This is a genomic window from Amycolatopsis sp. NBC_01307 (genome assembly GCF_035975215.1).
Taxonomy (GTDB): Bacteria; Actinomycetota; Actinomycetes; order Mycobacteriales; family Pseudonocardiaceae; genus Amycolatopsis.
Genome location: NZ_CP108403.1, coordinates 10,758,316 through 10,872,148, shown reverse-complemented (window position 1 = coordinate 10,872,148; position 113,833 = coordinate 10,758,316). Strand labels below are relative to the sequence as shown.

Genomic DNA, 113,833 nt, shown 5'->3' with positions numbered 1-113,833 from the left:
GCCGAGTTCGCGCTGAACCGGCTCGGTGTCCCCGACATGTACGCGGCGCTGACGTCGGGCTGGCGCGGCGTCACGGCGATCACGCTGGCCGCCGTGACGTACTTCCTGTTCGCGGCGATCACGATCGTCCCGGCGCTGACGATCACCAAGCGCTCGGTGAAGGCGTTCTTCGGCGGCCTCGGCGACAACCTCCTCGAGGTCGCGACGCTCTGCCTCGGCCTGCTCACGGCGTTGACGCTGGCGACATTGCCCGCGCTGGCCATCGCGATCGTGCCGCCGCTGCTGGTGCTGCACCGCGCGGTGCTGATCAAGCAGCTCGAGATCGCGGCGACCACCGACGAGAAGACGGGCCTGTTCAACACGACCGGCTGGCACCTGCTCGCGTCGCGCGAGCTGGCCCGGGCGCAGCGGAGCACGCAGAGCAGCTTCGGCGTGCTGATGATCGACCTGGACCACTTCAAGCTGATCAACGACGCGCACGGGCACCTCGCGGGCGACGCGGTGCTGCGGTCGATCGCGACGACGATCAAGAACGCCGTCCGCGACTACGACTCGGTCGGCCGTTTCGGCGGCGAGGAGTTCGTCGTCCTGCTCCCGGACATCGGCCCGGCGGCGGTGCTCGCGGTGGCCGAGCGCATCCGCGCGGCGATCGCGGCCCTCGAGGTCGAGTACGAGGACGGCACCCACGTCCGCGTCATCGACGCCCTGTCGGCGTCGATCGGCGTGGCGACCTACCCCGACGGCGGCACGGCCGTCGAGCGCCTGCTGCAGGCCGCGGACAAGGCCCTCTACCGAGCCAAGGACGCGGGCCGCAACAAAGTCGTCGACGGCACCGCGACCGCCTGACCCACTCCCCTCTTTCCCGGCCCTGACCAGGTGACTTGTCAAATTTGCTCGGCTGAGCTAAATTTTGCTCATGCGAGCAAGAACGTTCACCGAATCCGGCCGGCGGGCCCAGATCGTGCAAGCGGCGATCGAAGTGATCGCCGCGGAAGGCTTCGCCAAGGCGTCGTTCAGCCGGATCGCGAAGCACGCGGGTCTGTCGAGCACCGGCATGATCAGCTACCACTTCGCGGGCAAGGACGACCTGCTCACGGTGTGCGTCGCCGAGATCGAACGGGTCACCGGGGCGTTCATGCAGCCGCGCATCGACGCCGCCGTCGGGCACGTCGCGCAGCTGCGCGCCTTCGTCGAAGCCAACGTCGCGCTCGTCGGGGAGCACCCCGACGCGATCCGGGCGCTGATCGACCTGGTGAAGAACGCCGGCTCGCAGAGTGACGCCGTCAACGGGCGGCTCGCGTTGTTCGAAGAGCACTTCCGCACCGGACAGGCGGCCGGCGCCTTCGGCCGCTTCGACCCGCGCACCGCGGCACTGGCGCTCACCAGCGGCCTCGACGCCGTCGTCGCCACCGCCGCCGCCGCAGTGCCCGAACCATCCGAGCTCGCGCGCATCGGCCGCGATCTCGCCGACCTCTACGTGCGGGCGACCGCACCCGAGTCCACTGGGGAATCCGCATGATGATCGAGGAAAAGACCGCCAGGCCCGAGCCCGACGCCGGCCTGCGGCGGGTGATCCGCGCCAACGTGCTGACCGTCGTGTTCGAGGTGATCGTGCCGATGGCGCTGTTCTACGGCCTGCGCGCAGCGGGCGTCAGCCAGTGGTGGGCGCTGATGGCCGGCGTCCTGGTGGCCGCGCCGTACGTGCTGTGGACCATCGTGCGCAACCGCAAGATCGACCTCGTCGCCCTGGTGACGCTGAGCGTCCTGGTGCTCTCGGTCGTGCTCGGCCTGCTGTCCGACGACCCGCGCACCCTCGCCATCCGGGAAGGCTGGACCGCCGCGCTGGGTGGCGTGTTCGGCGCGTGGATGCTGGTCACGGTGTTCATCGGCCGGCCGGCGCAGCTGACGCTGGGCCGCACGATCGCCGAGGTCAAGCGCGGTGCCGAGGGCGCGAACGCGTGGGCGGCCCGCTGGGACACCGACGCCCGGTTCCGGCGCGGCATGCGGATCAACACGGCCGCCTGGGGCGGCGTGCTGCTGATCAGCGCGATCGCGCACGTCGTGCTCGTCTACACGCTGCCGATCGACCTGATCTCGCTGGTCACCAACGTGCAGTGGTTCGCCATGCTGGCCGCGCTGCTCGTCTGGCACGTCTGGTACCTCAAGAAGGAGAACCTCGATGCCTGACGTCCTCGTGGCGGGGGCCGGTCCGACCGGCCTGCTGGCCGCGTTCGAGCTGGAACGCGCCGGGCTCGACGTGCTGGTCCTGGACCGCGACACCCGGCCCACCACGCAGTCGAAGGCGCTCGGCCTGCAGCCCCGGTCCGTCGAGGTGCTGGCGGACCGCGGCCTGCTCGCCGCGATCGAGCCGTACACCGAGGCCCGGCTGCCCGGCGGGCACTTCTCGGGCATCCACATCGACTACACCGACCTGCCGACGCCCTTCCCGTACCAGCTCGGCGTCGAGCAGGTGCACGTCGCGGCGGCGATCGAGGCGCGGCTGCGCACGCCGGTGCTGCGCGACGCGGCCGTCACCGCCGTGGCGCAGGACGACGACGGCGTCACGGTCACCGCGGGCGGGCGGGAGCACCGGGCCGGCTGGCTGGTGGCGGCCGACGGAGGCCACAGCACGGTCCGGACGCTGCTGGGGGCGGCGTTTCCCGGTCGTTCGGCGCGGATCTCGCTGGTCGTCGCCGACCTCACGCTCACCCGCAAGCCGGCCGGGTTCGCCGACGAATGGCGGCTGCCGACGAAGTCCGCGGGGTTCCTGCTGCCGCTGTCCGGCGGCCGCCACCGCTTGGTCGTCGTCGGCGAGGAGCAGCAGCGGCTCGGCCGCGACGAGCCCGTCACGGCCGGCGAGCTGCAGCGAGCCCTGACCGCCCTGCACGGGCCGGGGTTCGAGGTGGGCGAAGTGCTCTGGGCGTCCCGGTTCGGCGACGCGTCCCGGCAGCTGGAGCGCTACCGCCACGGCCGCGTGCTGTTCGCGGGCGACGCCGCGCACATCCACCTGCCGGTGGGCGGCCAGGGACTCAACCTGGGCCTGCAGGACGCGGTGAACCTCGGCTGGAAACTGGCCGCGCACGTCCGCGGCCACGCTCCGGCCGGCCTGCTCGACAGCTACCACGACGAGCGTCACCCGGTCGCCGCCCGTGTGCTGGTCAGCACCCGCGCGCAGGCGGTGCTCGGGGTGCCCGATCCCGACGCGGTGGCCGTCCGGGAGATCGTCACGGGGCTGATCGCCGTCCCCGAGGCCCGTCGCGCGGTCGCGGCGGAGATCTCGGGCATCGGCGTGACGTACCCGGGGATTTCCGGTCGTACGACGGGGATCCCGGTCGCCGAGGACGGTCGCGCCGTGCTGATCGGCGCGGAACTGCCGCCGGAGTGGGCGGACCGCGTCGAGACTCGTCCCGGCGCCGAGCCACGGCTCGTCCGGCCCGATGGTTACGTGGTCTGGGACGGCGGACCGGGCTTGGAAGACGCGCTGAGCACGTGGTTCGGCGAGCCCGCGATCACGCTGGTGTGACTTGCCTGAGCCGAGTGACGGCTCGGCTCAGGCAAGACCACTCAGGACGCCGCGGCCAGCACCGCCTGCTCGACCTCGCGGCGCCAGCCCGGCTCGATGCGGCCGCTGCGGGGCGTCACCGCGAACGAGTCGACCACCGCGCCGCCCAGCGTCGCCACCTTGGCCCAGCGGACCTCCGCGTCGCAGCGGCGCAACGCCCCCGCCACGCGGAACAGCAGGCCGATCCGATCGGCCGCCCGGAGTTCGAGGACCACCGTGTCCGGGCCGCTCGTCTCGTCGTCGAACCACAGCACCTTCGGCGCGACCGACGCCGCGTCGGGTGAGCCGTAGTCGCGTTCCTTCGCCGCCAGCCGCTGCGTCAGCGGCAGGGTGCCGGCGACCGCGCGGGCGAACTGCTCGCGCAGCAGCGTCACTTCCGGCAAGGAGCCGAACTTCGGTGACGCCGTGAACAACCCGGCGCGCCCGCCGTCGTGGCCGCGCAGGATCGCCGAGTGCACCTCCATCGAGTTCAGCGCCAGCACGCCCGCCGCCGGGGCCAGCAGCTCCGCGCGGGCCGGCACGGCCAGCAGCACCGTGACGACCTTGCCGTGCGTGCTGATCCGGACCTCGCCGTTGCCCGAGGCGACGGCCTGGGCGACGAGCTCGCGCTGTTCGGAGTCCATCGGCTCGGGTGCGGTGAACCCCTTGCCGCGCAGCACTTCCTCGCACCCGGTGACCAGCTCGGCGTGCAGCCGGGCCTTCCAGTCCGTCCAGACGCCGGGGCCGGTGGCCAGCGAGTCGGCCTGGGTGAGCGCGTGCAGCAGTTCGACCAGGACGATGTCGCTGTCCAGGGTCTTCACCACCCGCGCCACCGTCGCCGGCTCGCTGATGTCGCGCCGCGTCGCGGTGTGCGGCAGCAGCAGGTGGTGACGGACCATCGCCGACACCGTCGCCGCGTCCGCCGCGTCCAGCCCGAGCCGGGCCGCGACCTGGGCGGAGATCTTGGCGCCCAGCTCCGAGTGGTCGGCGTCGCGGCCCTTGCCGATGTCGTGCAGCAGCGCGCCGATCAGCAGCAGGTCCGGCCGCGGCACCGTGGTGGTCAGCTTGGCCGCCTCGACGCAGGTGCGCACGAGGTGCCGGTCGACCGTCCACTGGTGCACCGGCGAGCGCGGCGGCAGGTCACGGACCGCGCCCCACTCGGGGAACAGCCGTGACCACAGCCCGGTGCGGTCGAGCGACTCGACCGCGTCGACCAGGCCCTCCCCCGCGCCCAGCAGCTCCACCAGGGCGTTCAACGCCTCGGCGGGCCACGGCGCGCGCAGCTCGGGGGCCGACTCGGCCAGGGCTTTCAGGGTGCCGAGCGCGATCGGCTTGCCGGTGCGCGCCGACGCCGCGGCGACCCGCAGCAGCAGCGCCGGATCCTTCGCCGGGACGGCGTCGCGGGCGAGCGCGACCTCGTTCCCGTGCAGCACCACGCCTTCGGCGAGCGGCGTGCGGGACGGTCGCCGCCCGAACCGCGCCTTCGGCGGGTCCACAGTGGACCGCAGGGCGACGTCGAGCGCGTACGCGATCGTGCGGCCGGCGCCGGACAGCTTGCGCGCCAAGGTGAAGCGGTCGCCGAAGCCGAGCTCGGAGGCGACCAGGTCGGCCTCCGGCGCGGACAGGACGTCCCGCTCGCGCCGGATCTCGCGCCGCAGCTCGGTCCGGACGTCGAGCAGGAGTCCCTTGGCTTCCAGGAGCTCCTCGCCCGGACGGGCGGTGAGCTGCGCCGCGGCCAGCGCTTCCAGCACGGCGAAGTCCCGCAGCCCGCCCCGCCCGTGCTTGAGATCGGGCTCGGCGGACTGCGCGATCTCGCCGCTGCGGGTCCAGCGCTGCCGCACCGACGCCGTCAGATCGGGGATCTGCTTGCGCGCGGTGCGGCGCCACTGGTCCCGCGCCGCCGTGACCAGGCGGCCGGACAGCTCGGCGTCCCCGGCGAGGTGCCGGGCGTCGAGCAGGCCCATCGCCGTCCGAAGGTCCTCCGAAGCGACCTTCAGTGCTTCGCCGGGCGTGCGGACCGAGTGGTCCAGCCCGACTTTCGCGTCCCACAAGGGATACCAGAGCGCGTCCGCGATCTCGCCGACCTTGCTGTTGCCGTTGTGCACCAGCAGCAGGTCGAGATCGGAGAACGGCACCAGCTCCCGGCGGCCGAGCCCGCCCACGGCGACCAGCGCGACCCGCGGTTCCGCGGTGTCGACGCCGGCCGCCGAGGCACCCCTGCTCAGCCAGAACTCATAGAGGTCGACCAGGGCCGCCCGCAAAGCGGACGCCCCCAGCCTCCCGTGCCTGCCCTCGAGCAACCGCTCGGTGGCCTGGACCAGTTCGCCCCCGTCGGCCATCCCGGACGCCTATAGCGCGTCCGTGCCGCGCTCGCCGGTCCGTACCCGGATGACGGTCTCGACCGGCGTCACCCACACCTTGCCGTCACCGATCTTGCCGGTGTGCGCGGCCGTGGTGATGGCGTCGAGCACCTTCTCCACGTTGGTGTCGTCGGTGACGACCTCGATCTTCAGCTTGGCCACGAAGTCCACCGAGTACTCGGCGCCGCGGTAGACCTCGGTGTGGCCCTTCTGGCGGCCGTACCCCTGGACCTCGCTGACCGTCATGCCCAGCACGCCCAGCTGCTCCAGCGCGGAGCGGACATCGTCCAGCGTGAACGGCTTCACAATCGCCGTGATGAGCTTCATGCCTTGCTCTCCTCGAGTTTCGCGGCCGACGTGGTCTTGACCGGAATGGTGGACGGAGCGCCACCGCCGGACAACCCGGTGAAGTCGTACGCGCTCTCCGCGTGCTGGGCCTCGTCGATGCCGCCGACCTCGTCCTCCACGCTGACGCGGAAGCCGCCCGCCTTCTTGATCGCGAACCCGATGATGAAGGTCAGTACGAAGGAGTACACCAGCACCGCACCCGCGGCCGCCGCCTGGCGCCCCAGCTGGGTGAAGCCACCGCCGTAGAACAGGCCGTCGGCGCCGAGCGAGTTCACGCTGGTGGTACCGAAGAAGCCGATCAGCAGGGTGCCGACGATGCCGCCGACCAGGTGGACGCCCACGACGTCGAGCGAGTCGTCGAAGCCGAACCGGTACTTGAGCGAGACGGCCAGCGCGCAGACCGCACCGGCGATGAGGCCGATCGCGATGGCCCCGATCGGGCTCACGAAACCACACGCCGGGGTGACGGCGACCAGACCGGCGACCGCGCCGGACGCGGCGCCGAGGGTGGTCGGCTTGCCGAACTTGAGCTGCTCGACCACCAGCCAGCCGAGGACGGCGGCGGCGGTGGCGACGGTGGTGTTGGTGAAGGCGACCGCGGCGAGGTCGTTGGCGGCCAGCGCCGAACCCGCGTTGAAGCCGTACCAGCCGAACCACAGCAAGCTCGCGCCCAGCAGGACGAACGGCACGTTGTGCGGCCGGCCGGTGTCCTTCGGCCAGCCCTTGCGCTTGCCGAGCACGATCGCCAGTGCCAGACCCGCGGCACCGGCGTTGATGTGGACCGCGGTACCACCGGCGAAGTCGAGTGCCTTGAGGTTGTTGGCGATCCAGCCGCCGACGGCGTCCGCGCCGATGAAGCCGTTGAACGAGAACACCCAGTGCGCGACCGGGAAGTACACGACCGTCACCCAGATGACGACGAACAGCGTCCAGCCCCAGAACTTCGCGCGATCCGCGATGGCGCCGGAGATCAGCGCCGGCGTGATGATCGCGAACATCAGCTGGAACATCACGAATGCGAGCACCGGCAGCGCGTCGGAGCCCGGCCACGCGACCTCCGGCGAGGTGCTCGTGGCGGCCGTCACGAAGCCGGCGAGCTTGCCGACGGTGTCGCCGAGCCCGGCGAGGTCGAAGTTACCGACGAAGCCGCCGAAGGCGTCGTTGGAGAACGACATCGAGAAGCCGTACAGGGCCCACAACACCCCCACCACGGCCAGCGCGATGAAGTTCATCATCAGCATGTTCAAGACGCTCTTCGCGCGGACCATGCCGCCGTAGAAGAAGGCCAATCCCGGTGTCATGAGCATGACCAGCGCGGCGCTGGCCAATACCCATGCGGTGTCTCCTGCGTTCAGCACATCGTCCTCCCGTGCCCTGGGTTATGCGAAGGGAGTTTTGGCGCGCGGTGTTTCACGGGGCGGCGCGTCAGGTTTCACCCGCGTGAACTGTCCACGCCACGTTGTTACGTCCAGGTTTCCCGGGACCCGTGCTGAAGTGTCCGGTTGTGAAACCTCGTGGTCGAATATCCCCATGACCCCAGCCGACGGCGGGAATGACCCACTGCCACCCCAGGTCGTGGAAGCGTTGCGATGTTCGGTGTGCGGCGACCCGATCGGGCTAGCCGAACGCACGCTGCGTTGCGGCAACCGCCACTCTTTCGATCTAGCGCGACAGGGTTACGTGAACTTGTTGCACGCGCGAATCCCGGCCGGAACGGCGGACACCGCGCCGATGGTCACGGCCCGCGCGGACTTCCTCGCGTCGGGCGCGTACCGCGCGCTGGCCGACGAGCTGGCGAGGGTGTGCGCGGAGGCCGACGGCCTGGTGATCGACGCGGGCGCGGGCACGGGCTACTACCTGGCCCACGTCCTCTCCGCGGCCCCGGCGGCGACCGGGCTGGCCCTGGACGTCTCGGCGGCAGCCCTCCGCCGCGCGGCGCGAGCCCACCCCCGCCTGGGCGCGGCGGTCTGGAACCTGTGGGAGCCGTGGCCGGTGGGCGACGAGGTGGCGACGGTCCTGCTGAACGTCTTCGCCCCACGCAACGGCCCGGAGTTCCACCGGGTCCTGCGCCCGGGCGGCCTGCTGACGGTCGCCTCCCCGACCCCGGACCACCTCCGCGAGCTGGGCGACCTGGTCCTGACGGTCGACGACCGCAAGGAGGAGCGCCTGGACGGCACCCTGGGCGAGTACTTCACCCGCACGGCCCGCACGGCGGTACGCAGCAAGGTGGAGCTGACACCGGAACGCATCCGCCAGGCGGTGGAGATGGGCCCAGCAGGCCACCACCTGGACCGCGACGGCCGTAGGGAGCGTCTGGCGGCGGTGAGCGAGCCGCAGGAGGTCACGGTGTCGTTCTCGGTCTCCAAGTACCGCCGCCTGTGAGATGACCGGCGCGGCGCTCTCGGCGGACCGGCCGCGCGCCATCGCCACAGCCACCCGCGGCGGCCGGTGCCGTCGTCGTGGCCGCCCGCCCCTCCGCACCTGCAACGTCGCCGACGCGCCCGACCCGGTCCTTTCCACCGCGCCCTCGCCGATGCGCCCTCGTCGGCGGCCCGACCTCCGCGCACCGCGGTCTCACCAGCACGCCTCATCAGAGGTCCGACCTCCTCACATCCCACGACCACGGCGTGGCGCGATCTGACCTCGGCGCACCGCGAGCCGCAGCCTGCCCTCCGTCGGCGATCCGAACTTCGCGCACCGCGACTCACTCGCGCGTCCGTCGGTTACCCGACCTCCCTCGCACGCCAAGCCCGACGGCGCGTCCGATCAACGGCCGGACCTCCGCGCACTTGCCGGCGCGCTCAGCCCGGCCCAGGCCAGGCCGCCCCGATCGAGGCGGCCCATCTCCGCTCGGCGATGCCCTGGTTGCCCCGCCGAGGTGAACTCGTCTTCCGCCCGCCCCGCACCGCGTCTCCCGCCCGCCTGCACTGCGTCTCCCGCCCGCCTGCACTGCGTCTCCCGCCCGCCTACCCGCACCGTGTCTCACACCCGCCCTACATCGCGCGTACTCCGCGCGCGCTTGGCGCGTCTGGAAGGGTGGAGGCGTGAAGCCCGACTGGACCGCCCCCGCGACCCTGCTCGCGGACCCGGAGTGGGTACGGGCCCGCATCGGCGGTGCGGCGAAGCTCTACGGCTGCGCGCGGCCGGAGGTCCTCGGCACGATCTGGTGGTACTCCCTCTCCTCGATCCTCGTGGCGCCCGCGCTCGAAGGCCTGGTCGCGGGCACCCTCGTCGATCCGGCGCTGGCGGCCACGGAGCTGGACCTCGTCGCCGACGGCCGGTTCCTCAGCGCCCGGTCCACCCGCCCGCTCTCCGGCGGACTGCCCGAACTCGGCGCGGCGTTCGCCAAGACGCTCGGCACCGCGATCGCGACGATCGCCGCCGTCACCGGGGCCCGCGAACGCGCGCTGGGCGCGATCGCCACCGACTCGATCGGCAACCGGCTGCTGTGGACGCCGGAGCCGGAGCGCGCGATGGCCCTGGCCGAGCCGCTGGTAGCGGCGATCGACCTCGACCTGCCGAAGCCGCGCTTCGTCCGCGTCGGCCGCACACCCGCCGTCCGCCGCGCGTCGTGCTGCCTGATCTATGAAGTCGGCAACCCCAAGTGCGTGAGCTGCCCGCGTCAGACGCCCTCGGAGCGCGAAGCACGCCTTCGCGCCGCCCTGGGCTGACCGGTTCAGTCGAGGACGGCGACCTCCAGCCCGAGCAGCCGCTCCGGGTCCGCGATGACGTCGATGCCGGTGATCCGGTCGCCGTCGATCGTGAAGGACAGGACGACCGACAGCCGCCCGTCGCGCACCATGAGCAGACCGGGAACACCGTCGACGAGGGCCAACTCACTGGCGCGGGCCCGCGCGGAGGCCAGCAGCGCGCCGTCGCGGACGCTGGCGACCCCGCGCAGCACGACCGGCGCCGGGCTCGGCCCGACAAAACGGTCGGCGTGCAGGACGACGTCCGGGTCGAGCAGCGACAGCAAAGCTTCGAAGTCGCCGCCACGCGCGGCGGCCAAGAACGCCTCGACGACCTTGCGACGGCGAGGCACGTCCACGTCCGCCGCGGCACCGCCCTTGACCCGTCGACGGGCGCGGCTCGCGAGCTGCCGCGTCGCGGCCGGGGTCTTGTCGATCATCGGGGCGATGTCGTCGAACGGCACGGCGAACATGTCGTGCAATACGAAAGCGACCCGCTCGGCCGGCCCGAGCGAGTCGAGCACCACCAGCAACGCCAGCCCGACCGAGTCGGCCAGTTCGGCTTCCTGCTGGGGATCGCGGACGTCCGCGGCCCGCTCAGGCTGCAGTTCCAGGGGCTCCTCGCGGTGGTTGCGCCGGGCGCGAAGCATGGAGAGACACACCCGCGCGACGACGGTGGTCAGCCACGCGCCGAGGTTCTCGACGTCGCCGGTGTCGGTGCGGTCGAACCGCAGCCAAGCTTCCTGGACGGCGTCGTCGGCCTCGCTCGCCGAGCCGAGCATCCGGTAGGCGACCGCCCGCAGCCGGGGCCGCTCGTGTTCGAACCGCTCGGTCAGTGCATCCACCGTGTCCCGTTCCTTCCGCGCCGGAGTCGTAGCAGTAGACCCCGCGGCAACGACCGATGTGACACGAACGCCGCGGCGCCCGGCGTGATCTCGGTCATCGGCATCTCAGACGTCGGCACCTCGGTCATCGGCACCTCAGATATCGGCACCTCAGTCATCGGCGCGGTCCGGCACCCCGGTGGCCACCCGGCGCAGGGCCTCGGCCAGCAGCGCGGCCGGTTCGGAGAGCGGCCCCGGCAGCCGGGCCAGCACCACGCGCCGCCGTTCCGACGGCCCGCCCCGCACCGTCACCACCCGCACCCCCGGCGGCACGGCCTCGACGAGCGAAGCCGGCAACGTCGTCAGGCCGCAGCCGGCGGCGACCAGGTTGAGCTTGGCGAGCCAGTCACGCGCGGTGTGCGCGATCTCGGGACGCTCGTCGAGCCCGGGCCACACGCCCATCAGTGTGTCCTCCCCCGACGGGCCAGCGATCCACCGCTGCCCACGGAGGGCGGCGACGTCGACCGCGTCCGCGCCGGCCAGCGGGTGCCCCGCGGGCACGGCGAGGCAAAGTGTGCGCTCGGCGAGGGTTTTGAGCCTCAGCGCCGGAGTTTCGGAGTCCGGCGGCCGGAACGGCGGCACCGAGCCCAGCACAGCCAGGTCCACCGTGCCCGCACGCAACGCCCGCACCAGGACCGGCGTCGTGCCCTCCCGGGTGGTGACGCGCACCGCGGGGTGGGTGCGCCGCAGTTCCGCGACGGCCCGCGGGACCAGGACGGCACCCGCGCTGGGGAACCAGCCGAGCCGCACGCTCCCGCCGTCGGCGGGCAGCCCGGCCAGCTCACGCCCGGCGGCGTCGATCTGGTCCAGCACCGCGATCGCCCGGCGCAGCACGACGTTCCCAGCTGCGGTCAGGCGGACCCCGCCGGGACGTCGGTCCAGCACCGGTGTCCCGGCCACGCGCTCGAGCGAGGCGATCTGCCGTGACACCGCGGACTGCGTGTAGCCCAGGGCCGCCGCAGCGGCGGTGAGCGTGCCGCGTTCGGCGACCTCGCGGAACACGCGGAGGGCCACCAGGGAGACGTCGCCGAAGTCCATGACGTTCACGCATACCAGGCTTGCCGATCTCTCGCTGGGCGCATGGCCCGGACGGACCTAGCGTGATGGCATGACACGTACCGCTGTGGTGACCGGAGCCAACCAAGGCCTCGGCTTCGCCCTGACCCAGGGACTCGCCACCCGCCTCGGCCCAGACGACCTCGTCCTGCTCACCGGTCGCGACACCGAGCGCGTGGCAGCCGCCACCGAGCGCGTCGCCGCGAACCCCGCGACGCGCGCCCGGGTGGAAGGCCGCGTCCTCGACGTCTCGGACGCCGACGCCGTCACCCGCTTCGCCGCGGACCTCGGCGCGGTGGACATCGTGCTGTCCAACGCCGTCGGCCCGCTCGATCCCGGACGACCCCAGGCCGAGCAGGCCGACGTCTTCCTCGACGTCGCGAACGCCGGCACCCATGCGGTGCTGCGCTCGTTCGGCCCGATCCTGCGCCCGGGTGGCCGGCTGCTCGTCGTCGCCAGCTCGCTGGGCACGCTCGGCCACCTGCCCGAAGCCTTGCGGCCCCGGTTCGACGGAGTGTCGCTCGACGACGTCGAGCAAGCCGTCGAGGACTGGCGCGCCGCGATCCACGACGGCCGGGCGAACGAGCTGGGCTGGCCGGAGTGGATCAACGTGCCCTCGAAGGTCGCCCAGGTCGCCGCCGTACGCGCGGTGGCCGCGGAGCGCCGGGAGCGAGACCTCGCGGACGGCACCCTGGTCGCGGCGGTCTGCCCCGGCCTGGTCGACACGCGGGCGTCGCGCCCGTGGTTCGCCGACTTCAGCCAGGCCCAAACGCCCGACCAGGCCGCACGTGCGGTGCTCGATCTGACGCTCGACGACCTCGACCCGTCGACGTACGGCGAGCTGGTCCGGTTCGGCGCCGTGCTGCCGTGGCACAGCGGCAACCCGACGCGACACGAGGAACTGACCCGCTAGCCGCGCCTGGGCAGGCCCACGCGCGACCGCCGGCCCGGGTCCCGTGCGACCACCGGTGACGACGACCACCGGTCACGCCCGGTTCGGCGGCGCCGGCTCAGAGCACGCAGAACTCGTTGCCTTCGGGATCCGCCATCACGACGTGGTCCGGGCGGCCGCCCGCCTCGTGCTCCTGCTGCACCGTCGCGCCCGCCGCGATGAGCCGGGCGATCGCCTCGGCGACCCGCTTCCACCGCGTCTCCCAAGGCACCTCGCGACCGCCTCCCGCCTGGATGTCCAGGTGCAGCCGGTTCTTCACGACCTTGTCTTCGGGAACCTTGAGGAAGCTCAGGCTCGGCAGGACACCTTCCGGGTCGGCCAGGTACGCGCCGTCGTCCCATTCGTCCTCGGGTACTCCGAACTCCGTGAACCAGGCTTCCCAGCTCGCGAACCCGGCCGGTGGTGGCCGCTCGATGTAGCCGAGGGCCACCGCCCAGAACCTCGCCAGCGCGCGGGGCGCCGCGCAATCGATCGTCAGACTCCAGCGCACCGTCACCGGCGCAGCGTAGCCGCCAACAGCGCCACCGCCCCCCTTGCGACCGCGATTCCTCGTGCCGCGACGTGGTTTTCGTCCAGAGGCGCCACCGGGTCCGACACCATGACGCTCGTGACCAGTGACCGGCCGTCGGCCGTCCGGGCCAGGTAGTTCAAGGTCAGCACGCCGGGTTCGCTGCCGCCCTTGAACCAGACCTCGGGGAACTTCGCCTTGTCGAGGCCGAGCCCGCCGTCGTTGAGCGACAGCGCGTGCCCGATCTCCGGTTGGTTCTCCTTCTGCAGCCCGGAAAACACCCGGCAGATGTCGTCCGGGGAGCCGAACCACTCGAGCTGGTCGATCTTCTCGGGACTGGGCCAGGAGGTGAGTCCGGTGAGCGGGAGCCGTTCGAGTCCCGCGACCGCGGCGGGACGTGCCCAGCGTGGCAACGCCAGGTAGGCGTCGGCGCGGGCCGGGTACTGCGTCGCCTTGAGCTCGAACAGCGCCTTGGTCGTCAGGAACGGGATGTTCGCCGACGGCCGCTGGTTGCCGAACGCGGTGACCTGCCGCTGCACGGCGTCGCGACCGAGCCGGTGGATCAGGTGGTCGGCAGCGGTGTTGTCGCTGATCGAGATCATCTTGTCGGCGTATTCCGACAGCGGGAGCCGGGTGCCGGCCGGCTGGTTCTGCAGCACGCCCGACGGCAGGCTCTTCCAGTCGTCGCGGATGGCGAGCTGTTCGGTCCAGGACGCCTTGTGCTCCGCGACCGCGGTGCCGAGCGCACCCAGGACGTAGAGCTTGAACGCCGAGCCCAGAGGCCGTTGCACGTTGTCCTGCACGCCGTGTACGTCACGGCAGCGCCCGTCCGGCAGGATCTCCGACGCGCCGAACGAGACGCGCCCGCCGAGCGCTGCGAGCTGGGCGTCCACCTCCGGCCACGACGACGGCACCGGGTCGTCCGCGGTCGCCCGCAGCCCGTCGATCAGCCCGGCCTGGTCGACGTGGAGATCCAGCAGGTAGTCGTCCGCCGGGCCGTGGACCACCGCCTCGACGTGGTCGGGCGCCTCGGTGACGACCCGCTCCACCTCGAGCCGGCCGAGCCCGGTCAGTGCGGCGTTGATGCCCGCCGTGCCACCCGCCGCGGTCACCAGGACCTGCGCGATGTGCTGCTGTAACTCGGCATCGGACACCGGGACGCGCCCGGTGGCGTCGACGACCCATTCAAGCTGGTCCCCCGCCGTGGGTACCTCGGCGGCGTGGGCGGCCGGGGCCACCAGCGGCGCGAGAACCGCGATCACGCCCGCGATTGCTGTCTTCATCGTTCCCCCTGTTCACAACTGCGCTCACAACTGTTCGGCCGACCGGATCCACAGCCCGGCCACCTGACCGTCCTCGCGGTAGGTCACCTGCACAGTCCGCTCACCGGCCTCGAAGGCCACCGGCAGGTGGACGATCGTGTAGTCCCCCGCCGACCGTGCGTACGCCTCTCCCATCCGTTCGTAGCGTCCGACCGATCCGGCCAGCTGCGTCCAGGCGAGCTGCAGCTCCTCTTCGCCGACCGACGCGAGCATGCGGTCGTCGAAGTCCCGGCGTACCTCGTGCCACCGGCACCCGACGAGTTCGAACACGAGCTCCTCGGCGAGGTGAATCGCGTCGGGCCGCTTCAGTTCCGTCATCGACGCGCCCGTCGCCGGATCGACCGGCCGGCCGAACCGCTGGAACGCGGCCTGCCGGCTGGTGCCCAGCAGGTCACCGATCTCCTGCCAGGTGTGCCCGGTCGCTCTGGCCGCGTCCACGGTGTCCCGCAATGCGGCTTCCGCGTCGCGGACCTTCCGCAATGCCGCACCGACCGCGGCCAAAGGTTCGTCCGGCACGGTGTCAAGAGTGGATTGACGACCGGAAGTTGTCAAGTCGTTCTTTACGTGCGTTCGCTGCCTGCGGGCAGCGCTCCGGCACGTGGCGTCGCAGTACTGGCGATTTCGCCCAGCTCCGCGACGAGGTGGCAGCGGCTTGCCACACACGGCGCATTTCATACGTTCGAGTGTACCGCACGTAATGCCAAATCGTGCTAACGTCGGCAGCACGAAATGACCGCGCCCACCACCTGGGAGGCGTGGCCGACCGAAGGGGAGGACGGTTACGGTGAGGACCGATGAGTGAACGCACCTGGGGCTTCCGGACCCGCGCATTGCACGCGGGCGGGACGCCCGACCCGGCGACCGGTGCGCGTGCCGTGCCGATCTACCAGACCACGAGCTTCGTCTTCGAGGACGCGGCCGACGCGGCGAACCTGTTCGCGCTGCAGAAGTACGGCAACATCTACAGCCGGATCGGGAACCCGACCGTGGCGGCGTTCGAGGAGCGGATCGCCAGCCTCGAGGGCGCGATCGGCGGTGTCGCCACCGGCAGCGGGCAGGCCGCGGAGTTCCTCACTTTCAGTGCGCTCGCCGAGGCCGGCGACCACATCGTGTCGGCGAGCGGCCTCTACGGCGGCACGGTCACCCAGCTCACCGGCACGCTCCGGCGATTCGGCGTGGAGACGACGTTCGTCAGCGGCGGCATCGACGACTACGCCGCGGCGATCACTGATCGGACCCGGCTGCTCTACACCGAGGTGATCGGCAACCCGGGTGGCGGCATCGCGGACCTCCCCGCGCTGGCGGACCTGGCGCACGCCCACGACATCCCGCTGGTGGTCGACGCGACGCTGGCGACGCCGTACCTCTGCCGGCCGATGGAGCACGGCGCGGACATCGTGCTGCACTCGGCGACGAAGTTCCTCGGCGGCCACGGGACGACACTCGGCGGGATCGTCGTCGAGTCGGGGAAGTTCGACTGGGGCAACGGGAAGTTCCCCCGGATGACCGAGGCCGTCGAGAGCTACGGCGGCCTCAAGTACTGGGAGAACTTCGGCGAGTACGCGTTCTGTACGCGGCTTCGCGCGGAGCAGTTGCGGGACATCGGCGCGGTCCTCTCGCCACACTCGGCTTTCCTGCTGCTGCAAGGTGTCGAGACCCTGCCCCAGCGGATGGACGCACACGTCGCCAACGCCCGCGCCGTCGCCGAACACCTCGACGCGGACCCACGCGTGGCCTGGGTGTCCTACGCGGGGCTGCCGGGGCACCCGCACCACGACCTGGCGAAGAAGTACCTGCCCGCCGGGCCCGGGGCGGTGTTCTCCTTCGGCATCAACGGCGGACGGGCGGCGGGCGAAAGGTTCGTCGAGTCGGTGGAGCTGTTGTCACACCTGGCGAACGTCGGGGACGCCCGCACGCTCGTGATCCACCCGGCGTCGACGACCCACGCGCAGCTGTCCGAGGAGCAGCTCACGGCCGCGGGCGTGGGCCCTGACCTGATCCGGCTGTCGGTCGGGCTGGAAGACGTCGAGGACATCCTCTGGGACCTCGACCAGGCCCTGGGCAAGGCGGTGGCCGGATGACGTATGCAGTGGGCGCTGTCGAGCGGCGCGCGATCCTGAACCGGGCGAAGTCGGTGACGCTGGTGGGAGCGTCCGCGAACCCGTCGCGGCCGAGCTACTTCGTCGCGACCTACCTGCTCTCGTCGACGCGGTACGAGGTCAACTTCGTCAACCCCCGCCTGGACACCCTGTTCGGGAAGCCGGTGTACGCCTCACTGAAGGACGTGCCGGGCGAACCGGACCTCGTCAGTGTGTTCCGGAAACACGATGACCTGCCTCAGGTGGCCGAGGACGTGATCGACGCCGGCGCGCGGACGTTGTGGCTGCAACTCGGGTTGTGGCACGAACCGGTGGCCGACCGAGCTCGGGAGGCGGGGCTGGACGTCGTGATGAACCGGTGCGTGAAGATCGAGCACGCGCGGTTCGCCGGGGGCCTGCACCTGGCCGGGTTCAACACCGGCGTGATCAGCTCGCGGAGGCAGTCGGCACCCTAGGGAAGAGCGCACCCGTTCCCGTCGTTGGCCCCGGTATGACCGAGAAACTCGGGATCACCCTGTCCGGTGGTCCGACCGCGCTCCTGGAACTGGGCGGCGTCCGGCTGCTCACCGACCCGACGTTCGATCCGCCGGGTGATCACTCGATCGGCCAGCGCGTGCTGGTCAAGATCGAGGACTCGGTGCTGACCGAGGACGCCGTCGGCGTGGTGGACGCCGTGCTGCTGTCCCACGACCAGCACCCGGACAACCTGGACGATCGCGGGCGCGACTACCTCAAGACGGTGCCGCTGACCCTGACCACCCCGAGCGGCGCCGAGCGGCTGGGCGGGACTGCGCGGGGCCTGGAGCCGTGGGAGGAGTCGCAGGTCGGGCGGCTCACGATCACCGCGGTCCCGGCGTTGCACGGGCCTGACGGAGCGGAGCAGCTCGCCGGTGACGTCACCGGGTTCGTGCTCAGCGGCGAAGGCCTGCCGACGGTGTACGTCAGCGGGGACAACGCGTCGGTGGACCTGGTGCGGGAGATCGCGTCGCGGTTCAGCGTCGACATCGCGGTGCTGTTCGCCGGTGCCGCGAGGACGACGTTGTTCGACGGGGCTCCCCTGACGTTGACCAGCGAAAACGCCGCCGCGGCGGCGAAGGTGCTCGGCTCGGCGAAGGTCGTCCCGTTGCACTTCCGGGGCTGGCAGCACTTCAGCGAGGGTCCTGACGTACTGAGGAAGGAGTTCGAGACGGCCGGCCTGACCGGCCGGCTGGTGCTGCTCGAACCCGGGGAGCGCGCAGAGGTCTGATGTGGACCCGTGAGAGGCTGGCGGCATGGCTAAACCGACGCCGCTGCAGTTCCGGAACATCCTCGTCGCCCTCCTGGCGGCGGCGGGCTTCGTGTGGAGCATCGTGGCGGGCCTGCCGTGGTGGGTCAGCGCGATCATCGGCTGCGCGTGTGTCTTGTCGCTGGCCTCGGCCTACTTGAACCGTCCCGACGCGGGCTGACCACGGATCGTCGACGAGGTGTACGGCACTCGTCGACGACCCGCGAGTTCGGGCAGGGAGACCGCGCCGGGGCTCGGACGCTTGGCCGACGTGCTCCGCTGAAGTGTGACGCGACAGCCACACGGCTCGGCAGAGAACACGCGACTCGTCAACCCGACGTGGGTGACCCAACCGACTTGCGCGACTTGTCGCACACGACGCCGACTCCCAAATGCGGGCCGTGCGAGCCTCAGCGGGTTTTGGCGAACCGGGCTTTCACGTTCGCGCGGCCCGTCCCGGTCAGGCGGCCGAACAGGCGCAGCCTGGCCAGGCCGCCGTCCGGGTAGATGTCCAGGCGGGCCTCCGTCACCTCGGGGCCGTCCGGTACCGCGAAGCGGTGGCGGGTGTCCGGCTGCAGGCGCGTCTTCGGCAGCAGTTCCACCCACTCGCCGTACGTGTCGCGGCCGCTGATCGATGCCCAGCCTGGGGCGTTGCCCTTGAGGTTGCTCGTGTCCAGCTCGACAAACCGGACGGTCCCGGCGCCGGCCAGTCTGAAGGTCGCCCAGTCGTTGCCGTCGTCGCGGCGGCGGGCCGTCTCCCAGCCCTCCGCCTGGTGGGCCGCGAGACCCGGCGAGAGCATGTTGTTCGGCGACGAATAGAACATGTTGCTGCACCCCGTCACCAGGGCGCCGTTCTCCAGGGCCGCCAGATCCAGCGCGTCCAGGTCGAGCAGGTCCGGGTCCGGGATCGGGGCGCCGTGGACGCGCAGGCGGGCGACGCCGCCGTCGGGGTGCTGGGTCAGGCGAACGTGGGTGTACCTGCGGGAACCGTTGACCGTGTGGAAGTTCTCCGTGTGGCCCGCCGCGGGCGCGCGGTCGACCAGGATGTCCCAGTCCGCCGTCGCCAGCTCGGCCGCGCTCGGGTAACCCGGCACCGAAGCCGCTTCGACCGAGACGAACGGCGGGTAGTTGCCCTTGAAAAACGCCGTGTCGACGACCACCCCCGTGACCGTGCCCGCCAGGCCGAGCCGGAGGATCGCCTGGTCGTCGCCCGGTTCGCGGTGGCGGCGGGTCTCCCAGCCGTCGTAGACCTGGCCCTTCGGGCCGAACGTCTCGGCGCGGTGCGCCGGCGTCCACGGGTTGACCAGGTTCTCCTTCTCGGCGAACAGTTCGTCGGTCGCCCACATCACGGTCCCGCCGAAGCGACGTGAAGCGAGGTCGGGCAGCTCTGTCCACTCAGGACGGTCAGACAACACAGCCTCCATCTCAGCAGTTCCCCCGGGTCAGCAACGCCCCGAAGGGCGCGTCGCCGGTGATTTCGGTGCCGCGCAACCAGGTCGAGCGGACCACGCCGGCGAGCGGGCGGCGGTCGTAGGCGCTCACCGGGTTGCGGTGCTTGAGTTTTGCGACGTCGACGACGAACGCCTCGTCCGGCGCGAACACGCAGAAGTCGGCGTCGTAGCCGACCGCCAGGTGGCCCTTGCGACGCATCCCTGCCTGCGCGGCGGGGTGCTCGGCCATCCAGCGGACGACGTCGGTGAGCGCGAACCCGCGTTGCCGCGCCTGCGTCCAGATCGCCGGGAGCCCCAGCTGCAGGCTCGAAATCCCGCCCCAGGCCTGCCCGAAATCGCCGCTGTCGAAGCGTTTCAGCTCCGGCGTGCACGGCGAGTGGTCGCTGACGACGCAGTCGATCACACCGTCGGCGAGCCCCTGCCACAGCTGTTCGCGGTTGGCCGCCTCGCGGATCGGCGGGCAGCACTTGAACTGCGTGGCGCCGTCGCGGATCTCCTCGGCGACGAAGCTCAGGTAGTGCGGGCAGGTCTCGGCGGTCAGCGCAACGCCGTCGCGGCGGGCCTCCGCCACGAGCGGCAGGGCTTCCGCGGACGACAGGTGCAGGATGTGCGCCCGCGCCGAGTTGCGGCGGGCCGCCTCGATCACGTGCGTGACGGCCAGATTCTCCGCCGCCCGCGGGCGCGAATGCAGAAAGTCGACATAGCGACCGCCATGCGGCTCGGGCGCCTCGTCGATCTCGTGCGCGTCCTCGGCGTGGACGATCATCAGCGCGTCGAGGGAACTCAGCTCCCGCAACGCTTCGTCGAGCCCGGCCGGGCCGAGCGGCGGGAACTCGTCGACGCCGGAGTGCAGCAGGAAGCACTTGAACCCGAAGACGCCGGCCTCGTGCAGCCCACGCAGGTCCGAGACGTTGCCGGGGATCGCGCCGCCCCAGAAACCGACGTCGACGTGCACCCGGCCGGTCGCCGCCTTGCGCTTGACCTCCAGGGCCGCGACGTCGACCGTCGGCGGCAGGCTGTTGAGCGGCATGTCCACGATCGTGGTCACTCCGCCCGCCGCCGCCGCGCGGGTGGCCGTCTCGAAGCCCTCCCACTCGGCGCGGCCGGGATCGTTGACGTGGACGTGCGTGTCGACCAACCCGGGCAGCAGAACGACGTCGTCGCCGAGTTCGACGACGCGGTCGCCGGTCAGCGAAGCGCCCCCGGGTTCGACGGCGACGATCCGGCCGCCGTCGACGCCGAGCGTCACCGGGACCTCGCCCTCGGCCGTGACCGCCCGGGCTGCGCGCACCACAAGATCCATCCGAGAACCCTTCGCCGGGAGAAGTGACCACCGCCGATTTCACAGTACGGAAAGACGGTTTCGCACAACGACACTAACCACGGCTCGCGCCGCTCGTCAACGACGGACGCGGCGCGTTACGGTCACCTCGTGCGGCTTGAAGCGGAGTTCACCAGCGAACCGTTCCACGGCGAGGGTTCGCCGCCCGAGCACGCGCTCGCCGCGCGCGACGCGGCCGTGGAAGCGGGGCTGGACACCGACTTCGGGCCGCTCGGCACGCTCGTCCGCGGTGACGCGAAGGCCCTTCTCGAGGCCTTGCCCAGGATCACGCAGGCGGCGCTCGACGGGGGCGCCACCCAGGTCACGCTGCAGGTGCGCCAGGTCGCCGCGGCGGACGCCGGCGCCGCGGCCGAGGAGGGAGATCGACCCGGCGGACCGACCGAGCCGGAAGTCGTTTCCGCCGCCGACCAGCGCGATCCGACGACTACCCGAGCTGCCGAACCGCACACGACGGACGGTCCTGTGGTCGCTCCACACGCGACGGGCGATCCGGCAGGCAAGCTGCACGCGGCGGGCGGTCCAGCAGGCAAACCACACGCGACCGGCGGCCAGGCAGGCAAACTGCACGCGACCGGCGGCCAAGCAGGCAAGCCACACGCGACGGGCGATTCAGCAGACAAGTCGCACACGGCGAGCGGCCTGGCAGGGAAACCGCGCTCGACGGGCGATCCAGCAGGTAAACCGCACACGGCCGGCAGCCGAGCAGGCGGAACGAACACGACGGGCGGCCAGGCGGGTGGCCCGAACACGGCGGGCAGTCAGGCGGGCGAATCGCACGGCGTCGACAGCGCCCCATCCGTCGAGCTGAACGATGCGCTCGCCCGGCTGATCGCCGATGTAGAGCGCGAACTCGGCGCCGAACTAGGCGATCTCGACCGCGCGGGGAAGCAGCGCGCGGTGCGGCTGCTGCGCGAACGCGGCGCCTTCGGCCTACGGAAATCTGTCTCCTCGGTGGCCGACGCGCTGGGCGTCACACGGTTCACCGTCTACAACTATCTCAACCGGGAAGCCGACTGACCAGCGCTTTCAACAAAATGTTGACGGAACTCCGGCGCCGACGTACGGTCAGCGGGACGCCACTCACGAGGAGTTCCCCGTGCCGCTCACCCTCACCGATTTCAACACCGCCGACGCCGGCGACGTACGTCCGGCGTTGACGGCGTGCCTCGCCGTCCCCCGCTGGGCGGACGCGGTTCTCGACCGCAGGCCCTACGACAACCTCGACGCGCTGCAAGCCGCCGCGGACCTGCCGTTGAGCAGTGACGAGATCCGCCAGGCCATGGCCGCGCACCCCCGGATCGGCGAAAAGCCGAAGCAGCAAGGGACCGAGGCCGACTGGTCCCGCAGCGAACAGTCCGGTGTGGACAACGCCGACGAGTTCGCCGCCGCGAACGCCGAGTACGAAGCCAAGTTCGGGCACGTCTATCTCGTCTGCGCCAGCGGACGCAGCGGCGACGAACTGCTGAAGATCCTCCGCGAGCGCATCGGCAACGACCCGGCGACCGAGCTCGGCGTCGCCGGGCAGGAGCTGCTCAAGATCGCCGGCCTGCGGCTGGCCAAGGCGGTGACGGCGTGAGTCTGGTGACGACGCACGTGCTCGACACGGCGCAAGGCCGGCCCGCAAAGGGAATTACCGTCCGTTTCGAAACCGCCGAGGGCAAGCCGATCGCCGACGGGCGCACCGACGACGACGGCCGCGTCCGCGACCTCGGCCCCGAGACGCTGGAACCCGGCGTCTACCGGCTGGTCTTCGACACCGGCGCCTACCTCGGCCCGGACGCGTTCTTCCCGGAGGTGGCCCTCACCTTCCGGATCTCCGACGGCACCGCGCACCACCACGTGCCGCTCCTGCTCAGCCCGTTCGCCTATTCGACTTACCGAGGGAGCTGAACCGTGGCCATCACCCTGGGCCCCAACCAGTACGGCAAGGCGGAGGTCCGCCTGGTCACGGTGCGCCGCGACGGCCCCGTCCACCACCTGAAGGACCTCACCGTGTCGACGTCGCTGCGTGGCGAGCTGGCCGCGACGCACCTGACCGGCGACAACGCCGCGGTGCTCGCGACCGACACGCAGAAGAACACCGTGTACGCATTCGCGAAGGAAGCGCCGGTCGGCGAGATCGAGGACTTCGGCCTGCGCCTGGCCCGGCACTTCACCGGCACGCAGGAGAGCATCTCCGGCGCCCGGATCAAGATCGACGAGCACAGCTGGGACCGGATCACCGTCGACGGCGCGCCGCACGACCACGCGTTCAGCGGCGGCGGCAACGAACGGCGCACCACGGCCGTCACGATCCAGGGCAACCGCGCGTGGGTCGTGTCCGGGATCGACGGCCTGGTCGTGCTCAAGTCGACCGGCTCGGAGTTCCACGGCTTCCCGCGCGACGAGTACACGACGCTCGCCGAGACCGACGACCGGATCCTCGCGACCGCCGTCACCGCGCGCTGGCGCTACCAGGGCGACGGCATCGACTGGGCGGAGAGCCACCGAGAGGTCCGGCGCGCGATGCTGGAGACCTTCGCGACGAAGCACAGCCTTTCGCTGCAGCAGACGCTGTACGCGATGGGCCAGTCGGTGCTCGAACGGCGGCCCGAGGTCGCGGAGGTGCGGCTGTCGCTGCCGAACAAGCACCACTTCCTCGTGGACCTGAGCCCGTTCGGGCTGAAGAACGACAACGAGGTGTTCTACGCCGCCGACCGCCCGTACGGGCTGATCGAGGGCACGATCCTGCGCGACGACGCCGAGGACCCTGGCCCTGCTTGGGACATCCACTAGCGAGCGCTCACGCTTCCGCTCGCATCGCGAAAAGCAGCCCCCGCCCTCTCCGGGGGACCGGCCCCGCTTCCAGCGTATCGGGACCCTCCGACGGAGAGCCGTAAAAGCCGATGTCGGGGCCGGGTTGTCCACATCACGGGTGGGGTGTGGACAAACTGGGCCGGAGTAGCAAGTCCCAGGTCGGGGCGCGGACGGGTAGGCCGAGTGTGGAGCGGCTTGGCCGAGGGCACGGACACGATTGGTGGGATCTACAGGATCGGCCGGACCGGCGGAATTTGGCGCCATTGGCGGGATCGGCGGGATCGGCGGGATCGGCGGGAGTCGGCGGGATCGGCGGGATCGGCGGGATCGGCGGGATCGGCGGGATTGGCCAGATCGGCGGGAGTCGGCGGGATCGGCAGGAACGGCAGATCCGCAGGAACGGCCAGATCGGCGCGATCGGCAGCAACGGCGCGATCGGCGGCGAACGCGAATCCGGCGAGCGCAGGCCCGAGGTGAAGCGCCTCGAACGGCCGGGCGGTGCGGGGCAAGCCAGGTGGGTTGCGGACAGCTGCCGTGGGTAGGCAAGGCCTTTGGCCTGAAGCACACCTCGCCGGGCGTGGGCGAGCCCCGGTCGAGGCGTGGACATGCCGATCGGGCGTGAACCCGCCGCCGAAACGTGGGCGACAGACCGCGCATGGCGAGCCGATCAAGCGGGGAACAGACTGCCGAGGCGCGAGCGGCCGATCGAGCGTGGAGCGGACTGCTGAGGCATGGGCGAGTCGGCCGAGCGGGGAACAGACCGCTGACGCGTGGGCGAGCCGATCACATGCAGAGCGGACCGCCAAGGCATAGGCGAGCCGACCGAGCCGGGAACAGACCGCTGAAGCGTGAGCGAGCCGACCGAGCGGGGAACAGACTGCCAAGGTGCAGGCGAGTCGGCCAAGCGCGGAGCGGACTGCTGAAGCATGGGCGAGTCGACGAAGCGCGGAACTGACTACGTGGCGCGGGCGAGCAGACCGAGCGTCGATCCCGCCTGCGAGACGTGGGCGAGCCGACCGAGCGTGGATCTCGCCCGTCGAGCCGCGGAGCCGGCCGCCCGGAGTTGATAGAACGCTCTAACGACCGCGTATCCTCTAACCGTGGCAGGGACCAAGGAACGCATCATGGCCGCCGGGGCTGAGCTTTTTCGGCGCAATGGGTACAGCGGTACCGGGCTCAAGCAGATCGTCAGTGAGGCGAATGCTCCCTTCGGCTCGCTCTACCACTTCTTTCCCGGCGGGAAGGAGCAGCTCGGTGCCGAGGTCGTCCGGAGTTCCGGGCTTGCCTACATCCAGCTGTTCGACCTCTTCATCGACCCGGCACCCGACCTGATCAGCGGGATCGAGGCCTTCTTCGCCGCCGGGATCGCGACGCTCGAAGCCACCGACTACGTCGAAGGCTGCCCGATCGCTACCGTTGCTCTCGAGGTCGCGAGTACCAACGAACCGCTGCGGGAAGCCACCGCTGACGTCTTCACCGCGTGGGTCGACGCCGGGACCGAGAAGTTCGCCCGGTTCGGGCTCAGCCAAGATGCCGCACGGACGCTCACCATCTCCGTGGTCAACAGCCTCGAAGGCGCCTTCGTCCTCTGCCGGGCGCTGCGGGACACCGAAGCCATGGCCGTCGCGGGCGCGACCAGCGTGGACGTCGCCAAGCGGCTTCAGGGCGAGCAACTTTAGTCGGGAATCCAACAAGAATACTCAAAATGGCGCTTGACCGATCAGCATCGGACATCAAGGCTGCAGAGTGGTCTAGTCCTCCTGCCTCAACACCGTCGTTCGGTTGGAGCCGCCATGCGCCGTGTCCTCGCCGTCCTCGCCACCGCCGTCGCCGTCATCGGGATCACCGGTCAGCCCGCCGATGCCCTGGAAAACGGGCTCGCGAGAACACCCCCGATGGGGTGGAACACCTGGAACACCTTCGAGTGCAACATCAACGAGACGCTCGTCAAGCAGACCACCGACCTGATGGTCAGTTCCGGGATGCGCGACCGCGGCTACACCTACGTCAACCTCGACGACTGCTGGATGACCAAGAACCGGGACGGCGCGGGCAACCTCGTCGCCGACCCGGCTAAGTTCCCCAGCGGCCTCAAGGCGCTCGGTGACTACATCCACGCGCGCGGGATGAAGTTCGGGATCTACGAGAGCGCCGGCAGCGAGACCTGCCAGCACTACCCCGGCAGCCTCGGCCACGAGCAGACCGACGCCAACAGCTACGCGAGCTGGGGCGTCGACTACCTCAAGTACGACAACTGCGGCAGCCCCGGCGGCGAAACCCAGCAGGACTACGTCCGCCGCTACTCCGCGATGCGCGACGCGCTCAAGGCCACCGGCCGCCCGATCGCCTACAGCATCTGCGAGTGGGGCAACTTCTCCCCCTCGACCTGGGCACCCGACGTCGGCAACCTGTGGCGCACCACCGGCGACATCACCAACAACTGGGGCAGCATCGACTCGATCTACCGCCAGAACGTCGGCCTCGCGTCCGCCGCGAAGCCCGGCGCCTGGAACGACCCCGACATGCTCGAGGTCGGCGACGGCATGGACTTCCAGGAGGACCGCGCGCACTTCACGCTCTGGGCGGCGATGGCCGCGCCGCTGATCGCCGGCGCCGACCTGCGCTCCGCCAGCGTCGCGACCTTCTCGACCTATCTCAACTCGGACGTCATCGCCGTCGACCAGGACTCCCTCGGCAAGCAGGCGACGCGCATCTCGTCGAGCGGCGGGCTGGACGTCCTGAGGAAGCCCCTTCAGGACGGGGACGTCGCCGTCGTCCTGTTCAACGAGAACACCACCACGAAGACCGTCTCGACGACGGCCGCCGCGGCCGGGCTGCCCAGCGCGTCGAACTACCGGCTGACCAACCTGTGGTCGAAGGAGCTGACCACCAGCACCGGCACGATCAGCGCCGCCGTCCCGTCGCACAGCACCGTGATCTACCGCGTGAAGGCCAACGCGAGCGGCTCCAGCATCGGCACGGCCAAGGCGCTGCAGGGCGCGTCGTCGTCGCGGTGCGTCGACATCAACGGCAACCTCACGACACCCGGCACCAAGGTCGACATCTGGGACTGCGACGGCGGCTCCAACCAGTCCTGGACGTTCACCAGCGCCGGTGAGCTGAAGGCCAACGGCCTCTGCCTCGACGCCGACGGCGGTGCGACCGCGGCCGGGACCAAGCTGATCGTCTGGACGTGTCACGGCGGCACGAACCAGCAGTTCAAGCTGAACGTCGACGGCTCCATCAGGGGCACGCAGTCCGGCCTGTGCGTCGACGTCACCGGCGGCGACAAGCCCGCCGGCAACGTCAACGGCACTCAGCTCGAACTGTGGGGCTGCAACGACGACGCCAACCAGAACTGGACCCTCAAGTAACTCAGGTCCCCGTCAGGTGTTCGGGCCGCACCGGGACGCGCGTGAGCGCGAGCCCGGTCGCGGCCCGGATCGCCGCCACGATCGCCGGGGTCGACGAGATCGTCGGCGGCTCCCCCACCCCGCGCAGGCCGTACGGCGCGTGCGGGTCCGGGCGTTCCAGGACGTCGATGCTCATCGGCGGCATGTCCAGGACCGTCGGGATCAGGTAGTCGGTGAAGGAGGGGTTCCGGATCTTCCCGCCGGAGGTCTGGATCTCCTCCATCACCGCGAGCCCGAGCCCCTGCGCCGAACCACCCTGGATCTGGCCCAGCACGGCCTGCGGGTTCAGCGCCTTGCCGACGTCCTGCGCGCAGTCCAGCGCGACCACCTTGACCAGGCCCAGCTCGACGTCGACGTCGACGACGGCCCGGTGCGCGGCGAACGCGTACTGCACGTGCGCCATGCCCTGCCCGGTTTCCGGATCCAACGAAGAAGTCGGCCGGTGCCGCCACTCCACCGTCTCGTCGTAGACGTCGTCGGCGAGGACGTCCACCAGGTCGGCGAGCACCTGGCCGTCCACCGCGACGAGCTTGCCGCCGACGACGCGTGTCTTCCGGTCGAACCGGGACAGCAGCCGCGCCCGCACCGCCACGCAGGCGGCCTGCACCGCGCCGCCGGTCACGTAGCTCTGCCGTGACGCCGACGTCGAGCCGCCGTTGCCGATCGAGGTGTCCATCGGCAGCACCGTCACCTGCTCGACGCCCAGCTCGGTCCGGACGATCTGCTGCATGATCGTCACGAGGCCCTGGCCGACTTCGCAGGCCGCGGTGTGCACCGTCGCCGCCGGCTCGCCGCCGACCAGCTGCAGGCGCACCCGCGCGGTCGAGTAGTCGTCGAAGCCTTCGGAGAAGCAGACGTTCTTGATCCCGACCGCGTAGCCGACGCCGCGGACGACGCCTTCGCCGTGCGTCGTGTTGGAGACGCCGCCGGGCATGTGCCGCAGGTCGAACGGCCGGTCCGGGGGCATCGGCTTGGCGCGCACCAGGTCCAGCAGCTCGGCGACCGGGGCGGCGGAGTCGACGGCCTGGCCGGTCGGCATCAGCGCGCCTTCGCTCATCGCGTTGCGGACGCGGATCTCCACCGGGTCGAGGCCGCAGGCAGCCGCGAGCTTGTCCATCTGCGACTCGTAGCCGAACGCCGCCTGCACCGCGCCGAAGCCGCGCATCGCGCCGCACGGCGGGTTGTTCGTGTAGGTGCCCCAGCAGTCGACCGCCACACTGTCCACTGTGTACGGTCCGACGCCGAGCGTGGCGGCGTTCGCGACCACCGCACCGGTCGAGGACGCGTACGCGCCGCCGTCGAGGAACAACCGCGTCCGCACGTAGACGAGCCGGCCGTCGCGGGTGGCGCCGTGTTCGTAGTACATCTTCGCCGGGTGGCGGTGCACGTGCCCGTAGAAGGACTCTTCGCGGTTGTAGACCATCTTCACCGGCTTGCCGGTGTGCAACGCCAGCAGGCACGCGTGGACCTGCATCGACAGGTCCTCACGCCCGCCGAACGCGCCCCCGACGCCGCCCAGCGTGAGCCGCACCTTCTCCACCGGCAGCCCCAGCGCGGCGACGATCTGCTGCTGGTCGACGTGCAGCCACTGCGTCGCGACGTACAGGTCGACGCCGCCTTCGGTGTCCGGCACGGCGAGCCCGGACTCCGGGCCGAGGAACGCCTGGTCCTGCATGCCGACCTCGTAGACGCCGGAGACGACGACGTCGGCGGTCAAGTCTTGCGGCCCGCGGCGGATCTTCACGTGCCGGACGACGTTGCCGCCGTCGTGCAGCGAAGCGCCTTCGCCCGCGACGGCCGCTTCGGAGTCCGTTACGGGAGAGAGTTCTTCGTAGGAAACGACGATCCGCTTCATCGCGCGCCGAGCGGTTTCTGGGTGGTCGGCGGCGACCAGCGCGACCGGCTCACCCTGGTACCGCACAACGGAAGAAGCGAGCACGGGCTGGTCGGTGTGCTCCAGCCCGTAGCGGTTGACGCCGGGGACGTCCTCGTGGGTCAGCACGGCGTAGACCCCGGGCACCTTCAGCGCGTCGGTGATGTCGATCCCGGTGATCCGCGCGTACGGGTGCGGGCTGCGCAGGGTCACACCCCACACCATGTCCTCGTGCCACAGGTCCGAGGAGTACGCGAACTCCCCGCGCACCTTGACCGTCCCGTCGGGACGCCGCGGCGAGGTGCCGACGCCGTTGCCCGTCTGCGTGCCGACGGTGGCGGTCATCGGTCCTCCCGCAGTCTGGCGCTCGCCGACTTCAGCTCCGACGCGATCTCGGACTCGTCCGCCTCCCGCAGCGTGCCGTCCTCGACGACGGCCTTGCCGCCGACGAACAGCCGCCGGACCGGCGGTGTCGTGCCCAGGACCAGGCCTGCGACCGGATCGGTGATGCCCGCGTAGTTCAGGCCGGTCAGGTCCCAGATCGCCAGGTCGGCGAGCTTGCCGGGCTCGATCGAGCCGAGGTCGTCCGCCCGGCCGAGGCAGCGGGCGCCGCCCATCGTGCCCATCCACAGCGCTTCCCGCGTGGTCAGCCCGCGCGGGCCGCCGCGTTGCCGCGCCTGCAGCAACGCCTGGTGCAGCTCTTCACCGAGCCCGCCGGACTCGTTGGACGCGGCCCCGTCGGCGCCGAGGCCGACCGCGACGCCCGCGTCGAGCAGGTCGCGGACCGGGGCGATGCCGGCGCCGATGCGGCCGTTGGACGTCGGGCAGTGCGCCGAGCCGGTGCCGGTCGCGCCGAAGCGGCGGATCGCGTCCGGCGCGAGGTGGATGGTGTGCGCGAGCCAGACGTCGTCGGCGAGCCAGCCCAGCTTGTCGGCGTATTCGGCGGGCGTGCAGCCGACTTCGGCGAGGCACTGCTGCTCTTCGTCGATCGTCTCGGCGAGGTGCGTGTGGAGCCGGACGCCCTTGCTGCGGGCCAGTTCGGCCGCGCCGGACATCAGCCGTTCGGTGACCGAGAACGGCGAGCACGGGCCGACGGCGATCTGCAGGTGCGCTCCCGCCGAGTCGTCGTGGAACCGGCCGATCGCCGCTTCGGTGCCGGCCAGCGCGTCGTCGGTCGTCTCGACGAGGTTGTCCGGCGGCAGCCCGCCGTCGGACTCGCCGCGGTCCATCGAACCGCGCACGACGTGCAGCCGGACGCCGATCCGCTGCCGGGCCGACGCCAGCGCGGCCACCTGGTCGCCGCCGTCGCGGGGGAAGACGTAGTGGTGGTCGGCGACGGTGGTGCAGCCGGTCAGGGCCAGCCGCGCCATCCCGGCCGTGGCGGCGGCGTGCGTGATCTCCGCGTCGAGCCGGCCCCAGACCGGGTAGAGCGCGACCAGCCACTGGAAGAGCGTGTGGTCGGCGGCCATCCCGCGGGTCGCCCACTGGTAGAGGTGGTGGTGGGTGTTGATCAGGCCGGGGGTGACCAGGCAGCCCGACGCGTCGACGCGCTCGTCGAACTCGCCGGTGTAAACGCCTTCGCCGACCTCGGCGATCCTGTCGTTCTCGACGACGACGTATCCGCTGGCGTACTCCTCGCCGCTGACCGTGGCGATCGCCCCGCCGGTGATGAGTGTCCTCACGCGACCCCGCCCTTCGCCACGGCGCGCACGGCGTCGAGGATCTTTTCGTAGCCGGTGCAGCGGCAGAGGTTGCCGGCCAGCGCTTCGCGGATCTCTTCGTCGCTGGGATCGGCGACGCGGTTCAGCAGGTCGTGCGCGGCGACGACCAGCCCCGGCGTGCAGAACCCGCACTGGACCGCGCCCTGGTCCACAAAGGACTGCTGGATCGGGTCGAGGACGTCGCCGTCGGCCAGGCCCTCGACCGTGCGCACCACGCGCCCCTCGGCCTGTCCGGCCGCGACCAGGCAGGCGCACACCGGGACGGCGTCGAGGTAGACCGTGCAGGAACCGCATTCGCCCTGCTCACAGGCGTTCTTCGAGCCCGGCAGGCCGAGCCGCTCGCGCAGCACGTAGAGCAGGCTTTCACCCTCCCAGACGTCGTCGGCCTGCCGTTTCTCGCCGTTGATCGTGACATTCAGGCGCAAACCCGCTCCCCCGTCCGGTGCTCGTCCCAGGCCCACGTCAACGTACGCCGCGCGAGCACCGACAGCGCGTGTTTGCGGTACGCGGCGCTGCCGCGGACGTCGTCGATCGGCGACGTCGCTTCGGCAACCAGGTCGCCGAAGCGACGCTTCAGGGAGTCCGGCAACGGCTCCGGCGAGCCCCACGGCAGCTCCGCGGCGAGGAACTCCTCGGCGGCGCGGGCCCGGCGCGGCGTGGGTGCGGCGGACCCGATGGCCGCGCCGACGTCGCCGTCGCGCAAGGCCAACGCGAAGGAGCAGACCGCGATGACCATCGCGTTGCGCGTCCCGACCTTGGCGAACTGCTGCGGCCCGGCGTGCGCGGGCAGGTGGACGGCGGTGATCAGCTCGTCCGGCGCCAGCGAGTGGCGCTTCACCCCGACGTAGAACTCCTCCGCGGGGAGGATCCGGCTCCCTCGTACGGAGGCGACTTCGACCCGCGCGTCCAGGGCCAGCAGCACCGGGTGGGTGTCGCCGGCGGGTGAGGCGGCGCCGAGGTTGCCGCCGACCGTGCCGCGGTTGCGGATCTGGGGCGAGCCGACCGTGCGCGAGGCCATGGCCAGCGCCGGGACGAGTTCACCCACTTCGGCGATGACGCGGCTGTACGGGACGCCGGCGCCGAGGCGGACCGTGCCGTCCGCTGTGGACCACGTCGTCAGCTCGCCGATCCGGGTCAGGTCGAGCAGGGCGTCCGGGCGGCGGTGGTCGAAGTTCAGCTCGACCATGACGTCCGTGCCGCCGGCGATGGGGACGGCGTCCGGGCGCTCGGCTTTGTGGGCCAGGGCCTCGGCGAGCGTCGTGGGACGCAGGAACTCCACTCGTGCTCCTTTTCGAAGAGGGCGATAGACCAGTAGACGCCCAACCGGGCGGGGCGGCAACGGCGCGGGCCATGAAACGCACCCGAGCGGAACCCCGCGCGTTTGTGCTTTCCTACAAGCCTGATGACGACCGTGAAAACTCTGCTGGACCTGCCGGGGCTGCGGCTGCGCCCGCGGGCCGGGGCCGACCTGCTCGACCGGCCGGTGACGCGCATCTACGTCACCGAACTGCCCGACCCCGGACGGTACCTGTCGGCCGGTGAGCTGGTGCTTTCCGGCTTGCTCTGGTGGCGCGGGCCGGGGGACGCCGAGCCGTTCGTGGCCGCGCTGGCCCGCTCCGGCGCGGCGGCGCTGGCCGCGTCCGGCGCCGACTCCGACGGCATCCCGGACGACGTCGTCGACGCCTGCGAGCGGCACCGGATCCCGCTGCTCGAAGTGCCGATCGACCTGTCGTTCTCGGTGGTCACCGAGCAGGTGGTGCTGGCGCTCGCGGCCGCGTCCGACAGCTCCCGCAAACGTTTGCTGGCCGCCGCGGACGCCCCGGTCGGGACGCTGCTGGAGAGCGCGTCGGCCGAGCTGGGCCTGCCCTGCTGGGTGCTGTCGACGCTGGGCCGGGTGGTCGCCGGGACGGCGCCGCTGCCGATGCCGGTCGAGGACGTCGTCCAGCGGTACGCCGCGAAACAGGACACGGCGGGGCCGTTGACGCTGACGCCGGTGGAGGGTCGGCACGCCGTGCCGTGGCTGATCGCCGTCGGCGGGCCGCTGAGCACCGCGCAGACCGAGCTCACCGAGGAGCTGGCGGGGCTCGTCGGCGTCACCCGGGCGCGCGCGAAGCCGTCCGAAGCCGACCTGACCGGCGACGTGCGCGTGGTCGCGTTGCGGACCGAAGGCAGCGACGAGAGCCGGGACGTCCTGCGGGAGCTGCTGCCGGACGCGACGCTGGTCGAACCCGGCGGCGAGACGACGTACGCCGTGACCGCGCGGTGGCCGTCGGACGCTTTCACGGCTCTGTCCACAGTGGAGCCACTGCTCGCGGCCCGCCGGATCGTCTGCGGGGTCGGTGATGCCGCGCCTCGCGATGAGGCACGCGAGGTCGCGGCCTACGCGCTGGCGGTGGCGTCGCGGCGCCCCGGGCGGGTCGTCGTGGTGCCGGGTGAGGAGATCGGCGTGCACCAGCTGCTGCTCGCCGGGGCGCCGGACGGGCTGCGGGCCGCGCTGCGCCGGCGTGTCCTCGGGCCGCTGCTGGACTACGACGCCGAGCAGCACACGGACCTGGTGCACACGGTGCGGGTGTTCCTGGAGTGCTCGGGCTCGCCGACCCGCGCGGCGAAGGCGCTGCACGTCCACGTCAACACCCTGCGCTACCGCATCGGCCGGGCCGGCGAGCTGCTCGGCGCGGACCTGACGGAGTTCACCGACCAGCTCGACGTCTACCTGGCGCTGCGCGCCGGGGACCAAGCAGGATGATGGGGAGCGTGGAACCCGAAATCACGTCGGCGCGGCAGGCGGGGCACGACCCCCGCGTGCTGGCCTTCGGGCGGCTCCAGGGCGCGGCGAACCGGCTCGAATACCTGCTCGGGCGCGCGCTGGAGAAGGAGTGCGGGATCACCCACCTGATGTACGAGGTGCTGCTGATCGTCGGGCGCGCGGGCGACGACGGGCTGACGATGCGCTCGATCGCCCAGGAGCAGGTGCTGACGACCGGCGGCGCGACCCGGCTGGTCGACCGGATGGAGGCCCTCGGCCTGGTGACCCGCACGGCCCACCCGCGCGACCGGCGCGTCCAGCTGGTGCGCCTGACCGAGCTCGGCGAGCGGACGACGGTGCGCGCGAGCCGGCTGCACGTGGCGAACATCGAGCAGTACTTCTTCTCGCCGTTGCCGGAGGAGCACCGGGAGCGGTTCGCCGACGACCTGCGGCGGCTGAGCCACGCGGCCCGCGACGCCCTCCCGCGGCTGCGCTGAGCGGGCTTTCCGATCGAGGGGTTGAGAAGTGGGTAAGCAGAAACGCCGGGCGGCCGTCGAGGACGTCCCGGCGCCCCGGACGGCCGGGGAGTTCGGCGACGCCCTGCTCGCCGCGGCCTACGACGTCGCGCGCGGCGTTCCCGGCGCGGCCAAGGCGTCCGCGAAGAGGCTCGCGAAGGGCTTCGAGCCGGCACCGGAACTCGCGGAAGGCGCGGACCTGGCCGCCCGGCGGGCGATCACCCGGCCCTGCCGCAACGGCTGGCTGCCCGAGGACGTCGACCAGGCGGCCCGGCGGCGGGTCGACGAGTTCGCCGTCTCGTACGTGCTCGACACGCTCGCCGGCTACGCCGGGCAGTTCGCGACCCTGCACCCGGGCTGGCGGGAGCAGCTGGACGACGTCGGCGCCGTCGCCTGGTGGTCGACGTCCGAGCCGCACTTCACGCAGTGGGCGGCGAAGCACATCCTGACCCCCGCCGAAGCGGTGACGACCGTCGTCGAAGCCCTCGGGCTCCTGGTGTCGATGCCGGCGCTGAATCCGGTCCTTCCGGTGCCGGGGACGCCTTACCGGCCACCGGTCCCCCACGCCGTGGACGAGAAGAAGCTGGGCCGGGTCCGCGCGCTGCTGGCCAAGGCCGAGTCGAGCTCGTTCCCGGAGGAGGCCGAGGCGCTGTCCGCGAAGGCGCAGGAGCTGATGACCCGGTACGCGCTCGACCGCGTGCTGGTGGAGACGTCGGTCCCGGACGTGCCGGCGTCGCGGCGGCTCTGGCTCGACACGCCGTACCTCGACGCCAAGTCGCTCCTGGTCCACGTGGTCGCGACGGCGAACCGCTGCCAGGCCGTCTTCGACCCGCGCTGGGGGTTCGTCACCGTAGTCGGCGACGAGAACGACCTGGACGCCATCGCGCTGCTGACGACGTCACTGCTGGTCCAGGCGACGCGCGCGATGATCGCCGACCCGGCCGGCCGTTCACGCGCGTTCCGGCAGTCGTTCCTCGTCTCGTACGCGACGCGGATCGGCGAGCGGCTGGAGAAGGCTGCGAAGGCGACCCTGTCGTCCTCGCCCGACTCGGACCGGCTGCTGCCGGTGCTGGCGTCCCACGAGCTGAAGGTGAAGGCGGCGTTCACGGAGCTCTTCCCGGAGGTGGTGGGCAAGTCGGTGACGGTCCGCGACCTCGACGGCTGGGACGCCGGACGGTCGGCCGCCGACCGTGCCCGGCTTCAGGGCTCGTGAGTGGTAATGCGGGTTAGAACCCTCATTACCACTCACGACCCTCACACTTCGCGACGCGCGTACTTCTCCAGCACCGGCCGTCCGAACGGCAGCTCACCTTCGTCGAGCGCCCCGCAGTCCAGGCCGCGCAACAGGTACACCGCCAAGGCCTGCGCCGTCGCGGGTTCGTCCAGCACTCCCCCGGACGTCTTGTCCGCGTACGCGCGCAACCGGTCCACCGCCGACGGGAAGTTCTCGCGGTAGAACGTGTACGTCGCGGCGAAGCGGGTCGGCAGCTGGTGGGCGTGCAGGTCCCAGCCCTGGTAGAAGCCGCGTTCCAGGGACCGGCGGACCAGGCGCAGGTGCTCGGCCCACGCCGACGGGAGAGCGTCGCCGAGGGGGAGGCGGTTGGTCGAGCCGTCCGAGAGGCGGACGCCCGTGCCCGCCGCCGAGACCTGCATCAGCTGCTTGGCCAGGTCGGCCGCCGGGTGCTCCATGCTCTGGTACGCCGCCGCGATGCCGAGGCCGGCGCTGTAGTCGTACGTGCCGTAGTGCAGGCCCGAACAGCGGCCGTCCGCGGCGTGCACGATGCGGGCCACCGCCAGCGTGCCGTCGGCGTCCACAATGGACTGCGTCGTCTCGATCTGGACCTCGAAGCGCAACGTCCGCTCGGGCAGGTCGTACGCGGATTCCAGGCGGGCCAGCACTTCCGCGGCCACCGAGACCTGGTCGACCGCCGTCACCTTCGGCAGCGTGACGACGAACCCGGACGGCAGCGGCCCGTGCTCCAGCAGGCTGCCCAGGAACAGGTCCAGGGTGCGGATCCCACGGTGGCGCGTCAAAGCTTCGAAGCTTTTGAAGCGGATGCCGACGAACGGCGTGCCGCCCGTGGTCGCGAGGGTCTGCCCGGCCGCGCGCGCCGCCGCGTCCTCGACGTCGTCCGGGACGCGGCCGAAGCCGTCCTCGAAGTCGATCCGCAGGTCCTCGATCGGCTCGGTGAGCAGCTTGGCGCGGACGCGCTCGTAGACGTCGGCGTCCAGGCCCAGCAGGTCCTCGTGCTCGACGAAGACCCGCATGGCCTGTTTGCCCCAGTCCGCGACCAGCCGCGTCCGGTACTGCGACGCCGGGACGTACACCGTGTGCACCGGCTGCCGCCCCGGCCGCTCCCCCGGGTACAACGCCGCGACGCGCGCGTCGGCCTCGGCCAGGCGCGCGTCGGCGGCGTGGTAGACGTCCTGGGACAGCCGCACTACTTGATCCGCTCGTACGCGGGCAGCGTCAGGAAGTCCGGGAAGCCGTCGGCCAGCGCGACCTGCTCGAACAGCTCGACGGCCGGCTCCAGCTGCTCCGGCTTGATCTCCGCGGCCAGCTCGCCGCGGACCTCGGCCAGCACGCCGCGCACCAGCTCGGACGTCACGACGTCGCCGGTGTCCAAAGTGGTCCCGTTCTTGACCCACTGCCAGACCTGCGAACGCGAGATCTCCGCCGTCGCCGCGTCTTCCATCAGGTTGTGGATCGCCGCCGCGCCGTTGCCGGACAGCCAGGACGCGATGTAGCGGATGCCGACGTCCACCGCCGCGCGCAGGCCGGCCGCCGTCGCGCCACCCGGTGTCGAGGCGACGTCGAGCAGCTGGTCGGCGGTGACGCTCACCTCGTCGCGGGTGCGGTCGAGCTGGTTCGGCTGGTCGCCGAGGACCTTGTCGAACTCCTCGCGGCAGATGTCGACCATGCCCGGGTGCGCGACCCAGGAGCCGTCGAAGCCGTCGCCGGCCTCGCGGCTCTTGTCGGCGCGGACCTTGTCGAGCGCGGCCTTGGTGACGTCGGGATCGTTGCGGTTCGGGATGAACGCGGCCATGCCGCCGATCGCGAACGCGCCGCGCTTGTGGCAGGTGCGCACGAGCAGCTCGGTGTAGGCACGCATGAACGGCGCGGTCATGGTGACGGAGTTGCGGTCCGGCAGCACGAACTTCTCGCCGGCGTCGCGGAAGTACTTGATCATGCTGAACAGGTAGTCCCAGCGGCCCGCGTTGAGGCCCGAGGCGTGCTCGCGCAGCTCGTAGAGGATCTCCTCCATCTCGAACGCGGCCGGGATGGTCTCGATCAGCACGGTCGCGCGGACGGTGCCGTGCTCGATGCCGAGCGTCTTCTCGGCGTGGGTGAAGACGTCGTTCCAGAGCCGCGCTTCGAGGTGGCTCTCCATCTTCGGGAGGTAGTAGTACGGGCCCTTGCCGCGGCTGAGCGACTCCTTCGCGTTGTGGAAGAAGTGCAGGCCGAAGTCGATCAGCGCGCCGACGGCCTGGCGCCCGCCGAAGGACAGGCCGCGCTCGTCGAGGTGCCAGCCGCGCGGGCGGACCACGATGGTGGCGTGCTCGACGTCGTCCTTCAGCGCGTAGCTCTTGCCGCCGCTCTCCAGCGTGATGTCCTCGCGGACGGCGTCGTACAGGTTGACCTGCCCGGACACCACGTTGGCCCAGTGCGGGGTGTTGGCGTCTTCGAGGTCGGCGAGCCAGACCTTCGCGCCGGAGTTGAGCGCGTTGATGGTCATCTTGCGGTCGGTCGGCCCGGTGATCTCGACGCGGCGGTCGCGCAGCGCGGCCGGCGCCTCGGCGACCTGCCAGTCGCCCTCGCGGATCTCCTTCGTCTCCAGCAGGAAATCCAGCTTGCCGGTGGTGCGGGCCTCCTCGCGGCGCTTGCCGCGCGCCTGCAGCAGCTCGTCGCGGCGGCCGGCGAAGGCGTCGTGCAGGCCGGCGAGGAAGGCGAGCGCCTCCGGCGTCAGGATCTCGTCGCCGCGCTCGACCGGGTCGCCCAGCACCTGGACTTCAGAAGACATGTGGAACACCTCGAGGGTTCGGATCTTTGGATAACGGCCCTACGGTTTTCTACCAGCCGGACTATAGTTTCTGCATAGCGGAAGCTCAACGCAGACGTAAGGAGGACCACCGGTGGCAGCGGAGAAGAACGGGCGCGATGGCGGCGTCCAGTCCCTGCAGCGTGCCTTCGAGCTGCTGGAACACCTCGCGGACACCGGCGGTGAAGCCAGCTTGTCCGAGCTCGCGACGCTGTCCGGGCTGCCGATGCCGACGATCCACCGGCTCATCCGCACCCTGGTCGACCTGGGGTACGTCCGGCAGAACACCAACCGCCGGTACGCGCTGGGCGCGCGGCTGATCCGGCTCGGCGAGAACGCGAGCATGCAGTTCGGCGCCTGGGCGCGGCCGCTGCTGGCGGAGCTGGTCGAGGAGGTCGGCGAGACGGCGAACCTGGCGGTCCTGGAGCGCGACGAGGTCGTCTACGTGGCCCAGGTGCCCTCGAAGCACTCGATGCGCATGTTCACCGAGGTCGGCCGGCGGCTGCTGCCGCACGGCACCGGCGTCGGCAAGGCGATGCTGGCGCACCTGCCCGCGGACGACGTGCGGTCGCTGCTCTCGCGGACCGGCATGCCGGCGTACACCGAGCACACGTTCACCGACGCGGACGCGCTGGCCGTGGAGCTGGCCCGGATCGCCTCGCAGGGGTACGCGCTGGACGAGGCGGAGCAGGAGCTGGGCGTCCGGTGTGTCGCGGTGGCCGTGCCGGGCGCGCCGGTGCCGGCCGCGGTGTCGGTGTCCGGGCCGTCGGGCCGGCTGACCGCCGAGGCGGTGGCGCACATCGCCCCGGCGGTGCAGCGGGTGGCGGACGCTCTGGGCGCGAGCCTCTCCCAGGCCACGGTCACGGTCTAGGTCAGCTCACCGGCCAGCATGTCCATGAGCAGGCCGTCGCGCCAGGTGCCGTCCGGGGCGCGCTCGTAGCGGCGCAGTACGCCGACCGGGCGGAAGCCCAGCTTCGCGTAGACCCGGATCGCCGTCTCGTTGGACGCCGCCGGGTCGATCGTCAGGCGGTGGTGGCCGTTGTCCAGCAGGTGGCGGGCCAGCGTGCGGAGGGCGTCCGTGCCGAGGCCGCGGCCGTGGAAGTCCGGATGCAGCGAGATGTCGATGCCCGCGTGGTGGTACTGCGGCTCCAGCTCCTCGCAGCTCTGGATGATCCCGACGACCAGGCCGTCGAGTTCGATCACGTAGCTGGTGTAGCCGGCCTCGACCTCGTACAGGCCGTCGACCTCGTGGGCCGCGTCGCCCCACCAGCGGGCGACCTCCGGGGTGGCGAGGATTTCGCGGACGCGGGCGCGATCTTTTGCCGAAATGGTACGCAAAAGTACCCGCGCACCGTGGATGATGGGCATGATTGGTCCTCTCTCGCGGCGAATGACGGCTTTGGGACGTCTGGGGCGAGGAGGGGCACGAGCGGACCTGCGTCAACCGGGCATGCCCGGATTCTCCTTCGACGCGCACCCGCCCGTCATCCGAATTTCGCGGAAGGACGGCATGGACTCCCATACCGGCGGCGCGCTCGCCTGGCTCGCTCAGGGCGCCGCCTCGAACCTGCTCGACCGGCTCGTCGACCGCGCGCTCGACGGGCCGCCGCTACCGCCCTCCTGGCCGCCGCGCCCGGGTGGGTCGGTGCCGGGGACGGTCGAGATCTCCGTGCGGCACCAGCTGACGATCCGGACCCGGACGCCGGTGATCCTCACGCTGCAGGAAGACGGCAGCCGCACGGGCACGGTCTTCTCGATCGTCCTCGGCCACACGACCCGCGTGAACCTGCCGGGCGGCGACTACTTCGGCGCCGCGATGATCGTCGACCCGTTGGCGCGCAAGCGCTCCGGCCAGACGCTGCAGGGCATCGGCTGGTCCCGGCTGACGGTCACCGCCCGCCGGACGTCACCGCTGATCATCCCGGCCCACCACCCGTCGGCGCCGGTGCTGCTGCAGCTGGGGTTGCGGAAGGCGGACGGCACGCCGTTGTTCCGTTTACCGCCTTCCCGGCTCTAGCCGGTATCCGGCCGCCGTCTCGCGACTCTGAAGGAGAGCGAGAGGGGGCTCGACTTGGAACCGTTCACCGGATCACTCGTCTGGCTGGGTCAGGCCGCGGCTGCGGCGGTCGTCGGCAGGCTCGCCGAACGGGCCGTGGACCGGGCCTTCGACGGTTCACGGCGGGCTGTCACGCTGCCGGATCCCCGGCGCCACCGGATCGGCGACGTGACCAGCGACGTCGACATCGTCGTGCGGCACGTGCCCGCCGGACGGCGTCCCGTGCTGCTGGCCTTCCAGACGGCCCCGGCCGGGACCGCCGGGGAACCGCACGGGGTGACGGTGCCGATGCTGCTCGGCGAGACCGCGCACCTGACCCTGGCACGCGACGACTACCTGATCAGCGCGCTGGTCCTCGACGCGCCCGCGCAGCTCGGCGGCAACCCGGTGCTGCACGGCGTCGGCTGGGTCCGCCACTGGGTGGCCAGCAACCGGACCGATCAGCTCAGCATCACCACCGAGGCGCCGACCAAGGAGCTGCTCGAACAGCTCGGCCTGCGCAAGCCGGACGGGACAAGCCCGTTCGAGCTGCCGCCGCGCCCCGACCGGCCGCAGCTGCCGGCCTCAGGGGTTCGCGCGCGCCAAGCCGCGCTGCTCGCGCAGCAGCCGGCTGCCTTCACCGCCACGGCGAACGCGCGATGCCGCGCGAGCGTGGTGCACCGCGGCTCGCGCTGCACCATGGCGGTTTCCACCTTCAGCGCGAACGGACTGTGCATGCACCACGACAGCCACGTCAAGGCGGGTGGCACCGTCCACGACTGGGCCACCCGGAAACGGATCCGCTAGCCCAGCAACGCGTCCACGAACGCACCCGGCTCGAACGGCGCCAGGTCGTCCGGCCCCTCGCCGAGGCCGACGAGCTTCACCGGCACGCCCAGCTCGCGCTGGACCTGGAACACGATGCCGCCCTTGGCGGTGCCGTCCAGCTTGGTCAGCACGATGCCCGTGACGTCGATGACCTCGGCGAACACCCGGGCCTGCATCAGGCCGTTCTGGCCCGTGGTCGCGTCCAGGACCAGCAGGACCTCGTCGACCTTCGCCTGCTTCTCGACGACTCGCTTGACCTTGCCCAGCTCGTCCATCAGGCCCGTCTTCGTGTGGAGGCGGCCCGCCGTGTCGATCAGGACCGCGTCGACGCCCGTGTCCACGCCGCGCTTGACCGCGTCGAACGCGACCGCCGCCGGGTCCGCGCCTTCCTTGCCGCGCACGACCTCCGCGCCGACGCGCTCGGCCCACGTCTGCAGCTGGTCGGCCGCCGCCGCGCGGAACGTGTCCGCCGCGCCCAGGACCACCGTGGCGCCCTGGGCGACCAGCACCCGCGCCAGCTTGCCCGTGGTCGTCGTCTTGCCCGTGCCGTTGACGCCCGCGACCAGCACCACCGCGGGCTGCTTCTGCCCGTCGACGGTGTGCGGCAGCGCGCGTACCGCGCGGTGGCCGTCGGTGGACAGCTCGGCCGTCAGCACCTCGTGCAGCACCTCCCGGGCCTCGGCCGAGTTCCGCACCGCGCGGCGGGACAGCTCGTCGCGCAGCCGCTCGACGATGTGGTTCGTGGTCGCCGCGCCGAGGTCGGCCATCAGCAGCGTGTCTTCGACGTCCTGCCAGGAGTCCTCGTCGAGGTCGCCGGCGCCGAGCAGGCCCAGCAGGCTCTGGCCGAACATCGAGCGGGACTTCGTCAGCCGCCCGCGCAGCCGCTCCAGCCGGCCGGCCGCGGGGTCGATCTCCTCGGCGACGGGCGCCGGCTCGACGACCTCGGTGTCCGGCGATGTGGCGTCGGGCAGCTTGACGTCCCGGACCGTGCGCTGGGCCGAGTCGCGCGGGACCGCGGCGTCGTCGCCGACGGCGGGCTGGCCGTCGGTCTCCGGGCGGTCGTCGACCGGGTGCTCGGCCGGCTCTTCGACCTCGGGCGCCGCGCCGCCGGGCGCGAGCGCGATGCCCCCGCTGGCCGCGTAGCTGCCGCCCTTCGGTTTCGCTTCGACCTCGCGCTGGGCGTCCAGGCTGATGCGGCGCTTGCGCGCGATCAGCAGGCCGGTCACCAGTAGGGCGACCAGCACGACGACCGCGATGACTACGAAGATGAACCAGGAGCTCGACACCGCACCATCCTTTCATTGGCCCGCCGCCACCGCGGACCCGCCGTCCACGCAGGCAATTCATAACGACGTACATCCCGATTGGGCCAAGACTTCACGGCGTGGGTTGCGTCACAGGCAACGCTGCACTAAACCCCTCCGGATGGGGAAACGCGCCAGCCACGGCTTCCGGGTGATCGGGTTGATTTCGGGCACGTCGGTCGACGGCATCGACGTCGCCGCGGCCGACCTGCTCGCCGAAGACGGCACCGTGGTGCTGACGCCGCTCGGCGAGCTCGACGTCCCCTACCCCGAACCGCTGCGCGAAGGCCTGCTCGCCGCGCTGCCGCCGAACCCGTGCACCGCCGGGGAGCTGACGCGGCTCGACACCGGCGTCGGCCAGGCGTTCGCCGACGCCGCCCTGCGCGGGGCCGTCGAACTGGCGGGCGGCACCGCGGACCTCGTCGCCTCGCTGGGCCAGACGGTGTTCCACTGGGTCGAGGACGGCAGCGTCCGCGGCACCCTGCAGCTCGGCCAGCCCGCGTGGATCGCCGAACGCACCGGGCTGCCGGTGCTCGCCGACCTGCGCGCCCGAGACGTCGCCGCGGGCGGCCACGGCGCGCCGCTGGCCAGCACCTTCGACCAGCTCTGGCTGCGCGGCCTGGCCGAGGACAGCGGCCGTCCGGTCGCCGCGCTCAACCTCGGCGGGATCGCGAACATCACCGTCGTCGCCGCGGACGCGCCCGCGATCGCCTACGACACCGGGCCCGCCAACGCGCTGCTCGACCTCGCCGCCCACCGCGTCACCGGGCACCGCAGCGACCTCGACGGGCGGCTCGCGCTGAGCGGTTCGGTGCGCGCCGACCTGCTGGTGGCGCTGCTCGCCGACCCGTACTTCGCCGCCCCGGCGCCGAAGTCCACCGGCAAGGAGTACTTCAACGCGGCCTACCTCGACGCCGCCCTGGCCGGCCTGCCGCCGGTCACCGCGGCCGATCTGCTCGCGACGCTGACCGAGCTCACCGCCGTCACGGTCGCCGAGCAGTGCCACCACCACGGCGTGACGACGGTGATCGCGTCCGGCGGTGGCGTCGCCAACCCGGCGCTGATGACGGCGCTCGCGCGGAACCTGCCCTCGGCGGTGCTCAAGACCAGCGACGACCTCGGCCTGCCCGGCGCCGGCAAAGAGGCGTACCTGACGGCGCTGCTGGGCTGGCTCACCTGGTGCGGCGTGCCCGGTACGGTGCCGTCGGCGACCGGTGCGCGGGGACCGCGCCTGCTCGGCGCCCTCGTCCCGGGTGCCGGGCCCTTGACCCTTCCTGCCCCGCTGGGGGGCGCCGTGACGCGGTTGCGCGTCGCGGAGAAGGCCGGATGAGGAGTAGGAGAAGTCCATGCGGGGTGTTGATCTGGCCATCATCGTGGTCTATCTGGCGGCGATGCCGCTGATAGGCGTGCTGGTCGGGCGGAAACAACGGTCGGCCGCCGACTACTTCGTCGGGGAGCGCAGCCTGCCGTGGGGTGCGGTGATGCTGTCCGTGGTGGCCACCGAGACGTCGACGCTGACCGTGATCAGCACGCCGGGCCTGGTGTTCGGCAACGCGTTCCTGTTCCTGCAGCTGGCCTTCGGCTACATCATCGGCCGGGTCATCGCCGCGTTCGTGCTGCTGCCGCGGTACTTCCGCGGCAACCTCGTGAGCGCGTACGCCTTCCTGGGCAAGCGGTTCGGCTCGGGGCTGCAGGGCACCGCGTCGGTGACGTTCGTGGTGACGCGGCTGCTCGCCGAGGGCGTCCGGCTGTTCGCCGGCGCGATCCCGATCAAGGTGATCCTGGGGCACTACAACATCCACCTCGACTACTGGGTGATCGTGGTGATCCTGACCGCGCTCACGCTGATCTACGCCTACATCGGCGGGATCAAGGCGGTCGTCTGGGTCGACGTCATCCAGCTGACGCTGTACCTCGGCGGCGCCGCGGTGGCGGCGATCGTGCTGCTGAACAAGCTGCCGGGCGACTGGGTGAGCCAAGCGTCCGCGGACGGGAAGTTCGCGCTCGTCGACTTCACGAAGAACCTGCTGACCAGCCCGTACGCCTTCGTGACGGCGGTGCTCGGCGGCGCGGCGCTGTCGATGGCCTCGCACGGCGCCGACCAGCTGATCGCGCAGCGGCTGATGGCCACGCGCAGCCTGCGCGACGGCCAGAAGGCGCTCATCGGCAGCGGGCTCATCGTCACCGTGCAGTTCGCGCTGTTCCTGCTGGTCGGGGCGATGCTGTGGGTGTTCAACGGCCGGAAGTCCGTGGCGGAGCTCGGCCTGCAGAGCCCGGACGACGTGTTCTCGAAGTTCATCATCGACGACCTGCCGGTCGGGGTGTCGGGCCTGCTCATCGCCGGTGTGCTCGCCTCGACCATGGGCGCGCTCGCGTCGGCGCTCAACGCGCTCTCGACGTCGACGGTGGCCGACCTCTACCAGCGCTTCACCAAGAAGGCGCCCGAGGACTCGAAGCTGCTCAAGCACGGTCGCATGTGGACGCTGATCTGGGCCGTGGTGTTCGCGGTGTTCGCGTCGCTGTTCTCCACCACGAAGAACTCGGTGATCGAGCTCGGCCTGGCGATCACCGGCTACACCTACGGCGCGCTGCTCGGGGCGTTCCTGCTCGGCCTGCTGATCAAGAAGGCGCGGCAGGTGGACGCGATCGTCGCGTTCGTCGCGACGGTCGTGGTGATGGCGTTCGTGATCCTCGGCCTGAAGTTCAGCGCGAAGAGCGGTTCGCTGATCGGCGTCGACTTCAGCAAGGCGGCCGGCGACCGCGTCGCGCTCGCCTACCCCTGGTACACGCTGCTGGGCGTGGTGATCACGCTGGTCGTCGGCGGGTTGCTCTCGCTGCGTCACCGCACGCCCGACCCGAAGGCGGCCGAAGCGAACGCCGTGGGCGAAGAAGTCACTTCCGCCTGATTCTTCTGAACCGGTTCCGGCGGGCGCCCGTGTTGGTCAACGGGAGCCCGCCGGGAAGCGGCGGGAGGATACGAAGGTGGGAACATGAAACGGATTTTGGTTGCGCTCGCGGTCGGCTCGCTGGCCCTCGGCGGCGCGGCGACGGCTTCGGCCGCCACGGCGACCCCGAAGGTCCCGGTGGCGATCCAGGTCCCGGACGGCAACCGGCCCCTCGCCACGTACTCCGGTGACGGCGTCCAGATCTACGGCTGCACGAACGGCGCCTGGGCGCTGATCCAGCCCGCGGCCGTGCTGTCGAAACACGGTCAGCCGGTGGCGATCCACAGCAAGGGTCCAGTGTGGACGTCCACTGTGGACGGAAGCACGGTCGGCGCGGCCGCGGCGGCGACCTCGCCGCGTGACGGCGCGATCCCGGAACTGCTCCTCAAGGCGAACCTCAACAGCGGCACCGGGGTGTTCGGCAAGGTCACCTACGTCCAGCGCCTGAACACCCGCGGCGGCGTCGCACCGGCCGGGGCGTGCGCGGAAGGCGCGCAGACCGCGGTCCACTACACGGCCGACTACGCCTTCTGGGTGGCCCAGTAAGACAACGCGGCCCCCTGTTCCCGCTCCACCGTAAACTCGGTGCGGGGACAGGGGGTTTCGCATGGGCATTTTCATCGGCCTCGGCGTGGTCATCGCGGTGCTGCTCGTCATCGGCCTGGTCGTGGACCGGCTCGACCGCAAGCGCGGAGTCAAACACGGCATGCTCCGGCCCAGCGGCCGCCGGCCGCAGCTGGGCGACGGCAGCTACGTCGGCAACGACCTGAGCACCTACGAGCCGCGCATCAGCGGCGAAGACCGACGCGCGCCGCGCGAAGACGACACGCGCTGAGCGCTAGCCGACCGCGACCGGTTCGTCGTCGGCGGTGCGCAGGCGCTGCGAGATCACCTTCGTGATGCCGTCGCCCTGCATGCTCACGCCGTAGAGCGCGTCGGCGATCTCCATCGTCGGCTTCTGGTGGGTGATGATGATCAGCTGGGACGAGTCGCGCAGCTGCTCCAGCAGGCCGATCAGCCGGCGCATGTTGGTGTCGTCCAGCGCCGCCTCGACCTCGTCCATCACGTAGAAGGGTGAGGGGCGGGCGCGGAAGATCGCGACCAGCATGCCCACCGCGACCAGCGACTTCTCGCCACCCGACAGCAGCGACAGCCGCTTGACCTTCTTGCCCGGCGGGCGCGCCTCGACGTCGACGCCGGTGGCGAGCAGGTCGTCCGGCTGGGTGAGGACCATCCGGCCCTCGCCGCCGGGGAAGAGCACGCTGAACACCGTCTCGAACTCGCGCGCCACGTCCGCGTAGGCGCCGGCGAAGACCTCGAGGATCTTCTCGTCGACCTGCTTGATCACGGCCTCGAGGTCCTTGCGGGTGTCCCGGAGGTCCTCGAGCTGCGTGGAGAGGAACTTGTACCGCTCCTCCAGCGCCGCGAACTCCTCCAGTGCGAGCGGGTTCACCTTGCCCAGCAGGGAAAGGTCCTTCTCGGCGCGCTTGGCGCGGCGGGTCTGGGTGTCGCGGTCGAAGGGCATCGGCGGCGGCGGGGTGACGTCTTCGCCGCGCTCCTTGGCCGCCTCGTACTCGGCCATCTCTCCCGCGCTCGGCGGCACCGGGACGTCCGGGCCGTACTCCTGGACCAGGTCGGCGAGGCCGATGCCGAAGTCCTCGGCGATCTTGGCTTCCAGGGTCTCCAGCCGCAGCCGCTGCTCGGCGCGCTGGACCTCGTCGCGGTGGACGGCGTCGGTCAGCTTCTCCAGCTCGCCGGTCAGCTCGCGGACCTTGGCGCGGACGCCGGTCAGCGCGGACTCACGGCTCTGACGGCGGGACTGGACCTGGTCACGTTCGGTGGCCGCGCGCTGGACCGAACGCTCGATGCGCTCGAGCGCGATCTCACCGCCGTCGACGACGGCGTCGGCGATCCGCGCGCCGTGCTTGCGGGCCGCGGCGGCACGCTCGGCGCGTTCACGGGCCTGCTGCTCGGCGTGGGCGGCGCGGCGGAGGCCTTCGGCCCGGCCCGCGATGCTGCGCGCCCGCTCCTCGGCGGTGCGCTGCGCGAGCCGCGCCTCCATCTCCTCCTGCCGGACGACGGCCAGCTCTTCGACGGCCTGGTCGCGCTCGGCGGTGTCCGGGTCGTCCTCGACGGGCTGCTCGGCGACGGCGGCGAGGCGTTCCTCCAGCTCGGCGAGCTGGGCCAGCGCCTGGATGCGGCTGTGCTCGACCTTCGCGCGCTGCCCGGTGAGGCGTTCGACCTCGGCCTGCGCGGAGCGGGCGGCCTGCTGCAGCCGGTTGAGCCGCTCCGACGAGCGGGCCTTGCGCACCTTGGCGTCGCCGAGGGCGTCCTTGGCCTGGGAGACCTCTTCGCGGCGGGCCTGCTGCTCGGCGCGGGCGCCTTCCAGCTCGGCCGTGTACTGCTCCACCTGGCGTTCGGCCGTGCGCAGCCGCACGCCGGCCTCGTCGACGGCGGCCTGGACCTCGATCACGCTCTCGCGGGCGCCGGAGCCGCCGATCGCCCAGCGGGCGCCGAAGACGTCACCCTCGGCGGTGACCGCGCGGACGTCCGGGTGCGCGGCGACCAGGTGCCGGGCCGACTCGAGGTCGCGGACCAGGGCGAGCTTGTCGAGCGCCTGCTCGACGGCGGGCCGCAGCTGGGCCGGCGCGGAGACGACCTCGCGGGCCCAGCGCGCGCCTTCCGGCAGCGCGGGCCAGGAGTAGGTGTCCACAGTGGACTCGGACGCGCCGAGCACGATGCCCGCGCGGCCGGAGTCCGTTTCCTTCAAGTACTTCAGGGCGCGCAGGGCGTCTTCGCCGCCGCTGACGGCGACCGCGTCGGCCACCGGGCCGAGCGCCGCGGCCAGTGCGACCTCGTGGCCGGGCTCGACGGTCAGCAGCGCGGCGACCGAGCCGAGCAGGCCCGGCAGCTCGTGGGACGCGCCGAGCAGCGCGCCCGCGCCGTCCTTGCGCTTGAGCCCCATGGACAGCGCCTCGACGCGGGCCTTCTCCGACGCGATCTCGCGCTCGGCGGTGCGTTCGGCCTTGACCAGCTCTTCGACGCGCGCCTTGGCCGCGTTGTTGGCCTCGACCGCGCGGTCGTGGCGGGCCATCAGGCCGGAGTCGTCGGACTCCTCGACGCCGCCCTCGGCCTTGGCCTCTTCGAGCTCTTCGTTGGCGAGTTCGGCGCGCTCGGCGGACTCCTCGATGGAGACGCTGAGCCGGTCGATCTCGTCGGTCGTGGCGCCGTTCTTGCTGCGCAGGGCCTCGACCTGACCGGTCAGCTTGGCCATGCCCTCGCGGCGGTCGGCGATGGCGCGGACGGCGGCCCAGTGCGCGCGCTCGGCGGCCTGGACGCGCTGTTCGAGGTCTTCGCGCCGCAGCACGGTCTGGGCCAGCAGCTCCCGGGCCTCCATGACGGCCTCGTTGAGCTCTTCCTCCTGCTCGGCGACGCGCTCGGCTTCTTCGAGCAGCTCTTCGGGGTCACGCCCGCCGGTGTGCGCGGCGACGTCGGCCGAGAGGTGCCGCTGCCGCTCGATGGCGAGGCGGACGGTGCCGCGCAGGCGCTCGGCCAGCGCGGACAGCTTGTACCAGGTCTCCTGGGCGCTCTGCAGCAGCGGCGCGTCCTCGGCCAGCGACGACTCCAGCTCGGTCTCCTCGGCGGAGACGATCTCGAGGGTCTGCTCGACCTCGGCGCGGCGCTGGCGGGCGACCTTCTCGTCGGCCTCTTCCCGCGCGATCGAGCCGCGCTGGCTGACCAGGTCGTCGGCGAACAGGCGCAGCCGGGAGTCGCGCAGCTCGGACTGGACGTACTGGGCCTTGCGGGCGATCTCGGCCTGCTTGCCCAGCGGCTTGAGCTGGCGGCGCAGCTCGGTGGTGAGGTCGCCGAGGCGGTCGAGGTTGCCCTGCATGTTGGCCAGCTTGCGCAGGGTCTGTTCCTTGCGCTTGCGGTGCTTGAGGACGCCGGCGGCCTCTTCGATGAAGGCGCGGCGCTCCTCGGGCTTGGACTCGAGGATCGCCGAGAGCTGGCCCTGCCCGACGATCACGTGCATCTCGCGGCCGATACCGGAGTCCGAGAGCAGCTCCTGGACGTCCATCAGGCGGCAGCGGTCGCCGTTGATCTCGTACTCGCTGGCGCCGTCGCGGAACATCCGGCGGGTGATCGACACCTCGCCGTACTCGATCGGCAGCGCGCCGTCGGCGTTGTCGATGGTGAGGGTGACCTCGGCGCGGCCGAGCGGGGCGCGGCCCGCGGTGCCGGCGAAGATGACGTCCTCCATCTTGCCGCCGCGCAGGTCCTTGGCGCCCTGGGTGCCCATGACCCAGCGCAGGGCGTCCAGCACGTTCGACTTGCCGGAGCCGTTCGGGCCGACCACGCAGGTGATGCCCGGTTCGAAGCGCAGCGTGGTGGCCGAGGCGAAGGACTTGAAGCCCTTGAGCGTCAGGCTTTTCAGGTGCACTGGGTGCTGACCCCTCTGGCTGCCGGTTCGGGCGTTTCAATCGTCCCAGGCTACCTGGGGGTGTCCCGGGACCGCGGGACGCGCCCCCTCTGCGGCGCGCCTTAGCACAGCGTGATCGGCGTCGGCAACCTCCTGCGCCACACCCGCCCCGGAAGTACCAAGGCCCGGGCTACCGCTCGGCGAAGCCGCTGAGCCCCCCTTTCGGGTCGGACCAGCGCTCGACGACCGTCTCCACACTTCCGGGTGATTCTCCGGAACGGAGAGCGGCCAACAGCCGCTCACAGTGGTCGCGATCACCCTCCGCTATGACCTCGACACGACCGTCGGGCATGTTGCGGGCACTGCCGACGAGCCCGAGCTCGAGCGCCCGGCTGCGCGTCCACCAGCGGAAACCGACGCCCTGCACCCGCCCGCGGACCCACGCCGTCATCCTGGTGTTCGTTTGTCCCTCACTCACACGTTCATCCTTTCCGGACAGTTTGACTGCGCTCAGTGATCACGCAGGCTCCCTACCTGGGCGAATGCGGCACTGACGGTGATAATCTCCCCGCCGAGGTCGCCCTCCCGGGTTCCCCCGCTCGGGCAAGCAGTGATCGTTCGACGACCTCGAGCCGCAGGTTTTGGAGTCACCCCGATCTTCTAGGAGCCTCTATGCCCCGCCCCGACGGGTCGGATTCGAGCTCACGCATCACCAGGATCGACACCACGGCACCGCCGAAGAGCAGCAAACCGAACCGCGCCGGGTACGTCGTGCTCGGGGTGGCCGGGCTGGTCGTCGCGACGGCGTTCGCGGCCGTCGCCGAGCTCGCCGGACCGGCCCCCGCGACCACCGCGGGCGGCACCGGCGCCCCGGGCGGCCAGGGCACCTCGCCCGCCGGCGTCCAGACGGTGTCGGGCACCCCGACCCCGGGCGGCCCGTCCACCCTCGGCGGCCCGCCGCCGCCGACGGAGACGCAGTCGTCGAGCGCGCCGACCACGGTGGTCTCGGTCAGCCCGGACGGCAAGACGACCACCACGGTCGTCACCCAGGCCCCGCCGCCCCCGTACACACCCCCGCCGGGCGGCCCGGGCAGCACACCGCCACCGGTGACCAAGACGACGACGAAGACCCCGCCGCCGGTGACGACCACTCCGACGACGCCGCCGCCGACCACGACGTCGCCGCGGACGGACCCGCCGACCGACACGACCACGCCGGCCGGCGGTGGCGGCAGCTCGTCGGGCGCCCCGTCGGTGAGCACGACCGGCACGTCACCGACGACCAAGTAAGCGCGAAGTCCCCGAAGGCCACCGCCACGGCGGTGGCCTTCGGCGTTTCCGGCCTCCGCACGCACAGCTCACCTAGCTGCACCGGCCGGGGGTCGTGAGCGGCAATGAGGGTTAGAACCCTCATTGCCACTCACGACCTGCGCGTCAGGCCTCGAAGCGGTAGCCCATGCCCGGCTCCGTCAGCAGGTGGCGGGGCCGCGACGGTTCCGGCTCCAGCTTGCGCCGCAGTTGGGCCAGGTAGACCCGCAGGTAGTGGGACTCCGTCTCGTACGACGGGCCCCACACCTCGTGCAGCAGCTGCTTCTGCGCGACCAGCCGGCCGCGGTTGCGGACCAGCAGCTCCAGCACGCCCCACTCCGTCTTGGTCAGGTGGACTTCGTGGCCGTCGCGGCGGACCTTCTTGGCCGCCAAGTCGATGCTGAACGACGCCGTGTCCACCACCGCGTCCACGTCGTCGGCGCCCGCCACCGCCGAGCGGCGGACCGCCGCGCGCAACCGCGCCAGCAGCTCGTCCATGCCGAACGGCTTGGTGACGTAGTCGTCGGCGCCCGCGTCGAGCGCCTGGACCTTGTCGGCCGAGTCGCCGCGGGCGGACAGGACGATGATCGGGACCGTCGTCCAGCCGCGCAGGCCGGCGATCACCTCGGTGCCGTCGAGGTCGGGCAGGCCCAGGTCGAGCACGACGACGTCCGGCTTCGTCTCGGCGACGGCCTTGAGCGCGGCCGTGCCGTCGTGGGCGGTGATCACCTTGTAGCCGCGCGCGGTGAGGTTGATCCGCAGTGCCCGCACGATCTGCGGCTCGTCGTCCACCACCAGCACGGTGGCCCCGATGTCGGTCATCGCACCCCCTCTTCGACTTTGTACGTGACGCTCTCGGCGGGCAGCGAGACGACGACCGTGAGCCCGCCGCCCGGGGTGTCCTCGGCGCGGATCGTGCCGCCCATCGCCTCGGTGAACCCCTTCGCCACCGACAGCCCGAGCCCGACCCCCGGCGTCGCGTCCCGGTCGCCGCCGAGCCGCTGGAACGGCGCGAACGCCGAGTCCGCCGTCCCCTTCCGCAGGCCCTTGCCGTGGTCGACGATCCGCAGCTCGACGTGGCCGGAGTGGGCGCTGGCCCGGGCCGACACCCGGCCCCCGCCGTGCCGCAACGCGTTGTCCAGCACGTTCGCCACCACCCGTTCCAGCAGGCCCGGGTCGGCGAGCACCGACGGCAGCTGGTCGTCGACCGCGACGACCACCGCGTCCGAGGCGTCCACATTGGACAACGCGTGCGCGACGACCTCGTCGTAGCCGACCGGACGCAGGAGCGGCACCACCGCGCCGGTGGCCAGCCGCGACGAATCCAGCAGGTTGTCGATCAGCCCGGCCAGCCGGTCGGCGGACAGTTCGATGGCCTCCATCAGCTCCGCCGTGTCCTCTTCGGACAGTTGCAGGTCGGGTGCGCGCAGGCTGCCGATGGACGCCTTGATCGACGTCAACGGCGTCCGCAGATCGTGCCCGACGGCCGACAGCAACGTCGTGCGCAGCTCGGTGGCCTCGGCCTTGCGCTCGGCCTTCGCCGCGGCGTCGGCACTGCGCTGCTGCCGCAGCGAAAGCAGCGCTTGCCCGGCCACGGCTTCCAGCACTCGCCGGTCGGCCGCGGGCAGCGCGCGCCCGCGCAACGTGAGGTGGACGTCGGCGGTGACGGCGATGTCGACGTCGGCCTCGTCCGGGTCGGCGCACGGGTGCTCCCCCGCTGTCGCCACGCCCCGCCACTCGCCTTCGCGCTTTTCCAGCAGTGTCACCGAAGTCAGGGCGAAGTTCTCGCGGACCTTCTCCAGCAGCCGCTCGATGGGGTTCGCGTGGGTCAGCACGGTCCGGGCGTAGGAGGCGAGCAGCGCCGCCTCGGTCCGGGCCCGCGCCGCCTGCGTCGCCCGGCGCGCGGCCGCGTCGACGACCAGTGCGACGAGCACCGCGACCACGACCATCGCGATCAGCGTCACGAGATTCTGCGGGGTGTGCACGGTGAGCGTGTACAGCGGTGGCGTGAAGAAGAAGTTGAGCAGCCCGGCGCCGAGCACGGCCGCGACCAGCGCCGGGCCGAGGCCGCCGACCAGCGCGACGACGACCGTGGCCAGCACGTAGGAGATGACGTCGGTGGCGAAGTCGAACCCGGTGCGCACGAACAGGCCGATGACCGTCACCAGCACCGGCAGCACGACGCTCAGCACCCAGCCCGCGACCAGCCGCGAGAACCCCAGCGGGCTCGCGCCGAGCCGGGCGCGCAGCCGGCCGCCGGCTTCGGCGTGGGTGACCATGTGGACGTCGATCGGACCGGACTGGCGGACCACCGTCGCGCCGATGCCCTCGTCGAACAGCCGCGCCACCCGCGAACGGCGTGACGTGCCGATCACCAGCTGCGTCGCGTTGACGCCGCGGGCGAAGTCCAGCAGCGCGGTCGGGACGTCGTCGCCGACGACGGTGTGGAACGTCGCGCCGACCTCCTCGGCCAGGGTGCGGCAGCGGGCGATCGCGGTGGGGCCGAGCCCGGACAGGCCGTCGCCGCGCAGGATGTGGAGGACCTGCAGCTCGGCGCCGGCGCGGGTGGCGATCCGGCTGGCGCGGCGCATCAGCGTCTCGCTCTCCGGCCCGCCGGTGATGGAGACGACGACGCGTTCGCGTGTCTCCCAGGTGTCGGTGATCTGCTGCTCGGCGCGGTAGCGCTGCAATGCGACGTCGACCTGGTCGGCCACCCACAGCAGGGCCAGCTCGCGCAACGCTGTGAGATTGCCGGGGCGGAAGTAGTTGCCGAGCGCGGCGTCGATCCGCTCGGCCGGGTAGACGTTGCCGTGCGCGAGCCGCCGCCGCAGCGCCTCGGGCGTGATGTCGACCAGCTCGAGCTGCTCGGCGCGGCGGACGACCTCGTCGGGCACGGTCTCCTGCTGCGTGACGCCGGTGATGCGCTCGACGACGTCGTTGAGGCTCTGCAGGTGCTGCACGTTGACCGTGGACAGCACGTCGATGCCGGCCTCCAGCAGTTCCTCGACGTCCTGCCAGCGCTTGGCGTTGCGCGAGCCCGGCACGTTGGTGTGCGCCAGCTCGTCGACGACGGCGACCTCGGGCGCGCGGGCGAGGATGGCGTCGACGTCCATCTCCTCGAAGGCGCGGCCGCGGTGCTCGGCGTGCCGGCGCGGCACGATCTCGAGGTCTTCGAGCAGCACCGCGGTCTTCTCGCGGCCGTGCGTCTCCACCAGCCCGGCGACGACGTCGGTGCCGCGGTCGAGCCGGCGCCGCGCTTCGCCGAGCATGGCGAAGGTCTTGCCGACGCCCGGAGCCGCGCCGAGGTAGATCCTCAGCTCCCCCCGGCGCGGCTTCTTCGTACTGGTCACGCTGTCAGTGTGCCCCTCCGGCCGCACCTTGCACGGCCAAGTTGAGCCGGAGCACATTCACCCCGGGGACACCGATCCCGGCACCCGACGTGTTCGCTTCGACGAGCTGCTTCACGCGGTCGGCCGGCAACCCCGTCACCCGGGCGACCCGGGCGATCTGGAGGTCGGCGTAGGCCACGCTGATCGCCGGGTCGAGCCCGGAACCCGACGCCGTCACCGCGTCCGGCGGTACCTGATCGGGTGACACGCCTTCCCGCTTCGCGATGGCGTCCTTGCGCTCGCCGATGGTCTTCACGAGGTCCTCGTTGTACGGACCCTTGTTGGACGCGCCGGACGTCGACGGGTCACCGGGGCCGAGCGCGTCCTTCGAGAGCGCCGAGGGCCGGTTGTGGAACCACGGGTCCTTCGCCGGGTCGGCGGGCACCGGGTCGACGCCGATGAGCGACGACCCGACGGCCTGGCCGTTCTGCGTGACGACCGAGCCTTCGGCGTTGCCCTCCAGCCCCGGGATGCGGGCGATCGCCCACACGGCCAGGGGGTAGATCACCCCGAGCAGGACCGTCATCACGATCAGCACGCGCAGGCCGGCCCAGGTCTGCTTGACGAGAGTGTTCACGAGTTCACCCGATTCCAGGGATGAGGCGCACGAGCAGGTCGATCAGCCAGATCCCGAGGAAGGGGCTGACGATGCCGCCGAGGCCGTAGACGAGCAGGTTGCGGCGCAGCAGGGCCGAGGCCGACGACGGCTTGTACCGCACGCCGCGCAGGGCCAGCGGGATGAGCACGACGATGATCAGCGCGTTGAAGATGACGGCGGAGAGGATCGCCGACTTCGGCGTGGCCAGGTGCATGATGTTCAACGCGCCGAGCTGGGCGAAGATGCCGGTGAACATCGCCGGCAGGATCGCGAAGTACTTCGCGAGGTCGTTCGCCACGCTGAACGTCGTCAGCGCGCCGCGGGTGATCAGCAGCTGCTTGCCGATCTCGACGATCTCGATCAGCTTCGTCGGGTCGCTGTCGAGGTCGACCATGTTGCCGGCCTCCTTCGCGGCCGACGTGCCGGTGTTCATCGCGACGCCGACGTCGGACTGCGCGAGCGCGGGCGCGTCGTTGGTGCCGTCGCCGGTCATCGCGACCAGCCGGCCGCCTTCCTGCTCCTTCTTGATGAGCGCCATCTTGTCTTCGGGCTTGGCCTCGGCGAGGTAGTCGTCGACACCGGCGTCCGCCGCGATGGCCTTGGCGGTGAGCGGGTTGTCGCCGGTGATCATCACCGTCTTGATGCCCATCGCCCGCAGTTCCTTGAAGCGCTCCTTCATGCCCGGCTTGACGACGTCGGACAGCCGGATCACGCCGTGCACCACGGTGTCTTCGGCGACCACCAGCGGCGTGCCGCCCTGGGCGCTGATCTCGTCGACCACACGCTCGGTCTCGTCGGGGAACTGCCCGCCGTTGTCACGCACCCACGCGCGCACGGCACTCGCCGCACCCTTGCGGATCCGCCGGTCACCGACGTCGAGCCCGCTCATCCGGGTCTGCGCGGTGAAGGGCACGAACTCGCCGTGCACGTCGTCACCCGCGTGGGCCGCGGTCAGCTCGACGACGCTGCGTCCTTCGGGCGTTTCGTCGGCGAGGCTCGCCAGCCGGGCCGCGCGGGCGAGGTCGTCCGGAGTGGACGATCCCACCGGGATCAGCTCGGTGGCCCGGCGGTTGCCGAAGGTGATGGTGCCGGTCTTGTCGAGCAGCAGCGTCGAGACGTCGCCCGCGGCCTCGACCGCGCGGCCGGACGTCGCGAGGACGTTGCGCTGCACGAGCCGGTCCATCCCGGCGATGCCGATGGCGCTCAGCAGGGCGCCGATCGTCGTCGGGATGAGGCAGACCAGCAACGCCGTCAGCACGATCACCGACTGCTCGGACCCGGAGAAGCCGGCCATCGGCTGCAGCGCCACGACGGCGAGCAGGAAGATGATGGTCAGCGTGGCCAGCAGGATGGTCAGCGCGATCTCGTTCGGCGTCTTCTGCCGCGAAGCGCCTTCCACCAACGCGATCATGCGGTCCACAAAGGACTCGCCCGGCTTGGTCGTGATCTTCACGACGACCCGGTCGCTCAGCACGGTCGTCCCGCCGGTGACGGCGCTGCGGTCGCCGCCGGACTCGCGGATGACCGGCGCGGACTCGCCGGTGATGGCCGACTCGTCGACGGTCGCGATGCCCTCGACGACGTCGCCGTCACCCGGGATCACCTGGCCGGCCTCGACGACCACGAGGTCGCCGACGCGCAGTTCGGCGCCGGGCACCTGCTCCTCGTCGCCGTTCGCGGTGAGGCGCCGGGCGACGGTCTCCTTCTTCGACCGCCGCAGGCTTTCCGCCTGCGCCTTGCCGCGTCCTTCGGCGACGGCCTCGGCGAGGTTGGCGAAGATGACCGTGAACCACAGCCAGATCGCGATGAGGATGGTGAAGACGCTCGGGTCGGTGACGGCGAAGACGGTGGTCAGCGCCGAGCCGACCCACACCACGAACATCACCGGGTTGGCGAGCTGGTGCTTCGGGTTGAGCTTCTTGAAGGCATCCGGCAGCGACGTCCAGAGCTGGCGGGGGCTGAAGACCCCGGCGCCGACGCGACCGGTGTGCTCTTCGTGGGTCACCTGAGGTCGTTCTTCGGTGACGGTCATGCGAGTGCCTCCGCGATGGGCCCGAGCGCGAGCGCCGGGATGAACGTGAGGGCCGCGACGAGCACCACCGTGCCGGTGAGCATGGTGGCGAACAGCGGCCCGGTGGTGGGCAGCGTCCCCGCCGTTTCGGGGACCTTCCGCTGCGCGGCCAGGGAACCGGCCAGGCAGAGCACGGCGACGATCGGGATGAACCGGCCGAGCGCCATGGCGACGCCGAACGACGACTGGAACCAGTCGCTCGTCGCGGTCAGGCCGCCGAACGCACTGCCGTTGTTGTTGCCGGTCGAGGCGTAGCCGTAGAGGATTTCGGACAGCCCGTGCGCGCCGCTGTTGCCGAGCGCGCCCGCCGTGCCCGGCAGCATCAGGGCGATCCCGCTGCCCAGGAGCACGACCAGCGGCATGGCCAGCATCGAGATCGCCGCGCAGGTGACCTCGCGCTTGCCGAGCTTCTTGCCCAGGTACTCCGGCGTCCGCCCGACCATCAGGCCGGCCAGGAACATCGCGATGATCGCCATCACGAGGATGCCGTAGAGGCCGGTGCCGACGCCGCCCGGCGAGATCTCGCCGTAGAGCATGTTGAGCAACGGACCGCCGCCGCCGAGCCCGGACAGGCTGTCGTGGGCGCCGTTGACCGCGCCCGTGGACGTGCCGGTGGTGGTGTCGGCGAAGATCGACGTGCTCGAGATGCCGAACCGCTGTTCCTTGCCCTCCATGCTCGCCCCGGCGGCCAGCGCGGCCGGGTTGCTCGCCTTGGCCTCGGAGAACCAGATGATCGCCAGCGACGCGGCCCAGAGCAGGCTCATCACGCCGAGCAGGACGTACCCCTGCTTGGGCTTGCGGACGAGCTTGCCGAACGTGCGGGTCAGGCTGACCGGGATCACCAGGATCAGGAACAGCTCGATCAGGTTCGTCCAGACGTTGGGGTTCTCGAACGGGTGCGCCGAGTTGGCGTTGAGGATGCCGCCGCCGTTGGTGCCGAGCTCCTTGATCGCCTCCTGGCTCGCCGCCGGGGCCAGCGCGATGGTGCTCTGGCTGCCGTCGGGGTTCGTGACGGCGACACCCGCCTTGAGGCTCTGCACCACGCCGAGGGCGATCAGCACGAGCGCGAACACGAAGGCCATCGGCAGCAGGACGCGGACGGTGCCGCGCGTGAGGTCCACCCAGAAGTTGCCGAGCCGGTCGGTCCGCGAGCGGATGAACCCGCGGGTCAGTGCGATGGCGACGGCCAGCCCGACCCCCGCGGAGAGGAAGTTCTGCACGGTCAGCCCGGCCATCTGCACGAAGTGGCCCATCGTCGTCTCGGGGACGTAGGACTGCCAGTTCGTGTTGGTGACGAAGGAGATCGCCGTGTTGAACGCGACGCCGGGGCTCACCGAGCCGCGGCCCAGGCTCCACGGCAGGATCGGCTGCAGCCGTTGCAGCAGGTAGAGCAGGACGACCGAGACGAACGAGAAGCCGAGCACGCCGGCGGCGTAGGTCGGCCACCGCTGCTCGGAGTCCGGGTTGACGCGGAAGAGCTTATAGAGGCCCTTCTCGAGCTTCAGGTGCTTCTCGGTGGAGAAGACGCGCGCCATGTAGTCGCCGAGTGGTTTGTAAACCACGGCGAGCGCGACGAGGAGGAGACCGAGCTGGACCAGCCCGGCCGCGGTGTCGGACATCAGAATTTCTCCGGCCTGATCAAGGCGACGAACAGGTAGACGAGAAGGCCCAGCGCCAGCAGTCCGCCGACGACGTTGGCCATGGTGCCCGCGCCGCTCACAGCTTCTCCAAGCCACGCAGCGCCAGCGCGATAACCACGAAAATGCCGATCAGGAGAACGGCGTACAGCAAGTCGGCCACTAGGCACCTCTCAGGACAGGTCACCGCTTTCGGTGACCAGGGACGAGGCCAACTGTGCGGCCGTTCCGGCCCGCCGCGGAGGGTGGCTGACGGCGCGTTAACGCCGTCCTGATGCGCATTTACGCCGTCTTTATGGCGGGTGGCGCCGGTCACGCAAGCGTTTGCCTTCACCTCGGCGCGGCCGTGGTTGGTGAGTGACTCACGGCACACTGCGTGATCGAATGAGCGCGGAACGTGCAATTCGGGCAGACAAGATGTTCTCCCCGTGTTACACCTGTGTTACCGATAGTTGTACTAGCTAAGTAAAAGCTTGGAGGGGTCCGTATGTGCGGTATCGCCGGCTGGGTTTCCTACGACGCCGACCTCACGCGCCGGCAGGACGTCGTGGACGCCATGACGGAGACCATGGCCTGCCGTGGTCCGGACGGCGTCGGTACCTGGGTGCGCACGCACGTCGCGCTCGGCCACCGGCGCCTCGCCATCATCGACCTGCCCGGCGGCCGGCAGCCGATGTCCGTGCACACGCCGAACGGCGACGTCGCGATGGTCTACAGCGGTGAGGCCTACAACTTCACCGAGCTGAAGGACGAGCTCACGAAGCTCGGCCACAAGTGGGAGACCGACAGCGACACCGAAGTGGTGCTGCACGGCTATCTGCAGTGGGGCGACGCCGTCGTCGACCACCTCAACGGCATGTACGCCTTCGCGATCTGGGACGAGCGCGACGACCGGCTCGTGATGATCCGCGACCGGATGGGCATCAAGCCGTTCTACTACTACCCGACGGCCGACGGCGTGCTGTTCGGCTCCGAACCGAAGGCGATCCTCGCGAACCCGCTCGCCCGCAAGGTGGTCGACACCGACGGCCTGCGCGAGCTGATGGCGTTCACCAAGCGCCCCGGCTGGTCGCTGTGGAAGGACATGGAGGAGGTCCAGCCCGGCACGATCGTCACCGTGTCGCGCGAGGGCATCCGCACCCGCACGTACTGGAAGCTCGACGCCAAGCAGCACACGGACGACCAGGAGACCACGGTCGAACGCGTCCGCGAGCTGATGACCGACATCGTGCACCGCCAGCTCGTCGCCGACGTCCCGCGTTGCGTGCTGCTGTCCGGCGGCCTGGACTCCAGCGCCGTCACCGGCCTCGCCGCGCCCCACCTCGCCGAGCAGGGCGAGCAGCTGCGGACGTTCTCCGTCGACTTCTTCGGCCAGGAGGAGAACTTCAAGCCGGACGAGATGCGCGACACCGCGGACTCGCCCTACATCCGCGACGTCGCCGACCTCGTCGGGTCCGCGCACCAGAACGTGATGCTGAACCCGGCGGAGCTGAGCGACCCCGCGGTGCGGCGCGCGGTGCTGAAGGCCCGCGACATCCCGGCCGGCCTCGGTGACATGGACACGTCGCTGTACCTCCTGTTCAAGGCCATCCGCGGCGAGTCGACGGTGGCCCTGTCGGGCGAGTCGGCCGACGAGGTGTTCGGCGGCTACCGCTGGTTCCACGACGAGAAGGCCGTCAACGCCGACACGTTCCCGTGGCTGGCGTTCCGGAACTCGATGATGGAGGACCGGGCGTCGCTCTACACGCCCGAGCTGGTGCGCAAGCTCAACCTCGAGACCTACATCGCGGACCAGTACGCGACGGCGGTCTCGTCGGTGGACCACCTCGACGGCGAGTCCGCGCAGGAAGCGCGGATGCGGACGATCTGCAACCTGCACCTGACGCGGTTCGTGCGGATGCTGCTCGACCGCAAGGACCGCGCGTCGATGGCGGTGGGCCTGGAGGTCCGCGTGCCGTTCTGCGACCACCGGCTGGTCGAGTACGTCTACAACACGCCGTGGTCGCTCAAGACGTTCGACGGCCGCGAGAAGAGCCTCCTGCGGCACGCGACCAAGCACGTCCTCCCGGAGTCGGTGGCCCAGCGGGTGAAGAGCCCGTACCCCTCGACGCAGGACCCGGGCTACGCGGCGGCGCTGCAGCAGCAGGTCAAGGAGGTCCTCGCCGAGCCGAACCACGCGGTGTTCGGCCTGGTCGACAAGGCCTGGGCGCACCGGGTGTCCGAAGTGGACTCGGCCACCATGGACCCGGGCGCCCGCATCGGCCTGGACCGGCTGCTCGACCTGTACCACTGGATCGAGATGTACTCCCCGGAGCTGCAGCTCGACTGAGGTCTTGACCTCAAGCGCCCTTGAGGTTGGACGCTGGGCGGCATGAACGTGCTGCTCTTCGGCCGCAACCCGGCCACGGTCTCGAGGGTGACGGCGGCGCTGTCCGCGGCGGGTTTCGCCGCGGACGGCGTCGCTTCGGAGGAAGCGGCGCTGTCCCGCCTGGGCGTCGTGGACGCGCTGGTGCTGGGCGCCGGGGTGGTGGGCCCGCTGCGGGAGCGCCTCACGGCCGCGGCGGCCCGGCACGGGGTGCGGTGGGTGCAGGGGCCGCACATCCTCCCGGAGCGGGACGCCCTGGAGTACGTCCGCACGGAGATCCTGCCGCGGCTGAAGTCAGGCCAGCGGTAGTTCCGCCGTCACATCGTCGCCTTCCGTGGCCAAGCTCGCGCCGATTCCGCTCAGCAGGGTCCGGGCTCCGCGGTTGCCCGCGGTGGTCGAGGCGACGAACCTCGTCGCGTCGCTGTCCTTCGCCAAGTCCAGCAGCGACGCCGTCACCTGCTTGCCGATCCCCCGGCCGCGGACGTCGCGGCTCAGCCAGATGCCCGCCTCCACCGCGTCGCCGTGACGTTCCAGGCGGGCCGCGCCGACCGCCGCCCTCGCGACGTCGACCACCCAGGTGCGCTCCACCGCCGTCTCCGGGCGCAGCGACCTGGCCCGGTGGAACTCCAGGAACGCCGCGCGGCGCTCGGGCGTCCAGCCGGATGGGCCGTCGACCGGGGGCATCACCTCCAGCGGGTCCGCGCCGGCGACGGCGGCCTCCAGCAGCCGCGCCAGTGCGGGCTCGTCCAGTGGGGTCAGGATCACGCCCGGAGTGTGGCGGACGGTCGTGGCGACCGCGACCGGTTTCGGGCCAGTGCGCGCAGGAACCGGACATAGCGCGACCACTTCACCGGCCGGGACACCCGGCCGGTCACGGCCAGTTCGGCGCAGTCCAGCAGTTGCTCCAGGAGCGCGTCGTGCAGCGGGCGGAACACCAGTGGCCAGCTCAGGCGGGTCCAGCCGTGCAGAGTTCCTTCCAGGACGTGCGTCAGCGCGTCACCCGAAATCGTGAACTCGTGGTAGCCGTGCAGGCCCGTCGGCGCCGTGAAGCGGAACCGCAGGCGATCGGGCGCGACCTCTTCGAGGACGTACCGGACCGGGCCGTGCCCGGCGGTCGTGCCCGGGACGAGCGGGCCGTCGAGGCGGGTGGGCGGCCAGTCGGCGACCGGCCAGAGGCGGTCGTCCTCGGTGCCGAGCGTGGCCAGCAGCTCCGGCGGCACCGGCCGCGGGAACCTCCGGGTGTGGACGTTGCGGATCATGGCACAACCCTCCGTTCTGGAGACTGTCCTCCAGAACGTATCAGAGGATAGTCTCCAGAACCATGGGCCGGCCGGCGACGCACACCACAGCGCAGTTCCTCGACGCCGCGACGACGTTGTTCGCCGAGGGCGGCGCCCGCGCGGTCACGATGGCCGCGACGGCCAAGGCCGCGGGCGCGCCTAACGGCTCGATCTACCACCGCTTCCCGGACCGCCCGGCGCTGCTGGCCGCGCTCTGGCTCCGCACCCTGCGCGACTTCCAGGACCTGTTCGTCGAGACCCTCGGCGACGCGGCCTCCGTGGACGCGGCGGTCGAGGCCGCGACGAGCGTCGTCCGCTGGTGCCGCAAGCATCCCGACGGCGCCCGGGTCCTCGACGCGGGCAAGCAGGCCTTCGGCCCCGCCGACTGGTCCCCCGAAGCCGCCACGGCCCTGACCGCCGCGGAGGAGGAACTCCGCACGGCCCTGAAACAGGCGACGCTCTCGCTGCCCCCGCTCACCGGCTGCACCGACGAGGACGTCGTGCTGGCCTTGGTCGAGATCCCGCGCGCGATCGTCCATCGCTACCTCTCGACCGGCCGCACTCCCCCGCCGAAGGCCGCCGACCTGGTGGAACGCACAGTCCGCAAGCTCCTCCGCCCGTGATCAGAAGGCCGGCACGCGTGATTGAGAGGTCAACTCGCGTGATTGAAGCGACGACACGACCAGCTCGCGGCGTGTCGTCCCCCCAATCACGCGTGTCGGCTTTGCAATCACGCGTGTCGGCTCCTCCATCACAACGTCAGCGGCGGACCTCCGTCAGCTTCACCGGGCGGCGCTCGCGGCGCGAGACTTCGCACGCTTCGGCGATGTAGAACGCTTCGAGCGCGTCGGCCGCGACGCACGGCGATGGCGCACGGCCGGCGACGACGTCGAGGAACGCGCGCAGTTCGGTTGTGTACGCGGGGCGGAAGCGTTCCATGAAGCCCGGGTACGCCGGGCCCGGCAGCGGCGGGACCCCCGGCTCGACCGAGCGCAGCGGCGCCCGGTCGTCCAGGCCGACGACCACGCCGGAGACCGAACCGAGCGCCTCCAGGCGGACGTCGTAGCCCGCGCCGTTGTAGCGGGTCAGGGACACCGTCGCCAGGGACCCATCGTCCAGGGTCAGGGTGGCCGCCGCCGTGTCGACGTCGCCCGCGTCGGCGAAGAACCGCTCGCCGCGGTTGGCGCCGATCGCGTAGACCTCCTCGATCTCGCGGCCGCTCACCCAGCGGATGATGTCGAAGTCGTGGACGCCGCAGTCGCGGAACAGCCCGCCCGAGTGCGCCACGTACTCCGCCGGCGGGGGCGCCGGGTCGAACGTCGTCGCGCGCAACGTGTGCAGCCAGCCCAGCTCACCCGACGCGACCGCCGCCCGGGCCGCCGCGTAGCCCGCGTCGAACCGGCGCTGGAAGCCGATCTGGACCGGGACGTCGGACGCGCCGATCCGGTCGATCACCGCCAGGGTGCCCGGGATGTCGGCCGCGACCGGCTTCTCGCAGAACACCGGCAGGCCCGCGTCGACGGCCGCGATGATCAGCCCCGGGTGGGCGTCGGTGGCCGCGGTGACGACCAGCCCGTCGAGGCCCGCGGCGAACAGCCCCTCGATGCTCGCCGCGACCTCCACTCCCAGCTTCGCCCCCGCGGCCTGGGCGCGCGCGGTGTCGACGTCGGCCACCAGGACCGACTCGACCTCGTCGAACCCCTTGAGCGTCTCCGCGTGCGCGGTGCCGATCCGCCCGGTGCCCGCCAGTCCCAGCCTCATCGTCGTGAACCCTCCTGTGTGCGAAAGTCGGAAAACTCAGCGGTGCGTCGGAAAGCCCAGGTCGACGCCCTGCGCTTGACGCGGCCAGCGCGACGTCACGGCCTTCGCCCGCGTGTAGAACCGGACGCCCTCGGCGCCGTGGACGTGCGTGTCGCCGAACAGCGAGTCCTTCCAGCCACCGAAGGAGTAGTAGGCCATCGGGACCGGGATCGGGACGTTGATGCCGACCATGCCCACCTGCACCCGCCGCTCGAACTCGCGCGCGGCCAGGCCGTCGGTGGTGAAGATCGCCGTGCCGTTGCCGTACGGGTTGGCGTTCACCAGCGCGAGCGCCTCCTCGAAGGTGCCCGCGCGCACGACCACCAGCACCGGGCCGAAGATCTCGTCGGTGTAGACCGACATGTCGGTGGTGACGTGGTCGAACAGCGTCGGCCCGACCCAGAACCCGGCGCCGGGCCCCGCGAAGGTCCGGCCGTCGACGACCAGGGACGCGCCCGCCGTCTCCCCCGCATCCACATAGGACACGATCCGGTCGCGCGCGGCGCCGGTGACGACCGGGCCCATCTGCGAGGTCTCGTCGGTACCCGGTCCGGTCTTCAGCTCACGGGTCCGGGACGCGATCGCGGCGACCAGGTCGTCACCGCGGTCGCCGACCGCCACCACGACCGAGATCGCCATGCACCGCTCCCCCGCGCTGCCGTAGCCCGCGGACACAGCGGCGTCGGCCGCGCCGTCGAGATCCGCGTCCGGCAGCACGATCATGTGGTTCTTCGCGCCGCCGAGCGCCTGGACTCGCTTGCCCGCGGCCGTCCCGGTCTCGTAGACGTGCCGCGCGATCGGCGTCGAGCCGACGAACGACACCCCGGCGATGTCGGGGTGCACGAGCAGCGCGTCGACGGCCTCGGCGTCGCCCTGGACGACGTTGAGCACGCCCGGCGGCAATCCCGCCTCGGCGAACAGCTCGGCGAGGCGGACCGACGCCGACGGGTCGCGGTCGGACGGCTTGAGCACGAACGTGTTGCCGCAGGCGATGGCGATCGGGAACATCCACATCGGCACCATCACCGGGAAGTTGAACGGCGTGATGCCGGCGACGACGCCGAGCGGCTGGCGCAGCGAGTACGCGTCGATGCCGCGGGAGACCTGGTCGGAGTGCTCGCCCTTGAGCACCTGGGCGATGCCGCAGGCGAACTCGACGACCTCCAGGCCGCGCTGCACCTCGCCCGCGGCGTCCGACAGAACCTTGCCGTGCTCGGCGGTGATCAGCGCGGCCAGCTCGTCGCGGTGCGCGTCGACCAGCTCGCGGAACTTGAACAGGATGCGGGTGCGGGCGGACAGCGAGCTGTCCGACCAGTCGAGCGACGCCTTGACCGCCGATGCCACCGCCGTGTCCACATCGGACTGTCCCGCCAGGACGACCTGCCGGGCCACCTCCCCGGTCGCGGGCTGGTAGACGTCGCCGCGGCGGGACGACACCCCGGCCGTGCGGGCGCCGTCGATCCAGTGCTGGACGAGTTCGGACACGGAGTCTCCTATGCGTGTGCGGTGGTCGACCGGACCACCAGGGACGGGTGCAGCAGGTGCCGGACCGGCTCGGTGCGCTCCCCGCGCACGCGTTCGAGCAGGGCTTCGAAGGCCAGCCGCGCCATGTCCTTGCGCGGCTGGTCCACCGTGGTCAGGGAGAGGTGGCGCAACGCGGCGAGCGACGTGTTGTCGTAGCCGACGACCGACACGTCCTCCGGCACGCGCAGCCCGGCTTCCTCGAGGGCCGAAATCGCCCCCACGGCGTTGAAGTCGTTGCCGGCGACCAGCCCCGTCGGCAGTTCCGGGCGCGCGTACGCGGCGAGCAGCTCCCGCACGGCGTTCTCGCCGCCGATGTCGGTGTGTTCGCTGCGCACGACGATCGGCTCGAGCCCGTGCCCCCGCATGGCGGCCTCGAACCCGCGCCGCCGCTGCGCCGCCCCGGCCGCGCCACCGCCGTCGAGGTGGGCGATGCGCCGGTGCCCCAGGCCGACCAGGTGGCCGACGGCCAGCGCGGAGCCCGCCTCGCCGTCGTCGTTCACCGTGTCCACTGTGGATGCGCGGGCGGTGCGCGAGACCAGCACGACCGGGCACTGCTTGGCCGCGACCTGGATCGCCGAGGCCGGCACGACCGGCGACAGCAGGACGATGCCCGCCGGCCGGAAGGAAAGCAGGTTGTGCAGGGCGTTCCACTCGCGCGTGGGACTGCGGCCGCCCGTGTTGAGGATGAGGTCGAAGCCCGCCGCCTGCGCGGCGCTGTCCAGCTCTTCGACGATGTCGGCGAAGAACGCGTTGCGCAGGTCGTTCACCATCACGCCGAGCACCGTCGAGGTCCGGCTGGCCAGCGACCGCGCCATGATGTGCGGCTGGTACCCGAGTTCCTCGGCCGCGCGCAGGACGGCGGTGCGCCGCGCGTCGGAGACCTTCGGTGAATTCCTCATCACCAGGGAGACCAGTGCGCGGGAAACCCCCGCTCGCGCGGCCACGTCCTCCATGGTCGGACGCACCATCGCCGCACCTCCCCGCCTGTGGGTTACGGGCCGGAAACAAGCCCTTGACTTTGCTGTGACGGACGCTACAAGATTAGAGCGCTCTAATCAATAGAGCGCTCCAACGGACCAACGGAGGCCCTCTGTGTCAGCGACGATCCGCGTCGCCGCCGCCCCGATCTCCTGGGGCGTCTGCGAAGTCCCGGGCTGGGGCCGCGTGCTGGACGCGCCGACCGTGCTGCGCGAGATGGCGGAACTCGGCGTCCAGGCGACGGAGCTGGGCCCGCCCGGGTACCTCCCCCGCGACCCGGCCGAGCTGCGCGCGCTGCTCGGGGAGCACGACCTGACGCTCGTGGGCGGGTTCCTCGCCGTCGTGCTGCACGCCGACCGGGAAAAGGCGCTCGCCGAGGCCGAGGAGTCCGCCGCGCTGTTCGCCGCGTGCGGGGGCGACGTCCTCGTGCTCGCCGCCGCGACCGGGCTCGACGGCTACGACGAACGTCCGCGGCTCACCGACACCGAATGGGCGACACTCGTCGAGACCGCGGGCAAGATCCGGGACATCGCCGGTGGTCACGGCCTGCGCACCGTGCTGCACCCGCACATCGGGACGCACGTGGAGCAGCAGGCCGAGGTCGAGCGGTTCCTGCGCGACTCCGATCTGGGGTTGTGCCTCGACACCGGACACCTGATGATCGGCGGGACCGATCCGGTCGAGCTGGCGAAGCGGTTTCCCGAGCGGGTGGCGCACGTGCATCTGAAGGACGTCAAGGGGGACCTGGCCGCCGAGGTGCGCGCGGGGCGGCTCGGCTACACCGAAGCGGTCGGGCGGGGCCTCTACGTCCCGCTCGGCGAGGGGGACGTGGACGTGGCGTCGATGGTGCGCTCCGTCCAGGCGGCGGGTTACGACGGCTGGTACGTCCTCGAACAGGACACCGCCCTCGGCGAGGCGAGCCCCGACGACGTGCCTCGCCGCGACACCGAGCGCAGCCTCACGGAACTCGCGAAGATCGTGCAAGCCCTCTAACTGGTCCCAAAGGAGTGACTGTGTTTTCGTTCAAGAGAAGCTTCGCCGTGGTGGCGGCCGTCGCCGCCACCGGCCTGGTGCTCGCCGCCTGCAGCGGCCCCAGCGCCGACAACTCGACCAGCAGCTCCGGCGCCAATTCGTCCGCCGCGGCGCCGCCGAGTTCGAGCGGCCCGCTCAAGGTCGCCGTGGTCACCCACGGCAGCGCCGGTGACGCGTTCTGGAACGTCGTCAAGAACGGCGCCGAGCAGGCCGGCAAGGACCTCAACGTCGGCGTCGACTACTACTCCGACGGCGACCCCGGCAACCAGGCCAAGCTGATCGACAACGCCGTCGCGCAGAAGGTCGGCGGCCTGGTCGTGTCGATGGCGAACCCGCAGGCGCTGCAGACGTCGATCCAGAACGCCGTCAAGGCCGGCATCCCGGTCGTCACGATCAACTCGGGCGAGGACCAGAGCGCCGCGTTCGGCGCGATCGCGCACGTCGGGCAGAGCGAAGGCCTCGCCGGCCAGGGCGCCGGGCAGCGGCTCAAGGCGGCCGGCAAGACGAAGCTGCTCTGCGTGATCCACGAGGCCGGCAACATCGGCCAGAACCAGCGCTGTGACGGCGCGAAGCAGACCTTCGGCACCGTCTCGACGCTGCAGGTCGACATCTCCAACCCGACCGACGCGCAGGCGCGGATCCGCGGCGCGCTGCAGGCCGACCCGTCGATCGACGCGGTCCTGGCGCTGAACTCGCAGGTCGCGGCCCGCGCCGTGGACGCGGCGAAGGAAGCGAGCTCGAAGGCGCAGGTGGCGACGTTCGACCTGAACGCCGACGTCGTGGCCGCCATCAAGGCGGGCACCATCCTCTTCGCCGTCGACCAGCAGCAGTACGAGCAGGGCTACCTGCCCATCGTGTTCCTCAAGCTCTACAAGGAGAACGGCAACACCATCGGTGGTGGCCACCCGGTGCAGACCGGTCCGGGCTTCGTCGACAAGACCAACATCGACACCGTGGCCCCGTACGCGCAGCGCGGCACCCGCTAAGGGGAGTGAAATGACCGCAGCGATCCAGGCAGAACCGGACGAACGAATAGCCAAGAAGAGCTTGACCGACCGGCTGGTCGTCCGGCCGGAGATCGGGGCGCTGCTGGGCGCCGTCCTGGTGTTCGTCTTCTTCTCGGTCGTCACCGGCCAGTTCCTCAGCCCGCTCGGCGTGGCGACCTGGCTCGACGACTCGTCGACGCTGGGCATCATGGCCGTGGTGGTCGCGCTGCTCATGGTCGGCGGCGAGTTCGACCTGTCGGCGGGCGTGATGACGGCGTCGACGTCGCTGGTCACCGCGATCCTGGCGACGCAGGCGGGCTGGAACGTCTGGCTCGCGCTGCTGGTCTCGCTGGTGTTCGCGCTCGGCGTCGGCGCGTTCAACGGGTGGCTGGTCATGAAGACCGGCCTGCCCAGCTTCATCGTCACGCTGGGGTCGTTCCTGGCCCTGCAGGGGCTGAACCTCGGCGTGACGCGGCTGGTCACCGACACCGTCCAGGTGTCGGGGATGCGCTCGGCCAGCGGGTACGAGTCGGCCGGCGGGTTGTTCGCGTCGACGTTCGACATCGGCGGCACGGAGTTCCAGTCGTCGATCGTGTGGTGGATCGTGGTGACGGCGATCGCCGCGTGGCTGCTGCTGCGGACCCGGTTCGGCAACTGGATCTTCGCGGTCGGCGGGTCGCAGGTGTCGGCCCGCTCGGTCGGCGTGCCGGTGGTGCGCACGAAGATCCTGCTGTTCATGGGCACCGCCGCCGGCGCGTGGCTGGTCGGCTCGATCAACATCCTGCGCTTCGCCAGCGTGCAGGCCAACCAGGGCATCGGGCTGGAGTTCCAGTTCATCATCGCCGCGGTGATCGGCGGCTGCCTGCTCACCGGCGGCTTCGGCTCGGCCGTGGGCGCGGCGATCGGCGCGCTGATCTTCGGCATGGCCCGCCAGGGCATCGTGTTCGCCCAGTGGAACAGCGACTGGTTCATGCTGTTCCTCGGGATCATGCTGCTGGCCGCGGTCCTGGTCAACAACGCCTTCCGGCGGCGCGCGGAAAGGGTGCGGCGATGAGTCCTCTTCTCGAGGTACGCGACATCGGCAAGACCTACGGCAGCGTCATCGCCTTGCGCGATGTGTCCACTGTGGTCAACGCGGGCGAGGTCACCTGTGTGCTCGGCGACAACGGCGCCGGGAAGTCCACGCTGATCAAGATCCTGGCCGGGGTGCACCAGCACGACCGCGGCGAGTTCCTGGTCGAGGACACGCCGGTGAAGTTCGCTTCGCCGCGCGAGGCGCTGGACCACGGCATCGCGACCGTGTACCAGGACCTCGCGGTGGTGCCGCTGATGAGCGTCTGGCGGAACTTCTTCCTCGGCTCGGAGCCGACGGTCGGGTTCGGCCCGTTCAAGGCACTGGACCGCAAGAAGGGCCGCGAGACGACCAAGCAGGCGCTGTCCGACATGGGCATCGACCTGCGGGACGTCGAGCAGCCGGTCGGCACGCTCTCCGGCGGTGAGCGCCAGTGCGTCGCGATCGCGCGAGCGGTCTACTTCGGCGCGAAGGTGCTGATCCTCGACGAGCCGACGGCGGCCCTGGGTGTCAAGCAGGCCGGCGTGGTGCTCAAGTATGTCGCCCAGGCGCGCGACCGCGGGCTCGGCGTCGTGCTGATCACGCACAACCCGCACCACGCGTTCCCGGTCGCGGACCGGTTCCTGCTGCTCAAGCGGGGTGCGCCGCTCGGTTCGTACGAGAAGAAGGACATCGACATCAACGAGCTGACCCGGCAGATGGCGGGCGGTGCGGAACTGGAAGCGCTCGAACACGAACTGCGGCAGGTGGAGAAGGCGTGAGTCTCGAAGCGTTGACGATCGGCCGGGTGGGCGTCGACCTCTACCCCGAGCAGAGCGGCGTCCCCCTGGCCGGCGTCAGCACCTTCGCCAAGTCGCTCGGCGGGACCGCGACCAACGTCGCGGTCGCCGCCGCGCGGCTGGGCCGGTCGGCCGCGGTGCTGACCAAGGTCGGCCCGGACGGCTTCGGCGACTACGTCCGGCAGGCCCTGAGCGGCTTCGGCGTCTCACCGTCCTATGTGGGCACTTCGCCGGACCTGCTGACGCCGGTGGTGTTCTGCGAGCTGAACCCGCCCGCGGACCCGCCGCTGCTGTTCTACCGCTCCCCCGTCGCGCCCGACCTCACGCTCACCGAGGCGGACGTGCCGTGGGACGTCGTGGAGTCGGTGCCGCTGCTGTGGGTGACCGGCACGGGCGTCTCGGTCGAACCGGCGCGAGCGACCCAGCGGAAGATCCTCGAAACCCGGGGCCGCCGCGAGCACACCGTGCTGGACCTGGACTACCGGCCGATGTTCTGGACGTCGGTGGAGCAGGCCCGCGAGGAAATCGGCTCGATGCTGGACCACGTCACGGTCGCGGTCGGCAACCGGACCGAGGTGGAGGTCGCCGTCGGCACCGCGGACCCGGACGAAGCGGCGGACCGGATGCTGGAACGCGGGCTGCGGCTCGCGGTGATCAAGAAGGGCGCGGACGGCGTGCTGGTGGCCACCCCGGACGGCCGCTGGACCGTCCCGCCGCAGCGCATCGACGTCGTCTGCGGCCTCGGCGCGGGTGACGGCTTCGGCGGCGCCCTGATCCACGGGCTGCTGTCCGGCTGGGACCCGGTGCGGATCGCCGAGTACGCGAACGCGGCGGGCGCGCTGGTCGCGTCCCGGCTGGCGTGCGCCGACGCGATGCCGACCGCCGCCGAGATCGAGGAGCTGCTGTGACGACCTTGCTGACGGACGACCGCTGGCGCGAGTTGCTGCACACCCGGGCCACGAACCCGGGCGCGGTCCGCCAGGCGTACGCGACGCGCAAACGGCGTTCGAAGCTGCTGTCCGACTCCGGGACGCTGTTCCTGGTCGCGGCCGACCACCCGGCCCGTGGCGCGCTCGGCGTCGGCGAGGACCCCCTCGCCATGGCCGACCGGCGGACGCTGCTGGACCGGCTGCTCGTCGCGCTGGCGAACCCGGCGGTCGACGGGCTGCTCGGCACCCCGGACGTCGTCGAGGAGCTGCTGCTGCTCGGCGCGCTGCACGACAAGGTCGTGATCGGCTCGATGAACCGCGGCGGCCTGGCCGGCGCGGACTGGGAGATCGACGACCGGTTCACCGGTTACGACGCCGCGAGCCTGATCGACTGCGGCCTCGACGGCGGCAAGATGCTGCTGCGGCTGGTCGACTCCGACCCGGGCACGATCCCGACGCTGCAGGCGTGCGCGACCGCCGTCACCGAGCTGGCCGCGTACGGGCTGATGGCGATGGTCGAGCCGCTGCCCTACACCCGTGAAGGCGGGAAACTGATGCTGCAGAAGGATCCCGCGTCGCTGGCCCGAGCGGTGACGGTCGCGTCCGGCATCGGGACGACGTCGGCGCACACCTGGCTGAAGCTGCCGTCCACCGACTCGCCCGAGGTCCTCGGCGCGACGACGCTCCCGGTCGTCATCCTCGGCGGCGTGCCGTCGGGCGATCCGGCCGGCGACCTGGCGTCGTGGGGCCGGACGCTGCGCCACGACGTCGTCCGCGGCCTGGTCGTCGGCCGTACCCTGCTCTACCCGCCCGGCGGCGACGTCGGCTCGGCCGTCGATGCCGCCGCGAAGGTTCTGGAGGCCGCGAAGTGAGCGCGTTGCACCGTCCACACGGGACACTGTCCGAGGACTCCGACCCGATCGTGCTGACGCCGGAAGCGGCGGGCTGGGCGTACACCGGGTTGCAGGTGCTCAAGATCGGCCGTCGGCTTCCCCGCACGATCGAGACCGGCGAGTTCGAGGCGTTCGTGCTGCCGCTGTCCGGCTCGCTCACGGTCCGCGTCGACGACGAGGAGTTCGAGCTGGAAGGCCGTGACTCGGTGTTCAGCCGCGTCACGGACTTCGCCTACGTCCCCCGCGACGCCGAGGTCGAGCTGACGTCGGCCACGGGCGCGGTGGTGGCCCTGCCGATGGCCCGCTGCACCCGCCGGCTCTCCCCTCGCTACGGCCCCGCTGAAGACGTCCCGGTCGAGGTCCGCGGCAGCGGCCAGGCGACGCGGCAGGTGACCAACTTCGGCGTGCCCGGGGTGTGGGACCACGCGGACAAGCTCAACGCGTGCGAGCTGATCACGCCGGGCGGCAACTGGTCGTCGTACCCGCCGCACAAGCACGACGAGGCGTCCGAGTGCGAGGTCGTCAACGAAGAGATCTACTACTTCCGGGTCGCGGGCCGGGACGGCGTGACACCGTCACGCGAGGGCTTCGGCCTGCACCGGACGTACACCGCGGACGGTGAGCTGGACGAAGACGTCGCGGTCCGCGACGGCGACGTCTTCCTGATCCCGCGCGGTTACCACGGCCCGTGCGTCGCGGCACCCGGCTACCCGATGTACTACCTGAACGTCCTCGCCGGGCCGGCGGACGAGCGCTCGATGGCGTTCTGCGACGATCCGGCGCACAGCTGGATCCGTGACACGTGGAAGCCCGAGGACCTCGACCCGCGCTGTCCGGTGACCGACCACGAAGGGCGGGTCCGGTGAAGCTGACGACGGCTCAGGCGCTGGTCAAGTGGATCCTCGCGCAGCGTTCGGAAACCCTCGACGGCCGTGAGGTGCCGCTGTTCCCGGGGGTGTTCGCGATCTTCGGGCACGGCAACGTCCTCGGGCTCGGCACCGCGCTGGAGGAGCACCGCGGCGAGATCCCGGTCTGGCGAGGGCACACCGAGCAGGGCATGGCGCTCGCCGCGGTCGGCTACGCGAAGGCGACGCACCGGCGGCAGGTCGGCGTCGTGACGTCGTCGATCGGGCCGGGCGCGCTGAACATGGTCACCGCCGCCGGGGTCGCGCACGCGAACCGGCTGCCGGTCCTGCTGCTGCCGGGCGACACGTTCACCAGCCGCGCGCCGGACCCGGTGCTGCAGCAGATCGAGCCCTTCGGCGACGGCACGGCGACGGTCAACGACGCCTTCCGCGCGGTCAGCCGCTACTTCGACCGCATCACCCGGCCCGAGCAGCTGCTCTCGGCGTTGCCGCAGGTCGCGCGGGTGCTCACGGATCCGGCCGACGCCGGCCCGGTCGTCCTGGCGCTGCCGCAGGACGTCCAGGCGGAGATGTACGACTTCCCGGAGGCGCTGTTCGAGCCGGTCACCCACCGGCCGCTGCGCCCGCGCCCGGACCGCCGGGCCGTCACCGAGGCCGCGGGGGTGCTGCGCGCGTCCAAGCGGCCGCTGCTGGTGCTCGGCGGCGGCGTCCGGTACTCCGGCGCCGGGCGGCGCGCGCTGGACTTCGCCGAGCGGCACGGCATTCCCGTCACCGAGACCACCGCGGGCCGCACGCTGGTGCCGCACACGCACGCCCTCAACGCGGGACCGCTCGGGATCACCGGCTCGACGTCGGCGAACGTCGTCGCGGCCGAGGCGGACGTCGTCCTGGCCGTCGGCACCCGGCTGCAGGACTTCACGACGGCGTCCTGGACGGTCTTCTCCCCCGACGTCCGGCTGGTCACGCTGAACGCGGCGAGGTTCGACGCGGTCAAGCACGGCGCGCTGTCGGTGGTCGGCGACGCGGACGCGGGCCTGGCCGACCTCGGCGCGCAGCTGGAGAGCTGGCGGGTCGACCCGTCGTGGACGTCGCGAGCGGCGACCGAGCGCGCGAAGTGGGACGCGCACATCGACTCGCTGCGGTCGGCGGCGTCGGAGGTCCCGTCGTACGCCCAGGTCGTCGGGGTGGTGAACGACCTGTCCGCGGCGGACGACTACGTCATGACGGCGTCGGGCGGGATGCCGGGCGAGCTGATCGGCGGCTGGCGCGGGTCCGGCTCGGTGTCGATGGACGTCGAGTACGGCTTCTCGTGCATGGGCTACGAGCTGTCCGGCGCCTGGGGCGCGGCGATCGCCCACGACGGCCTGGTCACGACGTTGCTGGGCGACGGCTCGTACCTGATGCTGAACTCGGAGCTGTTCTCGGCCGCGTTCGCCGGGCACCCGTTCGTCGCCGTGGTGTGCGACAACGACGGTTACGCGGTGATCGCGCGGCTCCAGCAGGGTCAGGGCGGGAAGCCGTTCAACAACTTCTACGCCGACTGCACGACTTCACACGCCTCACCCCCGCGCGTCGACTTCGCGCGCCACGCGGAGTCGTTGGGCTGCTCGGTGTTCACGGCGTCCACAGTGGACGACGTCCGCTCGGCGTACGCCCAGGCCCGCGAGGCCGCGGTGGCCGAGAAGCGCCCGGCGGTCGTGGTCGTCAAGACCCAGCCGTCGACGTGGACCGAAGCCGGGGCCTGGTGGGAGGTCGGCGTGCCCGAGCACCTCGCCGGACGGGACGAGTTCGAGCGGTCCAAGGGCACGCAGGTGCGCTACCTGCGGTCCTGAGCCGGGACGAAGCTCACGCCGTCGCGGTCGCTCGATCCCGCACCCGGGGCCGCAGGGTGAACCCGCTCGGCTTGAGCGTCAAGGATTCCACGATCTTGAGCTCGTACGCCGGGTCGGCCTCGAAGTCGTAGCGCTGCAGCACCATGCCGAGGGCCAGGACGGCTTCGTGCAGCGCGAACTGGCGGCCGATGCAGGCGCGCTCGCCCGTCCCGAACGGCTTGTACGCCTGCGCCGGCCGCTTCTTCACGGCCGCGGGTTCGAAGCGGTCCGGGTCGAACGCCTCGGGATCCGGGCCCCAGGCCGCCGGGTCGCGGTGCACCAGCGGCAGCGGCACGATCACCCAGTCACCCTTGCGCAACCGGTACTTCCCGCCGAGGACGACGTCTTCGCGGGCTTCGCGCGAGTAGCCCGGCGCGGTCGGCCAGAGCCGCATCGCCTCGTCGAGCGCGCGTCGCACGTAACGCAGCTTCGCGACGTCTCCGAAGGCGGGCTCGCGGTCACCCCAGACGGCGTCGACCTCGGCGCGGGCCTTCTCCAGCAGCTCGGGATGACGCGTCAGGTAGTACAACGCGAACGAGAGCGCGCCCGACGTCGTTTCGTGGCCGGCGACGACGAACGTGATCGCTTGGTTGCGGATGTTGATCGGGTCCAGGCGTTCGCCGGTCATCGGGTGCCCTTCGGCCAGCATCAACCCGAGCAGATCCCGGCTCTCTTCACCGCTGGTCCGACGCCCTTCGATGACCTCGTCGACGAGATCGGTCATCACGGCGATGTCGGCCTGGTTCTGCTCGGCCGTCCCGGCGAACGCGCGCCGGACGAACGGCAGCTTGACGTTCTGCAGCTGCGCGAACCGCAGCGAACGCAGCATCGCCGTGACGAACGGGTGCGGTTCGGCGCGCTCGAACGAGCCGAAGCGGTAGCCGAACCCGGCGAGGCCGATCGTCTCCAGCGTCAGCCGGGTCATGTCGGCGGCGACGTCGACCGGCCCGGTCGCGGCGTCCCAGCGCGCGACGAGCTCACGGGCGACGTCCAGCATGACGGGGTGGTAGCGGCGCATCGCCTCGGCGGAGAAGGCCGGCTGCAGGATGTCGTGCGCCAGCCGCCAGTTCGGCTCGTGGGTGTGGGCGGTGAACAGGCCGTCGCCGGCGACCGCGCGCAGGTTCTCGATGCCCATGCCGACGTGCTTGCCGAACTTCGTCTCGTCGTTCAGCTCGGTGACCAGGTCGACGCCGCCGACGAAGACGATCTCGAAGCCGAAGACCTTGCGCGTGAAGACCGGCCCGATCTTCCGGCCGATCCGCAGGGTGTCCTGCAGCGGCGTGCGCGGGTTGGCCCCGATCAGGTCGCCGATCACCGGCAGGCGGCCCGGCCGGTGCGGAATGCCGGTGGTGTCCACGACGTCCCCCTATTGAATCCGAATCCAATAACGTCACGATCCCCCGCTACTGAACCCGTGTCAAGTAAGCTCGGGGGATGCGGACGAGGCTGAGCACCGAACAGCGGCGCGAGCAGCTCCTGACGATCGGGGCCGGGTTGTTCGCGAAGCGGCCGTACGACGAGGTCTGGATCGAGGAGGTCGCCGAGATCGCGCAGGTCTCCCGCGGCCTCCTGTACCACTACTTCCCGACCAAGAAGGACTTCTTCGCCGAGATCGTCCGCGGCCAGCGCGACCAGCTGCTGGAGATGAGCGAGCCCGACCCGGCGCTGCCGGTGACCGAGCAGCTGCGGGCCGGGCTCGACGTCTACCTCGAGTTCGCGCGCACGCACCCGGACGGCTACCGGATCGTGCACCGCGCCACCGGCGGCGCCGACGGCGAGATCCGGGAGATCCGCGAAGCCGGGATGGCCGCGAACGCGTCGCGCATCCTGGACGCGCTCAGCCTGCTGACGCCGATCACCGAGACCACCCGCCTGGCCGTCCGCGGCTGGCTGACGTTCGTCGCGACGGTCATCCTCGACTGGCTCGACCAGCCGAAGGTCACTCAGGAGGAGCTGCGCGACCTCTGCGTGCGGACGCTGTTCGCGGCGGTCGGCGTCACCCCGTGACAGCGGGCGAAGCGGCGTCCCCGGCCAGCTTTTCCGGCTGGCCCGAGCCGTCCGCCGGGACCGCCCAGACGGCGTCGTCCAGCCCGTAGAGGACCCGGTCACCCAGCCAGAGCGCCTGGTCGTCGACGCTGCGCGGCTCGGCGAGTTCAGTCTCCTTCAGCGTCTTGAGGTCGAGCACGGACAACCGCCAGCCGCCGTCGCCGACCTTCTTCTTGAACGCGACCCGGGTGCCGTCCGGGGACAGCGACGGGCATTCGACGTTCTCGCGCAGGGTCTTGCCGCGGAAGCGCGCGTAGTCGGCTTCGACGAGGTAGGTCTTCCCCTTGCTGCCGAGCGTCGCGTAGAAGCGGTTGCCGTCCTGGGCGAAGGTGACGCCCCAGTAGTTGACGTCGGCGGCGAAGTAGCGCTGCCCGTCAGCGAAGACGGGCAGTTCCTCGATCGTCTTGACCAGCCGTCCGGTGTCGACTTCGTAGACGCCGGCCCGGGTCGAGAAGCCGGTGGCCGCGTAGGAGTCGCCGGTGACGAAGACCGTCCAGTCGACGCGCTTGCCGTCCGGCGACACCCGCGCGCGGCTCGGTGTACCGGCCACGGCTTCGGAGTGCCGGACGGCGAGGTGGTCGTCGAGGACCAGGACGTCGGTCACCGGCGGGAGCGTCCCGGGCCGCACGGCCAGGCACACGGCGGCGGGGCCGGCCACCGCGAACCGGTCACACTTCAGGCCACTGACCTGCGGTTTCGCTCCCGGATCGGCCAGTGGGACGGCGGCGACGCGGCCGGTCGACACCTGCCGGAACAGCAGCTGACCGGGGCCGAGCGTGAGCTGCGCGGCCGGTCTCGCCTCGGCGGCGCCGGGGCGGGCGTTGACGGTGTAGGTGACGGCCGCGGTGATCAGTAGCGCGGTGCCGACCAGTGCGATGAGGAGTTTCTTCACGGCCGCACCGGCTTCGCGACCGCGGCGGCGAGGACGACAGCCACCAGGCAGCCCGCGGCGACGAGCACCGCCGGGCGCAGATCCCAGAACGTCCAGGCGAGTCCGAAGAGGACGGACGAGAGCATCCGCGCCCCGGCCTGCCCGGTCTGCACGACGGCCAGCCCGGTCGCCCGCAGGTCCCGCGGGATGAGCGGGCCGGCCGCGGCCATCAGGACGCCGTCGGTGGCCGCGTAGAACACACCGTGCAGGCCGAGCGCGACCACGGCGAAGAGCAGCGCGGCCGGCCCGCAGAGCAGGACCAGTGCCAGGCCCAGCGCGACGTGCCCGCCGAGGAACACCGGCCATCGCCCGATCCGGTCGGCCAGCTTGCCGAGCGGGACGGCCAGGAGCAGGTAGACGCCGGCGGTGCCCAGCGGCAGGAGCGGGAAGTACGTCGCCGCGATGTCCCAGCGCCGTTGCAGCACGAGGTAGACGAACGAGTCGCCGATGGTCACCAGGCCCAGCAGCGCGGCCCAGAGCGTGACGCGCCGGAAGTCCGCGTCGCGCAGCAGACCCGCCGCGGCCCGCATCGACACGGCGGCGCGATCCACTGTGCCGGGCCGGTCACGGACGAACAAGGCCAGCAACAGCACGGCGATCGCGGCGATGCAGAAGCTGGTGAAGAACACCGACGTGTAGCTGCCGAGGCTCAGCGCGAGCACGGCCATCGCGACCAGCGGGCCGAGGAACGCGCCGACGGTGTCGAGCGCGCGGTGCACCCCGAACGACCGGCCGAGCGTGCCGGGTTCGCTGCTCAGCGAGATGAGCGCGTCGCGTGGGGCGGTGCGCACGCCCTTGCCGGTGCGGTCCGCGGCGAGGACGACGCCGATCGCGGGGACCGAAGAACCGGCCGCCACCAGGCCGAGCTTGCACACCGCGGACAAGCCGTACCCGAACCCGGCGACCGCCTTGAGCCGCCGCCACCGGTCCGCGAGGTGCCCGCCGAGGACCCGCACGAGGGCCGTGGCGCCGGCGTAGAGGCCGTCGAGCAGCCCGAACTGCAGCGGGTTCAGGCCGAGGCCGAGCACCAGGTAGAGCGGGAGGACGGCGGTGACCATCTCCGACGAGACGTCGGTGACCAGGCTGACCATGCCGAGAGCCACGACGTTGGCGGACACTCGTTTCAGCGCCGGCTTCGGGTCGGTTCCGGCCGCGAGATCCGAGGTACGGCTTGCCGCGATGTACATGCCCGGTTCCCTTCTAGTGGCAGGTGTAGGTCGGGCTGCTGTCCAGGACCTTGCCGTCGACGCCGATCAGCTGCGTCTGGAACGACGTGTCCGTCATGGACAGCTTCAGGACGCCGAAGGTCTTCAGCAGCTTCGCGGTCGTCGCGTGCGCCGGGCTCAGGTCGTAGAGGTTCGCGCCGCCCGAACCGCCGACGATCTCGACGGGACCGTTCGCGTCGGCCTTGCCGTCGGCGTTCTGCGGCACGAACCGTTCGTAGTCGTGGTCGTGACCGTTGAGGACGAGGTCGACCTTGTTCGCCGTCATGGTGTTCCACAGCTCGACGCTGTCCTTGTTGTCACCGTGGTCACCGGAGCTCCACCGCGGGTGGTGGTAGTACGCGGCGACGCAGCCCTTCTTGTTCTTGGCGAGGTCCTGCTTCAGCCAGGTGATCTGCGGCGGCTCGGCGAAGTCGTCGTGGGTGACGAAGTCGTTGGAGTCCAAGGCGATGAAGTGCCAGTTGCCCATCTCCCAGCTGTAGTAGCGCTGACCCTGGGGCTTCGCGATGGCGCCGAAGTAGTCCTCGTAACCCTTGAACCTCGGCTCGTCGTACGACTCGTGGTTGCCCGGGATCGGGTGGGTGATGTTCTTGAACTTGCCCCAGGTCTTGTCGTAGTAGGCCTTGAAGTCGGCGAGGTGGGCGTCGTCGTACTGGTTGTCCCCCATGGTGATCACCGCGGCCGGGCCCATCTGCTCGACGAGTTTCGCGGTCTTGACGTGCGCACAACCGGAGTCGCTCGCGGTGCAGCGTTCGGCGATGTCCCCGGCGGCGGCGAGGACGAAGCCGTTGGCACTGCCCGCTTTGGTCTTGACGGTGACGGGTGCGCTCGCCGGCGAGACGTTGCCCGCGGCGTCCCGGGCGCGGACGGTGTAGGTGTAGCCGGTGTCGGGCGAGAGCCCGGTGTCGGTGTAGGACGGCGTCGCGCTGGTGGCGACGGCCTGGCCGTCACGCAGGACGTCGTACCCGGCGACCCCGACGTTGTCGGTCGCGGCATTCCAGGTCAGGCCCACGCTGGTGGCCGTCGTGGTCGTGGACGCGAGCCCGGCCGGGGTGCTCGGTGCTTGGGTGTCACCGGCGGAGTCGGGCGTGCCGTAGGCTTGGAGTTCCCAGAGCGAGTAGCCGTACTTGGTGGCGCGCGTGACGCCGACGAAGCGCAGGAAACGGCCGTGGGCCTGGAGTCCGGTGAGGTCGTCGGTCTTGCCGTCGCCGTTGTCGACGCTCGCGACGGTGGTGAACTGCGTACCGTCGTCGGAGACCTCGAGCCGGTACTTCTTGGCGTAGGCGGCTTCCCAGGTGAGCTTGACCTGGTGGACGGTGGAAGGTTGCCCGAGATCGACCCGCAGCCACTGCGGATCGGCACTGACAGCGCTGGCCCACCGGGTCTGCGTGTTCCCGTCGACGGCCTTGTCGCCGGTGAGCGACGAGCTTTCCGTCGTGGACGTCACGACGGGCTTCCCTTGGGAGAGAAGGACATCGGCTTGAGTGGTGGTGGCGGCGATCGCGGAAGGCAGCAGGACGACGACGGCGATCGGCGGCGCCAGCCGTGCGAGTGGACGAAGACGGAAGGGGGACACGTCGCGCTCCTAGGGGCCGGACAGTGGCGGGTCTGCTCTGGGCTGGGCTGCGGCGTAGGTGTGCTTTATTCGAACAGTTAAGAAACTTTCCTAACTAAGAAGACTGTAGCGAGCCTCGGTTTCGGCTGACAAGACTTGTCCCGTCCTTGAATCGGTCAAGAGGGTGAGATTGGTGTGGTTCCCGCAGGTCAGATGATGCTTCACTGAGCGGCACACTGCCCCGACGCCTGGGACTGCCCGAGTTTCGCCCGCACTCCGCCCGGACTCGAGCGCCGTTTCCCCACCACCAAGCCGTGCCCCGACCGGGGCGCCGCGGGGCACCAACCCCTCCGGCGACCAGCAGCGCGGTGCCACCGATCCCCACTCAACTCGTTCAGCTCACACACTGGCGCCGATTCCCTTGCGTTCAGCGAATTCGCTCGCCATCACGGCACCAGATTCGACCACCGCCACCCGACCGACACCGGCCGGACTTCGCCGCCGATCCGCCTCATCCCGCAAGGGACACGACCTCACGCGCGCCGCGGCTTCCTCGCACACCACCACACCGCGGAAGCACTCCCCCAGCCACTCCCGTACCGATTTTGTCGGTCCCCACCGATAGCCTGGAATTCGGGGGCTTCTCGCGCCCGCCGACAGCGATTTCTCTTACACAGCAACAGAAATAGCACGCCGGTCCCGCACCCGAGTTTCACTCGATTCAGCGATGATCTTCGCACGCGTGTTCGGTAACGTAAGGGCCATGACCTCGACCGACGAGTTTCCCGTTACCCCGCACCGAAGACCCATGGCCTCAAGAATCCGCGCGCAGCTGCTTCCGGATCTCCGCCACGGCGGCCCGCCCGGCGCGGTTCGCCCCGACCGTGCTGGCCGAGGGCCCGTACCCCACCAGCTGCAACCGCGGCTCGAGCACGACCCGCGTCCCGTCCACCCGGATCCCGCCACCCGCCTCGCGGATGTGCAGCGGCGCGAGGTGGTCGATCGCCGCGCGGAAGCCTGTCGCCCAGAGGATGACGTCCGCGTCGAAGCGCGAGCCGTCCACCCACTCGACTCCCGAAGGCACGATCCGGGCGAACATCGGCCGACGCTCGAGGATGCCCGCCGCCCGCGCGGCCCGCACCTCCGGCGTCACGGCCAGGTCCGTCACGCTGACCACGCTCTCCGGCGGCAACCCGGCGCGCACACGTTCGTCGACCTTCGCGACGACGGTGCGTCCCCAGTCCTCGCTGAAGGGCTCATCCCGCCACACGGGCGGCCGCCGCGTCACCCAGGCCGTCGCGCGCGCGAGCGGGGCGAACTCCATCAGCAGCTGCACCGCCGACGCCCCACCGCCGACGACCACGACCCGCTTGCCCCGGAACGCTTCCGGCCCGGTGTAGTCCGCCGTGTGTACCTGCTCGCCCGCGAAAGTCTCCTGGCCCGGGTAGTGCGGCCAGAACGGCCGGTCCCAGGTGCCGGTGGCGCTGATCACCGCGCGCGCCGCCCACGACTCGGCCGGACTCGACACCACGAGCCGGTCCCCGTCGCGCGTCACGGACTGGACGTCGACGGGGCGCATGACAGGCAGGTCGTACACACGCTCGAAGCGCGCGAAGTAGTCAGAGACGACTTCGGAGGCCGGCCGCGTGACGTCCGGGGTGCCGAAGGCCATGCCGGGCAGGTCGTGGATGCCGTGCACCTTCCCGAGCACCAGCGACGGCCACCGGTACTGCCAGGCGCCCCCGGCCCGCTTGCCGTGGTCGAGCACCACGAACCCGGAACCGTTCGCGAACCCGGCTCGGCGCAGGTGGTAGGCCGCCGACAGTCCCGCTTGGCCGGCCCCGACCACCACCACGTCCGTTTTGTGGTCCGCGCTGCTCATGTCGTGTTCAACGGCTGGCCGCGCCGGGTATTTCGCGCCCTGCATCACATGGCGACCCGGTGGCGGCGCGCATCGTCGGCCCGGTACAACGCCGTCGTAGCCGTCCGTCACACGGCGACGCGGTTGCGCCCCGCGTCCTTGGCCCGGTACAACGCCGCGTCCGCCGAGCGCAGCACGTCATCCAGCGCCGGCCCCGTGTCCGGGAACCGCGCGACCCCGATCGACACCGAAAGGCCACTCACCCGGACCGTCCCGCCTCCCGTCGAGATCACGACGTTCAGCTCCCCCACCGCCACCCGCACCCGCTCGGCGATGCCCAGCACGTCGGCGCGGCCGAGGCCGGGCAGCAGCACGACGAACTCCTCGCCACCGAACCGGCCGACCGTGTCGCCCTGACGCACCGCGCCGGAGATCGCCACCGCGACCGCGGCCAGCACGTCGTCGCCGGTGAGGTGGCCGTAGGTGTCGTTGATCCGCTTGAAGTGGTCGAGGTCGATCATCAGCACCGCGAACTCGCCGACGGCCCCGCGCCGCAACGCGCGGGCGTGCTCGCGGACGGCCGACTCGTGCCAGCCCGCGGTGTTGAGCAGCCCGGTCTTCTCGTCGGTGACGGCGGCGACCTGCAGCTGCTGCTTGAGCAGCAGGTAGCGGTGCAGCAACAACAGCGGCGCGATGACGAACAGGACCAGCACCGGCTGCTCGACCAGGGCCAGCGCAGCGAGCCCGCCGAGGCAGAGCGTCGCCACCTCGAACGCGTTGTCCTCCCAGGTGCCGACGAGGTCCGCGGCCGACCGCTGGCTCGTGTAGAGGTAGATCCCGGCGGCGACCAGCCCGACGTTCACCAGCTCGAACACGACGGCGGCCAAGCAGAGCGCGACCAGCCCGCGCGGCGTCTGCACCGGCGTCCCGTGCAACCCCGACCACGTGAGCACGGACGACGCGGCGAAGCAGGAGAGCATCGCCCACGCGGTACTCGCGACGAACCGGTGCGCGGGCCGCGTGCGCACGTGGCGCCAGACCCGCACCCACAAGTGCGCGTAGAGCACGACAGCCAGCAGCGCCACCCAGGCAGGAGGGAGCAGAACGACGCCGGCGAGGTACCAGACGGAGGTCACGTTGATGTGCGTCTGCCCGCTCATCCACCGGCGCAGCCGTTCGATCCGGCGGGACATCTCGGCCTGCGCGACGCCGAGCGCGACCAGCACGGCAAACCAGACCGGCCGCACCGGTCCCCCGAAGCCGGTGGCCAGCGCGGCCCCGGTGGTCGCGACGGCGGCCAGCTCACAGCAGAGGGCGTAGGTGATCCAGCGGCGCTTCGCCCCGGTCCACATGACCCACCGCGAGGGCCACCCCGTCCAGGTGGAAAGAGCTTCCCGTCGCACGGCGGCCTCGGCTCTCAAGCGCCGCGACCACGGAGGTGACGGACCGGCATCGTGACGTACCCCTTGCGCGAGTTCGGCCGACCAGGTAGCCCAGCGTAGCCGTTCCGGCGAGCCGCGTCGCCGGTCCGGGCGAATTACGGCGAAGCTACCGGCCCGCGGACCCGCTCAGAGTGGGTCTGACCTGCTCACAGCTTTCCCCGGTGATCACCGATGCAGGAATCCGCGGCGAGAACAGCAGGCCGGACTCCGACCCGCGCCTCCCAAGGTCGGAAACGGCCGGGATACCACCAGCGCGGAAACCCGCCCCGGCGCCCTCAGCGCGCAGGCGCTCTCAGCGCAGGCTGTTCGGCGCTGAGCAGAGCAGGCTTCTTCGCGCGGAGACATGACTCAGTCGACCCTGGGCGCAGTCGGCTCAGGTAGTCGGCTCAGGCGGTAGTCAGCTCAGGGCGCAGCCAGGCCGGGATGAGCGACGGGTTTCGAACCCGCGACTCCACCGGGCGCTCTAACGGCTGGGCGAGGTCACTTGCGCCGCGCGCGGATGACCGCCACCAAGCCGACGACCGCCGCGATGCCGAGCACCACCGGCGCCAGCCGCTTCAGCACGGAGGCTCCCGCGTAGTCGAGGAGGTCGATCGCCTCGGTCTCCGGGACGGCCGGGACGCTGTGCAACGCGGGCCGTTCGGCGGCCGGCTTGGGTTCGGTGTTGATCTCCGCCGTGGTCGGCGCCGGCTTGACCGCCGGCTCCGGCTTCGCAACCGGCGCAGCCTTTGCCGCCGATCCGGACTGCGCTGCCGATACCGACTGGGCGGCAGAGCCCGACTGGGCCGCCAGTCCCGACTGCGCCGCCGGTCCCGGCTGGGCTGCCGACCCGGACTGGGCCGCCAATCCCGATTGGGCGGCCGGTCCTGACTGCGCCGCCTGTCCCGACTGAGCTGCCGATCCGGACTGAGCGGCCGGTCCTGCCTGGGCAGCTGACCCGGGCTGGGCAGCCTCTCCTGGTGCCTTCTCCCCCGCCGGTGCGGGCTTCGCGGCTGCGGCCGGAGCGGACTTCGCGACCGGCTCCGCCGGCTTCCCGGCCGTCGGCGCGGCGGCCTTCTCCGCTACCGGCTCGGCCGTCTTCTCCGGGGCCAGCTTGCCCGACAGGCAGCCCGCGAAGGTGTCGAGGATCTTGCCGCCCACCTCGGTGATCAAGCCGCGGCCGAACTGGGCGGGCTTGCCCGTGATGGACAGGTCTGTCGCGACGGTTCCGTGCGTTCCGCCGTCGGTCTCGGTCAAGGTCAGGGTCACCGTCGCGGCGGCCGTGCCCGCTCCGCGAGAGTCCTTGCCCGAAGCCTTGATGGTGACCTTGTGCGCGGCGTCGTCCTTCTCCAGGAACTCGCCGTTTCCCTTGTACAGCAACGAGATCGGGCCCAGCTTGACCTTCACCGTCCCACTGAACTTGTCGCCTTCGACCTTGGTCAGCGCGGCACCGGGCATGCACGGGGCGACGCGCTCGGGGTCGACGACCGCCTGCCAGACCTCGCCGATCGGAGCCGGGACGGTGAATTCGTGGTCGAGCCGCACGGGCCGACCTCCTTTCTGCCAGACCTGGGTGCCTGGTGACCCACCCTAGTCGCACCCGGGAGCCGTGACCCGGCGCGAAAACGCCGGGTCACGGACAGCCACGGATTCAGGCGCCGGCCGCGGCCGTGATCGCGCGACCCGTCAGGACCGTCGCCAGGTGACGGCGGTATTCGACGTCGGCGTTGCCGTCGACCGGTGGGTTCGTGCCCTCCGCCGCGTGCGAAGCCGCCTCGCGGATCGCGTCCGCCGAGGCTCGCGCCCCGACCAAGGCCGCTTCGACGCCCGTCGCGCGGACCGGTGTCGAGCCCATGTTCGTCAGCGCGACCCTGGCCTCCTCGATGACGCCGGCCTCAGTACGAACCGTGACCGCGACGGCGACCATCGACCACGCCTGAGCGACCCGGTTGAACTTCTCGTAGTGCCCCCGCCAGCCCGTGTGCTTGGGCACGCGGACCTCGACCAGCAGCTCGTCCGGGGCCAGCGCGGTGGTGAACAGGTCCTGGAAGAAGTCCGCGGCCGGCACCGTCCGACGCCCCGAAGGGCCGGCCAGCACCAGCTCGGCCTCCAGCGCCACCACCGGCGCGAGCAGGTCGCCCGCCGGGTCGGCGTGCGCGATCGCGCCGCCCAGCGTGCCGCGGTGGCGGATCTGCGGGTCGGCGACCGTGTCCGTCGCCGCTTTCAGCAACGCCGCGTGCTCGGCGACCAGCGCGTCGCGCTGGACGTCGTAGTGCGTGGTCATCGCGCCGATCGCCAGGACGTCGCCGTCTTCGCGCACGCCGCGCAGCTCCGGGACGCGCCCGAGGTCGATCAGCGTGGTCGGCGTGGCCAGGCGCATCCGCAGCACCGGCAGCAGGCTCTGCCCGCCGGCCAGTACCTTGGCGTCCTCACCGGCCGACGCCAGTGCCTGCACCGCTTCGTCCACTGTGGACGGGCGGACGTAGTCGAACGAGGACGGGATCACTGGGCACCTCCGGTGGCGTCGATCGAGCCGAGGCCGCCGCCGGCTTCGTTGCCGGGCCCGCCGGCGTCGGTGGTGCCGTACCGGATGGCGTGCCACACCCGCATCGGCGTCAACGGCATCTCGATGTCGTTCACGCCGAAGTGGCGCACGGCGTCGATCACCGCGTTGACCACGGCCGGGGTGGACGCGATCGTGCCCGCTTCGCCGACGCCCTTGGCGCCCAGCGGGTTGGTCGTCGACGGCGTCTCCGTGCGGTCCGTGGTGAACGACGGCAGGTCGGCCGCCGACGGCAGCAGGTAGTCGGCGAACGTGCCCGTGGTCAGCGTGCCGCTCTCGTCGTGCACGGTGCCCTCGAACAGGGCCTGCGCGATGCCCTGCGCGAGCCCGCCGTGCACCTGGCCCTCGACGATCAGCGGGTTCACCGCGACGCCGACGTCGTCGACGCAGACGTAGGAGCGCAGCGTGACCCGGCCCGTCTCGGTGTCCACTTCGGCCGCGCAGAGGTGCGTGCCGTGCGGGTACGAGAAGTTCTCCGGGTCGAACGTCGCGTCCGAGTCGAGCGAAGGCTCGACGCCGTCGGGCAGGTTGTGCGCCGCGAACACCGCGAGCGCGATGTCGCCGATCGACGTCGACGTGTCGGTGCCCTTCACGGTGAACTTGCCGCCCGCGAACTCCAGGTCGTCCTCGGCGCATTCGAGCAGGTGCGCCGCGATCGGCTTGGCCTTCGCGACCACCTTCTCCGCGGCCTTGACGACGGCGATGCCGCCGACCACCAGCGACCGCGAGCCGTAGGTGTCCATGCCCTTGTGCGACGACTGGGTGTCGCCGTGGATGATCTCGATGTCCTCGAACGCGACGCCGAGCTGGTCGGCGACGATCTGGCTCCACGCCGTCTCGTGGCCCTGACCGTGCGCGGACGCGCCGGTGATGACCTCGACCTTGCCGGTGGGCAGCATCCGGATCGCCGCGTGCTCCCAGCCGCCGGCGCCGTAGTCCAGCGAACCGAGCACCCGCGACGGCGCGAGCCCGCACATCTCGGTGAACGTCGAGATGCCGATGCCGAGCTGCACCTTGTCCTTCGACGCCCGGCGCTTCTCCTGCTCGGCGCGCAGGCCGTCGTAGTCGAAGAGCTGCTTGGCCTTCTCCGTCGCGGCCTCGTAGTTGCCGGAGTCGTACGTCAGCCCGCACACCGTGGTGAACGGGAACTCCTCGTGCTTGATCCAGTTCTTTTCGCGCAGCTCCAGCGGATCCATGCCGAGCTCGTCGGCGAGCTCGTCCATGATCCGCTCGATCGCGAACGTCGCTTCCGGCCGCCCGGCGCCGCGGTAGGCGTCGGTCAGCGTCGTCGTGGTGTACACGTTGGTGCACGCGAAGTGGTACGCCGGGAACTTGTAGATCGCGTTGAACATGAACGCGCCGAGGATCGGCACGCCGGTGCCGACCAGGCCGTTGTACGCCCCGAGGTTGGCGAGCAGCTCGACCTTGAGCCCGGTGACCGTGCCGTCGGCGTTCGCCGAGATGGTGATGTCCTGGATCTGGTCACGGCCGTGGTGCGCGGCGAGCATGGTCTCGGACCGGGATTCGTTCCACTTCACCGGTTTGCCGAGTTTCCGCGCCACCAGCAGCGACATCATCTCTTCCGGCAGCACGCCGATCTTGCCGCCGAAGCCGCCGCCGACGTCCGGGGCGATCACGCGCAGCTTGTGCTCCGGGATGCCGAGTGTCAGCGCCGACATCACCCGCAGGATGTGCGGGACCTGGGTGGCCGACCACATGGTGATCTGGGCACCGGTCGGGTCGACGACGCAGGCGCGCGGCTCCATGAACGCCGGGATCAGGCGTTGCTGGCGGAAGCGCCGCTTGACGACGATCTCCGACGACTTGAGCGCGTCCTCGACGTCGCTGCCGGTGCCGGCCTCGGCGGAGTCGAACTTCCAGACCGCGCTGGTGTTGCTGCCCTGGTCCTCGTGGACCAGCGGCGCGCCGTCGGCGATGGCGGCTTCCATGTCGAGGATGACCGGGAGCTCGTCGTACTCGACGTCGATCTCCTCGAGCGCGTCGTGCGCTTCGGCCGAGGACCGCGCGACGACGACCGCCACGCCTTCACCGGCGAAGTTGACCTGGTCGGCGGCGAGCACCGGCCGGCGCGGCGTCTTCATGTCCGGGGTGATCGGCCACGCGCAGGGCATGCCGATCGAGCTGTCCGGGTCGAGGTCCGTCGCGGTGTAGACGGCGACGACGCCGGACGCGCTCTTGGCCGCCGACGTGTCGATCGAGACGATCTTGGCGTGCGCGAACGGGCTGCGCAGGATCGCCATGTGCAGCATCCCGGGCAGCGTGATGTTGTCGGTCCAGCGGGTGCGGCCGGTGATCAGCCGCTCGTCTTCCTTGCGGCGCCGTGACTTTCCGACTTCCGGTTCGATCGTCGCGGTCATCAGTCACCACCCACGCCGACGTGCTTGGTCTCGGTGATCCGCTCGGCGTCGGGTCCGGCGCCGGGGCTCATGTGCTGAGCGGCGTCGCGGACCGCGCGGACGATGTTCTGGTAGCCGGTGCAGCGGCAGAGGTTGCCTTCGAGGCCTTCGCGGACGGCTTGTTCGTCCGGGTCCGGGTTGTCGGCCAGCAGGTCGATCGACTGCATGATCATGCCGGGGGTGCAGAACCCGCACTGCAACGCGTGGTTCTCGTGGAAGGCTTTCTGCACCGGGTGCAGCTGCCCGTCGCGGCTGAGGCCCTCGACGGTGGTGACCTCGCTGCCGTCGGCCTGCACGGCCAGCACGGAACAGGACTTCACGCTGTGCCCGTCCAGGTGGACGGTGCACGCACCGCAGTTGCTGGTGTCGCAGCCGACGACCGTGCCGACCTTGCCGATCCGCTCTCGCAGGTAGTGCACGAGCAGGGTGCGCGGTTCGACCTCGTCGGTGTACTTCGTCCCGTCGACAGTGACGGTAATGCGCATCAGGCCTCCAAAGCCGGTTCGGGAGCGGCCAGACCCGACCGTGATCGGGCTCACAAGACCCGAGCGTGCTACGCCTTCCTGGCGCGGACAAGTCCTGATGTCACACGTTCGGCGGCCGTTCCCGCAGCTGCGGGAGAATCCACAGTGGAATCACCGCATCCGCGGAAACGCCGCCCGGGTGAACTTTTCAGCCGTGGATGCGGCCGGACAGTTCGGCGAGCCGCCGTCCGCCGCCACCCCAGCGCAACGCGATGATCTCCGCGGCGATCGACACCGCCGTCTCCTCCGGGGTGCGGGCGCCGAGGTCGAGACCGATCGGCGAGGACAGCCGTTCCAGCTCGGGCTCGGTGATGCCGGCCTCGCGCAGCCGCGAAAACCGGTCGTCGTGGGTCTTGCGGGACCCCATCGCGCCGACGTACCCGACGTCGAGGCGCAGCGCGACCTCCAGCAGCGGGACGTCGAACTTCGGGTCGTGGGTCAGCACCGCGATCGCGGTGCGCCGGTCGATGCGGCCCGCGTCCGCCTCCGCCGTGAGGTACCGGTGCGGCCAGTCGACGACGACCTCGTGCGCGTCCGGGAACCGGCTGCTGGTGGCGAACACCGGCCGCGCGTCGCACACCGTGACCTGGTAACCGAGGTAGGCGCCCATGCGCGCCATCGCGGCGGCGAAGTCGATCGCGCCGAACACCAGGAGCCGGGGCGGCGGCTCGAAGGAGTTGACGAACACCGCCATCCCCTCGCCGCGGCGCTGCCCGTCCGGGCCGTAGTGCAGGGTGCCGGTGCGGCCGCTGGCCAGCAGGCCGCGGGCGTCGTCGGCCACCGCGTCGTCCATCCGCGACGAGCCCAGCGACCCCTCGGTGCGGTCCGGCCAGACGATCATGTGCTCGCCGACCAGGCCTTCGCGCTCGTGCTCGATGACCGTCACGACCGCGACCGGCTCGCCGCCGCGGACCGACGCGACGACGTCGCCCAGCTCGGGCATCGATTCGCGGTCGACGTGCTCGACGTAGATGTCGATGATCCCGCCGCAGGTCAGGCCCACCGCGAAGGCGTCGTCATCGGTGACGCCGTAGCGCTGCAGCACCGGCTTGCGCTCGGTGACGACCTCCTGCGCCAGCTCGTAGACGGCGCCTTCGACGCAGCCGCCGGACACGCTGCCGGCGACGGTGCCGTCCGGGGCCACGACCATCGCCGCGCCGGGGGCGCGGGGGGCCGACGAGAAGGTGGCGACGACGGTGCCCAGCCCGACCGTCTCCCCCGCCGACCAGCGGCGGAACACGTCATCCAGTACGTCACGCATCGGAAATCTCCCCGAGCAGTCGTTCCAAGGTGGCCAGGGTGTGCCCGGCCAGCAGCCGGTCGATGTGGGGCAGTGCGGCCACGATGCCCGACTGGACCGGAGCGTACCCCGCACGGCCGACGTGCGGATTCACCCAGAGTACGGCGTGCGCGAGGCGGTGCAGCCGCGCGAGCTGCTCGCCGAGCATCGTGGTGTCGCCGCGCTCCCAGCCGTCGGAGAAGATCGTGACGACCGCGCGCCGGGCCACGCCGCGCTGTCCCCACCGGTCGAGGAAGGCCCGCAGCGTCTCGCCGAGGCGGGTGCCGCCGGCGAAGTCCGGCACCGCGGAACCCGCCGAGAGCATCGCGCGCTCCGGGTCGCGCTGACGCAGCTGGCGCGACACCCGGGTCAGCCGCGTGCCGAGCGTGAACACCTCGACGGACTGGGGCGCGGACCGGGTGAGGACGTGCGCGAACCGCAGCAGCGCGTCGGCGTACGGGCTCATCGAGCCGGAGACGTCGATCAGCAGCACGACCCGGCGCGGGCGCGAGCCGCGGCGGGTGTGCGCGAGCCGGACGGGTTCGCCGCCGCTGGCGAGCATCGCGCGCAGCGTGCGGGCCGGATCGAGCCGTCCCCGGCGGGCCGGCGTCCGCCGGGCGGCGCGGCGCCGGGGCGGCACGGGACGCAGGGTGGCCAGCAGCTCACGCAGGTGCTCGCGTTCGGCGGTGGTCAGCTCGGCGAGGTCGCGGTGACGCAGCACCTCTTGGCCGCTCGCGGCGACCTTCAGCTGGTCGGGACCGTCGCCGCCGTCGGCGTCCCCGCCCTCGGAGTCGACGAGCGGCGCGATCCGCGCCTGCTTCGGCGCGGCGGCCTTCGCGCGGCGCGGACCCGGTGTTTCGATCGAAAACCACTGGCTGAAGGCCTCTTCGTAACAGGCGAGGTCGTCGGGGCTCGAGCACAGGGTGAGCCGCCCCGCCCAGTACAGCTGGGTGGGCTCGGCGACGTCGACCTCGCCGACGGCGGCCAGGTAGGCCTGCACGCGGTGCGCGTCGCAGGCCACGCCCGCCTCCCGCAGCGCGGCGGCGAACCCGGCGTACCCGGCGACCGGATCGGAGACCGTGGTCATGTCCCCATTGTGCGCTCATCGGTGTCCCGGCGAGGAGTCGAACCTCGGACCTCGGCGTTCGTAGCGCCGCGCTCTGTCCTGCTGAGCTACCGGGACGGGGCGGCCTGCACACGCCCCTCCCCGGACGGGCGCAGACCGCGCTCTTCGCGGCGGCCGGCCCCGGTAGCGGCGGGGCGGGCGCGAAGAGCCTTCAGAAAGAATTCAGCGGACGGCACGGGAGATCGCGCCGCATCGGAACATCCGGGCTTCGGTCACGATCTCCTCCTCTCGGGTTTCTCGGTGCTGGAGGAAGAATGCCGGACTCTTGGTGGCGCGGCAACGCATTTACGCGGCGTGCGACCATGCACCGGTGAGCTACGACCTGGTTGTGTGGGACGGACCGGCACCGGCGGACGACGCCGGGGCCGCGGCGGAGTACGGCCGCCTCTACATGAAGTACATCGAGCTGTCGGCCGTGCGGCCACCGTGGCCGACGATCACCGAGTACGTCCAGGCCCTGCTCCTCCGGTGGCCCGATCTCGGCGCGCACGATCTCGGCGAGACTTCCCCGTGGGCGTCGAGCGGGTTGATGTCGAACGCGAGCGGCCCGCTGCTCTACTTCGGCATGGGCCGGGACGTGGCCGGCACGGTCGTTTCCGGCGCCGTCGCCGAAGCCCGGCTCCGGAACCTCGTGGTCTACGACCCGCAGGAACGGCGCGTCCGGTCTTAGGAGCCGGCGCGCGGTTCCCCCGGAATGACGACGCGCCCGCTCCGATCGTCCTTTGTGGACTTTCGAAGCGGGCGCGCCGGCCGGGTCAGGAGACCTTGATGCCGGGTTTGATCGGTGCGCAGGCGCGGAGGCCGGCGGTCTTGTTGAGCTCCAGGATCGGCGGGAGCGTCTTCTGCGCGTACGCCTGCAGTTCCGCGAGCTTCGCGGGGTCGACCAGGTCGCGGCGGACGTGGTAGCTGACCCAGTTGCGCGAGTCGACGGTGTCGTCGCCGATCGGGCGGTTCACGAAGATCGTCGCGTAGTCGCGGTCGAACCGCGGGTCCTTGTCGAACTGCAGTGTCGTGATCCACGAGCCGATGAAGGTGATCATCTCCGGCTTCGCGACGTTGAACGTGTAGTCGCGCAGGCCGGCCATGTCGGCCTCGTGCAGGTAGTCGGCGATCGGCTTGTCGCCGAGGCCGGCCAGGTCGAGCACCCGGATGCGGCTGCCCAGCGACGTCCCGCCGAGGTCGATCAGGCCGACCTGGGCCGTGTCGGGCAGCTTCAGGATGTCCGCGAAACCGTTGATGGCCTGGGCGTCGCGCTCGGCGACGATGCAGAACGCCGTCTTCGCGTGGGCGCGGTACGTCGTGCCCTGCGTGTAGAGCCCGCTGACCGAGCTGACCAGCGCGACGACCAGCAGGCAGGCCAGCGCGATCCGGCCGCGCAGCCGGGCCGCGGCCAGCGCCTCGACCACCACGATCGCGCCGCCGAACGCGCCGAGCGTCCACACCGGCGTCGCGAACCGCAGCTGGCCCATCCAGTCGTACTCGAGCACGATGAACGCGACCACCGTCAGCCCGAACGGCGCCAGCAGCGCGACCAGGCCGGTGCGCAGCTTCGACGGCCGGACCAGCAGCATCACCAGGCACGCGACGGCGACCGCGACGACCAGCCAGCCGATGTAGTCCACGATCTGGGCGGGCCGGTCGAGGTCGTCGAGGGTGGGCGGGTCCTGCCCCTTCGCGACCGCGGTGTTGGGCACCAGCCGGCCGAACTCGAACCAGCGGAAGACCACGTAGGCGCCGTAGGGCACGGCGAACGCGGCCACCGAGACGACGACCGCGCGGATGCTGCGGGCGAGCAGCTCGCGCTTGAGGAACAGCGCGACGACGATCGGGTACGCGCCGGCGTAGATGATCCCGTCCGGCCGGGTCAGCGCGGCGGCCATGGCGATCAGGCCGGTACCGATGGCGACCTGGTGGTTGAGCAGCTTGCCGCTCTGGACGGCGCGCAGGCAGAGCACCGCGATCGCGGTGACGGTCAGCGCGTAGAACGAGTTCTCCAGGCCGGAGAAGCACCAGATCACGAACGACGGGATCGCGGCGAGCGCCGCCCCGGCGACGAAGGTGATCAGGGCGGGCCGGCGGCTGAGCGTCTTCGCGCCGAAGTAGAACAGGACCAGGATGCCGAGGCAGCAGGCCAGGGCGAGGGCCTTCGGGAACAGGATCTGGTCGTTGACGCCGAAGATCGTGCCGTGGTCGAACAGCCCGACGAGCTTGCCGAGCGCGAGCAGGATCATCCAGGTCGGGTTGGAGTAGCCCTCGACCGGCAGGGCGCCGGGCTGCAGCACCGGGCCGAACCCGTCGGCGACGTCACGCGAATAGGCGAACGTGATCGCCGCGTCGTCGATCAGCCAGTTGCCGTAGAGCGAGGCGTGCGCGGCGATCAGCGCGGTGCCCCCGAGGATCGCCGCGACGGCGGCCAGCTTGGGCCGCCACCCCCGGCGGGTGTCCGCCGGACCGGCCGGCTGGGGCCGATCCGGCTCCGGCTCGGCCAGTGGTCGCGCCTCGGTCGTCTCCGCCACACTCATGCCTCAGGTCCTCCCACGCCTTCGGTCATCCCCCGGACCGGCCGTCAGGCGAACAGGGCGTCGAGCTTGGCCCTGACCCGGTCGAGGTCTTCGCTGTATTTCAGGACCGCACCGAGCGTTCTCGCCGCTGATGCCGCGTCCAGTTCGTCACGGTGGAGAGTCATCAGGGCTTTCGCCCAATCGAGTGACTCCGCTACTCCAGGTGGTTTCAGCAGGTCCATTTGCCGGAGCCGTTGCACCGCTTCAGCGACCTGCCGAGCCAGAACTTCACCTATTAGCGGGATCCTACGGCGCAGGATCGTGACCTCTCGAACCAGGTCCGGGTGTTCCAGCCAGTGGTAGAGGCACCGCCGCTTGAGCGCGTCGTGCACCTCACGGGTCCGGTTGGAGGTCAGCACCACCAGCGGCGGCTGATCCGCGCGGACCTCGCCGTACTCGGGGATGGTCACGGCGTACTCGTCGAGCAGCTGCAGGAGGAAGGCCTCGAACTCGTCGTCGGCGCGGTCGATCTCGTCGATCAGCAGCACGCACGGGGCGCTGATGAGGGCCTGCAGCAGCGGCCGGGCCAGCAGGAACCGCTCGGTGTAGAGGGAGCGCTCGGCGGTCTCGACGTCGATGCCCCCGCTCGCTTCAAGGGCCCGCAGGTGCAGGAGCTGCCGCGGAAAGTCCCACTCGTAGAGAGCCTGGGCGGCGTCGATGCCCTCGTGGCACTGAAGGCGCACGAGCGGCCGATCGAGCGCGGTGGCCAGCGCGAGGGCGAGGGCGGTCTTGCCGGTGCCGGGCTCACCTTCGCAGAAGAGCGGACGCCCCATCCGCAGGGCGAGGAACCCGGCGGTGGCGAGCCCGTCATCGGCGAGATAACCGGTCCGATCCAGCGCGGCGGCGAGTTCTTCGGGTGAGGCGAGCGAGTCGGTCACGAACTCGATCGTAGGGGTCGACAAGCTTCGGCGCGGTTTACGGCCGAGGGGGCTCGGCAGGTCCGGGGGGGTTAGGAGGGTCGCGGCGGGGTGGGCCGATGTCGGGCGGAGTGAGTCCGGGGCGACCCAGGCCGGGCTCGTCGGGCCAGGTCAGCCGAGCTTGCTGAGCTTGCTGAGCTTGCTGAGCAGCTTGTGCGCGGGATTGCCGCCTGCCGTACGAATGGCTGGGGTTCGGCAGGTCCGCGCGGTGGTCTACGTCGCGACCGCTGCCCGCTCGGGCGGGTCAGCCGGGCTGCTAGTGCTTGCCGAGTTCGGCAGTTCCGCGGTGGTCTAGGTCGCGGCCGCTGGCCTGGTTGGGTGGGTCAGGCGGGGTTGGTGGGGCTTGCTTCGTTCGGCAGGTCCGCTCGGTGGTCTACGTCGCGGCCGTTGCCTAGGTCTGCGCACTCGATCAGTGTCAGGTCCTTGCGGGTTGCCAGCCAGTCTCGGGCTCCTCGGTCGCCCTCTGCTGTTTTGGCTATTTCTGGCCACCAGGTGCGGCCCAGTAGGACCGGGTGGCCCGGGGTGCCCTCGTAGGCTGCTCGGACGACGGTGTTCGCTGTTGCGTTGGTTGCTACCCGGGTGAGGATTTCGGGGCATACCCAAGGGAGGTCGACCAGGTGGACCAGTGCCGCTACCGGTTCCTTCAGGCGGTTCAGCTCCGCCAGGCCGGTGCGTAGGGAGGCGCCCATTCCGGTTGCCCAGTCTTCCGCTACTACCGCCATGTCGGGGTTTGGTAGCAGGGCTCGGACTTCGTCGGCTGCTGCGCCTATTACCACTCGGATCGGGGTGCAGCCTGCTTCCTTCATGATCCGTAGGGCGCGTTGGACCAGGGGCTCGCCGTTCAAGGTGGCCAGGGCCTTCGGGCCTCCGAATCTGCGGCCGGCGCCTGCGGCCAGTAGGAGGCCGGCTACCTGCTCAGCCATGGGCTCGGCCCGGGGCTCCTGCCGACAGGTCCGACTCGATCGCGCGGGCTGTGGCCAGCAGGGGTGGGACCAGGTCTCGCTCCACCGACTCGGCTGTGGTGCGGCTCGCGTGGGTCGAGAGGTTCACCGCCGCTACCACCGTGCCTCGGCGGTCGTGGATTGGGGCCGCCACCGAGCGGAGGCCCTCCTCCAGTTCCTGGTCGACCATGGCCCAGCCCTGCTCGCCGACCCTGGCCAGCTCGGTGCGCAGGCGGTCGGGTGAGGTGACCGTGCGGTCGGTGAGGCGGTCCAGCCTCGCGACCACCAGGTACGCCTCCAGCTCCGCGGCGCTGAGACCGGTCAGGAGGACGTGCCCCATCGACGTCGCGTGTGCCGGGAAGCGGGTGCCCACGTTGATGCTCACCGTCATGATGCGCGAGACCGCCACCCGCGCCACGTAGACGATGTCCGTCCCCTCCAGCACCGAGACCGAGCTCGACTCGTGCACGTCGGCCGACAGGTGCTCGAGGTGGGGCTGCGCCACCTCGGGCAGCGTCATGCTCGACAGGTACGAGTACCCCAGCTCCAGGACGCGGGCGGTGAGCGAGAAGTACTTGCCGTCCGTGCGGACGTAACCGAGGTCGGTCAGCGTCAGCAGGAAACGGCGGGCAGCTGCGCGGGTCAGGCCCGTCGCGCGGGCGACGTCGCTCAAGGTGAGTTCGGCCGCGCCCGCGTGGAACGCCTTGATGACGGCCAAGCCGCGCTCCAGCGACTGCACGTGGTGGGCACCGCGGTGGGCGGGCTCGCCGTCCAGTTCGACGTCGAAGGGGGGCAGACTCGCGTCCATTCCGAAACCCTATCCGGCGTCGGCGGGCAGGGCGCTTGGCTCGCCGAGCTCGGCCAGGGCGCGCTGGGCGATGGCGAACGCCGCGTTCGCCGCCGGGGCGCCGGCGTAGACGGCCGTGTGGAGCAGGACCTCGCCGATCTCGGCCGCGGTCAAGCCGTTGCGGACCGCGGCCCGGACGTGCATCGGCAGCTCGTTGTGCGCGTGCAACGCCGTCAAGGCCGCCAGCGTGACGCAGCTGCGGGTGCGCCGGTCCAGGCCGTCGCGGGACCAGACCGTGCCCCACGCGCCCTCGGTGATGTAGTCCTGGAACGGGCGGCTGAACTCGGTCGTGCCTGCGACCGCGCGGTCGACGTGCTCGTCGCCCAGCACCTCCCGGCGCACCTTCATGCCCTGCTCGTGGCGGTTCTCTGTCACGCGGTTGTCTGTCACAGTGCCTCCAGGTGCTCGAGGATCAGCCTGGTGAACTCCTCGGGCTGCTCGTAGCTGCCCAGGTGCGCAGCGTCCGCCACGACCTCCAACCGCGCGCCCGGGATGCCGTCGGCGATCGGGCGGGAGTGCTCCTCCGGCGGGGTGGCCGGGTCGTCGGCGCCGGCGATGACCAGCGTGGGCGCGGCGATCTTCGGCAGCACGTCGAGCAGGTCCATCCGCTCGATCGCGCCGCAGCAGGAGGCGTAGCCCTCGGCCGGGACCTCGGAGATCATCGAGCGCAGGAACGCGGCGCGGTCGGGGTGCCGTTCGCGGTACGCGGGCGTCAGCCAGCGGCCGACACCCGCGCCGGCCACGGTCGCCGTGCCCTCCGCGCGGACCGTGCGGGCGCGGTCCGCCCACATCTCCGGCGGGCCGAGCTTGGCGGACGTGCAGCAGAGCACCAGGCTCGCGATCCGGTCGGGCGCGTGGACGCCGAGCCACATGCCGGTCATCCCGCCGAGCGAGAGCCCCACCAGGTGCGCCTTCGCGACGCCGAGGTCGTCCAGCAGCGCGAGGAAGTCGGCGCCCAGGTCGTCGAGGTCGTACGGGCCGGGCGGCACCGGCGACGCGCCGTGGCCGCGGGTGTCGTAGCGCACCACCCGGAAATCGCGCTCCAGCAACGGAACCACCTGGGGCTCCCACATCCGGAGGTCGCTGCCCAGCGAACCGGCGAACACCACCACCGGCCCGTCTTCAGGGCCTTCGACGACCCGGTGCACCGGTACGGCGTTCACGTTCCCATCTCCGTTCATAGGGCGAAGAACACCGTCTCACCGTCGCCCTGCAACCGCACGTCGAAGCGGTAGCCGTCCGCGGTCTTCGCGGCGATCAGCGTGTCGCGCCGCTCCGCCGGCACCGTCGCCAGCGTCGGGTCCGCCGAGTTGTCCTGGTCCGCGAAGTAGATCCGCGTGACGACCCGGTTGAGCAGGCCGCGTGCGAAGACCGACACGTCGATGTGGCGCGCCTGGGTGGTGCCGCCCCCGCCGGGCAGCGGGCCCGGCAGCAGGGTCAGGATTCCGTACGTGCCATCGGTTTCCGTCGGGCAGCGGCCGAAGGCGCGGAACTCGCCGGACGCCTCGCCGCGGGGGTCGTCGGGGTGGTGGAAGCCGCCTTCGGGGTCGGCCTGCCAGGTCTCGATCATGGCGTCCGGGACCGGATCGCCGGCGCCGTCGCGCACCGTGCCGCGGATCCAGAGCGCGCCGGGGGTGCCTTCCGGGACGACGTACGGGCCGTCGGGCCAGGGCAGGCCGATCGACAGGTACGGGCCGACGGTCTGCGAAGGGGTGGGGAGCAGCCTGGGCATCAGTCCTCGTCCTCTTCTTCCTCTTCGAACACCGATGCCTCGCGCCCGCGCAGCACGATGTCGAACTGGTAGCCGAGCGCCCACTCCGACTGCGTGATCTCGTGGTCGTACCGGGAAACCATGCGCTGCCGGGCCTTCTCGTCCGGGATCGAGTTGAAGATCGGGTCCTGGGAGAACAGCGGGTCGTCCGGGAAGTACATCTGGGTGACCAGCCGCTGGGTGAACGCCGAGCCGAACACCGAGAAGTGGATGTGCGCGGGGCGCCAGGCGTTGTCGTGGTTCTTCCACGGGTACGCGCCGGGCTTGATGGTGGTGAAGGTGTAGCGCCCGTCGCTGTCGGTGAGTGCGCGCCCGACGCCGTCGAAGTTCGGGTCGAGCGGGGACGGCCAGCGGTCGCCGGTGTGCCGGTAGCGTCCGCCCGCGTTCGCCTGCCAGATCTCGATCAGCGAGTCCCGCACCGGACGGCCGTCGCCGTCGAGCAGCCGGCCGGTGACGATGATCCGCTGGCCCTGCGGCTCCTCCGCGTGCCGGCGGGTGAGGTCGTTGTCGTGCTCGCCGAGCCGGCCGGGGCCGAGCAGCGGGCCGGTGACCTCGGTCAGCATCTGCGGGAGCAGCACCAGCGGTTGCCGCGGGTACCGCAACGCCGTGGACCGGTAGCCGGTGAAGCCCAGCGGCGGGTGCGTGCCTTCGGGGTCCGGCCCGTAGTGCGGCAGCTTGAGTTCGGTCGGAGCAGCCATGGTGCCTCCTTTACCGGCCTTCGAGGACGACGGCCAGGCCCTGGCCGACGCCGATGCAGATGGCGGCGAGTCCCCAGCCCCCGCCGCGGCGGTGCAGGTCGTGCGCCAGGGTGCCGAGGATGCGGCCGCCGGACGCGCCGAGCGGGTGGCCGATGGCGATCGCGCCGCCGTGGGTGTTGACGATCTCCGGGTCGAGCTTCGGCCAGTCGCGCAGGCACGCCAGCGACTGCGCGGCGAAGGCCTCGTTCAGCTCGACCGCGGCCAGGTCGTCCCAGCCGATGCCGGCACGCTCCAGCGCGATCTCGGCCGCGCGCACCGGGCCGATGCCGAAGACGTCCGGGTCGACCCCCGCCGCGCCGCGGCCGGCGATCCGGGCGAGCGGCGCCCGGCCGAGCCGGTTCGCCGCCGCTTCGTCACCCAGCAGCAGCGCCGAGGCGCCGTCGTTGAGCGGTGACGCGTTGCCCGCCGTGACGGTGCCGTTTTCCTTGCGGAACGCGGGCTTGAGCTTCGCCAGCTTCTCCGGGCTGGAGTCCGGGCGGATGCTCTCGTCGCGGGCCAGGTCCACGCCGTCGACCGGGACGACCAGGTCGTCGTAGAAGCCCTCGTCCCACGCCTTGGCGGCGTTGACGTGGCTGCGCGCCGCGAAGGCGTCCTGCTCGTCACGGCCGATGCCGTACTGCTCGGCGAGCTTCTCGGTGGACTCGCCGAGCGAGATCGTCCAGTGCCCCGGCATCGCCGGGTTGACCATGCGCCAGCCGAGCGCTGTGTTGTAGAGGGTCTGGTTGCCCGCCGGGAACGCCTTCTCCGGCTTGGGCATGACCAGCGGCGAGCGGGTCATCGACTCGACGCCGCCGGCGACCACCAGGGACGCGTCGCCGACCTGGATCGACCGGCTGGCCTGCATCACCGCGTCGAGCCCCGAGCCGCACAGCCGGTTGACGGTGTTGCCGGGGATGCTCGTCGGCCAGCCCGCGAGCAGGGTGGCCATGCGGGCGACGTTGCGGTTGTCCTCACCCGCGCCGTTCGCGTCGCCGAGGGTCACCTCGTCCACTGTGGACGGATCCAGGTCGTTGCGGGACTGGATGGCCCGGAGCGCGGTCGCGGCGAGGTCGTCCGGCCGGACGCCGGCCAGCGCGCCGCCGTAGCGGCCGAACGGGGTGCGGAGCGCGTCGAGGACGTAGACGTCGGTCATGCGGTGGCCTTCCGGGTCACTTGCTTGCCTTTTCGAGGTCTCGCAGCACGGCCAGCTCCTCTTCGGTGGGGGCGGGGGTGACCGTGAGGTCGTCCGCGACCTTCAGTGTCCACCCGGTCGCCGCCACCGCGCGCTCCAGCTCGACGCCCGGGTGGAGCTCGGTGAGGGTCAGCTCCGCGGTCTCCGGGTCGGGGCGCAGCAGGCCCAGGTCGGTGACCACCAGGGTCGGGCCCCGGCCCGGCAGGCCGAGGCGTTCGCGGTCGCCCTTGCCGGTGCCGTGGCCGAAGGACGTCACGAAGTCGACCTTCTCGACGAACGCGCGGGGGTTCTGCCGGAGCACGACGAACACCTCGCGGCAGGACGCGGCGATCTCCGGGGCGCCGCCCGCGCCGGGCAGGCGGACCTTCGGATCGTGGTAGTCCGAGCCGATCACGGTGGTGTTGATGTTGCCGAACTTGTCCAGCTGGGCGGCGCCGAGGAAGCCGACGTCGATGCGGCCGGGCTGGAGCCAGTAGTTGAAGATCTCCGGGACGCTGACCACGGCGTCGGAGGTGTCGGCCAGCTCGCCGTCGCCGATGGAGAGCGGGAGGCGGGACGGCTTCGCGCCGAGGCAGCCGGACTCGTAGATCAGGGTCAGGTCCGGGGCGTGGGTGCGGCGGGCCAGGTTGGCCGCCTTGCTCGGCAGGCCGATGCCGACGAAGCAGGACATGCCGTCGCCGAGGGCGCGGGCGGCCGCGACGCTCATCATCTCGTCGGCGGTGTAGTCGGTGGTCATGCCGTTGCCTCCGCGGTGGAGCCGGTGTCGGGGGTGGTCGCGGTGGGGACCGGGGCCGTGGGCGCCGCCTCGGGGAAGGAGGCGGCGACCGCCCGGCCGGACGGGGTCGCGCGAGCCGGGTCCACGCCGGCTCGGCTGAAGACCGCCGCGCCGGAGAAAGGGGCCGTGACCTCGCCGCCGAGCGCCCGGGAAGACGTGCTGCCGGTGGGCTGCGCCGGGGAGAACCCGTGCTCCACGGCCGGGGCGGGAGTCATGCCGTTACCCCGGTCAGGTCGTCGAGCCACTTCGTGAACGCCTCACGATCGCGGCCCACTTCGTCCCAAGCCTGGTAGGCCGAGTTGTCGCGTTCGTAGTAGCCCGCCGCGTAGGACGGCTTGGCGCCGCCGGGGACTTCCGACACCGCCGTGACCACCCAGCCCGGGAGGATGACCGCGCCGGGGCGGGGTTCCAGGTCGTCGACGATCTCCTCCACCGTCACCAGCGAGCGTTTCGCCGCCAGGACCGCTTCCTTCTGGACGCCGGTGATGCCCCACATCTGGACGTTGCCCGCGCGGTCCGCGCGTTGGGCGTGGACGATCGTGACGTCCGGGTTCAGGGCCGGCACCGCCGTCAGCTGCTCGCCCGTGAAGGGGCAGGTGATCGGCTTGATGGTGTCGGTCTGTGCCGGGAGGTCCGTGCCCGTGTAGCCGCGCAGGACCGCGAACGGGAGGCCCGACGCGCCTGCGACGTAGCGGTTCGCCATGCCCGCGTGGCTGTGCTCCTCGATCGCCAATGGCACCGGCCAGTCGTGCTGGACCGCGTCGCGGAACCGGTGCAGCGAGCCGACGCCGGGGTTGCCGCCCCACGAGAAGATCAGCTTGCTCGCGCAGCCGGCGCCGATGAGCTGGTCGTACACGATGTCCGGGGTCATCCGCACCAGCGTGAGGTCACGCCGCCGCTGGCGGATGATCTCCTGCCCGGCCGCGACCGGGATGAGGTGCGTGAAGCCCTCCAGCGCGACGGTGTCGCCGTCGTGCACCAGCCGGGCCACGGCCTCTTCCAGCGACAGCAGCTCCGCCATCCCGCACTCCCACCTGTTCGCATCACGCACACTCGTTCTGTCATCGAACATAACACGATGGCCGGGGCGGCGACCAGACGTCTTCCACCCAATGGATGACGCAGGCACGACGAAGGGGACTTTTCCCGCCGTTCGCGCGAGACGGTCGCGCTAGAAGAGCCCCTTCGAGAACAACGATCAGCCGATCCGGACCAGCCGCGAGCCGTGAGCCGGAACAGCCGAAGCGGTCCACGACCCTCGGAAGCGCCCAAGGTCCGTCCGGGCGACCAGGTCACGCACCGGGCTCGACCCGTGACCACCGAGGTCCACCCGGATGTCCGCCGGTGCCGGACCCAGGTTGTAGACGGCCGCGTACGTCCGGCCGTCCGGGGCGCGCTTCCGCCACACCTGCAGGTCGCCGCCGGTCACCTGGGTCGGGTAGGACCCGGCCTGGTCGACGCGGATGACCTCGGGATTCGTCAGGATCGACACCGCGGCGGAGTCCAGGAAGCAGATGTCTCCCCCGACGTACAGCGGCGAGGACGCCATCGACCAGAACGTCATCACGCTCTGCCGTTCGACGTCGGAGATGCCGTCCTGGATGCCGCTGCCGGTGTTGTTGCTGATCGGCATCGAGTCCAGGTCCGGCCGGTACTGCGGCCCGAACACGCCCTGCCACGAAGGCAGGTCCGCCCAGCGCGCCTTCACCGAGCTGTCCCAGGAGGACACCGTGTCGCAGTAGCACTCGACGTCGGTGTCGATGCGCACGCCGTTGGCATAGGGAGCGATTGAGGGGCCGATGGATCGCGGCACCGGCCACGCGCTCGCCGTCAGCCACATCGGCCGCCGCGCGTGATCGATGGCCGCGGACCACGCCCTGATGTCGGCGACGTTGTCCGCGGTCGTCCCGTCGACCTTGACGAAGTCGACGCCCCAGGACGCGAACCGGGACACGATCGAGTCGTAGTACTTCTGCGCGCACGGGTTCCCGAAGTCGACCTTCCAGTTGCCGCCCCAGCCGTTGGACGGCGTCAGCGGCCGGTACGCGATGTCCTGCGCGTGGCACGACGTCCCGAGGATGGGCGCGTTCTTGTCGTAAACCTCCTTCTCCAGCCCGGTCACCGCGTACAGGCCGAGCTTCAGCCCGCGCGAATGGACGTAGGAGGCCAACGCGGGAATCCCGGACGGGAACCGGCCCGGATCCGGCGCCGGGATCCCGTTGACGTCGGTGTGGAACACCCACGCGAGGTCCGCGTTCCAGCCGGAGTCGATGTTGACGTTGGTGTAACCGGCGGACTTGAGCTTGCCCGCGAGGGCGTCGGCCGCGTCGCGGATGTGCCCTTCGTTCAGCCACGAAGTGCCGTAACCCGCGCGGGTCGACGACTCCAGGCTCCAGCTGCTCCAGCCCATGAACGGCTTGACGAACGGCGTCCGCGCGTCGGCCGTGGGCACCAGGAAAGCCAGAAACCCCAGTACAGCGACAAAAACGGAAAGGAGACGCTTCAAGAGAGACACTCCTCGGGTGGGGAAGGGGGACTACTCCTTCAGGCCGCTCGCCGCGATCCCGCTGACGATGAACCGCTGTGCGACCAGGAACATCGCGACCAGCGGCGCGATGGTGACGAGCGCGCCGGCGAACAGGGCCGGCAGGTTGACCGACTGCGCGGTCAGGAACGTCGAAAGCGCGATCTGCGCGGTCCACGACGACGGGTCCTGCCCGATCACCAGCGGCCACAGGAACGCGTTCCAGCTTTCGATGAACATCAGCGCGCCGAGCGACGCGATCATGCTCCCCGAGTTCGGCAGCACGAGCCGCCGGTAGACGCCGAGGTAACCGAGGCCGTCGAGCCGGCCGGCCTCCTCGATCTCGGCCGGGAACCGCAGGTAGAAGTTGCGGAAGAGGATCACCGTGAACGCGCTGAACAGGTTCGGCGCGATGATCCCCCACTCCGTGTTGACCCCGCCCAGCGAGCCGACGACGACGAACGTCGGCACGAACGTGACCGACTGCGGGATCATCAGCGTGACCAGCACGTACGTGAACACCGCACGCCGTCCCGGCACGTTGATCCGGGCCAGCGCGTAGCCGGCCATCGAGCCGAAGAGCGTGCCGACCGGAGCGGTGACGATCGCGACCAGGAACGAGTTCCACAACGAGTGCGCCATCGGGACCGACGCGTCGGCGAACAAGTCGCCGAAGTTGACCCACGACAGCGGGTCCGGCAGCCACGACCAGTCCGGCGAGGTGACCTGCTGGCGCGTCATCAGCGCGTTGCGCAGCATGATGTAGAACGGCAGCAGGAAGATCAGCGCGAGCACCGAGGCCAGGACGTACTTCGGAGCTTTCCGGGGAACTGTGAGGACGGCCATCAGTCCTTCTTCCCGAAGCCGACGAACCGGCCCTGCAGCAGGGTGATCACGACGATGAGCACGGTCAGCAGGAACGCGCCCGCCGAGCCGACGCCGTAGTTCTGATCGCCGAGCGCGGAGTCGTAGAGGTAGACCAGCGGCGGCTTCACCGGGGCCGTCGCGGTGCCGGACAGCCCGGTGCCGAACAGGTTGTAGAACTCGTCGAACGCCTGGAACGCCGCGATCAGGATCAGCAGGAGCACCGCGACTGAGGTGTTCCGCAGCTGCGGCAGCGTGATGTAGCGGAAGGCCTGCCACTTGGTCGTGCCGTCCAGCTCCCCCGCCTCGTACAGCGACGGCGAGATCGCCTTCAGCCCCGCGAGGAACAGGATCATGTACAGCCCGACCTGCAGCCACAGCCGCAGCGTCACCACCGCGACCCAGTACACCGGCGGGCTGGTCTCCGACAGCCACGGCACCGGCTCGGCGCCGAACAGCCCGCCGAGCACGTTCGCGACGCCCGAGGGCAGGCCGTTGAACAGCGCCATCTTCCACACCAGCGCGGCGACGACGTACGACACCGCGGCCGGGATGAGGAACACCGTGCGGAAGAACGCCTTGCCGCGGCGGATGCTGTTGATCAGCACGGCGAGGCCGAGCGACGCCACGAAGGTGATCGGCACGATGAACACCGTGAACAGCGCGATCGTCGACAGCGACGTCAGGAAGGCGTCGTCGCCGAGCAGGAACGCGTAGTTGTCGAAGCCGATCCAGTGGCCGATGGTGATGGTGCCGCGCGCTTCGTTGAAGCTGAGCAGGAAGCTCCACGCGATCGCGACGTACTTGAACAGCCCCAGCCCGAGCACCACCGGGCCGGTCAACACGGCGAACGCGCCGATCGCGCGCCAGTCCCGGCGGCGACGGCGTGGTTTCTTCGCCGCCGCCGGGACGGCCGGGGCCTCCATCACGGCCGTCATCAGGCCAGCTGCTTGTCGACTTCGGCCTGGGCCTTCTTCGCCGCGTCCCCCAGCTCGGCCGCCGGGTCCGCCCCGTTCGCGATCTTGGTCGCGGCCTGCAGGAACAGCGTCGCCGACGCCTTGTTCCACAGGCCCGAGTAGGACTTGCCGTCCTGCTGCGAGATCGTGACGGCGTCCTTCGCGGGACCGCTCGAGAACTCGGTCGTCTGCGCGGCGACCGGCTTGCGGGCCGGGATGTGGAAGCCGTACTTGACGCACCAGTCCTTCTGCAGGTCGGCGTTCTTGATCCACAGCCAGTCGATGAACTTCTTGACGGCGTCGAGGTTCTGAGATTTCGCATTGGCCAGCTGGTACCAGCCGCCGACACGCGCGACCTGCTTGCCGGCGTCGCCGAACTTCGGCCACGCGACGACGCCGAAGTCGTCACCGAGGGCCTTCTTGACGTCCGGCAGCGACCACAGGCCGCCCCACTGCATCGCGGTGGCGCCGTTGGCGAACGCGCCCGGGTCGGACCAGTCGGTCGGGTAGCCCTGGAGCAGGCCGCCGGTGTCGTGCAGCTGCTTGAGCCCGGCGATCGCGGCGACGGCTTCGGGAGCAGCGAACGCGACCTTCTTGCCACTGCTGTCGAAGAAGTCCGCGCCGGACGACCAGAGCAGCAGGGTCGCGGCCTCGCCGACGCCGTCGGTGCCGACGTACAGGCCCTTCTGCTTGCCGGTGTTCAGTTTCCGGGTCGCGTCGAGCAGCTCGGCGAACGTCTGCGGCGGCTGGACGCCCGCGGCCTGCAGCGCGCTCTTGCGGTAGTACAGCATCATGACGTCGTCGATCATCTTGACGCCGTAGATCTTGTTGTCCACCGTCACCGTGTCGAGCGCGGCCGGGCTGAAGTCGGCCTTGGCCGGCGCGATGACGTCGTCGAGCGGCGCGAGCAGGCCGTTCTTGACGTTCTGGTACCGGAAGTCGCCCAGCTCGAACAGGTCCGGCGCCTGCGCGGTGAGCATCGCCGAGTTGAGCTTGGTCTCGTAGTCGCCGGCGATCCAGCTGACGTTGAGCGCGATGTCCGGGTTGGCCTTGGTGAACTCCTGCGCGTACCGCTGGACCGCTTGCTGCGTCCCGGATTCGCCGTAGGCGTGGTACCACTGCTGCAACGTGACCTTCGCGCCCGAAGCGGCGCCCGCGTTCTTGTTCAGCGGGTCCGTGGTGCAGCCCGCGAGGGCCGCTCCCCCGGCGAACAAGACGGAACCGACCAGGAAGCTTCGACGATTCAGCGTAAATTTCTGGGGGCTCACAAGGGACTCCTTAGACGCTCTCGGCGACGAAAAGACTCTGGATGGCGACGGCGGCCGCGCCCCGCGCCCACTCCTCGAACGGCAGCGGCCGGATGACCAGGCCGCAGCGGGCGGCGCTGCCGAACGCCTGGACCGCGAAGGTCCGGCGGATCTGGTCCTCGAACAGGTCGTAGGTGGCGACGCCTTCCCCGGAGACGACGACCCGTTCCGGGCCGAACAGGTTGACCAGCGCGGCCAGGCCGAGCCCGATCGCGTGGCCGGCCGCGGCGAACACCTCGCGCAGCGGCTCGTCACCGCCGCGGGCGCGCGTCACGGCGTCGTCCATGGTCAGCGTGGGTTCGCCGGAGACATCGCGGGCGCGCAGCAGGATCGCCTCGGTGGACGCGATCGCCTCGACGCAGCCGCGGCCGCCGCAGTGGCAGAGCGGGCCGCCGTCGGCGACCGGGACGTGCCCGATCTCGCCGGCGACACCGTGCGCGCCGCGGACCAGCGCGCCGTCGACCACCAGCGCGCTGCCGATCCCGGTCCCCACGGTGACCAGGGCGAACGATGACGCCCCGACGCCCTCGCCGAACCACTGCTCGGCCACGGTCAGCGCCTTGACGTCGTTCTCCAGCGTCGTCGTCAGGCCGGTCGCCTCGTCGAGCAGCTCGGCGAGCGGGACGTCGCGCCAGCCGAGGAACGGCGAGTAGCGGACGATCCCGGACGCGCGGTCGACGTCGCCGGACACCGCAACGCCGAGGCAGTAGGCGCGCTCGCGGAGGTTGCTGGTGCCGTCCGGCGTCGGCCCGGCCAGCAGCTCCCCGACGAGGTCGGCGAGCGCCCGCACGACGTGCTCGACGTCGTGGCTCGTCAGCGCGTGATGGGCGGTGGCGCGGACGTCGGCGCGCAGGTCGGTGACGACGCCGATCAGGTCGTCGCCGGTGATCTTGACGCCGACGAAGTACTCGCGGTCGGGCCGGATGGCGAGCGGGTTCGCGGGCCGCCCGGCGCCCGGCGTCGTCCGGCCTGCGGAGGCGAGTTCTTCGAGGTAACCGGCGTCGATGAAGGGCCTGGCCGCCTTGGTGACCGCGGCGGAGGAGAGCCCGGTGCGCCGGGCGACGTCGACGCGGGAGACCGGCCCCTCGGTCAGGACCGTGGTGAACACGGTCGCGGCCGCGGGACTGGTGATCGGCGCCCTTGCCGGTGCACTGCGAGGCATGGCCGGAAGGGTAGGCAGGATTAATTAACTTCGTCAAGAATTTATTTTTCGGCTGGTCGTGCCTACGCTCAGGACCATGTCGCTCGTGGAACACGACCCCGCGCACCGGCTGTGGCTGCTGCGCACCCCGGAGAGCTCGTACGCCTTCCGGCTCGACGCCGACGACCGGCCGCGGCACGTCCACTGGGGGCCGCCGCTCACGCTGGCGCAGGCCACGCAGGTCGCCGAGCGCCGCAACCCGGCCGAGAGCAGCTTCGACGAGCCGGGCGACGAGCGGCTCGAACTGCCGGCCGAGGGCGGCGCGTTCTTCGGCGTCGCGGCGCTGGCCGTGCGGTTCGAGGACGGGACGTCGGCGCTGGAGTGGCGTTACGCGGGGCATTCACTCGAGAACGGCGCCCTGGTGATGCGGCTCGCCGACCGCCACTACCCGCTGGAGCTCTCGCTGCACTACCGCGTCCGCGGCGACGTCATCGAGCGCTGGACGACCTTGCGCACCACCGGAGACGCGGAGATTTCCTTGCTGCGCACGGATTCCGCGTCCTGGACGCTTCCCCGGCGCGACGGCGCGCGGCTGAGCAGGACGTCCGGTGCCTGGAGTGCCGAGTACGGCGTGCTGCGCGAACCGCTGCCCGTCGGCGAAACCACGCTGACCAGCCGTCGCGGCGTGTCCAGTCACCAGGTCAACCCCTGGGTGATGCTCGACGCGGGCGACGCGACGGAGACGTCCGGCGAGGTCTGGTCGACCGCGCTGGCGTGGAGCGGCAGCTGGCGGATCACGGTCGACCACACGCACACCGGCCGCGTCACCTGGACCGGCGGGTTCGGGCACGAGAACGTCTCTTGGCGGCTGAAGCCCGGAGAAACCTGGGAGACGCCGGTGTTCGCCGGGCTCTACGCGGCCGACGGCTTCGGTGGCACGAGCCGGCGCTGGCACGCCTACGTCCGCGAGTTCGTCCAGCCGCACTCCGGCGGGCTGCGGCCGATCGTCTACAACTCCTGGGAAGCGACCGGCTGGGACGTCGACGAGCAGACCGAAACACGACTCGCCGAGGCCGCCGCGAAGCTCGGCGCCGAGCTGTTCGTGATGGACGACGGCTGGTTCGGCGCCCGCACCGGCGACACCGCCGGCCTCGGCGACTGGACCGCCAACGAGCAGCGCTTCCCCGCCGGGCTCGGGCCGCTCGCCGACGCGGTGCACGCGCACGGGATGAAGTTCGGGCTGTGGGTCGAGCCGGAGATGGTCAACCCGGACAGCGACCTCTACCGCGCGCACCCGGACTGGGTGCTGCACATGGCGAACCGCACGCGCACGACGTTGCGCAACCAGCTCGTGCTCAACTTCGCCCGCCCGGACGTCGCGGACTGGGCGCACAAGTGGCTCGACCGGCTCGTCGGCGAGCACGGGATCGACTACCTCAAGTGGGACATGAACCGCGCGTTCACCGAGGCCGGGTGGCCCTCGAGCGCGGATCCGGGACGGCTCTGGGTCGAGCACGTCCGCGCCGTGTACACGATCTTCGACCGGCTGCGGGCCGATCACCCCGACCTGCGGATCCAGGGGTGCGCGGGTGGCGGCGGCCGCACCGACCTGGGGATCCTCGCGCGCACCGATGAGATCTGGGCGTCGGACAACACGGACGCGGCCGACCGGATCACCATCCAGCACGGCTACGGCCAGCTCTACCCCGCCGGCACGATGTCGGCCTGGGTCACCGACAGCCCGAACCCGACCACCGGCCGGGAGGCGCCGCTGAGCTTCCGCTTCCACGTCGCGATGGCGGGCGTGCTCGGCCTCGGCGGGGACCTGCCCAAGTGGTCCTCCGAAGAACTCGCTGAGGCGACAGCGCTCGTGGCGCTGTACAAGGAGATCCGGCCCGTGGTGCAGCACGGCGAGCTGTACCGGCTGGCCGATCCGGCGCGCTCGGCGCTGACCGCGGTGCAGTACGTGCTGGGCGGTGACGTCGTGGTGATCTTCTGGCGGCGGCCCGCGGAGTTCGCGCGGCCGGTCACGCCGCCGCGCCTGGCCGGGCTCGATCCGGCGGCGCGGTACCGGGACCAGGACGGCGTCGTGCACCACGGCGCGGTGCTGCTGAGCCACGGGATCGACGTAGCGCTGCCGGGGAGCGGCTACGCGAGCGCGGTGGTGCGGCTGACCAGGGTCTGAATACCCACGCCGACCGGAGTCACCAGGACGGGTGAGCAGGATTGACTTTCACCGGCTGCGCGTCGAATGTGAAAGGTCTTCACTTCGCCGCTCGCCAACGGAGGCAGCATGCGCAGGCGCCTGTTCACCCTTCTCGCCGTGCCCGCGATCGCCGCGCTCGCCTTCGCCGCCCCGGCGTCGGCGAGCACCAGCTACCACGAGTACGTGGCGCTGGGTGATTCGTGGACCGCCGACGTCTTCGTCACTCTCCCGCCCACGACGCAGTTCACCCCGCTCGACTGCGCTCAGTCCACTTCGGACTACCCGCACGAGGTGGCCGGCGCGCTCGGCGTCGAAACCTTCCGCGACGCGAGCTGCGGCGGCGCCGCGACGCCCGACTTCACGCAGCCGCAGAAGCTGCCGCTCGGCGGGACGAACCCGCCGCAGTTCGACCGGCTCACGCCGACCACCGACCTGGTGACCGTCGGCATCGGCGGCAACGACATCGGGCTCGCCTCCGCCGTGACCAAGTGCCTCAACCTCCTGCCGGTGAGCACGTGCAAGGCGAAGTTCACCGCGGGCGGCGTCGACCAGCTGGAGAACGCCGTCGCGGCGACCGAGCCCAAGATCGCCAACGCGCTGCAGGCGATCCACGCGCGCTCGCCGCAGGCGCGGGTCCTGCTGGTGAACTACCTCGCCGGGCTGCCCGCGAGCGGGAAGGGGTGCTGGCCGGTGATCCCGATCGCCGACGGCGACGTCGCCTACCTGCAGGCGAAGTTCCTCCAGATGAACGCCATGCTCGCGCGGGTCGCCGGGGCCAACGGCGCCGAGCTCGTCGACACCTACACCCCGACCGTCGGGCACGACGCGTGCCAGGCGCCCACCGTGCGCTACGCCGAGGGCCTGATCCCGGTCTCGGTGAGCAACCCGCTGCTGCTCGCCTTCCCCTTCCACCCCAACGGCGCGGGCGCGGCGGCGCAGTCGGAGATCGTTCTCGGGGCGGTCCAGCGCGGCTAGGCGGTGTCCTGCAAGTCTGCTCGATGGGCCGCCTGGGCGCGAAGACCGCGAGCTTGACTTGCAGGACACCGCCTAAGCTGTCCGGGTGCCCAAGATCGTGGTGACCCGGTGGATTCCCGACGACGCGGTGGCGGTGCTCGCGGAAGCGGGCGAGGTCGTGGTGTCCCCGGTGGACCGGCCGCTTTCGCCCGCCGAGCTGCACGAGTTCGCGGCCGGCGCGGCGGCGGTGGTCGGCATGCTCCACGACCGGCTCGACGGCGCGCTCGCCGACGCCGCCGGGCCGGATCTCAAGGTCGTCGCGAACGTCGCGGTCGGCTACGACAACGTCGACGTCCCGGCGCTGGCCGGACGCGGCGTCGTCGTCACCAACACCCCCGGTGTGCTCACCGACGCCACCGCCGACCTCGCCTTCGGCCTGCTGCTCGCCGTCACGCGACGCCTCGGCGAGGGCGAACGGCTGCTGCGCTCGCGCACGCCGTGGTCGTTCCACCTCGGTTTCCTGCTCGGCTCGGGCCTGCAGGGCAAGACGCTCGGGATCGTCGGGTTCGGCCAGATCGGCCGGGCGATGGCGAAGCGGGCCGAAGCGTTCGGCATGTCGATCGTCTACACCGGACGCTCGACGCAGGGTTCCGTTTCCTTCGAGGAACTCCTGGAGCGCTCGGACGTCGTCTCACTGCACTGCCCGCTGACGCCGGAGACGCGGCACCTGATCGACGCCGCCGCGTTGCGCGCCATGAAACCCGGCGCTTACCTGGTGAACACGACCCGCGGCCCGGTCGTCGACGAGGCGGCCCTCGCCGACGCGCTCGAGGCCGGCGAGATCGCCGGCGCCGCGCTGGACGTCTTCGAGCACGAACCCGACGTCGAGCCGCGGCTGCTCGGCCGCGACGACGTCGTGCTCAGCCCGCACCTCGGGTCGGCCACCGTCGAGACCCGCACCGCGATGGCCGTGCTGGCCGCCCGCAACGTCGTCGAAGTGCTCAGCGGGCGTGCCCCGCTGACGGAGGTGAAGCCGTGACCCGCGTCGTGATCGCGCCGGACAAGTTCAAGGGCAGTCTCACCGCGGTCGAGGCCGCGGAAGCCATCGCGCTCGGCGTGCGGGACGCGCTGCCGGACGCCGAGATCGTCACCTGCCCGGTCGCCGACGGCGGCGAAGGCACCCTCGACGTGCTGGAAGCCGCGGGCGCCCGGATCGTCCGGCTGACCGTCCGCGGCCCGCTCGACGAACCGGTCAAGGCGCGCTACGCCGTGCTCGACGGCACCGCCTACGTCGAGTCGGCGCGCGCGTGCGGCATCGAGTTCGTCGAACCCAGCCCGGAAACGGCACTGGCCGCGCACACCTGGGGCGTCGGCGAACTGCTCGGCGACGCGCTCATGCACGGCGCGACGCGGCTGGTCCTGACGGTCGGCGGCACGGCCAGCACCGACGGCGGCGCCGGCATGCTGAGCGCGCTCGGCGCCGGCGTGCTCGACGCGTTCGGCGCCCCGGTCGGCCTCGGCGGCGGCACGCTGTCGCGGGTCGCGTCGACCGAGCTGACGCCGGTGCGGGAGCGGCTCGACGGCGTGCGTGTCGCGGTCGCGACGGACGTGACGAACCCGCTGCTCGGCCCGGACGGCGCGGCGGCGGTGTTCGGGCCGCAGAAGGGCGCGGGCCCCGAAGAGGTGGCGGCGCTCGACGCGGCGCTCGGCCGCTGGGCGCACGCGCTGCAGGTGGGCGGCGCCCCGGACGTGTCACGGGTGCCGGGCGCAGGAGCGGGTGGCGGCGTCGCGGCGGGCGCGATCGCGGGCCTCGGCGCGACGGTGGAGTCCGGGTTCGACCTGATCGCCGGGCTGACCGGGGTGGACGCCGCCCTCGACGGCGCGGACCTCGTCATCACAGGCGAGGGATCACTCGACGAGCAGAGTCTCAACGGCAAGGCCCCGGCGGGAATCGCGGCGCGCGCCCGGCCGCGCGGGGTGCCGCTGATGGCGCTGGCGGGACGGATCCAGCTCGACGAGGCCGGGCTGGCGAGCCTGGGCGTCATCGCGAGCAGCGCGTTGATCGACCACGCGGAATCACTGGACCACGCACGGGCGAACGCGGCCGAGCTGCTGCGCGTCCGGGCCGCGATCCTGGTCAGCGCCTGGCGGGCTCGTTAGCCGGGCTGCCGCGGCTGGTCGTGAGTGGTAATACGGGTTAGAACCCGCATTACCACTCACGACCGCGGTCAGCTCGTGTGCTGCGGCAGCACGGCGAAGGCCACTCCGCCGGCGTCGTCCTCTTGGACGTCGAGCACCTTGTCGTCCAGGAGCGCCGCTGCCTGGGGTTCGAGGAACACCTTCGGTCCCTCGTCGGCGCCGAGC

106 protein-coding genes, 1 tRNA gene and 1 pseudogene (2 of these 108 running past the window's edge) are annotated in these 113,833 nt (G+C 71.3%); 45 read left to right on the top strand and 63 right to left on the bottom strand.

Annotated features, from left to right (window positions below; genetic code table 11):
- The 4 genes from OG439_RS49145 to OG439_RS49130 all read left to right on the top strand — a co-directional run.
- Positions 1-846, top strand: the 3' portion of a protein-coding gene (locus tag OG439_RS49145) for a GGDEF domain-containing protein (protein ID WP_326947162.1). It extends 459 nt beyond the left edge of the window; 846 of the gene's 1,305 nt are visible here — the last part of the coding sequence; its start codon lies beyond the left edge, outside the window; it ends in the stop codon at positions 844-846.
- 70 nt (positions 847-916) lie between these two features.
- Positions 917-1,519 (top strand): TetR/AcrR family transcriptional regulator, encoded by a 603-nt coding sequence (locus tag OG439_RS49140; RefSeq protein ID WP_326947161.1) that lies wholly within the window; start codon positions 917-919, stop codon positions 1,517-1,519.
- Positions 1,516-2,187 (top strand): VC0807 family protein, encoded by a 672-nt coding sequence (locus tag OG439_RS49135; RefSeq protein WP_326947160.1) that lies wholly within the window; start codon positions 1,516-1,518, stop codon positions 2,185-2,187. The genes OG439_RS49140 and OG439_RS49135 overlap by 4 nt, the downstream gene beginning before the upstream one ends.
- Positions 2,180-3,523, top strand: a complete 1,344-nt coding sequence (locus OG439_RS49130; protein ID WP_326947159.1) for an FAD-dependent monooxygenase — start codon at positions 2,180-2,182, stop codon at positions 3,521-3,523. Before OG439_RS49135 ends, OG439_RS49130 begins: the two co-directional genes overlap by 8 nt.
- A 41-nt stretch (positions 3,524-3,564) precedes the next feature.
- On the opposite strand, the gene OG439_RS49125 is transcribed toward OG439_RS49130, so the two are convergent.
- The 3 genes from OG439_RS49125 to OG439_RS49115 are packed head-to-tail and all read right to left on the bottom strand — an operon-like array spanning position 3,565 to position 7,607.
- A complete protein-coding gene (locus OG439_RS49125) occupies positions 3,565-5,880 on the bottom strand; it encodes a [protein-PII] uridylyltransferase (protein WP_247062351.1) in 2,316 nt (771 codons plus the stop codon).
- A gap of 9 nt (positions 5,881-5,889) precedes the next feature.
- Positions 5,890-6,228 carry a P-II family nitrogen regulator gene (locus tag OG439_RS49120; RefSeq protein WP_003103060.1) on the bottom strand — a complete coding sequence of 113 codons (339 nt, stop codon included), beginning with the start codon at positions 6,226-6,228 and terminating at the stop codon, positions 5,890-5,892.
- Entirely contained in the window at positions 6,225-7,607 is a 1,383-nt protein-coding gene (locus OG439_RS49115; protein WP_326947158.1) for an ammonium transporter, read from the bottom strand. The genes OG439_RS49120 and OG439_RS49115 overlap by 4 nt, the downstream gene beginning before the upstream one ends.
- 172 nt (positions 7,608-7,779) lie before the next feature.
- On the opposite strand from OG439_RS49115, the gene OG439_RS49110 reads away from it, so the two are divergent.
- Together OG439_RS49110 and OG439_RS49105 are read left to right on the top strand one after the other, a co-directional pair.
- Entirely contained in the window at positions 7,780-8,631 is an 852-nt protein-coding gene (locus OG439_RS49110; RefSeq protein ID WP_326947157.1) for a putative RNA methyltransferase, read from the top strand.
- Positions 8,632-9,293: 662 nt separating this feature from the next.
- Positions 9,294-9,920, top strand: coding sequence for a (2Fe-2S)-binding protein (locus tag OG439_RS49105; RefSeq protein ID WP_326947156.1), 627 nt, complete (start codon positions 9,294-9,296; stop codon positions 9,918-9,920).
- 5 nt (positions 9,921-9,925) lie between these two features.
- Here OG439_RS49105 and OG439_RS49100 read toward each other — a convergent pair whose 3' ends face one another.
- Together OG439_RS49100 and OG439_RS49095 are read right to left on the bottom strand one after the other, a co-directional pair.
- The gene (locus OG439_RS49100) at positions 9,926-10,783 is read right to left on the bottom strand and encodes a sigma-70 family RNA polymerase sigma factor (RefSeq protein ID WP_326947155.1); all 858 of its coding nucleotides are present in this window, start codon (positions 10,781-10,783) and stop codon (positions 9,926-9,928) included.
- 150 nt (positions 10,784-10,933) lie between these two features.
- Complete coding sequence (locus OG439_RS49095; RefSeq protein ID WP_326951815.1) at positions 10,934-11,860, bottom strand: LysR family transcriptional regulator; 927 nt, start codon at positions 11,858-11,860, stop codon at positions 10,934-10,936.
- Between the two features lie 70 nt (positions 11,861-11,930).
- Between OG439_RS49095 and OG439_RS49090 the strand changes: the two genes are divergently transcribed.
- Positions 11,931-12,791, top strand: coding sequence for an SDR family NAD(P)-dependent oxidoreductase (locus OG439_RS49090; RefSeq protein WP_326947154.1), 861 nt, complete (start codon positions 11,931-11,933; stop codon positions 12,789-12,791).
- Positions 12,792-12,888: 97 nt separating this feature from the next.
- On the opposite strand, the gene OG439_RS49085 is transcribed toward OG439_RS49090, so the two are convergent.
- Genes OG439_RS49085 through OG439_RS49075 form a run of 3 tightly spaced genes read right to left on the bottom strand, consistent with a single transcriptional unit; the run spans position 12,889 to position 15,176 of the window.
- Entirely contained in the window at positions 12,889-13,326 is a 438-nt protein-coding gene (locus OG439_RS49085; RefSeq protein ID WP_326947153.1) for a VOC family protein, read from the bottom strand.
- Complete coding sequence (locus tag OG439_RS49080; protein ID WP_326947152.1) at positions 13,323-14,621, bottom strand: serine hydrolase; 1,299 nt, start codon at positions 14,619-14,621, stop codon at positions 13,323-13,325. The genes OG439_RS49085 and OG439_RS49080 overlap by 4 nt, the downstream gene beginning before the upstream one ends.
- Positions 14,622-14,645: 24 nt before the next feature.
- Positions 14,646-15,176 carry a DUF3887 domain-containing protein gene (locus OG439_RS49075; protein WP_326947151.1) on the bottom strand — a complete coding sequence of 177 codons (531 nt, stop codon included), beginning with the start codon at positions 15,174-15,176 and terminating at the stop codon, positions 14,646-14,648.
- A 278-nt stretch (positions 15,177-15,454) separates the two neighbouring features.
- Here OG439_RS49075 and OG439_RS49070 point away from each other — a divergent pair, with 278 nt between their 5' ends.
- Genes OG439_RS49070 through OG439_RS49055 form a run of 4 tightly spaced genes read left to right on the top strand, consistent with a single transcriptional unit; the run spans position 15,455 to position 18,204 of the window.
- A complete protein-coding gene (locus OG439_RS49070) occupies positions 15,455-16,741 on the top strand; it encodes an O-acetylhomoserine aminocarboxypropyltransferase/cysteine synthase family protein (protein ID WP_326947150.1) in 1,287 nt (428 codons plus the stop codon).
- A complete protein-coding gene (locus OG439_RS49065) occupies positions 16,738-17,214 on the top strand; it encodes a CoA-binding protein (protein WP_326947149.1) in 477 nt (158 codons plus the stop codon). Before OG439_RS49070 ends, OG439_RS49065 begins: the two co-directional genes overlap by 4 nt.
- Positions 17,215-17,249: 35 nt before the next feature.
- A complete protein-coding gene (locus tag OG439_RS49060) occupies positions 17,250-18,005 on the top strand; it encodes an MBL fold metallo-hydrolase (protein ID WP_326947148.1) in 756 nt (251 codons plus the stop codon).
- Between the two features lie 25 nt (positions 18,006-18,030).
- Positions 18,031-18,204 (top strand): hypothetical protein, encoded by a 174-nt coding sequence (locus tag OG439_RS49055; protein WP_247062336.1) that lies wholly within the window; start codon positions 18,031-18,033, stop codon positions 18,202-18,204.
- A gap of 229 nt (positions 18,205-18,433) precedes the next feature.
- On the opposite strand, the gene alc is transcribed toward OG439_RS49055, so the two are convergent.
- Both alc and allB read right to left on the bottom strand, forming a co-directional pair.
- The gene (gene alc / locus OG439_RS49050) at positions 18,434-19,447 is read right to left on the bottom strand and encodes an allantoicase (RefSeq protein WP_326947147.1); all 1,014 of its coding nucleotides are present in this window, start codon (positions 19,445-19,447) and stop codon (positions 18,434-18,436) included.
- A gap of 1 nt (position 19,448) precedes the next feature.
- The gene (gene allB / locus OG439_RS49045) at positions 19,449-20,777 is read right to left on the bottom strand and encodes an allantoinase AllB (RefSeq protein WP_326947146.1); all 1,329 of its coding nucleotides are present in this window, start codon (positions 20,775-20,777) and stop codon (positions 19,449-19,451) included.
- 822 nt (positions 20,778-21,599) lie between these two features.
- Between allB and OG439_RS49035 the strand changes: the two are divergent.
- The 4 genes and pseudogenes from OG439_RS49035 to pucL form a co-directional block, all read left to right on the top strand.
- Positions 21,600-21,833: pseudogene (locus OG439_RS49035) on the top strand (helix-turn-helix domain-containing protein); the annotation flags it as partial.
- A 79-nt stretch (positions 21,834-21,912) separates the two neighbouring features.
- A complete protein-coding gene (uraD, locus tag OG439_RS49030; protein ID WP_326947145.1) occupies positions 21,913-22,392 on the top strand; it encodes a 2-oxo-4-hydroxy-4-carboxy-5-ureidoimidazoline decarboxylase in 480 nt (159 codons plus the stop codon).
- On the top strand, positions 22,389-22,706 hold the full coding sequence (gene uraH, locus OG439_RS49025; protein WP_326947144.1) for a hydroxyisourate hydrolase: 318 nt from the start codon (positions 22,389-22,391) through the stop codon (positions 22,704-22,706). The genes uraD and uraH overlap by 4 nt, the downstream gene beginning before the upstream one ends.
- A gap of 3 nt (positions 22,707-22,709) precedes the next feature.
- On the top strand, positions 22,710-23,591 hold the full coding sequence (gene pucL, locus OG439_RS49020; protein ID WP_326947143.1) for a factor-independent urate hydroxylase: 882 nt from the start codon (positions 22,710-22,712) through the stop codon (positions 23,589-23,591).
- A gap of 248 nt (positions 23,592-23,839) precedes the next feature.
- Here pucL and OG439_RS49015 read toward each other — a convergent pair whose 3' ends face one another.
- Positions 23,840-24,121 carry a hypothetical protein gene (locus OG439_RS49015; protein WP_326947142.1) on the bottom strand — a complete coding sequence of 94 codons (282 nt, stop codon included), beginning with the start codon at positions 24,119-24,121 and terminating at the stop codon, positions 23,840-23,842.
- A gap of 591 nt (positions 24,122-24,712) precedes the next feature.
- Here OG439_RS49015 and OG439_RS49010 point away from each other — a divergent pair.
- Both OG439_RS49010 and OG439_RS49005 read left to right on the top strand, forming a co-directional pair.
- The gene (locus OG439_RS49010) at positions 24,713-25,291 is read left to right on the top strand and encodes a TetR/AcrR family transcriptional regulator (protein ID WP_442792271.1); all 579 of its coding nucleotides are present in this window, start codon (positions 24,713-24,715) and stop codon (positions 25,289-25,291) included.
- Positions 25,292-25,405: 114 nt separating this feature from the next.
- A complete protein-coding gene (locus OG439_RS49005) occupies positions 25,406-26,986 on the top strand; it encodes a glycoside hydrolase family 27 protein (protein WP_326947141.1) in 1,581 nt (526 codons plus the stop codon).
- 1 nt (position 26,987) lies between these two features.
- Here the strand turns inward: OG439_RS49005 and pucD are convergent, their stop codons facing one another.
- From pucD to OG439_RS48985, 4 genes are read right to left on the bottom strand one after another with little or no spacing between them, the layout of a single operon-like run.
- The gene (gene pucD / locus OG439_RS49000) at positions 26,988-29,243 is read right to left on the bottom strand and encodes a xanthine dehydrogenase subunit D (RefSeq protein WP_326947140.1); all 2,256 of its coding nucleotides are present in this window, start codon (positions 29,241-29,243) and stop codon (positions 26,988-26,990) included.
- Entirely contained in the window at positions 29,240-30,580 is a 1,341-nt protein-coding gene (locus tag OG439_RS48995) for an 8-oxoguanine deaminase (protein ID WP_326947139.1), read from the bottom strand. Before OG439_RS48995 ends, pucD begins: the two co-directional genes overlap by 4 nt.
- Complete coding sequence (locus OG439_RS48990; protein WP_326947138.1) at positions 30,577-31,044, bottom strand: (2Fe-2S)-binding protein; 468 nt, start codon at positions 31,042-31,044, stop codon at positions 30,577-30,579. Before OG439_RS48990 ends, OG439_RS48995 begins: the two co-directional genes overlap by 4 nt.
- On the bottom strand, positions 31,035-31,898 hold the full coding sequence (locus OG439_RS48985; protein WP_326947137.1) for an FAD binding domain-containing protein: 864 nt from the start codon (positions 31,896-31,898) through the stop codon (positions 31,035-31,037). Before OG439_RS48985 ends, OG439_RS48990 begins: the two co-directional genes overlap by 10 nt.
- A 123-nt stretch (positions 31,899-32,021) precedes the next feature.
- On the opposite strand from OG439_RS48985, the gene OG439_RS48980 reads away from it, so the two are divergent.
- The 3 genes from OG439_RS48980 to OG439_RS48970 are packed head-to-tail and all read left to right on the top strand — an operon-like array spanning position 32,022 to position 35,093.
- Complete coding sequence (locus tag OG439_RS48980) at positions 32,022-33,365, top strand: PucR family transcriptional regulator (RefSeq protein ID WP_326947136.1); 1,344 nt, start codon at positions 32,022-32,024, stop codon at positions 33,363-33,365.
- Between the two features lie 8 nt (positions 33,366-33,373).
- Positions 33,374-33,862: a MarR family winged helix-turn-helix transcriptional regulator gene (locus OG439_RS48975; protein ID WP_326947135.1), complete on the top strand. Its 489-nt coding sequence runs from the start codon at positions 33,374-33,376 to the stop codon at positions 33,860-33,862.
- Positions 33,863-33,890: 28 nt separating this feature from the next.
- Positions 33,891-35,093 (top strand): DUF2786 domain-containing protein, encoded by a 1,203-nt coding sequence (locus OG439_RS48970; RefSeq protein ID WP_326947134.1) that lies wholly within the window; start codon positions 33,891-33,893, stop codon positions 35,091-35,093.
- Between the two features lie 41 nt (positions 35,094-35,134).
- On the opposite strand, the gene OG439_RS48965 is transcribed toward OG439_RS48970, so the two are convergent.
- Together OG439_RS48965 and aceB are read right to left on the bottom strand one after the other, a co-directional pair.
- The gene (locus OG439_RS48965; protein WP_326947133.1) at positions 35,135-36,322 is read right to left on the bottom strand and encodes a DUF6986 family protein; all 1,188 of its coding nucleotides are present in this window, start codon (positions 36,320-36,322) and stop codon (positions 35,135-35,137) included.
- Positions 36,322-37,902, bottom strand: a complete 1,581-nt coding sequence (aceB, locus tag OG439_RS48960) for a malate synthase A (protein WP_326947132.1) — start codon at positions 37,900-37,902, stop codon at positions 36,322-36,324. Before aceB ends, OG439_RS48965 begins: the two co-directional genes overlap by 1 nt.
- Positions 37,903-38,014: 112 nt before the next feature.
- Here aceB and OG439_RS48955 point away from each other — a divergent pair, with 112 nt between their 5' ends.
- Positions 38,015-38,791 carry an IclR family transcriptional regulator gene (locus OG439_RS48955; protein ID WP_326947131.1) on the top strand — a complete coding sequence of 259 codons (777 nt, stop codon included), beginning with the start codon at positions 38,015-38,017 and terminating at the stop codon, positions 38,789-38,791.
- Here OG439_RS48955 and OG439_RS48950 read toward each other — a convergent pair.
- Entirely contained in the window at positions 38,788-39,288 is a 501-nt protein-coding gene (locus tag OG439_RS48950) for a GNAT family N-acetyltransferase (RefSeq protein WP_326947130.1), read from the bottom strand. The genes OG439_RS48955 and OG439_RS48950 overlap by 4 nt on opposite strands.
- An 82-nt stretch (positions 39,289-39,370) precedes the next feature.
- Between OG439_RS48950 and OG439_RS48945 the strand changes: the two genes are divergently transcribed.
- Positions 39,371-39,937, top strand: coding sequence for a hypothetical protein (locus OG439_RS48945; RefSeq protein ID WP_326947129.1), 567 nt, complete (start codon positions 39,371-39,373; stop codon positions 39,935-39,937).
- 54 nt (positions 39,938-39,991) lie between these two features.
- Positions 39,992-40,762 (top strand): hypothetical protein, encoded by a 771-nt coding sequence (locus OG439_RS48940; RefSeq protein WP_326947128.1) that lies wholly within the window; start codon positions 39,992-39,994, stop codon positions 40,760-40,762.
- On the opposite strand, the gene ftsY is transcribed toward OG439_RS48940, so the two are convergent.
- The gene (gene ftsY / locus OG439_RS48935) at positions 40,759-42,069 is read right to left on the bottom strand and encodes a signal recognition particle-docking protein FtsY (RefSeq protein ID WP_326947127.1); all 1,311 of its coding nucleotides are present in this window, start codon (positions 42,067-42,069) and stop codon (positions 40,759-40,761) included. The genes OG439_RS48940 and ftsY overlap by 4 nt on opposite strands.
- 139 nt (positions 42,070-42,208) lie before the next feature.
- Between ftsY and OG439_RS48930 the strand changes: the two genes are divergently transcribed.
- The 4 genes from OG439_RS48930 to OG439_RS48915 all read left to right on the top strand — a co-directional run bounded on the left by OG439_RS48930 (position 42,209) and on the right by OG439_RS48915 (position 45,867).
- Positions 42,209-43,417 (top strand): anhydro-N-acetylmuramic acid kinase, encoded by a 1,209-nt coding sequence (locus tag OG439_RS48930; protein ID WP_326947126.1) that lies wholly within the window; start codon positions 42,209-42,211, stop codon positions 43,415-43,417.
- 16 nt (positions 43,418-43,433) lie between these two features.
- Entirely contained in the window at positions 43,434-44,993 is a 1,560-nt protein-coding gene (locus tag OG439_RS48925; RefSeq protein ID WP_247062308.1) for a sodium:solute symporter, read from the top strand.
- A gap of 84 nt (positions 44,994-45,077) precedes the next feature.
- Positions 45,078-45,578, top strand: coding sequence for a DUF3455 domain-containing protein (locus OG439_RS48920; protein ID WP_326947125.1), 501 nt, complete (start codon positions 45,078-45,080; stop codon positions 45,576-45,578).
- 61 nt (positions 45,579-45,639) lie between these two features.
- Positions 45,640-45,867, top strand: a complete 228-nt coding sequence (locus OG439_RS48915; RefSeq protein WP_326947124.1) for a hypothetical protein — start codon at positions 45,640-45,642, stop codon at positions 45,865-45,867.
- Between the two features lie 3 nt (positions 45,868-45,870).
- Here the strand turns inward: OG439_RS48915 and smc are convergent, their stop codons facing one another.
- Both smc and OG439_RS48905 read right to left on the bottom strand, forming a co-directional pair.
- On the bottom strand, positions 45,871-49,473 hold the full coding sequence (gene smc / locus OG439_RS48910; protein ID WP_326947123.1) for a chromosome segregation protein SMC: 3,603 nt from the start codon (positions 49,471-49,473) through the stop codon (positions 45,871-45,873).
- Between the two features lie 169 nt (positions 49,474-49,642).
- Positions 49,643-49,903 carry an acylphosphatase gene (locus tag OG439_RS48905; protein WP_328646612.1) on the bottom strand — a complete coding sequence of 87 codons (261 nt, stop codon included), beginning with the start codon at positions 49,901-49,903 and terminating at the stop codon, positions 49,643-49,645.
- A gap of 221 nt (positions 49,904-50,124) precedes the next feature.
- Between OG439_RS48905 and OG439_RS48900 the strand changes: the two genes are divergently transcribed.
- On the top strand, positions 50,125-50,742 hold the full coding sequence (locus OG439_RS48900; RefSeq protein ID WP_326947121.1) for a hypothetical protein: 618 nt from the start codon (positions 50,125-50,127) through the stop codon (positions 50,740-50,742).
- Between the two features lie 144 nt (positions 50,743-50,886).
- Here the strand turns inward: OG439_RS48900 and OG439_RS48895 are convergent, their stop codons facing one another.
- Genes OG439_RS48895 through kdpF form a run of 6 tightly spaced genes read right to left on the bottom strand, consistent with a single transcriptional unit; the run spans position 50,887 to position 58,538 of the window.
- The gene (locus OG439_RS48895; protein WP_247062303.1) at positions 50,887-51,582 is read right to left on the bottom strand and encodes a response regulator; all 696 of its coding nucleotides are present in this window, start codon (positions 51,580-51,582) and stop codon (positions 50,887-50,889) included.
- Positions 51,579-54,110 (bottom strand): sensor histidine kinase, encoded by a 2,532-nt coding sequence (locus OG439_RS48890; RefSeq protein ID WP_326947120.1) that lies wholly within the window; start codon positions 54,108-54,110, stop codon positions 51,579-51,581. The genes OG439_RS48895 and OG439_RS48890 overlap by 4 nt, the downstream gene beginning before the upstream one ends.
- Before the next feature lie 4 nt (positions 54,111-54,114).
- Positions 54,115-54,726 carry a potassium-transporting ATPase subunit C gene (locus tag OG439_RS48885; RefSeq protein WP_326947119.1) on the bottom strand — a complete coding sequence of 204 codons (612 nt, stop codon included), beginning with the start codon at positions 54,724-54,726 and terminating at the stop codon, positions 54,115-54,117.
- A 4-nt stretch (positions 54,727-54,730) separates the two neighbouring features.
- On the bottom strand, positions 54,731-56,779 hold the full coding sequence (gene kdpB / locus OG439_RS48880) for a potassium-transporting ATPase subunit KdpB (RefSeq protein ID WP_326947118.1): 2,049 nt from the start codon (positions 56,777-56,779) through the stop codon (positions 54,731-54,733).
- Positions 56,776-58,437: a potassium-transporting ATPase subunit KdpA gene (gene kdpA, locus OG439_RS48875; protein WP_326947117.1), complete on the bottom strand. Its 1,662-nt coding sequence runs from the start codon at positions 58,435-58,437 to the stop codon at positions 56,776-56,778. Before kdpA ends, kdpB begins: the two co-directional genes overlap by 4 nt.
- Entirely contained in the window at positions 58,437-58,538 is a 102-nt protein-coding gene (gene kdpF / locus OG439_RS48870) for a K(+)-transporting ATPase subunit F (RefSeq protein ID WP_326947116.1), read from the bottom strand. The genes kdpA and kdpF overlap by 1 nt, the downstream gene beginning before the upstream one ends.
- Before the next feature lie 404 nt (positions 58,539-58,942).
- Here kdpF and asnB point away from each other — a divergent pair, with 404 nt between their 5' ends.
- Both asnB and OG439_RS48860 read left to right on the top strand, forming a co-directional pair.
- Positions 58,943-60,784 (top strand): asparagine synthase (glutamine-hydrolyzing), encoded by a 1,842-nt coding sequence (asnB, locus tag OG439_RS48865; protein WP_326947115.1) that lies wholly within the window; start codon positions 58,943-58,945, stop codon positions 60,782-60,784.
- A gap of 42 nt (positions 60,785-60,826) precedes the next feature.
- The gene (locus tag OG439_RS48860) at positions 60,827-61,129 is read left to right on the top strand and encodes a hypothetical protein (RefSeq protein ID WP_326947114.1); all 303 of its coding nucleotides are present in this window, start codon (positions 60,827-60,829) and stop codon (positions 61,127-61,129) included.
- On the opposite strand, the gene OG439_RS48855 is transcribed toward OG439_RS48860, so the two are convergent.
- Positions 61,115-61,585, bottom strand: coding sequence for a GNAT family N-acetyltransferase (locus tag OG439_RS48855; protein ID WP_326947113.1), 471 nt, complete (start codon positions 61,583-61,585; stop codon positions 61,115-61,117). The genes OG439_RS48860 and OG439_RS48855 overlap by 15 nt on opposite strands.
- The gene (locus OG439_RS48850; RefSeq protein WP_326947112.1) at positions 61,582-62,079 is read right to left on the bottom strand and encodes an SRPBCC family protein; all 498 of its coding nucleotides are present in this window, start codon (positions 62,077-62,079) and stop codon (positions 61,582-61,584) included. The genes OG439_RS48855 and OG439_RS48850 overlap by 4 nt, the downstream gene beginning before the upstream one ends.
- Positions 62,080-62,141: 62 nt before the next feature.
- Between OG439_RS48850 and OG439_RS48845 the strand changes: the two genes are divergently transcribed.
- Positions 62,142-62,723 (top strand): TetR/AcrR family transcriptional regulator, encoded by a 582-nt coding sequence (locus OG439_RS48845; RefSeq protein WP_326947111.1) that lies wholly within the window; start codon positions 62,142-62,144, stop codon positions 62,721-62,723.
- Between the two features lie 136 nt (positions 62,724-62,859).
- Here the strand turns inward: OG439_RS48845 and OG439_RS48840 are convergent, their stop codons facing one another.
- From OG439_RS48840 to OG439_RS48830, 3 genes are read right to left on the bottom strand one after another with little or no spacing between them, the layout of a single operon-like run.
- Positions 62,860-63,861: a Gfo/Idh/MocA family protein gene (locus OG439_RS48840; RefSeq protein WP_326947110.1), complete on the bottom strand. Its 1,002-nt coding sequence runs from the start codon at positions 63,859-63,861 to the stop codon at positions 62,860-62,862.
- 36 nt (positions 63,862-63,897) lie between these two features.
- Positions 63,898-65,385, bottom strand: a complete 1,488-nt coding sequence (locus OG439_RS48835) for a CoA-acylating methylmalonate-semialdehyde dehydrogenase (RefSeq protein ID WP_326947109.1) — start codon at positions 65,383-65,385, stop codon at positions 63,898-63,900.
- Between the two features lie 8 nt (positions 65,386-65,393).
- Positions 65,394-66,392, bottom strand: a complete 999-nt coding sequence (locus tag OG439_RS48830; protein ID WP_247062290.1) for a LacI family DNA-binding transcriptional regulator — start codon at positions 66,390-66,392, stop codon at positions 65,394-65,396.
- A gap of 124 nt (positions 66,393-66,516) precedes the next feature.
- Between OG439_RS48830 and OG439_RS48825 the strand changes: the two genes are divergently transcribed.
- The 8 genes from OG439_RS48825 to iolD are packed head-to-tail and all read left to right on the top strand — an operon-like array spanning position 66,517 to position 74,791.
- Entirely contained in the window at positions 66,517-67,395 is an 879-nt protein-coding gene (locus OG439_RS48825; RefSeq protein WP_326947108.1) for a TIM barrel protein, read from the top strand.
- 20 nt (positions 67,396-67,415) lie between these two features.
- Positions 67,416-68,420 (top strand): sugar ABC transporter substrate-binding protein, encoded by a 1,005-nt coding sequence (locus tag OG439_RS48820; RefSeq protein ID WP_247062288.1) that lies wholly within the window; start codon positions 67,416-67,418, stop codon positions 68,418-68,420.
- Positions 68,421-68,430: 10 nt separating this feature from the next.
- On the top strand, positions 68,431-69,474 hold the full coding sequence (locus tag OG439_RS48815) for an ABC transporter permease (RefSeq protein ID WP_326947107.1): 1,044 nt from the start codon (positions 68,431-68,433) through the stop codon (positions 69,472-69,474).
- The gene (locus OG439_RS48810; protein ID WP_326947106.1) at positions 69,471-70,253 is read left to right on the top strand and encodes an ATP-binding cassette domain-containing protein; all 783 of its coding nucleotides are present in this window, start codon (positions 69,471-69,473) and stop codon (positions 70,251-70,253) included. Before OG439_RS48815 ends, OG439_RS48810 begins: the two co-directional genes overlap by 4 nt.
- The gene (gene iolC / locus OG439_RS48805) at positions 70,250-71,179 is read left to right on the top strand and encodes a 5-dehydro-2-deoxygluconokinase (RefSeq protein ID WP_326947105.1); all 930 of its coding nucleotides are present in this window, start codon (positions 70,250-70,252) and stop codon (positions 71,177-71,179) included. Before OG439_RS48810 ends, iolC begins: the two co-directional genes overlap by 4 nt.
- Entirely contained in the window at positions 71,176-72,072 is an 897-nt protein-coding gene (locus OG439_RS48800; RefSeq protein ID WP_326947104.1) for a Cgl0159 family (beta/alpha)8-fold protein, read from the top strand. The genes iolC and OG439_RS48800 overlap by 4 nt, the downstream gene beginning before the upstream one ends.
- Complete coding sequence (iolB, locus tag OG439_RS48795; protein WP_326947103.1) at positions 72,069-72,959, top strand: 5-deoxy-glucuronate isomerase; 891 nt, start codon at positions 72,069-72,071, stop codon at positions 72,957-72,959. Before OG439_RS48800 ends, iolB begins: the two co-directional genes overlap by 4 nt.
- Positions 72,956-74,791, top strand: coding sequence for a 3D-(3,5/4)-trihydroxycyclohexane-1,2-dione acylhydrolase (decyclizing) (gene iolD / locus OG439_RS48790; RefSeq protein ID WP_326947102.1), 1,836 nt, complete (start codon positions 72,956-72,958; stop codon positions 74,789-74,791). The genes iolB and iolD overlap by 4 nt, the downstream gene beginning before the upstream one ends.
- 13 nt (positions 74,792-74,804) lie before the next feature.
- Here iolD and OG439_RS48785 read toward each other — a convergent pair whose 3' ends face one another.
- Positions 74,805-76,187, bottom strand: a complete 1,383-nt coding sequence (locus OG439_RS48785; RefSeq protein ID WP_326947101.1) for a cytochrome P450 — start codon at positions 76,185-76,187, stop codon at positions 74,805-74,807.
- A gap of 77 nt (positions 76,188-76,264) precedes the next feature.
- Here OG439_RS48785 and OG439_RS48780 point away from each other — a divergent pair, with 77 nt between their 5' ends.
- A complete protein-coding gene (locus OG439_RS48780; protein ID WP_326947100.1) occupies positions 76,265-76,837 on the top strand; it encodes a TetR/AcrR family transcriptional regulator in 573 nt (190 codons plus the stop codon).
- On the opposite strand, the gene OG439_RS48775 is transcribed toward OG439_RS48780, so the two are convergent.
- From OG439_RS48775 to OG439_RS48720, 12 genes are all read right to left on the bottom strand, one after another.
- Positions 76,827-77,768 carry a hypothetical protein gene (locus OG439_RS48775; RefSeq protein WP_326947099.1) on the bottom strand — a complete coding sequence of 314 codons (942 nt, stop codon included), beginning with the start codon at positions 77,766-77,768 and terminating at the stop codon, positions 76,827-76,829. The two genes, OG439_RS48780 and OG439_RS48775, sit on opposite strands and share 11 nt — an antisense overlap.
- Positions 77,765-78,994: an MFS transporter gene (locus tag OG439_RS48770; protein WP_326947098.1), complete on the bottom strand. Its 1,230-nt coding sequence runs from the start codon at positions 78,992-78,994 to the stop codon at positions 77,765-77,767. The genes OG439_RS48775 and OG439_RS48770 overlap by 4 nt, the downstream gene beginning before the upstream one ends.
- Positions 78,995-79,007: 13 nt before the next feature.
- A complete protein-coding gene (locus OG439_RS48765; RefSeq protein ID WP_326947097.1) occupies positions 79,008-80,606 on the bottom strand; it encodes a discoidin domain-containing protein in 1,599 nt (532 codons plus the stop codon).
- 793 nt (positions 80,607-81,399) lie between these two features.
- Positions 81,400-82,467 (bottom strand): NAD(P)-binding domain-containing protein, encoded by a 1,068-nt coding sequence (locus OG439_RS48760; protein WP_326947096.1) that lies wholly within the window; start codon positions 82,465-82,467, stop codon positions 81,400-81,402.
- A 107-nt stretch (positions 82,468-82,574) separates the two neighbouring features.
- Positions 82,575-83,798 (bottom strand): GGDEF domain-containing protein, encoded by a 1,224-nt coding sequence (locus OG439_RS48755; RefSeq protein WP_326947095.1) that lies wholly within the window; start codon positions 83,796-83,798, stop codon positions 82,575-82,577.
- Between the two features lie 570 nt (positions 83,799-84,368).
- A complete protein-coding gene (locus OG439_RS48750; RefSeq protein WP_326947094.1) occupies positions 84,369-85,412 on the bottom strand; it encodes an SRPBCC domain-containing protein in 1,044 nt (347 codons plus the stop codon).
- A 106-nt stretch (positions 85,413-85,518) separates the two neighbouring features.
- On the bottom strand, positions 85,519-86,373 hold the full coding sequence (locus OG439_RS48745) for an FAD binding domain-containing protein (RefSeq protein ID WP_326947093.1): 855 nt from the start codon (positions 86,371-86,373) through the stop codon (positions 85,519-85,521).
- Complete coding sequence (locus OG439_RS48740) at positions 86,370-88,808, bottom strand: xanthine dehydrogenase family protein molybdopterin-binding subunit (RefSeq protein WP_326947092.1); 2,439 nt, start codon at positions 88,806-88,808, stop codon at positions 86,370-86,372. The genes OG439_RS48745 and OG439_RS48740 overlap by 4 nt, the downstream gene beginning before the upstream one ends.
- Positions 88,808-89,332: a (2Fe-2S)-binding protein gene (locus tag OG439_RS48735; RefSeq protein WP_247062268.1), complete on the bottom strand. Its 525-nt coding sequence runs from the start codon at positions 89,330-89,332 to the stop codon at positions 88,808-88,810. The genes OG439_RS48740 and OG439_RS48735 overlap by 1 nt, the downstream gene beginning before the upstream one ends.
- A 187-nt stretch (positions 89,333-89,519) precedes the next feature.
- On the bottom strand, positions 89,520-90,632 hold the full coding sequence (locus OG439_RS48730; protein ID WP_247062267.1) for an XdhC family protein: 1,113 nt from the start codon (positions 90,630-90,632) through the stop codon (positions 89,520-89,522).
- Positions 90,625-91,737: a vWA domain-containing protein gene (locus OG439_RS48725; RefSeq protein ID WP_326947091.1), complete on the bottom strand. Its 1,113-nt coding sequence runs from the start codon at positions 91,735-91,737 to the stop codon at positions 90,625-90,627. Before OG439_RS48725 ends, OG439_RS48730 begins: the two co-directional genes overlap by 8 nt.
- Positions 91,738-91,759: 22 nt before the next feature.
- Positions 91,760-91,833: transfer RNA gene (locus OG439_RS48720), tRNA-Arg, on the bottom strand.
- 253 nt (positions 91,834-92,086) lie between these two features.
- Between OG439_RS48720 and OG439_RS48715 the strand changes: the two genes are divergently transcribed.
- On the top strand, positions 92,087-92,446 hold the full coding sequence (locus tag OG439_RS48715) for a hypothetical protein (protein ID WP_326947090.1): 360 nt from the start codon (positions 92,087-92,089) through the stop codon (positions 92,444-92,446).
- An 85-nt stretch (positions 92,447-92,531) separates the two neighbouring features.
- Here the strand turns inward: OG439_RS48715 and OG439_RS48710 are convergent, their stop codons facing one another.
- The 17 genes from OG439_RS48710 to OG439_RS48630 all read right to left on the bottom strand — a co-directional run bounded on the left by OG439_RS48710 (position 92,532) and on the right by OG439_RS48630 (position 108,330).
- Complete coding sequence (locus tag OG439_RS48710) at positions 92,532-94,298, bottom strand: hypothetical protein (RefSeq protein WP_326947089.1); 1,767 nt, start codon at positions 94,296-94,298, stop codon at positions 92,532-92,534.
- Positions 94,299-94,342: 44 nt separating this feature from the next.
- Positions 94,343-95,215 carry an AAA family ATPase gene (locus OG439_RS48705; RefSeq protein ID WP_326947088.1) on the bottom strand — a complete coding sequence of 291 codons (873 nt, stop codon included), beginning with the start codon at positions 95,213-95,215 and terminating at the stop codon, positions 94,343-94,345.
- Between the two features lie 362 nt (positions 95,216-95,577).
- Positions 95,578-96,177: a nucleotidyltransferase family protein gene (locus OG439_RS48700; RefSeq protein ID WP_326947087.1), complete on the bottom strand. Its 600-nt coding sequence runs from the start codon at positions 96,175-96,177 to the stop codon at positions 95,578-95,580.
- Complete coding sequence (locus OG439_RS48695; RefSeq protein ID WP_326947086.1) at positions 96,170-97,003, bottom strand: IclR family transcriptional regulator domain-containing protein; 834 nt, start codon at positions 97,001-97,003, stop codon at positions 96,170-96,172. Before OG439_RS48695 ends, OG439_RS48700 begins: the two co-directional genes overlap by 8 nt.
- A 9-nt stretch (positions 97,004-97,012) precedes the next feature.
- Positions 97,013-97,417 carry a 4-carboxymuconolactone decarboxylase gene (gene pcaC, locus OG439_RS48690; protein ID WP_326947085.1) on the bottom strand — a complete coding sequence of 135 codons (405 nt, stop codon included), beginning with the start codon at positions 97,415-97,417 and terminating at the stop codon, positions 97,013-97,015.
- A gap of 11 nt (positions 97,418-97,428) precedes the next feature.
- Positions 97,429-98,205, bottom strand: coding sequence for a 3-oxoadipate enol-lactonase (gene pcaD / locus OG439_RS48685; RefSeq protein WP_326947084.1), 777 nt, complete (start codon positions 98,203-98,205; stop codon positions 97,429-97,431).
- A 14-nt stretch (positions 98,206-98,219) separates the two neighbouring features.
- Complete coding sequence (gene pcaG, locus OG439_RS48680) at positions 98,220-98,774, bottom strand: protocatechuate 3,4-dioxygenase subunit alpha (protein WP_326947083.1); 555 nt, start codon at positions 98,772-98,774, stop codon at positions 98,220-98,222.
- Positions 98,774-99,511, bottom strand: a complete 738-nt coding sequence (pcaH, locus tag OG439_RS48675) for a protocatechuate 3,4-dioxygenase subunit beta (RefSeq protein ID WP_326947082.1) — start codon at positions 99,509-99,511, stop codon at positions 98,774-98,776. The genes pcaG and pcaH overlap by 1 nt, the downstream gene beginning before the upstream one ends.
- Positions 99,512-99,521: 10 nt before the next feature.
- On the bottom strand, positions 99,522-100,703 hold the full coding sequence (locus OG439_RS48670; RefSeq protein WP_326947081.1) for a thiolase family protein: 1,182 nt from the start codon (positions 100,701-100,703) through the stop codon (positions 99,522-99,524).
- A 16-nt stretch (positions 100,704-100,719) separates the two neighbouring features.
- A complete protein-coding gene (locus OG439_RS48665) occupies positions 100,720-101,478 on the bottom strand; it encodes a CoA-transferase subunit beta (protein ID WP_326947080.1) in 759 nt (252 codons plus the stop codon).
- Positions 101,475-101,732 carry a hypothetical protein gene (locus tag OG439_RS48660; RefSeq protein WP_326947079.1) on the bottom strand — a complete coding sequence of 86 codons (258 nt, stop codon included), beginning with the start codon at positions 101,730-101,732 and terminating at the stop codon, positions 101,475-101,477. The genes OG439_RS48665 and OG439_RS48660 overlap by 4 nt, the downstream gene beginning before the upstream one ends.
- The gene (locus tag OG439_RS48655; protein ID WP_326947078.1) at positions 101,729-102,538 is read right to left on the bottom strand and encodes a CoA transferase subunit A; all 810 of its coding nucleotides are present in this window, start codon (positions 102,536-102,538) and stop codon (positions 101,729-101,731) included. The genes OG439_RS48660 and OG439_RS48655 overlap by 4 nt, the downstream gene beginning before the upstream one ends.
- A gap of 177 nt (positions 102,539-102,715) precedes the next feature.
- A complete protein-coding gene (locus OG439_RS48650) occupies positions 102,716-104,032 on the bottom strand; it encodes a glycoside hydrolase family 27 protein (protein WP_326947077.1) in 1,317 nt (438 codons plus the stop codon).
- A 21-nt stretch (positions 104,033-104,053) separates the two neighbouring features.
- Positions 104,054-104,887 carry a carbohydrate ABC transporter permease gene (locus OG439_RS48645; protein ID WP_326947076.1) on the bottom strand — a complete coding sequence of 278 codons (834 nt, stop codon included), beginning with the start codon at positions 104,885-104,887 and terminating at the stop codon, positions 104,054-104,056.
- Positions 104,887-105,843 carry a carbohydrate ABC transporter permease gene (locus OG439_RS48640; RefSeq protein ID WP_326947075.1) on the bottom strand — a complete coding sequence of 319 codons (957 nt, stop codon included), beginning with the start codon at positions 105,841-105,843 and terminating at the stop codon, positions 104,887-104,889. The genes OG439_RS48645 and OG439_RS48640 overlap by 1 nt, the downstream gene beginning before the upstream one ends.
- Positions 105,843-107,075: an ABC transporter substrate-binding protein gene (locus tag OG439_RS48635; protein ID WP_326947074.1), complete on the bottom strand. Its 1,233-nt coding sequence runs from the start codon at positions 107,073-107,075 to the stop codon at positions 105,843-105,845. The genes OG439_RS48640 and OG439_RS48635 overlap by 1 nt, the downstream gene beginning before the upstream one ends.
- 64 nt (positions 107,076-107,139) lie before the next feature.
- Entirely contained in the window at positions 107,140-108,330 is a 1,191-nt protein-coding gene (locus OG439_RS48630; RefSeq protein ID WP_326947073.1) for an ROK family protein, read from the bottom strand.
- 76 nt (positions 108,331-108,406) lie between these two features.
- On the opposite strand from OG439_RS48630, the gene OG439_RS48625 reads away from it, so the two are divergent.
- The 4 genes from OG439_RS48625 (at position 108,407) to OG439_RS48610 (ending at position 113,629) form a co-directional block, all read left to right on the top strand.
- Positions 108,407-110,494, top strand: a complete 2,088-nt coding sequence (locus tag OG439_RS48625) for an alpha-galactosidase (protein WP_326947072.1) — start codon at positions 108,407-108,409, stop codon at positions 110,492-110,494.
- 108 nt (positions 110,495-110,602) lie between these two features.
- Positions 110,603-111,490, top strand: a complete 888-nt coding sequence (locus tag OG439_RS48620; protein ID WP_326947071.1) for an SGNH/GDSL hydrolase family protein — start codon at positions 110,603-110,605, stop codon at positions 111,488-111,490.
- Between the two features lie 85 nt (positions 111,491-111,575).
- Positions 111,576-112,508 carry a 2-hydroxyacid dehydrogenase gene (locus OG439_RS48615; protein WP_326947070.1) on the top strand — a complete coding sequence of 311 codons (933 nt, stop codon included), beginning with the start codon at positions 111,576-111,578 and terminating at the stop codon, positions 112,506-112,508.
- Positions 112,505-113,629 carry a glycerate kinase gene (locus OG439_RS48610; protein WP_326947069.1) on the top strand — a complete coding sequence of 375 codons (1,125 nt, stop codon included), beginning with the start codon at positions 112,505-112,507 and terminating at the stop codon, positions 113,627-113,629. The genes OG439_RS48615 and OG439_RS48610 overlap by 4 nt, the downstream gene beginning before the upstream one ends.
- Positions 113,630-113,697: 68 nt before the next feature.
- Here OG439_RS48610 and OG439_RS48605 read toward each other — a convergent pair whose 3' ends face one another.
- Positions 113,698-113,833 carry the final stretch of an iron-sulfur cluster biosynthesis family protein gene (locus OG439_RS48605; RefSeq protein WP_247062237.1) on the bottom strand. It continues 158 nt past the right edge of the window, so only the last 136 of its 294 coding nucleotides appear in the window; its start codon lies off the right edge, out of view — the gene reads right to left on this strand; the stop codon is at positions 113,698-113,700.

What these genes read in the sequence shown, in the direction of transcription:
- OG439_RS49140 (WP_326947161.1), top strand. Translation starts at nt 917, where the DNA reads ATGCGAGCAAGAACGTTCACCGAATCCGGCCGGCGGGCCCAGATCGTG.
- OG439_RS49135 (WP_326947160.1), top strand. Translation starts at nt 1,516, where the DNA reads ATGATGATCGAGGAAAAGACCGCCAGGCCCGAGCCCGACGCCGGCCTG.
- OG439_RS49130 (WP_326947159.1), top strand. Translation starts at nt 2,180, where the DNA reads ATGCCTGACGTCCTCGTGGCGGGGGCCGGTCCGACCGGCCTGCTGGCC.
- OG439_RS49125 (WP_247062351.1), bottom strand. Translation starts at nt 5,880, where the DNA reads ATGGCCGACGGGGGCGAACTGGTCCAGGCCACCGAGCGGTTGCTCGAG.
- OG439_RS49120 (WP_003103060.1), bottom strand. Translation starts at nt 6,228, where the DNA reads ATGAAGCTCATCACGGCGATTGTGAAGCCGTTCACGCTGGACGATGTC.
- OG439_RS49110 (WP_326947157.1), top strand. Translation starts at nt 7,780, where the DNA reads ATGACCCCAGCCGACGGCGGGAATGACCCACTGCCACCCCAGGTCGTG.
- OG439_RS49095 (WP_326951815.1), bottom strand. Translation starts at nt 11,860, where the DNA reads ATGGACTTCGGCGACGTCTCCCTGGTGGCCCTCCGCGTGTTCCGCGAG.
- OG439_RS49090 (WP_326947154.1), top strand. Translation starts at nt 11,931, where the DNA reads ATGACACGTACCGCTGTGGTGACCGGAGCCAACCAAGGCCTCGGCTTC.
- OG439_RS49080 (WP_326947152.1), bottom strand. Translation starts at nt 14,621, where the DNA reads ATGAAGACAGCAATCGCGGGCGTGATCGCGGTTCTCGCGCCGCTGGTG.
- OG439_RS49070 (WP_326947150.1), top strand. Translation starts at nt 15,455, where the DNA reads ATGAGTGAACGCACCTGGGGCTTCCGGACCCGCGCATTGCACGCGGGC.
- OG439_RS49065 (WP_326947149.1), top strand. Translation starts at nt 16,738, where the DNA reads ATGACGTATGCAGTGGGCGCTGTCGAGCGGCGCGCGATCCTGAACCGG.
- OG439_RS49060 (WP_326947148.1), top strand. Translation starts at nt 17,250, where the DNA reads ATGACCGAGAAACTCGGGATCACCCTGTCCGGTGGTCCGACCGCGCTC.
- OG439_RS49055 (WP_247062336.1), top strand. Translation starts at nt 18,031, where the DNA reads ATGGCTAAACCGACGCCGCTGCAGTTCCGGAACATCCTCGTCGCCCTC.
- alc (WP_326947147.1), bottom strand. Translation starts at nt 19,447, where the DNA reads ATGGAGGCTGTGTTGTCTGACCGTCCTGAGTGGACAGAGCTGCCCGAC.
- allB (WP_326947146.1), bottom strand. Translation starts at nt 20,777, where the DNA reads ATGGATCTTGTGGTGCGCGCAGCCCGGGCGGTCACGGCCGAGGGCGAG.
- OG439_RS49005 (WP_326947141.1), top strand. Translation starts at nt 25,406, where the DNA reads ATGCGCCGTGTCCTCGCCGTCCTCGCCACCGCCGTCGCCGTCATCGGG.
- pucD (WP_326947140.1), bottom strand. Translation starts at nt 29,243, where the DNA reads ATGACCGCCACCGTCGGCACGCAGACGGGCAACGGCGTCGGCACCTCG.
- OG439_RS48980 (WP_326947136.1), top strand. Translation starts at nt 32,022, where the DNA reads ATGACGACCGTGAAAACTCTGCTGGACCTGCCGGGGCTGCGGCTGCGC.
- aceB (WP_326947132.1), bottom strand. Translation starts at nt 37,902, where the DNA reads ATGTCTTCTGAAGTCCAGGTGCTGGGCGACCCGGTCGAGCGCGGCGAC.
- OG439_RS48950 (WP_326947130.1), bottom strand. Translation starts at nt 39,288, where the DNA reads ATGCCCATCATCCACGGTGCGCGGGTACTTTTGCGTACCATTTCGGCA.
- OG439_RS48945 (WP_326947129.1), top strand. Translation starts at nt 39,371, where the DNA reads ATGCCCGGATTCTCCTTCGACGCGCACCCGCCCGTCATCCGAATTTCG.
- OG439_RS48930 (WP_326947126.1), top strand. Translation starts at nt 42,209, where the DNA reads ATGGGGAAACGCGCCAGCCACGGCTTCCGGGTGATCGGGTTGATTTCG.
- OG439_RS48925 (WP_247062308.1), top strand. Translation starts at nt 43,434, where the DNA reads ATGCGGGGTGTTGATCTGGCCATCATCGTGGTCTATCTGGCGGCGATG.
- OG439_RS48920 (WP_326947125.1), top strand. Translation starts at nt 45,078, where the DNA reads ATGAAACGGATTTTGGTTGCGCTCGCGGTCGGCTCGCTGGCCCTCGGC.
- OG439_RS48915 (WP_326947124.1), top strand. Translation starts at nt 45,640, where the DNA reads ATGGGCATTTTCATCGGCCTCGGCGTGGTCATCGCGGTGCTGCTCGTC.
- OG439_RS48905 (WP_328646612.1), bottom strand. Translation starts at nt 49,903, where the DNA reads ATGACGGCGTGGGTCCGCGGGCGGGTGCAGGGCGTCGGTTTCCGCTGG.
- OG439_RS48900 (WP_326947121.1), top strand. Translation starts at nt 50,125, where the DNA reads ATGCCCCGCCCCGACGGGTCGGATTCGAGCTCACGCATCACCAGGATC.
- OG439_RS48895 (WP_247062303.1), bottom strand. Translation starts at nt 51,582, where the DNA reads ATGACCGACATCGGGGCCACCGTGCTGGTGGTGGACGACGAGCCGCAG.
- kdpB (WP_326947118.1), bottom strand. Translation starts at nt 56,779, where the DNA reads ATGACCGTCACCGAAGAACGACCTCAGGTGACCCACGAAGAGCACACC.
- kdpA (WP_326947117.1), bottom strand. Translation starts at nt 58,437, where the DNA reads ATGTCCGACACCGCGGCCGGGCTGGTCCAGCTCGGTCTCCTCCTCGTC.
- asnB (WP_326947115.1), top strand. Translation starts at nt 58,943, where the DNA reads ATGTGCGGTATCGCCGGCTGGGTTTCCTACGACGCCGACCTCACGCGC.
- OG439_RS48860 (WP_326947114.1), top strand. Translation starts at nt 60,827, where the DNA reads ATGAACGTGCTGCTCTTCGGCCGCAACCCGGCCACGGTCTCGAGGGTG.
- OG439_RS48850 (WP_326947112.1), bottom strand. Translation starts at nt 62,079, where the DNA reads ATGATCCGCAACGTCCACACCCGGAGGTTCCCGCGGCCGGTGCCGCCG.
- OG439_RS48845 (WP_326947111.1), top strand. Translation starts at nt 62,142, where the DNA reads ATGGGCCGGCCGGCGACGCACACCACAGCGCAGTTCCTCGACGCCGCG.
- OG439_RS48840 (WP_326947110.1), bottom strand. Translation starts at nt 63,861, where the DNA reads ATGAGGCTGGGACTGGCGGGCACCGGGCGGATCGGCACCGCGCACGCG.
- OG439_RS48830 (WP_247062290.1), bottom strand. Translation starts at nt 66,392, where the DNA reads ATGGTGCGTCCGACCATGGAGGACGTGGCCGCGCGAGCGGGGGTTTCC.
- OG439_RS48815 (WP_326947107.1), top strand. Translation starts at nt 68,431, where the DNA reads ATGACCGCAGCGATCCAGGCAGAACCGGACGAACGAATAGCCAAGAAG.
- OG439_RS48810 (WP_326947106.1), top strand. Translation starts at nt 69,471, where the DNA reads ATGAGTCCTCTTCTCGAGGTACGCGACATCGGCAAGACCTACGGCAGC.
- OG439_RS48780 (WP_326947100.1), top strand. Translation starts at nt 76,265, where the DNA reads ATGCGGACGAGGCTGAGCACCGAACAGCGGCGCGAGCAGCTCCTGACG.
- OG439_RS48770 (WP_326947098.1), bottom strand. Translation starts at nt 78,994, where the DNA reads ATGTACATCGCGGCAAGCCGTACCTCGGATCTCGCGGCCGGAACCGAC.
- OG439_RS48760 (WP_326947096.1), bottom strand. Translation starts at nt 82,467, where the DNA reads ATGAGCAGCGCGGACCACAAAACGGACGTGGTGGTGGTCGGGGCCGGC.
- OG439_RS48755 (WP_326947095.1), bottom strand. Translation starts at nt 83,798, where the DNA reads ATGTGGACCGGGGCGAAGCGCCGCTGGATCACCTACGCCCTCTGCTGT.
- OG439_RS48740 (WP_326947092.1), bottom strand. Translation starts at nt 88,808, where the DNA reads ATGACCGCGACGATCGAACCGGAAGTCGGAAAGTCACGGCGCCGCAAG.
- OG439_RS48735 (WP_247062268.1), bottom strand. Translation starts at nt 89,332, where the DNA reads ATGCGCATTACCGTCACTGTCGACGGGACGAAGTACACCGACGAGGTC.
- OG439_RS48730 (WP_247062267.1), bottom strand. Translation starts at nt 90,632, where the DNA reads ATGCGTGACGTACTGGATGACGTGTTCCGCCGCTGGTCGGCGGGGGAG.
- OG439_RS48725 (WP_326947091.1), bottom strand. Translation starts at nt 91,737, where the DNA reads ATGACCACGGTCTCCGATCCGGTCGCCGGGTACGCCGGGTTCGCCGCC.
- OG439_RS48710 (WP_326947089.1), bottom strand. Translation starts at nt 94,298, where the DNA reads ATGAGTGTGGCGGAGACGACCGAGGCGCGACCACTGGCCGAGCCGGAG.
- OG439_RS48700 (WP_326947087.1), bottom strand. Translation starts at nt 96,177, where the DNA reads ATGGCTGAGCAGGTAGCCGGCCTCCTACTGGCCGCAGGCGCCGGCCGC.
- OG439_RS48695 (WP_326947086.1), bottom strand. Translation starts at nt 97,003, where the DNA reads ATGGACGCGAGTCTGCCCCCCTTCGACGTCGAACTGGACGGCGAGCCC.
- pcaG (WP_326947083.1), bottom strand. Translation starts at nt 98,774, where the DNA reads ATGCCCAGGCTGCTCCCCACCCCTTCGCAGACCGTCGGCCCGTACCTG.
- pcaH (WP_326947082.1), bottom strand. Translation starts at nt 99,511, where the DNA reads ATGGCTGCTCCGACCGAACTCAAGCTGCCGCACTACGGGCCGGACCCC.
- OG439_RS48670 (WP_326947081.1), bottom strand. Translation starts at nt 100,703, where the DNA reads ATGACCGACGTCTACGTCCTCGACGCGCTCCGCACCCCGTTCGGCCGC.
- OG439_RS48665 (WP_326947080.1), bottom strand. Translation starts at nt 101,478, where the DNA reads ATGACCACCGACTACACCGCCGACGAGATGATGAGCGTCGCGGCCGCC.
- OG439_RS48660 (WP_326947079.1), bottom strand. Translation starts at nt 101,732, where the DNA reads ATGACTCCCGCCCCGGCCGTGGAGCACGGGTTCTCCCCGGCGCAGCCC.
- OG439_RS48655 (WP_326947078.1), bottom strand. Translation starts at nt 102,538, where the DNA reads ATGGCGGAGCTGCTGTCGCTGGAAGAGGCCGTGGCCCGGCTGGTGCAC.
- OG439_RS48645 (WP_326947076.1), bottom strand. Translation starts at nt 104,887, where the DNA reads ATGGCCGTCCTCACAGTTCCCCGGAAAGCTCCGAAGTACGTCCTGGCC.
- OG439_RS48640 (WP_326947075.1), bottom strand. Translation starts at nt 105,843, where the DNA reads ATGACGGCCGTGATGGAGGCCCCGGCCGTCCCGGCGGCGGCGAAGAAA.
- OG439_RS48630 (WP_326947073.1), bottom strand. Translation starts at nt 108,330, where the DNA reads ATGCCTCGCAGTGCACCGGCAAGGGCGCCGATCACCAGTCCCGCGGCC.
- OG439_RS48625 (WP_326947072.1), top strand. Translation starts at nt 108,407, where the DNA reads ATGTCGCTCGTGGAACACGACCCCGCGCACCGGCTGTGGCTGCTGCGC.
- OG439_RS48620 (WP_326947071.1), top strand. Translation starts at nt 110,603, where the DNA reads ATGCGCAGGCGCCTGTTCACCCTTCTCGCCGTGCCCGCGATCGCCGCG.